This window comes from Erythrobacter oryzae, from assembly GCF_030271515.1.
Classification (GTDB): domain Bacteria; phylum Pseudomonadota; class Alphaproteobacteria; order Sphingomonadales; family Sphingomonadaceae; genus Erythrobacter; species Erythrobacter oryzae.
Window position 1 is genome coordinate 546,998 of record NZ_JASCXI010000003.1, and the last position, 112,558, is coordinate 659,555.

Here is a 112,558-nt window from a genome sequence, read left to right on the forward strand (position 1 = left end):
CGATGCGGCGGACGTGCTGTTCCGCTCGAACTCGAAGAACCTCAGGATCCTGATGCGGCACCTCGACAAGCACCATCCCGAAACGCGGGTGATCGAGGGCTAGTTTCCTCTGCCGCGCAGGCGCGCTAGGGGACGGGGCATGAGCGCCGATGTCACCTACGCGAGCTATCTCGATCTTGGCCGTATCCTCGAAGCGCAGCACCCTGCTTCCGAGGCGCATGACGAGCTGCTGTTCATCATCGTCCACCAGGCGAGCGAGCTGTGGCTCAAGCTGTGCCTGCACGAGCTGACCGCGGCGCGCGAGTGCATCGAGGCCGATAACCTGCGCCCCGCCTTCAAGATGCTCGCCCGGGTGGCGCGGGCGCAAGCGCAGCTGATCCAGAGCTGGGACGTGCTCTCCACCATGACCCCGCATGATTACTCGGCGATCCGCCCGCATCTGGGCGCGTCCTCCGGGTTCCAGTCGGCGCAGTACCGGATGATGGAATTCATGCTCGGCGGGCGCGATGGCAAGCACGTGCGCCTCCACAAGTCGAACGCCGACTGGGCGGAGCGGCTGGAGGCGGAGCGAGGGCGGGCGAGCCTCTATGACGCCGCGATCCGCCTGCTGGCGCGGCGGGGGCTGGCGATCGATGCTGCGGTGCTGGAACGCGATCCGTCTGCGGCCTATGTGGCCGACCCCAGCGTCGAGGCGGCATGGGCGGCGATCTACCGCGACCCGCAGGCGCATTGGGATCTCTACGAACTCGCGGAAAAGCTGGTCGATCTCGAATACCACTTCCAGCGCTGGCGCTTCGGGCATCTCAAGACCGTCGAGCGTATCATCGGCTTCAAGCGCGGCACGGGCGGCACGCCGGGAGTGCCCTATCTCGAGGGGGTGCTGAAGCAGGCCTTCTTCCCCGAATTGCTCAGCGTCAGGACCGCGATATGACCCCCGAGACCCGCGCCGCCGATTTCGACGCGGCGGACCCGCTGGCGGGGTTCCGCGAGCGGTTCACCCTGCCCGAGGGGGTGATCTACCTCGACGGCAACTCGCTGGGCGCGCTGCCCAAGGCGACGCCCGCGCGGTTGCAGGCGGTGCTCGAAGGCGAGTGGGGCGAGAGCCTGATCCGCTCGTGGAACACCGCCAGCTGGTTCGACATGGCGAGCCGCATCGGCGGCAAGATCGCCCCTCTGATCGGCGCCCGCCCCAACGAGGTGATCGCCTGCGATTCGACCTCGGTGAACCTGTTCAAGCTGATCGCCGCCGCGCTCCAGATGCGTCCCGGGCGCAAGGTGGTGCTGTCCGAGCCGGGCAACTTCCCGACCGATCTCTACATGATCGCAGGGCTGGAGGCGCAGGGCCTCGCCACGCGGCGGCTGGCGGGGCGGGAGCGGCTGGCGGAGGCATTGGGCGATGATGTCGCGCTGCTGATGCTGACCCACGCGCATTACAAGACGGGCGCGCTACACGACATGGCGGCACTGACCCGCGCCGCGCATGAAGCGGGGGCGCTGGTGCTGTGGGACCTGTCGCACTCGACCGGCGCGCTGCCGGTCGATCTGAACGCTGTCGATGCCGATTTCGCAGTCGGCTGCGGCTACAAATACCTGTGCGGCGGGCCGGGCGCGCCCGCGTTCGCCTTCGTTGCTGAGCGCCATCAGGCGGGCTTGCAGCAACCGCTCACCGGCTGGTTCGGCCACGCCGCGCCCTTCGCCTTCACCGACGACTACGCGGGCGCGCCCGGTATCGAGCGGCTGCAATGCGGCACGCCCCCGGTGCTGGGGCTCGCGGCGCTGGAAGTGGGCGTCGATCTGATCGCCGAGATCGGTGTCGAGCGCCTTTACGCCAAGTCGCAGGCGCTCTCGGAGTTCTTCCTCGAAAGCCTGATGGCGCATGGCGTGGCGCTCGAGCTGGTCAGCCCGCCACGCGCCGCCGAGCGCGGGAGCCAGCTCTCCTTCCGCCACCCCGAGGCTTACGCCCTCTGCCAGGCGCTGATCGCACGCGGCGTGATCGGCGATTTCCGCGCGCCCGACGTGCTGCGGCTGGGCTTCGCGCCCGCCTATCTGAGCTTTGCCGACATGGCCGCCGCCGCCCGCCATCTCGCCGAGGTGCTGGCGAGCGGGGAGTGGCAGCGCGAAGAGTTCAATCAGCGGGCAGCGGTGACTTAACCGACGGTTCGATCAGCCTTGTCGGCTGCATTCGTTCCCTTGATCATCGCGCGCATCTGCTCCCACTCGGCATCGCCCAGCGCGCTCAGCATCGGGTAGAACGTCCCGCCATTGGCCTGGAAGCCCGCGCCGTCGATGGCGATGGTCTGGCCGTTCACGTACTCGGCCCCCGGCCCCATCAGGAACACGGCAAGGTTGGCGAGTTCGTGCATCTCGCCCGCGCGGCCCATGGGATTGAGGTTGTTGCCCGAATTGCCGCCCGCGCCGCCGGGGTGCAGCCGCGCGCTCATGCCCTTGGTCGGGAAGAGGCCCGGGGCGATGGCGTTGAACCTGAGGCCGTAGCGGCCCCACTCGGTCGCGAGGCTCTGGGTCATGGCGTTGATCGCGGTCTTGCTCATGGCGCTGGGCACCACGAAGGCGCTGCCCGACCACACCCAGGTGGTGAGGATCGAGAGGAAGCTCGCCTTCTTCTTCTCCGCAATCAGCCGCTTGCCGATGTCGAGCGTGACGTAGAAGGTCCCGCGCATGACGATATCGGCGATGGCGTTGAAGCCGTTGACCGAGAGGTCCTCGGTGCGGCTGATGAAGTTTCCGGCGGCATTGTTGACCACACCGGTAAGCGCGCCGCCATCGGCCCAGATCGCGTCGACCATTTCGTGGATCGCGTCGGCATCACGGATGTCGCAGGCGTGGCCCACGATCTTGCCGCCATGCAGCGCGGTCAGTTCCGCCGCGGTTTCGTCGAGCTTGTTCTGGCGGCGGCCGCAGATGTAGACCGTGGCGCCCAGCTTGAGGAAGGCTTCCGCCATCTCGCGCCCGAGGCCCGTGCCCCCGCCGGTCACGAGAATGCGCTCGCCCGCCATGAGCCCGTTGCGGAACATCAGTTTCGAAGCGTCCATTTCTCAGCGTCCTCTGTTTTCGTCGTTGCGAGCCGCCGCAGGCGGCGCGGCAATCCATGGCCCGCCGTCAGCGGCTCGGGGGAAAGTCCATGGGTTGCTTCGTCGTTTCACTCCTCGCAATGACGAGGAGGGCTTGGGTCAAAGCCCCAGCACGGTCTTGGCAATAATGTTCTTCTGCACCTCGTCCGAGCCGCCGAAGATGGTCGAGGCGCGGTTGTTGAGGTATTTGCCCATCGCGGTCTGCGCATATTCGCTGCCGACCGGCTCGGGCGCCTCGTTGCCGTAGAGCGGGCGCTCCAGCGGCAGTTGCAGCGCGTCGGGGCCGAGCAGTTCCAGCCGCAGCACATCGACCTGCTGGCCGATGTTGGAGCCGAGCAATTTCACCAGCGAGGTCTGCGGCCCCGGCGCGCGGCCCTTGGCGAGTTCGGCGAGGATGCGCAGTTCGGTAACTTCCAGCGCCTCGGCCTCCAGCCGGACGCGGGCGAGGCGGTCGCGGAAACGCGGGTCGTGCGCGATCGCGCCGTTAACGCCCGAGGGCTGGGTCTGGGCTAGGTTTTCGAGCCGGTCGATGCTCTGGAGCAGGCGCGGCGCGTAGCACGATCCGCCGCGCTCGTTCTCGAGCAGGAACTTGGCGATGGTCCACCCGGCGCCCTCGGCCCCGATGCGGTTCTCCGCCGGGGTGCGCGCGTCGGTGAAGAACACCGCGTTGACCTCGTGATCGCCCGACATCGAATAGATCGGGGTCACTTCCACCCCCGGCTGGTCCATCGGGACGAGCAGGAAGCTGATCCCCTGCTGCTTCTTCACCGTGGCATCGGTGCGCACGAGCGCGAAGATCCAGTCGGCATGGTGGGCGTGGGTGGTCCAGATCTTGGAGCCGTTGATGACATATTCGTCGCCTTCAAGGCGCGCGGCGGTCTTGAGGCTGGCGAGGTCGGAGCCGCTGCCGGGCTCGGAATAACCCTGGCACCAGTAGTCGTCGCCTGACAGGATGCCGGGCAGGAAGCGCGCCTTCTGCTCGGGCGTTCCGAATTCGCAGATCACCGGGCCGACCAGCCGCAGGCCCAGGATCGCCAGAGCCGGGGCGCCCGCAAGCGCGCATTCCTTCTCGAAGATGAATTTTTGCGTCGGCGTCCAGCCGGTGCCGCCATCCTCCTTGGGCCAGTGCGGCGCGACCCAGCCTTGCTTGTAGAGGATGCGGTGCCATTCCATCCCGATATCGGGCTCGACGAACACGCCCGGCGTGCGGCGCGCGCCGTCGCGCAGCCGTTCGGGCAGGTTGTCGGCGAGGAAGGCGCGCACTTCCTCGCGGAAGGCCAGGTCCTCGGGGGAGAAGTCCATATCCATTGCGTATCAGTCCCAATTGCGATCCCGCGAGTTACGCAACCGCAGGCCCGGCAGCTTCATCCCCCTTCCCGCATCGCCCAGAGAATGGTGCGTCGCAGAAGGTCATAATAGACGTCATAGTTCCAGGCGCACATTTCCTTGTGCGGGTAGAAATCGGCCATGCCGGGAAGGTCGTAGTGCCCGCGACAGTGCCCCAGCGCATTGTATACTATCCGCCCCGCGCCGATATCCCTCGTATAAACGATAGGCACCGTGGTCTTCTCCCACTGACTGTGGGTGAACCCGGTCGCCTCGCCTTCGAAGGTGGTCTGCATCAGCGTGTCGATGGGGGCAGTGGTCTTGGAGAGGTAGAGCTCGTCCACCACCTCGAAATCCTCGATGCCGCGGGTGAGCTCGTGGTCCTTGTTGACCACCTCGACCGGGAACTTGTCGATCGGCGGGTGGGCGACGAATTGCGTGCCAAGCATCTCCATCACGTCGGGGCGTTCATCGGGCGCGTCGACGAGCCCTTCCGCGGTGAAGACGAGGATCGAGTTGGTGCCGTGGAGCGCCATCCACTTGCCGCCCTTTTCCATCCACGCTTTCAGCTGCTGCGCCTGTTCGCGGGTCGGCATCAGGTCGCAGGTATAGGTGATGAGGAAGCGGCACTGATCGAGCCGCTCAAGCCCTGAATAGTCCGCCGCCACGGTGGTGCGGATGTGCGGGTGCTCGGCGAGCAGCTTGAGGATCTCGAGCCGCGGGTAGTCGATATCGTGATACTTGCCCGCGGCGATGAAATGCGCGTCGATGCGGGTGGCGGGTTGGTTTGGCATATCAGCTCCTGATCGACCCGCCGCCATCGACGGTCAAATCGCATCCTGTCGTGAAACTGGCGTCGTCGGAAGCGAGGAAGACCACCGCGCGGGCGACTTCCTCGGGCTCGCCGATGCGGTTCATCGGGTGGGTGGCGGCGAAATTGGTCTCGATGTTTTCCGGCGTGTCGGCGCCGGAGAACTTGTAGCGGTTGTACATCGGCGTGCGGATCGCGCCGGGGTGGACCATGTTGACGCGGATCGGCAGGCCGCGTTCGGCAAGGTCGAGCGCGACGGATTGGGTGAGGCCGCGAAGGCCGGTCTTGGACGCGCTGTAGGCCGCCACGAAGCTCGCCGGGCGCAGCGCGATCATCGAGCCGATGTTGACGATGGCGCAGGGCTCCCCGCTTGCCTCCATCGCCGGGATCGCGGCGCGCATCCCGTAGAAGGGGCCGTGGAGGTTGATGTCGATGGTGCGCTCCCACACGTCCAATGCGCCTTCGGGAACGTTGCCGGGTTCCGAGATGCCCGCAATGTTGCACAGCACCGTGAGCTTGCCGAAGCGAGCGAGGGTGGCGGCGACCGCGGCCTCCCACTGCGCGAGGTGGCGGACGTCGAGATGCGTCGCCGCCGCGCGCTCGCCCAGCTCGGCAGCGAGCGCCTCGGCCTTCTCCAGCTGCACATCGCCGAGCATCACGCTGCCGCCCTCGGCCACGATCAGCCGCGCGACCGCAGCCCCGATCCCCTCCGCGCCCCCCGATACCAGCGCGACCTTGCCCTGCATCTTGCCCGTCATTCGCGTTCCAGAATCGCGACGCCCGAAAGGCCGGGGGCGCCGTAGACGTGAGAGTAACCGAACCGCACTTTGCCGGGCACCTGCCGCTCACCCGCCCGGCCGCGCAGCTGGGTGACGTTCTCGTAGACCTGCCTGAGGCCCGATGCGCCGATGGGCTCCCCGCAGGCGAGGCACCCGCCGTCGGTGTTCACAGGCAGCTTCCCGCCCCCGATCTCGGTCCAGCCGTTCGCCAGCCACTCTTCCTGCTCGCCATCCTTGCAGAAGCCGTTCTCGGCCATGTGCATGATTTCCGCGCCGCTTTCGGTGTCCTGAAGCTGAGCGACGCTGATGTCCTCCGGGCCGATCCCGGCCTTCTCGAACGCGGCCTGCGAGGCGAGCACGGTGGGCTTGCCGCCTTCCTCGATGCTGATGCCGGCCTGGAACACCTCGAAGGAATTGGGCGGGCGCGTCTTCACCGAGACCGCACGGATCTTGACCCCGTCCGCGCCCAGCTCCTTCATCTTCTTCTCGCTGGCGAGGATCAGCGCCACCGCACCCTCGGCGGGCGAGCAGAACATGTACTTGGTGAGCGGGTCGTTGATCATCGGCGCGTTCATGATCGTGTCGAGATCAACCGGGCTACGCCGCCACGCGTGCGGCGTGATCGTGCCGTTGCGGAAGGCCTTCTCCGCGACCCGGCCCAGCGTCGTGCGGCTGATGCCGTGCAATTGCATGTAGCGCTGGATCTTCAGCGCGAAGAACTGCGTCGTCAGCATCATGCCGGTTTGGCCATACCATTCGGGCAGGCCATAGTCCGAGGGCTTGGCGTTGAACGCGCCGCGCGGGTGCTTGTCGAAGCCCACCGCGAGCGCGAGGTCATACATCCCGCTCGCAATCGCTTGCTGCGAGGCGGCGAGCGCGCTGCCGCCGGTGGCGCAGCCATTGGCGACGTTGGTGAAGGGGAGCGAGGTAAGCCCCAGTTCGTTGACCATGATATCGGCATTGCCCGCCGCCGCGCTGCCGCCATAGGCGCACTCGATGTCGGGCCAGTCCAGCCCCGCGTCTGCCAGCGCCTCGCGCACGGCATAGACGCCCTGTTCGCGGCCCGAGCGGCTGTCGGTGCGGCCGAAGGGGTGGATCCCGGCGCCGATGATGTAGACGTTCTCGCTCATGCGGCCTGACTTTCTGCTTGGGCGGCGGGACGGAAGGCGAAGGTGTCGTAGCGCGCGTTGAACGGCACGATGCAGAATTCGAGCTCCATGCCGAGGTGCAGGTCCTCGAGCCGCGCATCGACGATCAGGCTCTCGACGATCACCTCGCCGGGCAGTTCGACATAGCCCAGGAGGAAGGGCTGGAAATCGGGCGGGCCTTCGCCGGGGCCGCTGCCGGGGCCTTCATAGGGCTCCTTGGGCAGGAAGCCCTGTTGCGTCCAAGACCACAGCTTGCCGCGGCGCGAGAGCTTGTAGGGCTCCACGCCCTCCGCCGCATCGCCTGTCGGCATCGGGAAGACGATCTGCCCCGAAGGCAGCCTGCCGCCCATCAGATGCGGGGTTGCCCCGTCGCTCCAAAGGTTCGGGTCGATCTTTTCGCCCATGTTTTCGTGTCCCCTCCAGCGCGCGGTTCAGGCCGCGAGCGCATATTCCGCAAGCACGGTGTCGACGTCGCCAAACAGCCGGGCGAGCACCAGCACGCGCTTCAGCGCATGGCCGATGGCCAGTTCGTCGGTGATCCCCATGCCGCCGTGCATCTGCACCGCCTCGCGGGCGATGGCGTCGACGTTCTCGCCGATGAAGGCCTTGGCCCCGGCAGCGGCGCGCTGCCACTTTGCTGCATCGGCGCGGTCGGTCAATGCTGCGCGGTAAAGCATTGAACGTGCTTGCTCTTCCTTGGCGTAGCAATCGACCAGACGGTGCTGCAGGGCCTGGAAAGAACCGATGGCAACGCCGAACTGCTCGCGTTCCTTCACATAGGCCAATGTATCGTCGAGCAGGCGCTGGCCGAGGCCCACCATCTCTGCCGCGGCATAGAGCCTGAGGTCAGCGGCGATGCCGACGAGGCCCGCCATATCGAGCGACAGTTTCGCGCTGGCGGGCGTGCGGGTCAGCTTGATCTCGCCCGCAATGCTGCCGTCCGCGAGGCGATAGGCGCGCACCTCCAGCCCGGGCGCGTCGCGCGGCACGAGGAAGCAGGCGGTCTCCCCGCCAAGGTCGGCGGTGACGATGAACAGGTCGGCGAGCAGCGCGCCCATCACCATCGTCTTTTCGCCGGTGAGGTTGAAACCGTCTCCGGCGCTCTCCGCCTTCATCCCCTTGGCCTTGAGGCTGTAGCGCTGGCCCCTTTCCGTCCACGCGAGGGTCGCGATGGTCTCGCCCGACAGCACGCCCTCGAGCACATCGCCCGCGCCGCCGCGTTCGAGCAGCAGGGCGGGCAGGATGCCGTGTTCAAGCAGCGGATCGGGCGCATTGGACTTGCCGATCGCTTCGAGCACCAGCGCCAGATCGACCGCCGATCCGCCCATGCCGCCCGCGTCCTCGCCTGCGGTGAGCGCGATCAGGCCCATCTCGGCCAATTGCTGCCAGCGCGCCCGGTCATATCCGGTGGGCGAGAGCCGCAAGCGGCGGCGCCACTCGACATCGACCGGCGCGGCGAAGCGCTCGACCGAGGAGACGAACATCTGCTGTTCTTCGGAAAGGTCGAAATTCATGTCAGGCCTTCCGGGTGCCAGAGCGCGTAAACGTGATCGGCAGGTGGGTCACCCCGCGCAGCAGGATGTTGGGGAGGATGCGGATTTCGCTCTCGTCCGCGACCGCGAAGTTATCGAGCCGCTCAAGCAACTCGTCGAAGGCGACCAGCATTTCCTTGCGGCTGAGCATGTTGCCCACGCACATATGCGGACCCTTGCCGAAGCTGAGGTGCGTGCGGGCGTTGGCGCGTTCGATGTCGAACTTGTCGGGGTCGGGGAACTTCGCCGGATCGCGGTTGGCCGCGGCATAGCGCAGCTGCACCACGCTGCCCGCCGGGATCGCCATGCCGCCAAGCTCGGTGTCCTGCTTGACGATGCGCCACATGCCGGCGGTGGGCGTCTCGTAACGCAGCGCCTCTTCGACGAGGTTCATGATCACCTTGGGATCGCGCCCGCCCGCCGCCGCCTTGGCCTTGGCCATCTGGTCGGGGTTGCGGATCAGCTGGAGCAGGCCGCCTGCGAGCGTCGAGGTGGTGGTCTCGTTCCCCGCCACCATGAACTGCTGCATCAGCGACATGATTTCAGGGTCCTCGAGCGGCGTTTCGCCTTCCACGCGAGCCTCGACGAGGTCAGTGAGGAGGTCGTTGCCGCCATTGGCCTTGCGGTCGTCGATCAACCCCTTGATGTAGTGCTGGAACTCGACGAGGCTGCGCGCGCATTCGAGCTTGCGCTGGTGGTCGACCATCTGGCTGAAGCGATCCACCGCCGCGTCCGACCAGCGCTTCACGCGCTTGGGATCATCCTCGAGCCCGATCTGGCCCGCAATCATGGCGACGGGCAGGGGCACGCCGAATTCCTCGACGAACTCGCAGGAGCCGCGGTCGGCGAAGGCCTCGATCAGCTCGATCGACTTGGTGCGCATGTCGGCCTCGATCGCGTTCACGCGCGGGGCCGAGAAGGCGAGGTTCACCAGCTTGCGGTTGCGGGTGTGGACCGGGTGGTCGGCGGTGAGCAAGGTGGGGAGGTCAGGCCACCCTTCCGCGAGGATCGCCTGGATGTCCTCATCCGCCTCGCGGCCCATCAGCGCGGTGAAGTCGTTCGAGAAGATCTCCGGCTTGGCCGCCGCCTCGCTGCACAGGTCGTAGGAATAGATGACCCAGGTGTTCATGCCCTCGAGGTGCTCGATCGCGATCCCCGCCTCGTGGATGGCGCGGTAGTAATCGAACGGATCGATCAGCGTTTCGGGCGCAAAGACATTGCCTTCGGGCTTGTTCATGGGATGCGGCTCCAGACCCCTCGCGAGATTATGGGGGGAGCCTAGCCAACCCCGCGCCCCCGATGCGATGCGCGTTTGTGTTAGGGACGAAGCGTCCGCATCACGCCGGGGCGAATTCGCGCTGGAATTCAAGCATGTCGAAATAGTCGCGCCACCCGGCGATGCGGCCCTCGGCGTCCAGATCGAAGGTCCCCATCACCCGGATCGCGGCGCGGCGGCCGTCCTTGAAGTGGAAGATGTCGGTGCGTTCGGTCAGGACGGTGTTGCCATTCGCCGCGATGGCGTGGGTCTGCCACTCGCACCGGTCGATATCGCCGAGGAAGCCTTCGACCATCGCGCGCATCTGCGCGGTGCCGATCACCGGCTCCATCGGGATGTTGTGGTAGACGATGTCGTCGGCGCACAGGGCGAGCATCGCGTCGATGTCGCAGGTGTTCCAGTGGCCGATGAAGGCCTCGACGGTTTGCTGGGGGGTCATGGGGTTGCTCCTGAGGTGTGGTCGAGCGCCTGTCGCAGCAGCTGGCGGACTTGGGGGTTGGCGTAGGTCGCGGGGCCGTCGCCGCATTGCAGGTAGACGAGCGGCGCGGGGCAGGTGCGGCTTTCCCATGCGATGCAATTGCTGCCTGCAGGGTGCTCCCAACCGGCATTGCTGAACATCGCGCCTGCGACGGCCTGTGCGGCGGAGTAGAAATTGTCGCGGGTGAAGGCGAAGCCCTCGGCGCGCATCAGCGGGGTGAGGGCGGTTTCGTCGACGGGGCAGAGATAGAGTTCGTCGGTGACGGGGAAGTTGGCGGGGAGGCCGCGCGTCACAGGATGATCGGCGATGACCCGTGCTGTGTAGGTGATGTCATGGCGGTAGCCCGAGTCCGGTCCGTGCGCGCCGGGCTGGTAGTGGAACTGCCCGCCGAGCCATTCATGCCACTCCGGCCACAGCGCCCAGCCCGCGAGCGCATGGTGCATCGCGACTGCGCCCTTGCCGCCGGCAAATCGGGCCGTGAGAGCCTCGCGCAAGGCGGGGGAGGGTGGGCGCATCGTCACCCTGCCCTCGCCGAAGGAGTAGCCTGCCATGTCGTAGAACAGCAGCGCGTCGGCGGTGCGGATGGCCTCGGCCGCGTCGGCCTCGCCGTCCTCGGGGTGGATCAGGTGGGTGATCTCCCAATCGCCCAGTGTTGCCAGCAGTTCGCCGAAGGGCCCCGCCTCGTAGGGGTGGCCCCCTGAGAGCACCAGCAGCGAACGGCCAGCTTGGGGCATTACGCAATTCTCAGGATCATCTTGCCGTCATTGGTGCCTGCGAACAGTCGCATGAAGCTGTCGAAGGCGTTCTCGAGCCCCTCGTCGATATGCTCGTCGATGGTGAGTTTGCCCTGGGCGGCCCAGACGCCCATCTGCTGCGCGCCCTCGGCGAAGCGGGGGACGTAGTCGGCGACGAGCAGCCCGCGGATATGGGCGCGCTTGACGATCAGTTGCCACAGGTTGCGGATGCCGCGCGGCTCGGTGTTGTATTCGCTGATGAGCCCGCACAGCCCGACGCGCGAATGGAGGTTGAGGTTCATCAGCCCCGCATCGAGGATGATCCCGCCGACATTCTCGAAGATCACGTCGACGCCGTCCGGGCAGGTCGCGGCGATGGCGGCGGTGAGGGCGGCTTCGTCCTTGCCGCGGTAGTCGATCGCGGCGTCGAAGCCGTATTTCTCGGTGAGGCGCGCGCACTTGGCCGGGCCGCCCGCGATCCCGACCGCGCGGCAGCCGTGGATCTTTGCCAGCTGGCCGACCAGCGAGCCCACCGCACCCGCCGCGCCGGTCACCAGCACGGTCTCGCCCGCCTTGGGCTCGCACACCTCGAGGAAGCCGAAATAGGCGGTCATCCCCACCGCGCCGAAGATCGAGAGGTAGTTGGTGACATTGGGTACGAGGCTCGGGTCGATCGGTTGGGTGAAGCCGCCCGCAACGCCGATGGAGTAATCCTCGAGCGCGTTCAGCCCCATCACCCATTGGCCCGGCGCGAACCCTTCCGCGCGGCTTTCCTCGACCACGCCGATAGTGCTCGCCCGCACCGGATCGCCCAAGGGGATCGGCGGCATGTAATTGCCCTCGGCATCCATCCACCCGCGCATCGCCGGATCGAGCGAGGCATAGTGGTTGCGGATCAGGAACTGCCCCTCTTCCAGCGCGGGGGTGGGCTCGGTGACGAGTGCGAAATCCTCCGGAACGGGGGTGCCGTCCGGGCGGCGCTGGAGGAGGAAGCGGCGATTCTGAGGCATCAATTTTTCCCGTTCTGGTTATTTTCAAGCCGGTTCAAGTTTTACCGGAATGGCGCTTTGGAGGCTCTGCCCGGTGATCGGATCGTAGTCCACCACCTCGCTGACGAGGCGGTTGGTGGACGATCCGCGGGTCCGCACATCGTCCTTGCCCGCATCGGCATCGCCATAGGCGTGCGCCATCGACACGATCCCGCGCCGCACCTTGTCGCTTGCCTTCACCACCCCGTGGATCGTGGCGTGGGGCGAGGTGATCGCGACCAGCCCGCCTTCCTCCAGCCCCAGCGCCGCGATGTCGTCCGGATGGATGAAAGCGGGGTTGGTGGTGGTCTTGGCCTGCAGCTTCTTCAAGGGGTGCCCGATCGAGTTGAACCGCGTCTTCGACCGGCGAGAGATCAGGCGGAAGTCGAAGCCTTCGCGCGCCGCGCTGGCTTCGGCATATCTGAGGATTTCCGAGGGCATCGCCCCCACGGCGAGGTCAAAGCGGTGGAACTCGTTCTCGTCCACCGGCTCCACCTTGGGGTGCTTTTCGGGATAGAGCACCGCCGCCCCGCCATTGGCCGCGCAGTCCTTGCGCACCTGACTGGGCGGCACAAGGCAGCCGGTCACCGCGAGGTCGAGGAACTCCTGCTTGCTGGGCTTGCGATCCATCGGCAGCGGGCCACCCGCAAGGTTCATCTGGATGCCGAGATGGTGCGCCAGCGTCCAGAACATCTCGTATTCGTCGATGCAGTCGCCCGGCGCCTCGACCACCGCTTCGGTGTAGCGGGCATAGGGCTCCTCGTGCCACCATTCGGAGAGACTGGTGATGTCCTCGCGCTCCAGGCACTGCGACGGAGCGAGCACCACATTGGCACGTTTGGCGCTGGCGCTCATCCACGGGTCGATCTGCACGAACAGCTCGAGATCGTCGAGCGCGCGGGTCATTTTTACCTGATCGGGAAAACCCACCACCGGATTGCCACCGACCGAGATCAGCGCGCGCACCTGTCCCTCGCCGGGGGTGAGGATTTCGTCCGCCAGCACGTTGCAGGGCATCTCCCACCCCAGGTGCCCGAGGCCGCGGAAGCGCGACTTCGGCATCCCCTCCGCCCCGAACATCGGCACGGGCGGGCCGACCTGTGCGCGGCGGGCGGTCTGGTAGGGGCTGAACACGCCCGGGATAGCGGCCTTCTCGCCCTCCTGCTTGAAGCGCGCGCAGATGGTGTTGAGACACACCACCAAGTATTCGGTGAGCGTCCCGTTCCCCGCCATTTCGGGGCCGGTGCCGGTGACCGCGCAGCCCTTCGAGCCGCTGGCGAACATCCGCGCGGCGGCGACAAGCTGATCCTTGTCGAGCCCCGCGCGTGCGGCGGCAACTTCGGGCGGGAAGGCCTTCACCGCTTCGGCCAACTCGTCGAACCCGTCCACGTGGGCCGCAACGAAATTGCGATCATACAGCCCCTCGGCGATGATCACGTTGAGCATCCCCGCCAGCATCGCCGGGTCCTCGCCGGGCTTAACGGGCAGGTAGATGTCCGCCAGCCGCGCGACATCGCTCTCGCGCGGGTCGGCGACGATCAGCTTCATGCCCTCGGCCTGCTTGTCGCGGATGCGGCGCGAGGGGCTGAAGGGCGGCACGCCGCCGACGGGCGAATAGTGCGAGACGATCGGATTGTTGCCGATGAAGAAGGCGACGTCGCTTTCCGAGAAAGTGTTCGGCCCCGCCATCCACTTCCCGTAGCGCGCGGTGGTGAAGACCTTGGCGGGCTGGTCGAGCGTCACCGAGGTGTAGAAGTTGCGGCTCCCCACGGCCTGCGCGAAGCTGAGCGAAGCCGACATGGCGGCCGAGTTCTGGAACCCGCCCGAACCCATGAACACCGCCACCGAATGGGGGCCGTATTGGTCGATGATCCGCCGCAGTTCGGACGCGACATGGTCCAGCGCCTGGTCCATCGGGGTCGAGACGAACTCGCCCTCTGCATTGCGCACCAGCGAGTGGTGCAAGCGGTTCTCGGAGTTGTGGCTGTCGGGCAGCTCACGGCCCTTCATGCAGGTGTAGCCGCCATAGGCCGGATCGTCCGGATCGCCGCGCACCTCGACGACCTTTCCGTCCATGACATCCACTTCCATCGCGCAATTGGCATGGCAGAAACGGCAGAAGGTCTTGTGAGTCTGAACGCCCATGATCTCTCTCCCCAGGGTATCGGCGAGACTACCACAGGGGCGGGGCTACTCGACTGACACTTTTGTCCGTGGAGGGTGGCGCGGCGGCCCCGCAATAGGGCAGGCGAACAGAGGAGACACCCAATGCCCACCACCACCCGCCAATGGCTCCTGAACGGACACCCGCGCGGCCGCGGGATCGAGATCGAGAATGATTTCAAGCTGGTGGAAACCCAGCTCCCCGATCCCGCCCCGGGCGAGATGCTGTTGAAGACGCATTACCTCGGCTTCGATCCGGCGCAGAAGGGCTGGATGGAGAACATCGCCGACTACGTCGCGCCCATGAACATCGGCGACGTGATGCGCGGCAGCGGGATCGCCGAGGTCGTGGCGAGCAACGGCGGCCGTTTCGCGGTCGGCGACATGGTGTTCGGCACCACCGGCTGGACCGAATATCTTGTGACCGACGGCAAGGAGCTGACCAGGGTCGAGACCGAGATCTCGCCCACCGCGGTGCTCTCGGTGCTGGGGACGACGGGGCTGACCGCCTATTGCGGGCTGTTCAAGGTCGGCAAGCCCGTGGCGGGCGATACCGTGCTGGTGAGCGGGGCTGCGGGGGCGACGGGGAGCATCGTCGGCCAGCTCGCCAAGATCGCCGGCTGCCGCGTGGTCGGTATCGCGGGGGGCCAGGACAAGTGCGACTGGCTGGTGCGCGAGGCGGGCTACGACGCCGCGATCGACTACAAGGCGGGCCGCGTGAAGGAGCAGATCCGCGAGCTCTGCCCGCGCGGGGTCGACGTGATCTACGACAACGTGGGGGGCAAGATCCTCAACGACATGCTCGCCTGCATCGCCACCGGCGCGCGGGTGGTGATCTGCGGCGGGATCAGCCGCTACGAGACCGGCAGCCTGCCGGCGGGCCCCGAGAACTACTTCAACCTCGTCTTCCGCCGCGGGACGATGGCGGGCTTCATCGTGCTCGACTGGGCGAGCGAGTTCCCTGGCATCCGCAAGCGGCTCGAGGGCTTCGTCAAGGATGGCAGCCTCAAGTATCAGGAGGACATCCAGCACGGCTTCGAGAATGCCCCGGCGACCTTGCAGCGGCTGTTCTCGGGGCAGAACCGCGGCAAGCAGATGCTGAAGCTGTAACCCTCGTCATTGCGAGGAGCGCAGCGACGCGGCAATCCATGGATCGAGGTTGCGCCCGAGGGAACGGTCGGGCCATGGGTTGCTTCGCCTACGGCTCGCAATGACGTGGCTAGATCAGATCCTCGGGGTAATTGACGTTCATCAGCGCCCGGGGAAGCTCGACCCGCCGCGCGCCCACATGGTCGGCAAAGCGGTAGAGCGACCTGCCGCCGCCTGCGAGAAACGCCTCCAGCAAAGGGGCGGCGCTCACCGGCCACAGCCCCACCACCGGCTGGCTCTCGACGATCGCCGCGCCTTCTCCCGCCAGCGATGTGGCGAGATCGAAGGGCAGGTCGGGCACGTCCACGCCCGCTGACAGCACCCCGTCGAAGTCCTGCTCCCCTGCATGGCGCAGCGCCGCGGCGAGGCCTCCCAGAGGGCCCAGCCCCGGCTCGGGCCAGTCGGGCAGGCAGGCGAACCCCGCCTCCTCGCGCCCGCACACCACCACGGCTGCGCACTGCGCCGACAGCGCCGCCGCCACACGGTCGATCAGCCGCGCGCCCTCGAACAGCGCCTGCGCCTTGTCGCTGCCGAAGCGGCGCGCCTGTCCTCCGGCGAGGATGGCTCCCAGCAGCCTAGTCGAACGCCTCGGTTGCATTGCCATCGGCATTGTAGACCGGCCCCTCCGCGTCAACCCGGTACTTCTTGCTGACCGCCGCGGTGATCCCGAACTGGCCGATATGGTCGCGCATCCCCGTATAGGCCGGGTCGCGGAAGTGGGCGGCGAGGGCCTCTTCGCTCTCCCATTCCTCGAACACGTTGACCCGCGCGGGGTTCATCGAGCAGGCGCTCCAGTCGTAGTGGATGCAGCCCTTCTCGGCGAGCGCTGCCTCGATATGCGGACGGGCGCTGCGCAGGGCCTCCTCGCGCTGGGCCGGGTCGAGGTCGATCTGGGCGGAGATAAGGATTTTTGCCATGGGTTTCAGCCTTCCACGCCGAATTCGGCGATGATCTTGAACTTCCGGCTGGTGAACAGCCAGCGGCCATCGATCTTCTTCAATTCGTCTTCATAGAGCCCGCCGACATGGCGCGCCTTGCCGTCCTTGGGCTTCAGGATCTCCTGCGTCTGCACCCGCGCCTTGGCGGTGTCGCCGGTGACTTCGATCATGCAGGGCACGCAGTGGAAGCTCACCGCCTCGAGCCCTGCCATGGCTCCGTTCCAGAACGCCACAATGGCTTCCTTGCCCTCGGTCTGGTGCCCCATCAGGTCCCAATGGGCGTCGTCGGCCCAGACCGTGGCCCAGGTCGCGGCGTCGATCCGCACCACGCCATCGGCATAGGTGCCATTCAATTCATGGATCGCCACGCGATCCTCGAGGGGTCCTGTGAACATTGCTCTCTCCCTTGTTGCGCCCGGCTATCGGCCCCGAGCACGGCAAGCGACAATGCCCACTTTTGGGAAGGGTTATCGCCCGCCCGTCCGTGTTACCCCGCTGCCCGAGAGAGGAGACACATGATGGGACAACTCGCAGGCAAGAGCGCCGTCATTCTGGGCGCGGCGTCGGAGGGCAACATGGGCCAGACCATCGCCCGCCTGTTCGCCAAGGAGGGCGCCAAGGTGATGGTCGCGGGGAGGAAGGAGGCGCCGCTCGCTGCGCTCGCGGCGGAGATCGGCGGGGCCTATGCCCTGTGCGACATCGCCAAGAAGCCCGAGGTCAACGCGATGGCCGACAAGGCCGCGGCCACCTTCGGGCGGGTCGATATCGCGATCAACACCACCGGCTGGGGGCTGCTCGCGAGCCTCGAGGAGATCACCGACGAACAGCTCGACCAGATCGTCGACCTGCAGTTCAAAGGGGTGCACCACTTCCTTCAGGCCTTCGTCCGGGTGATGAGCGCGCAGAGTCCCACCGGCGGCTCGCTGATCTCGCTGTCCTCGGCGACCACCAAGGCGATCATCACCAACCACGCGGCCTATATCGGCACCAAGCGCGGGTCCGAGGCGCTGATCGAGTGCGTGGCGAATGACTACGGCCACCTCGGGATCAAGGCCAACACGGTCTCGCCGGCCTTCACCGACAGCCCGATGACCCACGAGAGTTTCCAGGTGCCGGGCCTGACCGACGCCTTCCTGCCGCGCTATCCGATGGGACGGCTCAACACGGTCGACGACGTTGCCCACGCCTGCCTGTGGCTCAGCACCGATCGGGCCTACGTCACGGGGGCCAATATCCAGCCCAACGGGGGCCTTATCATGCGCGGCAATCCGCAGGCGCACGATGTGGCGGCGGCGGTCGGCGCGGCGATGGCGAAGCTGCAAGGCTAGGCCGCGCGGCGGATATCTCGCGAAGTTCACGAAGTTCACATTGCAAAAGGTGCATTCCTACAGGAATTCGCGAGCGCAATCATGGACGTGCTAGCGAAAAGCGAAGTTCACACTGTGCGCGACGCTGCTTGCGGCGAAGTTTACAAAGCTGACAGTGTAAACTTCGCATTCCTACCGGAATTCCGCTTTTCCCTCATGGGGTTGTAGCGGAAAAGCGAAGTTGACACTGTGCTTGTTGCTGCGCGAACCAGTCCGGTGCGAGCGGGTCGGTGCAGGGGGCGAGCGGACGATGGGAAAGAGCCACCCGGCAGCACAGCCGGGCCGCTTCTTTACCCTGTCGGCGCGCTGTAGGAAAACGGCTTCACGCGCGCTACGCGCACCGCCGCGCCAACGGGCTTCAGCTTCAGGCCACGGCGGCAGCCGTCCGGCTGCATTTTCGCGTTCGGGAGGGCGCTCGCAGGCTGGCGCCTGCTCGCGTTCGGGACCGGTGCCCGGGCGCAGCCTCAATACTGCGCCGTCCCGCCGTCGACGCTGATCTGCTGGCCGGTGATCCCGCCGCCCGCCTCGCTGGCGAGCAGCACCGCGACCGCGGCCACCTCCTCGACCGTGTTGGGCCGCTTGATCGCCGCTTCGGAGGCGAACATCTCGATCATCTCCTCGAACTCGAGGCCCATCGCCTTGGCCGTCGCCGGGCCGTTGTTCTTGATTATGTCGGTGATGACGATGCCGGGGCAGATGGCGTTGACGGTGACGCCCGCCGCGCCGACTTCGCGCGCGAGGCTCTTGGTCATGCCGTTCACCGCGTGCTTGGCAGCGGAGTATGCCGTCAGCACCGGCTTGCCGTGCTTGCCCTCCATCGAGGAGATGTTGATCACCCGGCCGTGGCCCTTCTCCAGCATCGTCGGCAGCGCGCGGCGGGTGGCCCAGAAGGTCGAATAGACGTTCCACTTCATCGCCTCGTCGAAGGCGTGGTCGGAGAGGTTGACGAGCGGCTGCAAATCGCCCGCGCCGCCTGCATTGTTCACGAGGATATCGAGCGTGCCGAAATGCGCCGCGACGTGGTCGACGAAGCCCTCGAGGTCGGACTGGCTCATCACGTCGCCCGCGACGAAGATCGCGCGCTCGCCCGCGCCCAGCTCTTCGAGCACCTTGGCGCCCTTCTCGGCGTTGCGTGCGAACAGCGCGACGCTCGCGCCCTCCGCCAGGAACGCCTCGGCGATCCCGCGCCCCATGCCTGCCGTGCCCCCGGTGATCGCGGCGATTTTTCCTGCGAGTTTCATGTAATTGCACCCTTCCTCGTCATTGCGAGCCGCTGGCGAAGCAATCCATGGACTGGCGTTGCTTGCGGGCGCAGCGGCGATTGATGGGTTGCCGCGTCGCCCTTCGGGCTCCTCGCAATCACGAATAGGGGGGCGAGGGAGTGAACGCACCTTGCCAAAATGACGGGTTGCCGCGCCCCGCCTCGCGGGCGTCTAACCTCACGCATGGACGAGGTGGATGTCATCATATTGGGAACGGGCGCGGCCGGCATGGCGGCCGCGCTCGCAGCACACGAGGCGGGCGCGCGGGTCGCGCTGGTCGAGCGCTGGGACCGCATCGGCGGCACCTCGGCGATCTCGGGCGGGGTGATCTGGGTGGCCGACAACCCCCGGATGCGCGCGGCGGGCATGGCCGACAGCCGCGAGGAGGCGCTCGCCTATTTCCGCAGCCTCGATCACGGCGATCTGGTCGACGAGACCTTGGAGGCCTTCGTCGACCGGGGGCCGGAGGCGCTGGCTTTTCTGGAAGAGGCGGGCGCGCTCAGCGTTTCGGTGCTGCCGGGCTATCCCGACTATTACCTCGATCGGCCGGGGGCCAAGCCGGAAGGGTCGCGGGCGCTCGACCACGATCTGTTCGATCTGCCCGAACTGGGCGAGTGGGCCGCGAAGATCTACGCGATCGAGGAGCCCAAGCCGCTGATGCTGCGCGAGACGCCCTTGGGCGGCGCGACCGCCTTGCCGCCGCCGGAGGTGCTCAGCCAGCGCATGGCCGCGCGCCAATGCGGCTTCGGACAGGCGATGGTGGCGCGGCTGCTCAAGGCCTGCCTTGCGCGCGGGATCGAGCCGGTGCTCGGGGTGGAAACGCACCGGTTGCTCAAGGACGGTGAGCGGATCACCGGGATCGAGGGTGAACGCGACGGCGCGCCCTTCGCCATGTCCGCGCGCCGCGGCGTCATCATCACCACCGGCGGGTTCGAATGGGACGCTGAACTGCGCCAGACCTTCCTGCGCGGCCCCGTCACCGCGCCCGCGAGCCCGCCGACCGGCACCGGCGGGGGCCTCAAGCTTGCGATGGCGGCGGGCGCGAAGCTCGGCAACATGACGAGCGCGTGGTGGGCGCCCACTCTGGTCACCCCAGACGCGCCTTGGGCGAGCGGCGAGCCCCGCGCGCAGATCATCCTGATCGAGCGGACGGTGCCGCACAGCATCATGGTCAACCGCTCGGGACGGCGCTTCTGCAACGAGGCGGCGAATTACTCGGCGCTGGGCGGGGTGTTCCACCAGTTCGATCCGGCGCATTACGATTACCTCAACCTGCCCGCATACCTGATCTTCGACGCGCAATATGTGCAGCGCTATCCCTTGGGGACGCGCCTGCCGGGGCAGCCGATGCCGGAGTGGGTGAAGCGGGCGGAGACTTTGGAGGGGCTGGCGGAGCAGATCGGTCTAGACCCGGCAGCGCTGGCGGAGACGATCGCGCGCTTCAACGCCCATGCCGACGCGGGCCACGACCCCGATTTCGGGCGCGGCACCAGCGCCTATGACCACTTCTATGGCGACCGCTCGCGCGAAGGCACCGCTGTCACCCTCGGTGCAATCCGTGAGGCGCCCTTCTATTCCGTCGAGATCAGCTCAGGCCTGCTCGGCACCAATGGCGGGCCGAGGACCGACGGGCAGGCGCGCATCCTCGGCCATGACGGCGCGCCGATCCCGGGGCTGCTGGGTGCGGGCAATGCCATCGCCTGCCCCACGGGGGGCATCTATGCCGGCGCGGGCGGGACGCTCGGCCCGGCGCTGACCTTCGGCTATATCGCGGGGCGGACGGCGGCGCTGGCGAACCTCTAGGCCCCCACCCAGCGGTCGATCGTATCGTGGAAGAACCGCACCCGCGCCTCCTGGCCTGCGAGGTGCCCGCCCTTGTAGCCGCGCGATCTGAGGCCGAGTTGCTGCTCGCTCCAGATGCTCACGTCCTGATCGATGCCGGGGCCGCAGGACAGCTCGCCAACCACCCCGCGCTGGTGCGGGACGGGGAGGGTGCGGTCGACTTCCTGCCCCATCGAATAGGCGTAGTAGCGGTCCACGCCCTCGGGGAACCACGTGAAGTACCACATGTCGAAATAGCACCGCTCCGGGTCGGTCGGGTGCGGATCGGCGCGCAGCCAGATGCAGCCGTCGGGCTTGAGGCTGAAGCTGATGTTGGGGAAGATCGTATAGTGGAAATGGTCGGTCAGCTGGGCATCGTGGAAGTGGCTGAAGTCGTAGCCCTTCTCCGCGCCTTTCTCGCGCTTCGCCTGCTGGAGCGCCTCGCGGGTGCGGAGCGGATCGTCGCGAAAATCCTCGGGGTCGAGGCCCCAATAGGTGAGTTCGGTGCGCATCATGTCGAGCACGGTGTCGGTGTGGCCCCGCAAGGATCGTGACGGCCGCGAGCCCGGCATGAACATCCGCGCATGGCCGTGGGGGGCGTAGAGATCGAACTGGCAGTCGCGGTAAGACTGCTCCATCACGAAGCGGGTCTGGGGGTGGACGAAGGGGAGGTGATAGGACTCGTTGAAATTGTCCTGCACGCACTTCCAGTTCCAGTCGCCCTCAAGCGTCACCCAGTGGGTGCGATGCATCTGCTCCATCTTGTAGAGTTCGAGCTGCGGGCCGACGGGGCCAAGGTGCTCGGCCAGCGGGGCGGCGTGGGGATCGAGATTGACCCAGACGAAGCCCGCGAAGACCTCGCAGCGCACCTCCTCCAGCCGGACTTTCCCGCACGGATTGCCGCCCGCAAAATCCTCTGGGCAGGGGACGAAGTTCAGCTCGCCTTCGCTGGTGAAGCGCCAGCCGTGGTAGGAACAGGCGAGGCGTTTGGAATGGCCCTCCTCCTCCATCACCAGCCGCTTTCCACGGTGGGGGCAGACGTTGTAGAAGGCGCGCACGACGCCATCCTCGCCGTGGGTGACGAGGATGGACTCGCGCCCGATCTCGTAGGTGAAGAAGTCCCCCGGCCTTGCGACCTGCGCGGCGAGGCCGCCGATCAGCCATGCCTTGGTCCAGATCCCCTCCCACTCGCGGTCCATGAAGTCGCGCGACCAATAGCGGCTGCCGTCGATCGGCTTGTCCGATAGCCTCGGCATCGGCTGCGGCGTGACGTCGATCCGCTGCGAGGCGGGTTTCAGGAGCGTCGCCATCTCAGCGCTTCTTCGCTTCGAACACGATGTTGAGCTGCTTGAGGCTGCGCAGCAGAAAGTGCGGGTGGTAGCTGAAGTCGTTCTCGCCCGCGGCAAAGTCCATGTCCTCGAACCGGTCGACCACCGCCTGGAAGCCCCATGTCAGCTCGCGCCTTGCCAGCGGCGCGCCGAGGCAGTGGTGCGTGCCTGACCCGAAAGCCATATGCGCGCCCGCCTTGGGCCGGTCGAGATCGAGCTTCTCCGGGCATTCGAAGAAGCGCTCGTCGCGGTTGGCTGCGCCGTAGCGGACATTGACGACCGAGCCTGCGGGGATCGTCACCCCGTCCAGTTCCACATCCTTGTGGGTGAAGCGCATCAGCGATTGCACCGGGCTTTCGAGCCGCAGCACCTCCTCGACGAAATTGCGCATATACTTGTCGGGATCGGCCTTGAGCTTGGCCCAGACATCCTTGTTCTCGATCAGCAGCTTCATCCCCGCTGCGAGCGCATTGGTGGTCGTCTCGCTGCCGCCCACAAAGGTATCCGCCATCATCTCGGCGTGGAGTTCCTCGTCGTTGAGGGGCCGCCCCCAACCCTCGATCACGGTGTTGACCAGCACCGAGATCAGCGAGCCGTCGGGCTCCTCCCTTAGGCGTTCGAAGATCGGCTGGAAGTAGTGCTGCGCCTCGATCTCGCGGTCGACCATTTCGAGGTGCTTGTCCTCGGGCAGCATCAACGAAATGCGGTGGAAGAAGGCGTCGGTCCACCCCTTGATCCGCCACATGTCTTCCCGCTTCGCGCCCATCTGCTCGCCGATGATGAAGAGGGGGAGGGGGACGCAGAACTGGCGCACCCAGTCGCAGCGGCCCTCATCGACAAACTCGTCGATCAGCTCGTAGGCGAGGGTTTCGACGCGCGGGTCGATTTCCTTGATGCGGCTGGGCTTGAACGCCTCGTTGAACATCGCGCGCATCTGCTTGTGATTGGGATCGTCCCGCCCCGCCAGCGTGGGCGCGGGGAGCCAGCCCTTCTCGCGGAACCGCTCGGCGACCTTGCGCCCGCGCTCCATGTCGACCGGCGAGGCGCGCATCAGCTCGCTCAAGGCTGTGGAGGGGAAGCGCGCCGGGTCCATCAGCACCTCGCGCACGTGGTCGTAGCGGCTGACGACATAGATCTGCGTGCCGGGGATGTTGTAGACCGGCGCCTCGTCGCGAAGCTGCTTGTAGGCGTCATAGGGGCACTGCTGGAGCGCGGGGTCGAACAGGTTGATCTGCGGCGGCGAGTTCATCAGCGCACCTCGATCTTGTCGGCGCCCCAGGGTGCGATCTTTTCGGCGGTCTTGAACGCCTCGGGCAGCTCCTCAACCATGTGATAGGTCGCCGCGAGCCGTCCGAAGCCGACGAAGAAAGCGACCGTCATGCCCAGTTCGACGATCTGCGCCTCGGTGAAATGCTGGCGGAGGTCGGCGTAGACCGCGTCGTCGATCGCCAGATGATCGGTCGCCATCAGCTCGCCGTAGCGGATCGCGGCTTTCTCGGCCGCCGAGAGGTTTTCGGCCTCTTGCGGGCGTTCTAGCGAGCACACCAGCCCCTCGGTCACGCCGTCCGCGACCGCATCGGAATAGCGGATCGCCATGCAGGAACGGCACTGGTTGAAGAAGGCGACGCGCAAGCGCACCAGCTCGACCAGCCGCTCGGGCAGGGAGCGATTGCGCTTCAAGGCCCCGCCGAAGCCCATCAGTCCCAGCGCCTGCTCGGGGCAATGCGCGAAGTAGCGGGTGAGGCCCTGTTCGAGGTCGGTCAGGTTGTCCGGCTGGATCGCGGCGACAAGGCGCGCGTCCCACTGGTCGGGGGGAAGCTTCTCGATGCGGCTCACAGGTCTCTCTCCCCTATCGGCACTGGCATTTTCGCCCGTTTCCGTTGCGGAAAGGCTGGGGGACAACCCCTCCATCAGCAATTGGCGGATTCGCTAAGCGAACCGCTCCGCAAGGGAGAGGCGGATTTGCAGGCGGAGAAGCCCCGCACCCTGGCCGATGTCGACCTGTTCGCTCCGGGCGCGCAGGAGCATTGGTATGAGGCCTACGCGATCCTCCACAAGGAGGCTCCGGTGCAGCGCCTGCCGGGCGAGGGGCTGACCCCGGGCACCGATGCCTTCGTCCTTACCAAATACGCGGACATTTCGCGGGTGGTGAAGGACTGGGACCGCTTCCCGCCGACGCTCTCGCTGCTGGTGGAGCATATTCAGGCCTCGGGCGAGATGCCGAGCCACATACCCGATATCGACGCGATGGTCGCAAGCATCGTCTCGCTGCGCCCTGACCCGGAGCTGTGGCGCGCGCATCGCAAGGAGCTGACCGATCCGTGGGTCGGTCCCGGCTGCACGCGCCATGCGGCGATGATCGCGGGGCATGTCGATGCGCTGATCGCCGGGATGCTGACGAAAGCGAGGGCAGGCGAGCCGGTCGATTTTGTCGCCGACTTCGCCCGCCCCCTGCCTCAGCGGGTGATGGCGAGCGTGCTCGGCTTTCCGATGGAGGACATTCCCCGACTCGAACAATGGGGCAATGCGCAGGTCATGTCCTACGTGATCGGGACAACCCACAAGAACATCCTCACCCCCGAACAATCCGCCGAAAAATTCCGCCTGCTGGCGGGGATGAAGGAGTATGTCGCCGAGCAGACCCGCGAAAAACGCGCCCGCCCGCAGGACGATATGGTCAGCTTCCTGACGCAGGTCGAATATCAGGCGCTCGGCCGCAAGCTCACCGACGACGAGATCAATGGCGTGGTCTACGCGATGGTGATCGGCGGGCTGGAGACGACGCAATATGCGCTCGCGGAGCAGGCGCAATTGCTGTGCGAGCGGCCAGGGATGTTCGCAACCCTGCGCGGCAACCGCAGCGCGATCCGCACCTTCATCGAGGAAGGGATGCGGCTGCGCTCGCCCACGCAGGGCCTCTCGACCCGCATCTGTGCGCGGGACGAGGTGTTTCAGGGCGTGGAGGTGCCCGCCGGTTCCATGCTCCACCTCAGGTGGGCCGCCGCCAATATCGACCCTGACGAATTTGAAGACCCGCTCGACCTGAAACTCGACCGCAAGGCCGCCACCCGTCACCTCGCTTTCAGTCAGGGGCCGCGTTCGTGCCCGGGCTCCAACATCTCGCGCCTCGAACAGATGATCGCGTGGGAGAAGCTCTGCGACGCCTTTGCCGATCTCGCCTACGCGCCGGGCAACGACTTCCGCCACCAGGGCGGGATCATGCTCGGCATTTACCGGCTGCTCTTGACCCTCACACCCACGGAGACCCCCTGATGGCCAGCCTGCTCGCGCACATAAAGATCCAGCCCGGCAAGGAGGACAAGTGGGAGGCGATCATGCGCGACATGGTCCACCACACCTTCGGCACCGAGGAGGGCGTGATCCGCTACGAATACTGGAAGGGGCAGGAGCCGCTTTCCTATTACTGCCTGCTGAGTTTCAAGGACAAGTGGGCCTTCTATCATCACCAGATGTCCGACCATCACGAAGGCCACGATTTTGGCGATGTGCTGGCGGGGATCACGCTCGAATATATCGACCCGGTCGAGGGCGCGGGCGGGGGCCTGCCGCACACGTCCGATCCCGCGCTCCCTGACGATGCGAGCGACAACATGAAGATCGCGCAGGAACGCTTCCCCCTTTCCATTCCCGCATGGTGGGGGGCACGCGCATGAGCCTCGAGGCGAAGGTGCAGGAGCTGCTCGACCGGCAGGCGATCCACGATCTGATCGCGCGCTATTCGCGCACCCTCGACTGGCTCGACGACGAGGGGCAGGCGGGGTGCTACTGGCCCGACGCGGCGATCGACTACGGCTTCTTCACCGGCACCGCGGCGGAGTTCGTGCCCGTGGTGATGGCGGTGGAGCGCTCGACCGGGCGGCGCTGGCATTTGCTTGCGCCGCTGGCGGTGAAGCTGACCTCTGCGACCACGGCCGAGGGTGAGTGCTATGGCGTCGCGCTCGGCTTCCGGCGCGAGGACGAGAGCGAGCCCTACCGGGGCAACATGTATGGCGGGCGCTATCTCGACACCTACGAGAAGCGGGGCGAGGAATGGCGCATCGCCAGCCGCCGCTACATCATGGACTGGACCATGCCGATGCCCGACCAGCCCGACGCCTCGCCCAACGCCGCCTTCCCGCTGCCGATGCTCGACCTGAGGGAGAGCGGGCACCCGGATTACCGGCGGATGTGATCCATACCTTCGTCATTGCGAGGCCGAAGGCCGCGGCAACCCATGGACCGACCGCTTGCCGCACGCTCGGGCCATGGGTTGCTTCGTCGCGACGCTCCTCGCAATGACGGGGAATTACTCCGCCGCCGGGTCCATGTAATCGCGGTAATAGGTGAGCTTGCCGCCCTCGACCTTGTAGATGCCGCAGCCCCCGCGCGGGGCGTGGCCCTCCATGTGCATCGTCCAGCGCGCCCACACCGCGTGATCGTCACCGCAGATCTCGTCGACGGTGAAGTGGACCTTCCGCTCGCCCATCTCCTTCACCATCGTGGTCATGAAGCCCATGATCGCCTCGCGGCCGCGGTATTGCCCCCAGATGGGGTCTTCGAGAAAGGCGTCCTCGGCGAAGAGATCGACCAGCTTGGTGTAATCGCCGCTGTCCTGAATGCGCCAGAAGTCCTCGATCACACGTTGTGCTTGGCCTGCCATTGCTCTCTCCCTCGCTGTTTCGCGCAATCTGCCACGCAGCCCCGCAGCCCCGCCCCTGCGAAAATGGCGAGGGAGTCGTAACGGCACCCTGGGGTATCCTCGCGGCAAAGGAGAGGCCTGATGTCGACCATCCCCCGCGTATCCTCCGCCATTGCCGGAGAGCCGCCGCACTTCGGCAGCGTTCTCGCGCACCAGCCCGCGATCGCGGAGAGCTTCTTCGCGCTCTATGGCCGCTTCTGGGGCTCGGACGTGCTTTCCGCGCGGATCAAGGAGGTCGCGCGGATGCGCAACGCGCGGGTCACCGAGTGCGGCTTCTGCCGCAATGTCCGCTTCGACAAGGCGGTTGCGCAGGGCCTCGGCGAGGAGGTGGTCGACGACATCACCGACGGCTACGAGACCTCCGCCAAGCTCACCGATGCCGAGAAGGCCGCGCTCAAGTTCACCGACGCGCTGATCCACGATCCCGAGCTGCTGAACGGCGATGCGAAGGCGGCATTGCAGCGCCATCTTACGCCCGAGCAGATCGCGGAGCTCGGCCTCGGGGTGACGCTGTTCCTCGCGCTCGCCAAGGCGCTGATCACGATGGGGCTGGAGCCGGAGGTGATGGACCGCACCGTGCTGCCGACGCCCGCCGTGTTGGAGGATGTCGCATGAGCGCGGTGTGTGCAGCCTTGGCGGCTGACCCGGTGCTCGCCAGCCACTATGCCGATTTCCGCGGCAAGACCGAAGCCGCGCTCGACCCGGCGCTGGTGGCGCTGGTGCGGCAGGCGGTGGCGGCGGTGCACGGGATGGGAGCGGCCCCCGATGAAAGCGGACTGGACGCGGGCACCCGTACCGTGCTCGCCTATGCGCGGCGGATGCCGTTCGAGCACACCGCGATCAGCGATGCCGAGGCGGCGGCGGTCGTCGCCCATCTGGGGGAGGCCGGTTTTGTGGCGTTCTCGGTGCTCGCCGCACTGGCCGATGCCGAGTGCCGCGCCGAGCAGGTCGGATTGGCGGAGCTGGCGGGGGGCTAACCCAGCTCCCGGATCAGGTCCTTGCCATCCCACCCCTGCGCAGCGGCGGCGACGAAGTCGTAGAACGCGGTCAACTGCTCGGTCGGCTCATACAGCTCCAGCATATGCCCGAGGCTCGCGCGCGTCTCGACGAAGGCGAAGGCCGTGCCGCCCTGCGTAACAGATAGCTGCGCGAGCGGCGCGCCCACGCTTGCGAACCGCGCAATCGCCGCCTCCAGATCATCCACGAACAGCGCCGCGTGGTGCAGCCCCTCGCGGCCCGAGCCATGGGGAAACATCTCGTGTAGCGCGGAATCGTCAGGATTGTGCTGCACCACCAGTTCGACCATCACGCTGCCCCATTGGCCATAGGCGCTCGAGTGGTCGAAGGGGCGCGCCACCCCACGATGCACCGAGGATGCGAGTGCGACATGGCGCAGCACGAAGAACGGCCCCGAGCCGAACCGCCGGTGATGTGCCGCCGCCGCTGCCTCGAGGTCGTTCACCTTGTAGGCCAACTGGCGGACAGGCAGCACCTCAGTTCACCGCCCGGTCCTTGCCCGCCCAATAGGGCGCGCGCAGTTCGCGGCGCAGGATTTTCCCCGAGGGGTTCCGCGGCAGGGCGGGGATGAAGTCCACCGACTTGGGGCACTTGTACCCCGCGATCAGCGTGCGGGCGTGAGCGATCAGTTCGGCCTCGGTCAACGCCTCGCCCGCCTTCACCACGACGCAGGCCTTCACCGCCTCGCCCCATTTGGGATCGGGCACGCCGATCACCGCCACGTCCGCCACCTTGGGGTGCGAATAGAGTGCGTTCTCGACTTCGGCGGGGTAGACGTTCTCGCCGCCGGAGATGATCATGTCCTTCACCCGGTCGTGGATGTAGAGGTAGCCGTCCTCGTCGAGATAGCCCGCGTCCCCGGTGCGCAGCCAGCCGTCGGCATCGATGGTGGCGGCGGTGGCATCGGGGTTGTTCCAGTAGCCGCGCATGTTCTTGGACGAGCGCGTGGCGATCTCACCCACGGTGCCGGCCGGAACCTCGTTCCCCGCCTCGTCGATCACTTTGATCTCCACGCCCGCGAGCGGCTTGCCGACGCTGCGCATCCGCACTGAGCCTTCGGGCACGTGGTCCTCGGGGTCGAGCGCGACGATCGTGCCGCTGGTCTCGGTCATGCCGTACATCTGCACGAAGCCGCAGCCCATCACGCGGATCGCCTCGCGCATCAGCTCGAGCGGGATGGGAGAGGCGCCGTAGGTGACATACTTCAGCCGCGAGAAATCGACCTCGCCCACCTTCGGGTGGTTGAGCAGGATTTGCAGCGCCGCCGGCACCAGGAAGATCTTCGAGATGTTGTAGTTCTGGATCAGGTCCAGCGCCTTGGTCGGATCATATTCGGGCAGGACGATGGAGTTGGTGCCCGCCACCAGCGTGCCGATGCCGGTGCCGGTGCCGCTGATGTGGAAGCAGGGCATCGCGAGCAGCGTGACATCGCCCGGGATCGGCTCCTGCCACTCACGCATCGCCTCGGCCGCCGCGGTGGCGTCGCGGCTTGAGAGGATCGAGCCGTGGGTGATGACCGCGCCCTTGGGCTTGCCGGTGGTGCCCGAGGTGTAGAGCTGGAGCGCGTCGTCCTCAGCCTTGACCCGGTGCGCGGGCGGTGTGGCCGGAAAGCCGTCGCGCCAGATGCGGTAGTCGGTGCCCGTGAAGTCCGGCGCGTCGATGCCGATCACCTGTTCGACATGGGGGCAGTCGGGCCGGATTTGCGAGAGCACTTCCGCAAACCCCTCGCCTACGAACACCACCTTGGCGCAGGAGTTGTCGAGCACATAGGCGACTTCCGGCGCAGCGAGGCGCCAGTTGACCGGGGTCATTACCGCGCCGATCCGGTTCGCGCCGAGGAAGGCCTCGAAATAGAGCGGGTGGTTCTTGCCGAGGAAGGCGACGCGGTCCCCCGGCTTCACGCCGAGTGCGACGAGGCCGTTCGCCACCCGGTCGGCGCCCGCGTCGATCTCGGCGAAGCTGATGTCCTCGCCCGCATAGCTGAAGGCGGCCACATCGCCCTGATTGCGGGCGTGTTCGCGGACGATGTCGCAGAAAGACTCTGCGGCCAGTGCTGTTGTCTCTCCCATGGGGCGAGGGGATACCCCGCGAGGCCGCGCGTGTCATTGGCACAATTCATAGCGGGCAAGGCCGCGCGGGGCGGGGTAGGGTGCGGGGATGGCGATACCTTCAGGCTTCGAACCCGCCGGCTTCACCCCGGGCTTTCTCGACCACGGCGGACCCTATTATCTCGGGGCTGCGGTGGACGGCGTGCGGGTGGTGGGCCTGCTCATCTGCCCGCACCACATCAACTACCGTGATGCAGCCCATGGCGGGGTGATCTCGACCTTCGCCGATGTGGCTTTGAGCCATGCGGTCTATGATGCCGACCGACCCCGCCTCGCGCCTTCGACTGTGACGCTGACGGTCAACTATCTCGCCGCGGCGAAGCTCGGCGACTGGCTTGAGGCCCGCGTGCGGATCGACCGGCTGGGCGGGCGCACCGCCTATGCCTCGGGCGGCATCTGGCGCGGAGAGGAGCAGGTGGCGACGATGTCCGGCGTGTTTGCCTTCAAGCGAGGCTAGCCGAGCCACGCCTTCACCGCCGCCGTCGAAGGATCGCGCTCGTCGTGGTAGCCTGCCGCGCCCTCGGGCGTATCGGAGAGGTCGACGCCCACCACCACCCGGAACTCGCGCCAGTCGTAAAGCCCGGTGCGCTGGGCGAGGCGCCATTCTCCGCCCCGCTTCTCGAACCGGTCGACATAACGCCCCGCGACGATCGCGGAGTAGATCACCCCCTTGTCCGGAAACACCGCTGCCAGCGGGTAGCCGGGGGGGATGGTGTGCATCGCGGTCATGTAGGTTTCGGTGTGGCACACCTCGCTGTCCTCGAACCCGAAGATCGTCTGGCCGAGCTGGTGCTGGGTCGCAAGGCAGGGGTCGATCACGGCGCGCGCCTGCTCCACGAAAGCGCGCCAGTCGCCCTCGATCGCGCCGAAGCGGAAGGTGGCGTCGGTGTGGAATAGGCGCTCCATCATCCCCCAGCGCCGCCGGTCGATGGCGTGGGCATAGGCGGCGAGGATGTCGCGGATCGCCTCGCGGTCTTCCAGTGTGCCGGTCATGGTTCGAGCTCCACGATCACCTTGCCGATATTGGCCCCGGTGAAGAGTTTGGCATAGGCGGTGAGGGTGTTTTCGAGGCCGGTGGTGACGTCATAGGGCATCACCAGTTCGCCGCTTTCGGTCCATTCCCGCAGGCGGCGGGTGAGGGCGGGGCCCTCGTGCATGAAATCGGGCGAGAAGAAGCCCTCGATCCTGAGGCGCCGCATAAGGACCTGATCGAATTCGCGCGGGGCGGTGCGGGTGCCTGCGGTGTAGTCGGCGAGCAATCCGCACACCGCGATGCGGCCATAGTGGTTCATGCGGGTGAGCACCTGATCCAGCAGCGGGCCGCCGACATTGTCGAAATAGACGTCGAAGCCGCCCGCTGCGTCGAGCTGTTCGGCAAGGGCACCTGATTTGTAATCAGCGGTTCCGGCGATCCCTAGCTCCCCGGTGAGGTAAGCGCATTTCGCCGCACCCCCCGCGATGCCCCACGCCTCGCAGCCCAGCAGCTTGGCGATCTGCACCGCGAGGATCCCCGTCGCCCCCGCCGCGGCCGAGACCAGCACCCGCTCGCCGGGCTTCGCCGCGCCGGTGCGCTCGACGCCCCACAGCGCGGTCCACCCGTTCATCCCCAGCGGCCCGAACCATGCGCGCCGGTCGGCGACGGTGGGATCGAGCAGGATCGCGCCTGACATCACCGCATCGACCGTGCTGACCTCGGCCCATTGCCCGAAGGCGCGGACGAGATCGCCGATGCCAAAACCCTCGGCGCGGCTCTCGATCACCTCGCCCAGCACCAGCCCCGTCATCGGCCCGCCGACCGGGAGCGGCGGCTGGTAGCCGTCCTCGCGGTCCGACAGCCACATCCGGGTGCCGGCGTCCATCGACAGATGGGTGTTGCGGATGCGGATCTGGCCGTCTTCGAGCGGGGCGAAGTCCTCCTCCACCAGTTCCAGCGCGGCGGCGAAATCGGTGCCCTCGGGGCGGCGCGCGATGCGCCAGATGCGGTTGTCCATGCGGGGCTTGTCAGACCGCCGCACCGCTACGGCAACCTCGCCTTTTCGCTAGGGCCGCGCGCGCCCCGGCTATCACTTTGGCGCGGTGCAGCGTTGCGGGGGCCTTCCTAGTCTCGCCCCACAAGAACAAGAAGGAGAGAGACCAATGGCACTGATCACGGTTATCGGCGCGAGCGGGCGGCAGGGGCTTGCACAGGTGCGCCAGGCGCTGGCTGCGGGCTACGACGTGCGCGCGATCTCGCGCCGCCCCGATGCGCTGGAGGGCGCGCCGGTCGAGGGGGTGGAGCGGGTCGAGGTGCGCCCGATGGACCTCTACGACACCTCCACCTTCGCCGCCGCGCTCGAAGGCAGCGACTACATCTTCTACACCCACCCCCTCCAGGCCCGCGCCGACCGCGCCTATCTGGTCGGCGAAGTCGGCAAGGTCGCCGCGCATCTGGGGGTCAAGCGGGTGGTGTGGAACACCTCGAGCTGGATTCCCGACAAGCCGGGCGACGCCTTCACCTATGCCGGCAACACCGCGGGCATTAACGCGCTGTGGCGCTCGGGCGCGCCGGGGACGGTGTTCGGCTCGGTGCTGTTCATGGACAATCTGCTGACCAACTGGGCGCGGCCCTTCATCGTCAACGAGGGGCGCTATGTGTATCCGCACAACCCCGCGCTCGAAGCCAACTGGATCAGCCTCGACGACGTCGCGCGGTTCATGCTCGCGAGCCTCGAGCGGCCCGACATGGAGGGCGCCTGGCTCAACATCGGCGGACCCGAGCGGCTGGTCGGCAAGCAGGTGACCCAGTGCCTCTCCGAAGCCCTCGGCAAGGAGATCAAATACGATCCCTGCTCCCCCGCCGAGTTCGGCCGCTACCTCGTCGAGGCGGCGGGGGACTCGATGCCCGAGGCTATGCGCGCCGAATTCGCCAAGGGGATCGAGGACTTCTACGAATACAACAACAACGCGCCCACGCGGCCCTTCGCGGTCGACATGGACCACGTCTACGAGCGCTTCCCCGAACTCGAAGGCAAGCTTCAGACGATGGGCGAGTGGACCAAGGCGCAGGACTGGGGCGAGAGCAATTATCGGCCCGCGTTCGGGTGAGTTTACAGGCCCACCCCTAACCCCTCCCGCAAGCGGGAGGGGGACTGGGCTGCGCGATCAACCCCCCTCCCGCTTGCGGGAGGGGTTGGGGGTGGGAAAGCGACCTACTCCGCCGCCTGCCGCTGTTCCTGCGCGAAGATCTGCACCAGATCATCGTCGCTGGCGTTGACCAGCCGCTCCACCCACTGGTGGAAGACCTGTCCGCCTTTCTCGTTCTTGCCGAACAGCACTTCCTTCATCAGTCCTGACGCGAGGGCCTGCTGCTGGCGCTTGCCCGTCGCGTAATCCTCGTCGCGCACCACGATCTCGAGGAAGTTGAACTGGTCGTGGGCGGCCTGGACCTGCTCGGGGGTCTCGGGCTGGTTTTCCATGACGTAGAACTGGGTGGTGTAGCTCTCGCCCACCGCGTCGCCCGGGAAGAGCTGGCTGATCATCGCCCCGCGCTGGCCGCCGCCGTAGAAGCTGGCGATCGAAATGTGCGGGAAGATCGTCCACACGCCCTGCACCAGCACTTCCTGCGGCAGCTCGTCGTCGCTCATCGCTTCCAGATCGAGTGCCTGGTCGTCGTCGCCCTGCACCTTGATCGCAAACTTCGACGGGGTCGAGAGGCGCTGGTGGGGGCCGAAGGCGAAGTAGTTGGCGCGGTTGTAGAAATCGGCGCCGAAGGTGTCCTTGTGGAGCACCGGCAGGTGGTAGAAATCGAGATAGCCGTCGTACGCCGTCTTCCAGTTCGGCCCCGCCAGCGTGCGCTGCGAGAACAGCGTCCAGCCCTCGAATTCGAAGGCCTTCAGCAGTTCGTCATAGCCGCACAGGTAATCGGCGATCGAGAGCTTGGAATGGGGATCGAGCGTCACCCAGATCAGGCCGGCATTCTCGTAGACCGGGAACTTGGTGAGGCAATGCTGGCTCTTGTCGATCTTGCCGAAGTCCTTGGCATCAGCCACGCCGATCAGGTCGCCGTCCGCCTTGAAGGTCCAGCCGTGATAGCCGCAGGTGAAGCGGCTGGCATTGCCGCAGCCGCTCGCCAACGGGTTGCCGCGGTGGGTGCACATGTTGAGGAAGGCGCCCATGCTGCCGTCCTTCTGGCGGCTCAAGAGCAGCGGCACGCCGCAGATGTCCATCGCCTTGAAATCGCCCGGATTGGGAAGCTCGCACGAGGGCGCGACCATCAGCGGCAGGCGGCGGAAGATCTGCTTCTTCTCGGTCTCGAACACATCCGGGTCGGTATAGGCGCTCGCCGGAATGCGCACGACCTCGTCGGCATACTCCATCGTGTCGGCCGCGCCGTGGGCGACCAGATTGCGGGTCATTTCGACCAGCGTTTCGCGTGACATTGCCGTTCCTCCCGGTGATGTTCTTGCCGGCGAGCATCCTCCGCTGTGCCCGGCGGAGCAATGCTCACTTTTGGGAGAGGGCCGCAAACGAAAGAGGGCGGGCCATCGCTGGCCCGCCCTCCGTCCCCCTGCTTTGATGCGGATCAGAACTTGAAGCTGACTTCCGCGAAGATCTGACGGCCCCGGTTCTGGGTCAGCACCAGATCGTCGCCGCGCGGGCGGCCCTGGGCATCGAGCCCGCCGGGCAGGAACGGACGCCCGCCGCTGGTGATGACGAAGATCTTGTCGGTGAGGTTCTGCCCCACCAGCGAGAGCTTCCACTTGCCGTCCGGATGGCCGATCGAGATGTTGGCGTCGAACAGCCAGAAGCTCGGCTGGACATAGTCGTTGAGCGTGGTCTCGTCGGTGATGTAGCCGTCATTGTAGGCGGCGTTGCCCGACAGGAACAGCTCGAGGCTGTCGCCGAGCGGCACCGTCCAGTCGGCGGCGATGTTGCCGGCCCACTCGGGCGCCTGGCTGCCGCGCCGCCCGTTGAGGTCGATCACCCCGCCCTGGCCGCCCGGCTGCAGGAACTGCGCGGTGTATTGCGCATCGAGGTAGGACAGGTTCGCCGAGAGGTTGAGCCCTTCGACCGGGGTGCGCCAGCCGGCTTCCAGATCGACCCCCTTGGTGGTCAGCTCGCCCGCGTTGCTAGTGACGAACTGGATGGTCACCGCGTTGAAGTTCTGCACCTGCAGATCCTCGAACACGTAGTAGTAGCCGGTGAGGTTCAGGGTCACGTCGCGGTCGGCCCACTGCGACTTGATCCCGACTTCCCCGCCCTTGGCCTTTTCCGACTGGAAGATCAGCGCGCTGAAGTCACCCGACAGCGCCGCCTGGCTGAGGCTGTTGGAGGGCAGCGCCGAGTTGTCGATCCCGCCCGACTTGAAGCCGGTCTTGAACGAGGCGAAGATGTTGATGTCCTCGCTCGCCTTGTAGCGCAGGGTGACTTCGGGCGAGAAGTTGTCGTCGGCGAAGTTGATCGGGCCCGAGAAGAAGCCCGGACGCACGAAGCCCGGCCCCTGCAGGAAGGTGTGCAGGTAGGGCACCGCGATGGTCTGGACCTTGCGCTCGTCGGTCCAGCGCACCCCGCCGGACAGTTCGAGCGCTTCGGTGATGTTCCAGCTCAGGCTGCCGAAGAACGACAGGGCTTCGGTCTTGGTGGTGTGGGTCTTGTCCCAGTCATAGGTGAAGCCGGTCACCGGGTCAGGCCCGAGGAACGAGATGTTCACCCCCTGCTGGGCGGTGTCGAAGATGAAGGTGCGGTCTTCGTAGAACGCACCGAGCATGAAGTTGATCGGCCCGTCGAAGTCCGAGGCGAGACGCAGTTCCTGGCTGTACTGCTCGAGCGCGTTGCGCGGGTCCGAACAGCCCGCAGCGCCGGGCAGGCGCACGCCGCCGGGGCCGGTCAGGAAGCCGCCATAGGCGTAGCAGTCGAAGTCGACCGCATCCATGTTGAGCAGGCCCGTGACCGAGGTCAGGGTCAGTGTCTCGCTGAGGTCGAGGTCGAACTGCAGGCGCCCGAACCAGATTTCGGTCTCGCCGAAAGGCACGCCGCCCCGGCCCGCCGCCTTCGAGGGCGTCGGCACGCCCGGTGCCAGCGGCACGGCGGCATCGCTGAGGTAGTAGCGCTGGTCGAAGACGTTGCAGTCATAGCCCGCCGGGATCGAGACCGCGCCGCCCAGCAGCACGACGGGATCGGGCGTGCCATTGGCGCCGCAGAAGATTTCCGCGGTGCCGATCGCGCCGTCGTTCTCGTTCTTGGTGTATTGCACCTTGAGGTTGGCGCGGAAGGTGTCGGTCGGGTTCCAGTCGAGCGTCACGCGGCCGATGAAGTCGGTGAGGCCGCGCTTCTGGTTGACCGCCGGTGTGTTCGCCTGAAGCAGCTGGAATTCGTCGATGTCGTTGAACTGCGCGGCGACGCGGATGCCCAGCGTGTCGGTGATCGGGCCCGAGATATAGCCCGAGACGAGGTAGCCCTTCTCTTCGAACTCATAGGAGCCGCGGGCGCCGAATTCCCAGGTCGAGGTCGGGTTGGCCGAACGCAGCGAGAGCACGCCGGCGGTCGCCGACTTGCCGAAGAACAGCGACTGCGGCCCGCGCAGCACGTCGACCTGCTCGACGTCGAAGAAGCCGGCCTGCACCATGCGCATGGTCGAGACCACGACGCCGTCATATTCGAAGGCGACCGCCGAATCGAAGGCTGCCGAGATGTTCGACGAGCCGACGCCGCGAAGCGAGAGCTGGCCGCCCGAGCCCGAGCCGCCGACCTGCACGTTGAGGGTCGGCACGCGGCTGGTGAAGTCGGCGACCTGGTCGATCGAGTAGCGCTCGAGCGTCTCGCCGCCGATCGCGGTGACGGTGACGGGGACTTCCTGGAGGGTTTCGTTCTGGCGGCGGGCCTGAACGACGATCACCGGAACGTCGTCCTCCGCCTCGGCGCTCTCCTGCGCGTCCTGGGCGAAGGCGGCGCTGGGCATCGCGGCAAGCCCGCTCAGCGCGGCCCCGCACAGAAGGGCACGGCGAAGGCCGACGCCGGATGCAACTCGGGCACGAAAAGTCTTCATGGTCCTCTCTCCCCATCAGGCCGCGGCTTGCCCGCGCACCCAGTTATTCCCCAACCCCAGGGCACGTCTCTCCTCGTGCCTTTCGGTATGGGTGAGAGGTGTATGGCGCGGCGTCATCCGCGCCATCAGCAAAAGCGATAGTGCGCCCGCCAAACTGCGACAAAAACGCAACAGGCCTGTGCCAAAGCACGATTCCGTAACGTCAATCCGCCCCTCCCGCGCCCGCCGCTGCGCCCTCGCGCTTTCGACAGTGGCGGGGCCCCACGCGCCCGATAGGCTGGCACCACATAAGAAACGCTTTGGGAGAAGGCAGATGGCGGGACGGGTAGCGGGCAAGGTTGCGCTCGTGACAGGCGGGGCAATGGGGCTGGGCAAGGCCGATTGCGAGGCGCTGGCGCGCGAGGGCGCCAAGGTGATCGTCACCGACCGCGATGCCGAACTCGCCCACAAGGTCGCCGACTCCATCGGCGGCGATGCGATGGCGCTCGACGTCACCAGCGAAGAGCAGTGGATCGAGGTGATGCGCGCGGTCGAGGAACGCCACGGCGGGCTCGACATCCTCGTCAACAATGCCGGCAACGTGATCTTCGAGAGCATCGAGGATTGCAGCCTCGCCCATTTCCGGCTGCATCTCGACATCCACGTGGTCGGCACCTTCCTCGGGTGCAAATATGCCGTGCCGCTGATGAAGCATCGCCACCAGCAGGTCGGCGGGGGCGGCTCGTCGATCGTCAACATGGCCTCGACCGCGGCGTTGATGGGATATGGCAACATCCCGGCCTATGCCGCGTGCAAGGCGGGGATCGCGGGGATGACCCGCAGCCTCGCGATCGACTTTCAGGACAAGGGCTACGGCATCCGCGTCAACGCGCTCGCGCCGGGCGGGATCGAGACGCCGATGGTTATGGGCATCTCGGGCCGCGGCGGACAGACGCCGATGGAGATTCCCGAAGGCCCGCTGCCGATGGATGCGCTCGGCCACCCCAAGGACGTGGCGGGCTGCGTGCTGTTCCTCGCCTCGGACGAGGCGCGCTTCCTCAACGGGTTGACGATCCCGGTCGACAACGGCCTGTGGGCGAGACCCCATCACTGAGGATCGCAAACCCGGCGCATACCGTTGGTATGTGCTCGGCCTGCTGACGCTGACCAGTGCGTTCAGCGTCGCCGACCGGCTGGTGTTCTCGATCCTGGTGCAGGACATCAAGGCCGAATTCGGCCTGTCCGACACCGAGCTCGGCCTGCTCGGAGGGGCGGCCTTCTCGGTGATCTACGTGCTGGCGGGCTTCCCCGCCGCACGCCTCGCCGACCGCTCGACCCGCAAGAACATCGTCGCCGCCGCGATCAGTTTCTGGAGCCTGATGACCGCGGCCTGCGGCATGGCGACGGGGTTCTGGACGCTGTTCCTCGCGCGCACCGGCGTCGGCGTGGGCGAGGGCTGTTCGGGGCCTTCCAGCCAAAGCCTCGTCGCCGACTATTTCACCCGCGCCGAGCTCGCCAAGGCGATGGGCTTCCTCACCATCGGGGCGAGCATGGGCACCGCCGGGGGCCTGCTGATCGGCGGGCAGCTCGCCGAGGCGTTCGACTGGCGCTGGGCCTTCGTGCTGATGGGCCTGCCGGGCGTGGCGCTGGGCGCGATCATCTTTCTGACGATGTGCGAACCGGTGCGCGGGCGTTATGCGCCAACAGGCACCGACATGACCCAGCGCCCGCTTGGGGAGACGATCCGCAGCCTTGTCACCAACCGCGTCTTCATGGGGCTGGCGCTGGGCTGGGCGGTGCAGATCATGATCGGCTACGCGCTTGCCTTCTGGATGGCGCCGATCATGCTGCGCGAATTCGCCATCTCGACCGGGGACGTGGGTCTCTATCTCGGCCTCACCTTCTTCCTCGGCGGCATCCCGGGGCCGATCCTCGGCGGCTATGTCACCCACTGGCTGTGCCTTCGCGACGAGCGCTGGCGCGCGTGGCTGCCTGGAGTGACGAGCCTCGGCGCGGTGGTGCCGCTGGCGCTGAGCCTGACCTCGGGCGACTTCACCACCTTCCTCCTGTGGTTCGGCTTCGCATATGCAATCTATGTCGCTTCGCAGGCGGGGATCATGTCGGGCATCCAGGCCGCGGTCGAACCGGCGAGCCGCGGCTTTGCGGTCGCCATCGCGCTGTTCTTCAACAACCTCATCGGGCAGGCGCTGGGCCTCGCCGTGACCGGCGCGCTGAGCGATGCGCTGACCCCGACGCAGGGCCCGGCGGCGCTTGCCATCGCGGTGTTCGCGGTGTGCCTTGCGGCAGGCGTAACCTCGATGGCGATCTTCGCGTGGACCGCCGCGCAAATGGGGCCGAGCGGCTATCTGGAGAAGATGCGCGGGGGCTAGAACCCGGGGTGGATCGCCAGCGCGCCGCCGTCGACCAGCATGTCGGCCCCCGTCATGAAGGGGCATTCGTCGCTGGCGAGGAAAGCGATCGCGGCGGCGGTCTCCGACGGATCGGCGAGGCGGTTGAGCGGCGAGGTCTTTGCCACCATCGCGAGAAAGCCCGGCATCTGCGCTTCGGTCGCGTCGAGAATGCCGGTGTGGGTCGCGCCCGGGATCACCGTGTTGCAGCGGATGTTGAGCCCCGCCTGCGCGCACCATGTCGCCACGGATTTACTCAATGCCCGCACCGCCGCCTTGCTCGCCGAATAGCCGACATCGGTGGGCAGCGGGGTGATCGCGGTGGTGGAGGCAATGTTGACGATTGCCCCTTTCGCGCCGCCGGGATTGTCGCGCATCGCGGCGATGGCGGCGCGGCATCCGGCCATCGTGCCGGTGAGGTTGACGGCGAGCACCTTGTCCCACGCGGCGAACATTGCGGCATCGTCATGGTCGCCGATCCCTGCGCCCGAGACCATCCCGGCATTGTTCACCAGAATGTCGAGCCGCCCGAAGGCCGCCACCGCCTCGGCGACGATCTGCGGCCACAAAGCGCGGTCCGACACGTTCTGCACCGCAAAGCGTGCGCCCGCCGCGTCGCACAGCGCCTGCCCGCGCGCCGCATCGACATCGGTGCCGAGCACCTCCACCCCGTCCGCCCGCAGCCGCCGTACCGTCGCCGCGCCGATCCCCGAGGCGCAGCCGGTGACGATGGCGACCTTGCCCTTGAGGTCGGGCATTATTCGGCTTGGCTCCAGATCGCGGCACACGGCCGCTGGTTGTGGGTGGCGACGAAGCGCGCGAGGTTGTCGGCACCCTCCGGGATCTTCCAGCCCACGGTGAAGCCGAAATTGGCGAAGGCGAAGATCAGCAGATCGGCAAAGGTGAAGCGGCCCAAGGCGATGTTGTCCTTCTCGCCGAGATAGCTGTCGAACAGCCGCCACTTCTCGTCGGCCATCGCCGAAAGCTCCGCGCCCGCGCCCACCGAAACCACGCTCATGCGCGGCTCGAACATCGGGCGGCCCGCGCCTGCACGGAAGCCCATCGTCATGGGAACCACGACTTCCTGATCGAACAGCCGCGCCCACTTGCGCACCGTGGCGCGCTCCACCGGGGTCTCGCCGAACAGGTTGGGGGTGGGATGCAGCTCCTCGACATATTCGCAGATCGGCCAGCTTTCGGTGAGGCAGGTGCCGTCCTCCAGCTCGAGCGTCGGCGTGGTGCCCTGCGGGTTCCTCGCCATATAGCCCGCATCCTGCCGGTTCTGGCCGGTGATGATGTCGTAATGCACCCGCGCGAAATCGCGGCCTTCCTCGAGCCCCTTCTCGACCATGAACATCCGCACCAGGCGGGGGTTGGGGCCGAGGCTGGAATGCAGGGTGATCATGGCGTGGTCTCTCCCGGAGTGGATTTTCCGGCGGTTCTAGGGGCGCGCGTCCCGACCGTCGCCCTCATAAATGCGCTAGGGGGCGTGCGATTAGCGGCTTGCGCGCGGCGGCTGTATTGCGCAGATAAGGCACCATGGACCAGACGCCCCTGCCCCAGCCGCTCGATGATGATGGTGAGCTGACCAAGCTCCACCCCAACTATTCCCATGCCCTGCGCGTGCATACGACGCTGTCGTCGATCCCCTTCCTCGTCGGCGCGCTGGTGCTGGAGGGCGCCTTCAAGGGCGAGGGGCTGTTCCCGAGCGGCATCATCGCAGGGCCCGTGCTGCTGATTGCGCTGGCACTGATCATCCGCATTCCGATGACCCGCTACAACGCGCGCGGCTACCAGATCAGCGCCGACCGGCTGCGGGTGGTGCGCGGGCTGATGTTCCGTTCGGACACTGTGGTGCCTTTCGGCCGGGTGCAGCATATCGACGTGGCGCAGGGCCCGATCGACCGGTTCTTCGGGATCGCCACGCTGACGCTTCACACCGCGGGCAACCACAATGCCAGCGTTGCGCTGCCGGGGCTGGGCGAGGAGCTGGCGCGCGAAATGCGCGAGGATATCCGGGCGCATATCCGCCGCGAGACCATGTGAGGGCCGCTGCATGAGCGAGACCCGCCGCACCGCGCCGCTCGGCGTCGTCATCGGCGCGCTGGGCAGCATCCAAAACGCGATCCTGCCTGCGGTCGCCATCGCCTTTTCGGGCGTCGGCGGGGGCGGGCGGTTCCTCGTTGCGCTCGGCGTCGGGCTGGCGGCGGTGACGATCGGCGTGGTGACGAGCTACGTCGGCTGGCGGCGCACCACCTACACCACCGGAGAAACCGACATCCGGGTCGAGAGCGGCATCTTCAGCCGCGCAGCGCGCTCGGTGCCCTATGAGCGCATCCAGGACGTCAGCCTCGAGGCCAAGCTGCTGCCGCGCCTGCTCGGGCTGGTGGCGGTCAAATTCGAGACCGGGGCGGGCGGGGCGGACGACCTCGCGCTCACCTACCTCACCGCCGCAGAGGGCGAGCGCCTGCGCCAGCTGGTGCGCGAGCGGCGCGACGAGGAGGCCGCCGCCGCGCTGGCCGCCGATCCCGATGCCCCCGCCACGCCCGCGCCTGCCGAGGCGGGCCCGGAGACAGGGCAAGTGCTGTTCGCGATGGGCCCGGGGCGGCTGCTGACGTTCGGCCTGTTCGAATTCTCGCTCGCGGTCTTCGCGGTGCTGGGCGGCGCGCTCCAGTATGTCGACAATGTCACCTCGATCGACGTCTGGGATGTCGACCTGTGGTACGGCTGGCTGAAGGAGCAGGGCAGCACCGTGGCGACGCTCGGCCCGGTGGCGCAGGCGATCGGGGCAGTTGTCGGGCTCATCGGCTTGCTGATCGTCGGCTCGGTCACGGGCGTGGTGCGCACCTTCCTTCGCGATTGGGGCTTCACCCTCACCCGCTCGGCCCGCGGGTTCCGGCGCCAGCGCGGGCTGTTTACCCGTACCGATGTCGTGATGCCCGCGCACCGCGTGCAGGGGCTGGTGATCGGCACTGGCCTGCTGCGCTACCGCTTCGGCTGGCATTCGCTGAGCTTCGTCAGCCTCGCGCAGGACGACAAGGAGCAGAGCCACGTGGTCGCCCCCTTCGCCAAGATGGCGGAGATCGCGCCGATCGTCGCGTCGTCAGGCTTCCGCCTGCCGGGCGAGGCGACCGCGTGGCACCGCGCGAGCGCCCGCCACCGCACCGACCTCGCGCTGCGCGACGCGGCGATCTGTGTAGCGGCCGCCATCCCGACCGCGATCTTCGCGCCCGCTGGCCTTGTCCTGATTCCGCTCGGCCTCGCGGTGCTCGCGGTGGGGGCGAACCTCTATGCCTGGGAGTTCCGCCGCCATGCGATCGACGACAAGCAGGTCTACGCCAGCCACGGGTTCCTCTCGCCCAAGCAGGAGATCGCCACGCGGCTGAAGCTCCACTCGGTCGAGATCGCGCAGGGGCCGATCGCGCGGCTGAGGGGCTATGCGACGGTCCACCTCGGGCTCGCCGGGGGCAGTTTCGCGATGCGCGGCGTGCCGATCGCGGAGGCGAAAGCCTTGCGCGCGGCGGTGCTCGAGACTATCGCGGGAACCGATTACTCGCGGCTCGATGCGCCGCCTGCGCCTCAGGCCCTGAGTGGCGCCCAGTCGGAGTTCTCGGCAAACTTGCGCGCCACGTAAGAGCAGTCGGGGCGGATCAGGAAGCCCTGCCGCCCGGCATCCTCGACCAGTCGCTCGACCAGCGCGCCCGCCACCCCGCGCCCGCCGATCGCGCGCGGCACGATGGTGTGCGCGGCGATGCGCACTTCGCGGCCGCCCTTCTCGCCGCCCGGCTCCCATTCGAGATAGCCCTGCTCGACCTCGCCCGCGAGCGCGGCGACATAGCGCCCGCCCGCGCCCTGCACGTGGTGCGTGATTGTCGGCTTTGCGCTTTCTTCGTGCATCGGTGGCTCCTCCCGCTTGTCACGCCCGAATGTGCGGGTATGGGCGAAATCCCATGACCCTCGCCAAGCCCTTCCTGTCCGACAATGCCGCCGCCGTCCACCCCCGGCTGTGGGAGGCGATGCGCGCTGCCGACCAGCCGGACAACCCGTACGACGGGGACAGCCTCTCGGCCGAGCTCGACGCGCGCTTCACCGCGCTGTTCGGGCGCGAGTGCGCCGCGCTGTGGGTGGCGACGGGGACGGCGGCGAACTGCCTTGCGCTGGGCACGCTGGTGCAGCCCCACGGCGGGGTCGTGTGCCACCGCGAGGCGCATATCGAGGTCGACGAGGGCGGCGCGCCGGGCTTCTTCCTCCACGGCGCGAAGCTGATGCTGGCCGAGGGCGAGGGCGCGAAGCTGACGCCTGCCGATATCGCCGCGCTGATCGATCCGATCCGCAACGACGTCCATCAGGTGCAGCCCCACGCCATCGCGATCACGCAGGCCAGCGAATACGGCCGCAGCTACACCCCCGCCGAACTCGCGGCGCTGGGGGCCTTTGCGAAAGAGCGCCGCCTCGGGCTCCACATGGACGGCGCGCGCTTTGCCAATGCCGCGGCCTTCCTCGGCGGTTCGGCTGAGGAGGCCGCGCGGGCGGCGGCAGGCCCGGTCGACAGCCTCGCTTTCGGTTTCATCAAGAACGGCGGGATGGGGGCCGAAGCCGTCGTGCTGTTCGATCCCGAGCGCGCGATGGAAGTGCGCTACCGCCGCAAGCGCGCCGGGCACCTGCAATGCAAGGGGCGCTATCTCGCGGCGCAGATCCTCGCGATGCTGGAGGATGACCTGTGGCTTGCCAACGCCGCGCACGCCAATGCCGCCGCGCAGGAGGTGGCCGCGGGCTGCGCCGACCGGCTGCTCCATCCGGTCGAGGCCAACGAGCTGTTCGTGCGCCTGACCCCCGCCGAGCGCGAGGCTTTGCGGGCGCAGGACTTCGCCTTCTACGACTGGGGCGCGGACTCCGCCCGTTTCGTCACCGCGTGGAACACCCGTCCCGAGGATGCGCAGGCGCTCGGCAAGGCGATTGCCGCCCTATGAGCGGCGGCGGGGCGCCCACCATGCTCACCCCCCGCGTGCTCGTTCCCTTCATGCTGACGGGGACGATCTGGGGCTCGACCTGGTTCGTCATCACCGGGCAGATCGCGGGCGTGCCCGCCGCATGGGGCGTGTTCTACCGCTTCATGCTGGCGACCCCGGCGCTGTTCGCGCTGGCGCTGGCGATGGGCAACCGGCTGAAGCTCAACCGGGCCGAGCACCGGCTGGCATTGGGCGTCGGGATCGCACAGTTCAGCGGCAACTTCCTCTTCGTCTACCACGCCGAGGCGCACATTACCTCGGGCATTGTCGCGGTGATGTTCGCGCTGCTGATGGTGCCCAACGCGATCTTCGCGCGGGTGTTCATCGGCGAGCGGGCGCAGGGCGGCTTCATCGGTGGGAGCCTTGTCGCCATCGCCGGGGTGGCGCTGCTGCTGGTGCACGAATGGAACGCGGCGCCGCTTGGCGGGAATGTCGGGCTCGGGATCGTCCTGGCGGTGGGCGGGATGCTCGCCGCCTCGATCGCCAATGTGGTGCAGGCCAACCCCACCGGGCGCGGGGTGCCGATGGTGAGCTTTCTGGCGTGGGCGATGGTCTACGGCGTGGCCTTCGACTTCGTCTATGCCCTCGCCACCGAGGGGCCGCCGCAGGTGCCGGGTGCGTGGCAGTTCTGGGCGGGGACGGCCTATCTCGCCATTGTGGGCTCGGTGGTGACCTTCCCGCTGCACTACAATCTGGTGCGCGAGATCGGGGCGGGGCGCACGGCCTATAATGCGATCGTCACGGTGTGCGTGGCGATGCTGCTGTCGACCCTGTTCGAGGGCTTCGTGTGGGATGCGCTGTCGGCTTGCGGGATGGCGCTGGCGCTGGCGGGGATGGGGCTGGCTTTGCGCTCCAAACAGGCGAAGTAGCGCGCCGATCCGGCCCGCCGGGCAGCAAGGGCGACTGCCCGTCGCGCCTTATGGCGCGGAAGCCAAGGGCGCGGACGCGCCCGCCGGCGCTTGAGGCGCAAACAAGGACTCTAACCCCTCGACATAGGTCGGATAGCGCGGCGACCACCCCAGCACGCGCTTCGCCTTGCCGTTGGCGACGCGGCGGTTCTCCATGTAGAACCCGCGCGCCATTTCGGAGAGGTTGGCATCCCCCAGCCTCTCCAGCGGCGGCAGCGGCAGGCCGAGCAGGCGGCAGGCGTGTTCGGTGACCACGTTGCCGCTGCACGGGAGGTCGTCGCCAAGGTTGTAGGCTCCCGGCGGTGCATCCTGCGTCAGCGCAGCAACGACCCCGCTGACGATGTCATCGACATGGACGCGGCTGAAGACCTGCCCCGGAAGGTCGATCCGCCGCGCTTTGCCCTCCCGCACCCGGTCCAGCGCCGAGCGCCCCGGCCCGTAGATCCCCGGCAGACGGAACACCCGCGCGCCCATGGTAAACCATGCGAGATCGGCCTCCGCCCGCGCATTGCGGCGGCCTTCCCCGCTCTGGGCGATAGTCGGCGTATGTTCATCCACCCACGCCCCCGCGCGGTCACCGTAGACGCCGGTCGAGGAGAGGTAGAACAACGACTTGCCCCGTAACGCCTCGCCATAGGCATCGAGCACCGGATCGCCGCCCGTGGCCCTGTCCGGCGGAACCGACGAGAGGATGTGCGTCGCCTCGCCCAGCGCTGCCAGCACCGCATCGCGGTCGGCGAAGGCGATGTCGCCCGCGCTCCCCGTCGCGCGCACCTGCCAGCCCTGCGCCTGCATCGCGGTGGCAATCCGCCCGGCGGTGTAGCCGAGGCCGAAGATCAGCAATCGTCCCATGCCTGCAACCTAATGATTGGCCCCGCGCCCAATACAACCTAAATCGGGCCGCATGGATATCGCAACAACCCCCACCACCCCCGACGGCAACCCCGAGATCGCGGATGCCGCTCCCACCCCGCACGAGCCCCCTGTGATCCGGCGCGAGGACTATCGGCCTTTCGCATGGCTGGTGCCGGCGACGCAGCTCGATTTCAAGCTGGGGCTGGAAGCGACCCGCGTCACCGCGACCCTGACGGTCGAGCGCAACCCCGCCGCCGACGCCTCGCCCGAGCTGCGCCTCGACGGCGACAGCCTGACCGCCGAAAGCGTCACCGTCGACGGCGCGCCCGCCGATTGGCGGATGGACGGGCCCGATCTGATCGTCACCCTGCCGGGCGCCAAGCACACGGTCGAGGTCGTCACGCAGATCGATCCTTCCGCCAACACCCAGCTGATGGGCCTCTACGCCTCCAACGGCATGCTGTGCACCCAGTGCGAATCGGAAGGGTTCCGCCGCATCACCTTCTTCCCCGACCGGCCCGACGTGCTCTCGACCTATGCCGTCAGGATGGAGGGGGACAAGGCCGCCTTCCCGATCCTGCTGTGCAACGGCAACCGCGTCGCAGCGGGCGAGAACGCCGACGGCACCCACTGGGCCGAATGGCACGATCCCTGGCCCAAGCCCTCCTACCTCTTCGCGCTGGTCGCGGGCGATCTGGTGGCGAATTCGAAGCCCTTTACCACCCGCTCGGGCCGCGTGGTCGAATGCAATGTCTGGGTGCGCAAGGAAGACCTCGAACGCACCGACCACGCGCTGGAATCGCTCCACCGCTCGATGAAGTGGGACGAGGACGTGTTCGGCCGCGAATATGATCTCGATCTCTACAACATCGTTGCGGTCAGCGATTTCAACATGGGGGCGATGGAGAACAAGGGGCTCAACGTCTTCAACACGAAGTATGTGCTGGCCGACCCGGACACCGCGACCGACGCCGATTTCGACGCGGTCGAGGGCGTGATCGCGCACGAATATTTCCACAACTGGTCGGGTAACCGCGTGACCTGCCGCGACTGGTTCCAGCTCTCCTTGAAGGAGGGCTTCACCGTGCTGCGCGACCAGCTGTTCAGCCAGGACATGCGGGGCGAGGCGGTCAAGCGGATCGAGGATGTACGCATCCTGCGCGCCGCGCAGTTCCCCGAGGATGCGGGGCCGCTCGCCCACCCGATCCGGCCCGATTCCTACCGCGAGATCAGCAACTTCTACACCGCGACCGTCTATAACAAGGGCGCGGAAGTGATCCGCATGATGCGCTCGATGGTGGGCGAGGCCCGCTTCCGCGCCGGGTGCGATCTCTATTTCGACCGCCATGACGGCGAAGCGGCGACCTGCGAGGATTTCGTCAAGGCGATCGAGGACGGGGCGGGGATCGACCTCACGCAATTCCGCCGCTGGTATTCGCAGGCGGGCACGCCGCGCGTCGCGGTGTCGCAGGCGGTCGAGGGTGATACCCTGAAGCTCACTTTGAAGCAGACCGTGCCCGTCACCCCCGGCCAGCCCGACAAGCTGCCCATGCCGATCCCGCTGAAGGTGGCGGTGCATTCGCGTAGCGGCGCGCTGGGTGCGGAGCAGCTGGTGGTGCTGGAAGGCGAGGAGCAGACCTTCGACCTGCCGCTCGCGGGGGCTGACCCTGTGGTCTCGATCAACCGCGGCTTTACCGCTCCCATCGTGATCGAACGCGCATTGGCCCGCGAGGACCTCGTGTTCCTCGCCGCGCATGACGATGACCCCTTCGCCCGCTCGGAAGCCTTGCAGGAGCTCGCGGTCGGGCATCTCGTCGGCACCGCCAGCGGCGCGCTGTCGGCGGACGAGCAGGCGGCGGGCGAGGCGGCGATCATCGGCGCGTTCCGTTCGAGCCTTGCGGACAATGCGCTCGAAGACGCGATGCGCGGCGAATTGCTGGTGCTGCCGTCCGAGACCTACCTGTTCGAGGCGATGGCGACCGGGACGCGCAAGGCCGATCCGGGCGCGATCCACGCCGCGCGCGAGGGGCTGAAGGCCGCGATCGGCACTGCGCTCGCGGGTGAATTGCAGGCGCTGCATGCGCGGGCCTCGGGCGTCGCGCTCGACGATCCGGCAGGGCGCGGGGCGCGCAAGGTCAAGACCACCGCGCTCGCCCTGATCGCGGCTGCCGACCCCGCCAAGGCGGCCGAGCTTGCCGCAGCGCAGTTCGATGCGGCCGACAACATGACCGACCGGCAGGGCGCGCTGATGGTGCTCTGTGGGCTCGACACCCCGGCACGCGAAACGCGGCTGGCGGCCTTCTACGAGCGCTACAAGGACAATGCGCTGGTGGTCGACAAGTGGTTTACCTTGCAGGCTTTGTCGCTTCACACCGAGGTGATCGCCCATGTCCGCAAGCTCGCCGAGCACCCCGATTTCACCATGAAGAACCCCAACCGCGTGCGCTCGCTGCACATGGCCTTCGCGGGCAATCCCAAGGGTTTCCACAAGGCCGACGGCGAGGGTTACCGCATGGTCGCCGACGTGATCCTCGCGCTCGACCCGATCAACCACCAGACCGCGGCGAAGTTCGTCCCCGCGCTCGGGCGGTGGCGGCGGATCGAGCCGGGCCGGGCGGCGCTGATGAAGGCCGAGCTCGAGCGGATTCTCGCCAGCGGCAACCTCTCGCGCGACACCTTCGAGCAGGTCAGCCGCTCGCTGGAAGGCTGAGGCGAGTGGGCTTTCAGGTCGAGACGCACCCGCTGCTGGCGGGCGGGCCGCACGGCTTCTTCGGGAGTAACGGCGGGGGCGACCAGTTCGGCTTCGGCGGTCCGGGCGACGGGGTCGCGGTGCGCGCGCTGAGGGCGGCGGCGGCGGAAGCGATCCTGCCCGGCGGCATCCTAGCCGCGCCGCATCAGGTGCATTCGCCCGATGTGGTGACGGCAGAGGCAGGCTGGGACGATAGCGCCGAGGGCCGCCCGGTCGCCGACGCGGTCGTCACCGCGACTCCGGGGATCGTGCTCGGGATCGTTACCGCGGACTGTGGCCCGATCCTCTTCGCCGACCGCGAGGCGGGCGTGATCGGCGCGGCCCATGCCGGATGGCGCGGGGCGGTGGACGGCGTGCTCGAAAACACCGTCGCCGCGATGGAAGGCTTGGGCGCGACCCGCGCCAACATCGCCGCCGTGCTCGGGCCGACGATCGCGCAGGCCAGCTACGAGGTCGACGCGCCCTTCCGCGAGCGCTTCCCTGCCGATGCGGAACGCTTCTTCGCCCCCGCTCCCGAGCGCGCGGGCGCGGCGCGCTGGCACTTCGATCTGCCCGGTTTCATCATGGCGCGGCTCGCCGACGCGGGTCTCAGCAGAATTGCGGATACGGGCCGGGATACATTCTCACACGTCGCGCGTTACCATTCGCACAGACGCTCCACGCAAGCGGGCGAGGCCAATTATGGTCGGCAGATCAGCATGATCGCGCTGCCTTGAACGGGCCTTGCATGGCTGCGAACGCGGCTTGACTAAAACACGGTTGGAATCTCGCAGGATTGCCGTTAATTGCCCCGCCCAAGTTTCAGGCCGGGTCCGCCACAAGCGGCATTCGGGCCTGAGGCAGGGACCAATCGACGGATCGGCTCAGGGGCTGCAAGCCCCGCAATGCAAAACCACGCCGCGCAGGCTCATTCCGGCGCGGCAAAACGAGCAGGGTAAGACGAAATGGCTACTGACACGGCCGCTACCACCGAAGTCTCCGCCGCCGAAGAGGGCGTGCGTCGCCGCGACTGGATCCACATCGCCGCGCTCGGCACCGCGGGCGTGGGCGGGGCCTCGGTCCTGATCCCTCTGATCAGCCAGATGGCCCCGTCGCAGGACGTGCTCGCCGCGAGCACGACCGATGTCGATGTCAGCGCGATTGCCGAAGGTCAGGCGATCAAGGCGGTGTTCCGCAAGCAGCCGCTGTTCGTCCGCCGCCTGACCAAGGCCGAGATCGACGAAGCGAACAAGGTCGACGTCGGCAGTCTGCGTGACCCCCAGACCCTCGCCGAGCGCACCAAGGAAGGCCACCCCGACCTGCTGGTCACCATGGGCGTCTGCACCCACCTCGGCTGCGTGCCGCTGGGCGCGGCCGAAGGCGAGAGCCGCGGCGATTTCGGCGGCTATTTCTGCCCCTGCCACGGCTCGCACTACGATACGGCCGCGCGCATCCGCAAAGGCCCGGCGCCGAAGAACCTGATGGTGCCCGACTACGAGTTCACCTCCGACACCGTCATCCGCGTCGGCTGAGCTTTCGTATCTCACCGCACAAGACAATCGACCCTTTTCCCACCGATCAAGCCGAGAGAACGCCATGAGTTTCGCCTGGGCCAAGCAATACGAACCGCAGACCGCACTCACCAAGTGGCTTGACGAGAAGCTCCCGCTTCCGCGTCTGGTCTACAACGCGGTGGGTGCCGGTTATCCGGTGCCGCGCAACCTCAACTACATGTGGAACTTCGGCGTGCTCGCCGGCTTCTTCCTGGTGGTCCAGATCGTCACCGGCGTCGTTCTGGCGATGCACTACGCGGCCAACGGCCTCGTCGCCTTCGCCACGGTCGAGCACATCATGCGCGACGTGAACTATGGCTGGATGCTGCGCTACGCCCACGCCAACGGGGCGAGCTTCTTCTTCATCGTCATCTACATGCACATCTTCCGCGGGTTCTTCTACTCGTCCTACAAGGCCCCGCGCGAGATGATCTGGCTGCTGGGCGTGGTGATCTTCCTGCTGATGATGGCGACCGCCTTCATGGGCTACGTGCTGCCGTGGGGCCAGATGAGCTTCTGGGGCGCGCAGGTGATCACCGGCCTGTTCGGCGCGATCCCGCTGATCGGCGAGCCGATCCAGGTCTGGATCCTGGGCGGTTACGCGCCGGACAACGCCGCGCTGAACCGCTTCTTCTCGCTGCACTTCCTGCTGCCCTTCGTGATCGCGGGCGTCGTGATCCTGCACATCTGGGCGCTGCACATCCCCGGCTCGTCGAACCCGACCGGCGTGGAAGTGAAGCAGGAATCGGACACCGTGCCGTTCCACCCCTACTACACCGCCAAGGACGGCTTCGGCCTCGGCGTGGTGCTGATCCTGTTCACCTCGCTGGTGTTCTTCGCCCCGAACGTGCTGGGTCACCCGGACAACTACATCGAGGCGAACCCGCTCTCGACCCCGGCGCACATCGTGCCCGAATGGTACTTCTGGCCGTTCTACGCGATCCTGCGCGCCTTCACCGGCGATCTCACCATCCCCTTCACCGGCATCACCCTGATCCCGGCGAAGCTTCTGGGCGTGATCGCGATGTTCGGTTCGATCCTGCTGTGGTTCATCCTGCCCTGGCTCGACAAGAGCCCGGTGCGCTCGGGCCACTACCGCCCGCTGTTCCGCAAGTTCTTCTGGTTCGGTCTGATCCCGGCGATGGCGGTGCTGTTCTACTGCGGCGGTGCCCCGGCCGAGCAGCCCTACGTGCTGATCAGCCAGATCGCGACGGCGTACTACTTCCTGCACTTCCTGGTGATCCTGCCGATCATCAGCCAGATCGAAGTGCCCAAGCCGCTGCCCTTCTCGATCACCGAAGCGGTGCTCGGCAAGGACAAGGCTGCGGAAGCGCCGCGCGCCGGTTCGGTGGGCGGTGGCGACACCGGAACCGCGCCCGAAGGCTCGCTGCAACCGGCCGAGTGATCGGCCGCCCGCAGCGCTCAAGCAATCTGAACCGATAACCAGGAAAGAGTTCGGTCATGACTATTCGTCTCGGAGGCATCATCGCAGGCCTCGCCATCACCGCGGTGCTGCTGCTGTGGTCGCTCCTGCCCGGTGCCTACTCCTACGCCTTTGACCCGGCGCCCGAACAGCAGCCCTCGGCCGCGTTCTACGAGCACGGCCACGGCCCCGAGGGCGGCTTCGCCTTCGACGGCGCCTTCGGCAAGTGGGACATGGCCCAGCTGCAGCGCGGCTATCAGGTCTACAAGGAAGTCTGCAAGGCGTGCCATAGCCTCAAGTATGTCGCCTTCCGTGACCTCAAGCAGCTCGGCTACACCGAAGCCGAAGTGCAGGCCGAAGCGGCAAGCTGGACCATTCCGTTCAAGGATCCGACCACCGGCGAAATGGCCGAGGCACCCGGCAAGCCGACCGACTACTTCCCGCCGGTCTATTACGCCGGTCAGGGCCATCCGCCCGATCTTTCGCTGATCACCAAGGCGCGCCACGACGGGTCGAACTACGTCTACGACCTGATGCTCGGCTATGGCGAGCCCGATCCGGCGAAGGCCGCCAAGGTCGGCTTCGAAGTGCCCGACGGCCTCTACTTCAACAAGCACTTCCCCAACGTGAACATCGCCATGCCCGCGCCGCTGAGCGACGGTCAGGTGACCTACGCCGACGGGTCGCCCAACACGACCAAGGACATGGCCAAGGACGTCGCGGCCTTCCTGACCTGGACCGCCGAGCCCAAGCTCGTCGAGCGGCGCCAGACCGGCTGGTTCGTGCTCGGGTTCCTGCTGTTCGCGACCACGCTGGCCTTCCTCAGCTACAAGCAGATCTGGGCCGGCGTGAAGCCGAAGAAGAAGTAAGCCTTTCGCAAAGCGAACGCACACGGCGCCCCGTCATCCCTTGCGGATGGCGGGGCGCTCTGCTTTGAGGGTGCCGAAAGGGGCCACGCCGACATGACTGCACCGCATCTCTCTCCTGAAGAGCTCAAGGCGCTCGTGCGCACCGTGCCGGACTTCCCGCATCCGGGCATCCAGTTCCGCGACATCACCACGCTGATCGGCCACCATCAGGGCATGGCAGCGAGCGTCCACCACCTCGCGGCGGCGGCCGATGCGGCGGGGGCGCACAAGATCGCCGGGATGGAGGCGCGCGGCTTCATCTTCGGCGCGGCGGTCGCGGTGCAGCTCGGCGTCGGCTTCGTGCCCGTGCGCAAGCCCGGCAAGCTCCCGATCGACACCATCGGCATCGACTACGCGCTCGAATACGGCACCGACCGGCTCGAGATGGACCCGGGGGCGATCGAGCCCGGGCAGCAGGTCGTGATCGTCGACGACCTGATCGCCACCGGCGGCACCGCGCTCGCCTCGGCCGAGCTGTTGCGAAAGGCCGGGGCGGTGGTGAGCCACGCGCTGTTCGTGATTGACCTTCCCGACCTCGGCGGGGCCGAGCGGCTGCGGCATGCGGGCATCACCGTTTCCGCGCTGATGGAGTTCGAGGGCGACTGACCGCTCCCGCCGGGCTGCTGGCGTCCGGTTTCGGTTGTGTTGTCAAAGACCCCTCGGCTAAGCCGGAAGGCAGGCGCTCGCTTCGCGCGCCTGTAACCCGAAGGACCCGAGACGCCGCCGATGGCCACCGCCATGACGCTTCTGACGCTGGCCCTGCTTCCCTTTGCCGCCGCGCTTGCCATCGCGCTGCTGCATGGCGCGCCGCGCGTGGTGCATTCGGGGCTGGCGGGCGGTGCGAGCGCGGCGGGTCTCGCGCTGCTGGCGAGCCTTGCCGCACCCGCGCTGGGCGGAGACGCGCCCTTCGCGCGGTGGGACTGGGTGCCATCGCTCGGCCTCGATCTGACGCTGATGGTCGATCCGCTGGGCTGGATGTTCGGCCTGCTGATTCTCGGCATCGGCCTGCTGGTGGTGATCTTCGCCCATTCCTACCTCTACGCGGGCGAGGATACGGGGCGCTTCTTCGCCAGCCTGATGCTGTTCCAGGGCGCGATGCTGGGGATCGTGATCGCGGGCAATGTGCTGCTGCTGCTGGTGTTCTGGGAGCTGACCAGCCTTGCCTCCTTCCTCCTGATCGGCTTCTGGCAGCACAAGGCCGAAGCCCGCCAGGGCGCGCGCATGGCGCTGGCGGTGACGGCGGGCGGGGGCCTCGCGCTGATCGGCGGGATGGTGCTGCTCGGCCTGATCGCGGGGAGCTTCGATCTTGCCACGATCCTCGCGCGCGGCGACATGGTGCGCGCATCGCCGCTCTACCCGCTGATGCTGGGGCTGATCCTGCTGGGCTGCTTCACCAAGTCGGCGCAGTTCCCGTTCCACTTCTGGCTCCCTCACGCGATGGCCGCGCCGACCCCGGTGAGCGCCTATCTGCACTCGGCGACGATGGTGAAGGCGGGCGTGTTCCTGCTCGCGCGGCTGTGGCCGGTGCTGGCGGGGACCGAGCTCTATACTGTGACCGTTACCAGCGTCGGCCTCGTCACGATGATCCTCGGGGCGGGCGTGGCGCTGTTCCGGCATGATCTGAAGAGCATCCTCGCCTATTCGACGATCTCGCAGCTCGGGATGCTGGTGATGCTGCTCGGCTTCAGCCTCGAGGCCGCGGCGCTGGCGGCGGTGCTGCACATTCTCAACCACGCCGCCTTCAAGGCCGCGCTGTTCATGAGCGCCGGGATCGTCGAGCACGAGACCGGCACGCGCGACATCCGCCGCCTCGGCGGGCTCGCCAAGGCGATGCCGGTCACCGCCGGGATCGCGACGCTGGCCGCCGCCTCGATGGCGGGGCTGCCCCCGCTCGGCGGGTTCATTTCCAAGGAGCTGATGCTCTACCAGACCCCCAAGCTGGTGCTGGCGGGCCTGCCGTGGCTGCTCCCGGTGCTGGCGACCATCGGCGCCACCTTCTCGGTTGCCTATTCGCTGCGCTTTGCCGTGCACCTCTTCGCCGGAAAGCCGCGCGAGGCCGGGCCTTTCGCGCGCGCGCATGATCCGTCGCCTGCCATGTGGGCCGCGCCCGCGCTGCTGACCGCGCTGGCGGTGCTGCTGGGCCTGGCGCCCATGCTCCTCGCCGCGCCGTTGGTGAGCGCGGTCACCGGCGCGGTCACGGGCAGCGCGCCGCCGCAAGTAGAGCTCGGCCTGTGGCACGGGGTCAATCTCGCGCTGGTCCTTAGCATGATCGCGGTCGCGGGCGGTGCGGTACTGTTGTGGCGGCACGCCGGTCTCCTCGCGCTGTGGGAGCGGACGCCGCTGCCCGATGCCAAGCGGATGTTCGAGACGACGCTCGCCCTCGCCGACCGCTGGACGCGCAAGGCGATTGTCGCCACCCACACGCCCTCGCTCCAGCGCATGCTGCTGGCGAGTTTTGCGGTCACGATCCTGCTGGTGATCGAGGGTGCGCTGACCGGCGGCGGGGTGCTGACCGGCACGCGGGCAGCGCTGCCGGCGAACCTCCCCGCCATCGCCGCATGGGCCCTGCTGATCGCGGCCACACTCGCTGTTGCGCTGGAATCGCATAACCGCCTGCGCGCGCTGGTCTATGTCAGCGTCATCGGACTGGTGGTCAGCCTCGCCTTCGCGGTGCTCTCCGCCCCCGATCTCGCGCTGACGCAGATCTCGGTCGAGGCGGTGACGGTGCTGCTGATGCTGCTGGCGCTCAACCTGCTGCCCAAGAAGCCGCCGGTAATCTCGAGCGCCGCGCGCAAGACCCGCGATGCCGCCATCGCCCTTGCCGGGGGCGTGCTGGTCGGCGGAATTGCCTGGGCGATGCTGACCCGCGATCCGGGGCCGAGCATCGCGGCCTTTCACTTGGCCAACGCCAAGCCGGGGGGCGGGGGAACCAATGTCGTCAACGTCATTCTCGTCGATTTCCGCGCCTATGATACGCTCGGCGAGATCATCGTGCTGGGGATCGCGGGGCTGGGCATTTTCGCGCTGCTCGACACCGCGGGCAAGGGCGCGTCGGGCGCGCGGCTCAGGGCGTGGCGCGAGGACATGCCGCACTCGCCCGAGCGTCATCCGATGATGCTGGTGGCCGCCAGCCGGATCATCCTGCCGCTGACGCTGGCGGTAGGGATCTACCTGTTCCTGCGCGGCCACAACCAGCCGGGCGGCGGCTTCATCGCCGCGCTGGTGGTGGCGATCGCCTTCCTCGTCCAGTATCTCGCCGCCGGCTTCGACTGGTCGGACGCGAGGAAGCCCTTCGGCGAGCACAACCTGATCGGCTGGGGCGTGCTGGTGGCGATGGCGACTGGCCTTGGCGCGATGGTGCTGGGCGCGCCGTTCCTCACCAGCTGGTTCGACTATTTCAGCCTGCCGCTGATCGGCAAGTTCGAGCTGGCGAGCGCGATGCTGTTCGATACCGGCGTGTTCCTGACCGTGCTCGGCGCGGTGATGCTGGCGCTGGCGCAGCTGAGCCACGTCGCCACCCGCGCCGCCCGCGCGGCGGCGTCCGGGGAGGGTGAGCCATGAGCTACGAATTCCTCGTCGCCTCCGCCATCGGGGTGCTGGTCGCGGGCGGGATCTACCTCGCCTTGCGGGCGCGCACCTTTCAGGTGGTGCTGGGCCTGACGCTGATCTCCTATGCGGTGAACCTGTTCCTCTTCGCCAGCGGCCGGCTGGTCCTGAACCGCCCGCCGATCTGGGACAAGTCGGTTGCGGAATACACCGACCCGCTCCCGCAGGCGCTGGTGCTGACCGCGATCGTCATCACCTTCGGCATGACCGCCTTCGTGGTGATCCTCGCGCTGAGGAGCTTCCTCGAGACCGGCAGCGACCATGTCGATGGCGACACGGTGCCGTGCGACGCGCAGGATGGTCTGGCGGACGGGGAGGGCGCAGAGCCGTGAGCCTCGCCGATCATCTCCCGATCCTGCCGGTCGCGATCCCCGCGCTCGCCGCGCCCTTTGCGCTGCTGCTGATGCGCCGCCGCCGCGCGCTGGCAGTGGGGATCGGCTTTGCCGCGGCGCTCGCGCAGCTTGCTGTCGCGCTCCTGCTGATGGCACGGGTGAGCGGGGGGACGATCCTCGCCTATGCCCTCGGCGACTGGCCCGCGCCCTTCGGGATCGTGCTGGTCGCCGACCGGCTCGCGGCGCTGATGCTGGTGCTGACCGCTGTGCTGGCGCTGATCGTGCTGCTCCATGCCGTCGTCACCCGCGCCGACGGCAAGGGCTGGCATTTCCACCCGCTGTTCCAGTTCCAGCTGATGGGCCTCAACGGCGCCTTCCTGACCGGCGACCTGTTCAACCTCTTCGTGTTCTTCGAGGTGCTGCTGATCGCCTCCTACGGGCTGATGCTCCACGGGCAGGGCCCCGCACGGCTGAAGGCGGGGGTGCAATATGTGGTGGTGAACCTCGTCGGATCGGCGCTGTTCCTGATCGCACTGGGGATGCTCTATGCGCTGACCGGCACGCTCAACATGGCCGACATGGGGCTGAGAGTGCGCGAGGTCGCGCCGGCCGACCAGGGCCTGCTGCGGATCGCCGCGCTGCTGCTGGGATCCGTCTTTGCATTGAAGGCGGCGGTCGTGCCGCTCCACCTCTGGCTGCCGCGCACCTATGCCGCCGCGACCCCGGCGGTGGCGGCGCTGTTCGCGATCATGACCAAGGTCGGCGTCTATTCGCTGATCCGCGTGGTGCCGCAGGTGTTCGGCGAGGGCGCGGGGGCGGCGGCCTTCGCGCCCGCGCCGTGGCTGTGGCCCGCCGCGCTGGTGAGTGCCTGCGTCGGCTTTGCGGGCGTGTTCGTCGCGCGCAGCCTCTCCGAGCAGGCCGCCTACGCCATCGTCGGCTCGACCGGCACCCTGCTGATCGCAGTCGCCGGGTGGAGCGGGGCGAGCCTTGGCGCGGGGCTCTACTACCTCGTCCATTCGACCCTCGCAGGCGCGGCGTTGTTCCTCGTTGCCGACGTGGTGGCGCGGCGGCGCGGGAGTTTCGGAGACACCGCGAGCCCCGGCCCGGCCTTCGGCGGACGCGGGACAGTCGCGCTCATGTTCATGGCCGCCGCGATCGCCACCACCGGCCTGCCGCCGCTCTCGGGCTTCATCGGCAAGCTGCTGATCCTGCAATCGGCGGCGGCGCTGCCGAACTGGGGCTGGGCGTGGGGGGTGATCCTCGGCACGACCTTCATCGGCGTGATCGGCTTTGCCCGCACCGGCAGCGCGGTGTTCTGGAAAACGAACGAGGCCTGCGAGACCCCGCCCGCGCCCGAGACCCGCCGCGATCTGCTCGCCCCCGCGCTGGCGCTCGCGTGCCTCGCAGCGCTCTCGGCAGGCGCAGGCCTCGCGAGCGCCTATGCCGATGCCGCCGCCGCGCAGGTGCTTGCGCCCGCCCAAAGCGCGGCCGCCGTGCTGACGGAGGGCCCGCGATGATCCGCCGCCTGCTCCCGCATCCCGGCCTCACCGCGCTGCTGGTGACGATGTGGATGGTGATGGTGAACGACCTCACCTTCGGCACGCTGTTCCTCGGCCTTGTGGTCGGGGTGGCGGTGCCGATCTTCACCGCGCCCTGGTGGCCGGGCCGCCCGCGGGTCCGGTTCTTGCCCGCGCTTGCCTATGCCGGGCTCGTGCTGTGGGACATCGTGGTGGCCAACTTTCAGGTCGCCGCGATCATCCTGTTCAAGCCCACCCGCGACCTGCGCCCCGCATGGCTGACGGTCCCGCTCGAGCTCTCCTCCCCCGAGGCGATCACGGTCTTTGCCGGCACCATCAGCCTCACGCCCGGCACGGTCTCGGCCGATGTCTCGGCTTGCGGGCAATACCTCCTCGTCCACGCGCTCCACGCCCCCGATCCGGCTGCCGAGGTCGCCAAGGTCAAGGCGCGCTACGAGGCGCGGCTGAAGGAGATCTTCCCATGACGTTTGGGGTGCTCGAGGGGGCGCTCGCCTTCGGCTTCGCGGCATTGGGCGTGGCACTGGCGATGAACCTGTGGCGGCTGGTGCGGGGCCCGGGCGTGACCGACCGCATCCTTGCGCTCGACACGATGGTGATCAACGTCATCGGCCTCATCGTGCTGGCAGGGATCGCGGGCGGCAACGGCACCTCGTTCGAGGCGGCGCTGCTGCTCGCCATGGTGGGCTTCGTCGGCACGGCCGCCTACGCCAAGTTCTGCCTGCGGGGGGACATCATCGAATGAGCGGGACCGCTTCCTTCGCCGAGCTCCTCACCGCCGCACTGATCGTGCTGGGCGCGGGCTTCGCGCTGGTCGGCAGCTGGGGGCTGGTGCGACTGCCTTCGCTGATGGAGCGGCTCCACGGCCCGACCAAGGCGAGCACGCTCGGGATGGGGGCGATGCTGGTCGCCTCGGTGGTGTGGTTCCAGCTGGGCAAGGGGGTTTGGACCACGCACGAGCTGCTGATCTCGGTGTTCCTGTTCGTCACCGCGCCGATTGCGGCTAACATGATCGCCAAGGTCCACCTGCACCGCCTGCGCACCGGAGAGCCGAGCGAGCCCGCAGGCCCCTCAGGCGCGCCCGCCCCGCCGCCGGGCAAGGCCGACTGGGCGACGCACCAGGCCCCGCATCAGGGCACGCCGGGGGACTTTGCGGGGGATTAGGAGTCTCGCCGCAATGCCACGCGGCATCGTGACACGCGCGGCGCGAGGCGCTAGGAGGCCGGGCCGATGACCTGCCTCAGCGCCCTCATCCGTGACCATGCCCGGCTGACGCTGGTGCTGCTGGCGCTTGCGCTGGCGGTGAAGGCGGTGGTGCCGACGGGGTTCATGCTCTCGGCCGGCGGCGACCGCTTCCTGACGGTGACGATCTGCTCGGATGCGAGCGGGACGCCGAAGCAGATGCAGATCGCTCTACCGGGCAAGCAGGATGGCGGCGGCGACCATTCCGATGCTGGCGCGGCGGCAACGCATTGCGCTTTTTCCGGCCTTGGCCATTCTGCGCTCGGCGGGGCCGACCCGCTGCTGCTGGTTGCGGCGCTGGCCTTCATCCTCCTGATCGGGCTCGCCCCGCTCCCCGCGCTGCCCCGGCGCGCGCTTCCCTTCCTGCGGCCGCAACTGCGCGGGCCGCCGCTCTCCGCCTGACACGCTGAACCCCTTGTGTCGGTAAGCCCGCACCTGCGCCCTCGTGGCGCGGCGGGCTGTCGGAGTGCCTTTCCCATGATCCGTTCGCTTTTCCGCGCGCGCCGCCTTGCGGCCGCAGCTGCCCTTGGCAGCGCGCTTTGCCTTGCCGCCTGTGACGCGGCTCCCGAAACCCCCGCCGCTGCCGAGACGGCCGCCAGCATCATCGCCGTCACCGAACCCTGGTCGCGCGAGACCGCCGAAGGCCAGAACGCGGGCGGCGCGTTCATGACCATCGCCAACACCGGCACCGCCGCCGACCGGTTGACGGGCGGCAGCACGCCGGTTGCGGGCCGGGTCGAGATCCACACGGTCAGCATGGACGGCGGGGTGATGCGGATGCGCCAGCTCGAGGACGGGCTGGACATTCCCTCAGGCGGCGAAGTCACGCTCAAGCCGGGCAGCTTCCACGTCATGCTGATGGATTTGAAGCAGCCCTTGAAGGCGGGCGACACCGTCCCGCTGATGTTGACCTTCGCGGGCGCTGGCACGCTCGAGACCCAGCTTATCGTCAAGCCCGCAGGCGCGATGGCGCCCGAAATGAAGCACGGCGAGGAGGGCAAGCCCCATGGCTGATCCCTTCCCCGAACTGGAAGAGGACGTCTCGCCGCAGCGGCAGGCCGAGGGGCTGAAGACTCTGCGTCTCGTGCTGTGGGGGGTGGTAGTGCTGGCGGTAGGCATCGGCCTTTTCGCCATGCTCGCCCCCGACCGCTCGCCGCCGCCGAGTGATCAGGCGAGCTATGCCGACCTCATCGGCGGCCCCTTCGCGCTGACCGCGCCCGATGGCGCGCGGGTGACCGACCAGACCCTGAAGGGCAAGCCCTTCGCGATCTTCTTCGGCTTCACCCGCTGCCCCGACGTCTGCCCGACCACGCTGTCACGCATGGCGCAGTTGAGGAAGCAATTGGGCAAGGACGGCGACAGGTTCCGGATCGTCTTTGTCTCGGTCGATCCGGGCTATGACAGCCCCGAGGACATCGGCCGCTATGTCGCGCTGTTCGGCACCCCGATCCTCGGTCTGACCGGCACCGACAAGGAGGTCGATGCGGCGGTCAAGGCCTACCGCGCCTTCTACGAGAAGGTCCCGACCGGGGGCGGCGACTACACCATCGACCACACCGCCAGCGTCTACCTGATGGACGCTTCGGGCAAGCTCCAGTCGATCATCGCCTACGACGAAACCAATCCCAGCGCCCTCGCCAAGCTCAAGCGGCTGGTGGGCTGAAACCTCTCTTTCAATCAAGGACACACCTGCAATGAACCGCATCTCGCTTGCCGCCCTGCTGGCGGCAACCTCGCTCGCCACCCCTGCCTTTGCGCAGGAGGAAGCACCCTCGCCCGAAACCGGCGGCTGGACACCCGGCAACATCATCGTCACCGGCACCCGCGACAGCTACGCCGCCGACGAGGCCAGCATCACCCGCACGCCTGTCCCGCTCATTGAAGTGCCGCAGTCGATTCAGGTCATCACCTCCGAGCTGATCAAGGACCAGGAACTCGTCACGCTCGACGAAGCGCTGCGCAATGTCTCGGGCGTGGTGCCATCGCTCCCGTCCGAGATCGTGCTGGTCAACCCGATCGTGCGCGGGTTCGAGGCCGAGATCTTCACCGACGGCCTCATCGGCTATGGTGACACCGCGGTGATCGATCCGGGCAGCCTGTGGAATGTCGAGCGCATCGAGGTCGCCAAGGGGCCGACCGCGACGCTGTTCGGCGGCGGGATCGGATCGCCGGTGGGCGGGCTCATCAATCTTGTGTCGAAGACCGCCAATGGCGAGACCTTCCTCGATGGCCGGGTGCGGGCGGGGAGCTTCGAGACCTACGCCGTCGCCGCCGACGCTGGCGCGGCGCTGACCGACAGCCTCTCGGCCCGTGTGGTCGCCGAATATCAGTCCTCCGAGGACAATATCGACGTCGTGGAGATCGAACGCCTGCTCATCGCGCCTTCCGTGCGGTTCGCGCCTTCGGAGAACACCGAAATCGTCGGGCGCTTCACCTTCACCCGCATCGCCCAACTCGAATACGCAGGGCTTCCGGCAATCTTCATGGACGACCCGCGCGTCGACCCCGAGCGCTTCACCGGCGCGACCAACGCGCCCGAGACCGAGGTCGAGAACCTCACCGCGCAGGTGGAATGGACCCAGCGCTTGAGTGAAGGCCTGACCTTCAATCTGCGTGGCCGCCGCTACGAGAACGATTTTCGCGAGTTCGCCACCTCGCCCTTCCTCGCCTTCTTCCCCTGCGGCGCAGCATCGGGGCTGAACGCCACCTCCTGCCCGCAGATCCGCGCGCAGCTGCCCGCGAGCATCGACGAATGGACGGTCGACGGCTCGCTGACCGCGGAATTCTCCACCGGAGCCATCAGCCACGTGGTGCTCGGCGGGGTGCAGTGGGACCGGGCGGATTACAACGCGGCGATCGGCTTCGATCTCGTCAACGTTGTGCCCTTCGACTACGCCAACCCGGCCTCGGACTTCGACTTCTTCCCCGTCCCCGCGCTCTCCGGCTTCAACACCAACCGCTACGAAACGCTCGCGGCCTACGTGCAGGACCAGCTGACCATCGCGGGCCGCCTCCACGTGCTGGCCTCGCTGCGCTATTCGCGGCTTAGCCTCACCGAGTTCGTCGGCGGGACCAATGACGAGGTCTACCACGAATGGGACCCGCGCCTCGGCGTCACCTTCGACGTCACCGAGGGCGTCAGCCTGTTCGCGGGCTATGCCACCGGATCGCGCCTCTCGATCTTCTTCAACGGCACCACCAGCCCCGTGCCCGAGCGCTCGGAAAGCTGGGAGGGCGGGGTCAAGTTCGCGCTTGCCGACACCGGCCTGTCGGGCACCATCGCCGCTTTCCGGCTCGACCGCACCAATGTGCCCACGCCCGATCCGGGCACTTTCTTCACCTCGATCCAGACCGGCGCGCAGCGCAGCGAGGGGATCGAGGCCGATGTGATCTACGAACCCTCCCCCGCCTTCTCGCTGCTGGCGAGCTATGGCTACAGCGATGCCCGCGTCACCGCCGACACGGTGATCCCGGTCGGCAGCCGCCTGCCGCGCGTGCCCGACCATCGCGGGCGGATCGCGGCGCGATACCGCTTCTTCGACGGGAGCGTGAAGGGGCTGGAACTCGGCGCAGGGCTGACCGCCGCCAGCGACAGCGTGATCGCGCTGCCCAACGGCGCCGAGGTCGATGGCTATGTCGTCGCCGATGCGCAGGCGAGCTACGAGATCGGCGGTATCCGCATCGGCCTCAGGATCGATAACCTGTTCGGAGCGGACTACTTCGTGCCTTACCAATACTTCGCACAGGACGTCGTGCGCCCCGGCAATCCGCGTTCGGCCTTCGTGACGCTCGGCTTCGGCTTCTGAGAGGAGAAAGACCCATGACACTCGACAGACGCGCCCTCTTGGGCGGCATTACTGGGGCTGCGCTGCTCACCCCCTATATCGCGCTCGAAAAGGCAATGGCGCAACATGCAGGCCACACCCCCGCCGCCGGATCGCCCAGCCTTGAGGAACAGCAGGCGATGGCCGCGCACCAGCAGTCGATGCAGGAGCTGTTCGGCGAGAACCTGTTCAGGAACGAACAGATCGCGATGCTGCTCTACCCCGGCTTCACCGCGCTTGACCTTGTGGGGCCGCATTACTTCTTTGCCTGCCTGTTCGGCGCGAAGGTGCATCTGGTGACGACGGGAGCCGACCTCGCTCCGGTCGCCTCCGACCTCGGCCTTGCCATCTCGCCGACGGTGACGCTGGAGGACTCCCCCGCCGACCTCGACGTGCTGTTCTTTCCGGGTGGCACCAAGGGGACGATGGACGTGATGCGCTCCGAACGGGTGATGGCCTGGGTCAAGGACCGCGCCTCGCGCGCCAAGCACATCACCAGCGTGTGCACGGGCTCGATGATCCTCGGCAAGGCGGGGCTGCTCAAGGGCAGGTGCGCGACATCGCACTGGGCGACCTTCCCGGTGCTGGCGGATTTCGGCGCGATCCCGGTCAATCAGCGGGTGGTGAAGGACGGCAACATCCTGACCGGCGCGGGCGTTTCGGCAGGTCTCGACTTCGCCATTGCCCTCACCGAGCAGCTGCGCGGCCGCGACTATGCCGAGGCGCTGGTGCTTCAGGCCGAATATGCGCCCGAGCCGCCGATCATAGCCGGCTCGATGGCCACCGCCTCGGCGCCGGTCGGCAGCATGATGGGCCAGATGTTCGCGCCCGTCGCCGAGCAGTTCAGGGCGCTTGCCGGAGGGTAGGGGGCGCCCTCATCCACAGCGGGTGCTGTCCGGGCCGCGCCTCGTCAGTGACGGGGAGGCGGCACGGGCGTTGCACCGCGCGTCTGCCATGCCTATCGCTGAAGCGGGAGAGGGCAGAATGGACGAATTTCCGGCGCATCCGGACGACTTCACGCCGGAGTGGTGGGTGGCCGCGCTGGGGCGCGTGCCCGACCGATGGCGGTGGGAGCCGATCGGCACGGGGCAGGTGGGCGACAGCGTGCGTTTCACGCTCGATTTCCCGGGTGAGGCACAGCCGGTCACGCTGGCGGGCAAGTTTGCCGCGGCCGATCCCACCAGTCGCGGCACGGCCATAATGCTGGGCCTCTATGCCAGGGAAGTGCACTTCTACCGCGAACTGGCCCCCAACCTGCCGATCCGCACGCCGAAGACACTCCTTGCCGAGATCGCCGCGGACGGGTCGCGCTTCTGCCTGCTGTTCGAGGACCTCGGCCCGGCACGCGGCGGCAACCAGATTGCCGGATGCTCGCTCGCCGATGCCCGCGCGGTGGTCGCTCAGGCGGCGGCGCTGCATGCACCGAGCTGGCAGAACGAGGCGATCCTCGGGCGCGACTGGCTCCAGCCCGATCCGGCCGCCGCCGCGCGCGTCAAGGCGCTCTACCCGCAGGCCCAGGCGATCTTCCGCGACCGCTACCGCGATGCGCTCGAGCCCGAATTCATGGCGCTGTGCGAGGAACTGGCCGAGATCACCGTCGCGACCGAGCGCGCGCACACCGCGACGAGCCTCGTCCATGGCGATTTCCGGCTCGACAATGTGCTGTTCGATATCCGCGGCGGGCAGGAGCCGATCGCCGTGCTCGACTGGCAGACGCTCACGGTCGGCAACGGGCTGACCGATGTCGGCTATTTTCTCGGCTGCGGGATCGGCGATGCGCTGCGCCGCGCGCACGAGCGCGAGCTGCTGGAACTCTACTGCGACGAAATGACCGCCCGCGGCGTTCCCGTGACCGTGGACGCGATCTGGGACGATTACGTGCTCGGCGCGCTCCACGGGGTTTCGACGGCCGTGTTCAGCAGCGCCTTCGTGGTCCGCACCGAGCGCGGCGATGCCAACTTCCTGTCGATGGCCCGCGGCGCCTGCGCGCTGGCGCTGGAGCATCGCAGTCTCGATCTGATGAAAAGGGGATAGAGAATGGTTCTGAGCCGGGGCGATGATTATCCGATCCACCAGACGCCTGACCCGATCGCCTTTTCGGGCACGGACCGGAATTTCTACGATCGCTATTTCTTCAACGGCTATGCGCCCGATGGCAGCAGCTTCTTCGCGGCAGCCTTCGGGGTCTACCCCCACCTCGATGTGGCAGACGCGCATTTCTGCGTGGTGCGCGGCGGGGTCCAGCATTGCCTGCACGCCAGCCGCAGGCTCGGCATGGAGCGGATGGAGCTGTCCTGCGGCCCGATCCGGATCGAAGTGATCGAGCCCCTGCAGAGCCTGCGCGTGATCGTCGACGGAGAAGGGATCGCCGCCGACATCACCTTCACCGGGCGCGCCCGGCCCATCGCCGAGCCGCGCTTCACCTGGCGCATCGGCGCGCGCACGATCATGGATTACACCCGCCTCACCCAGAACGGGCATTACCACGGCTGGATTGCCGTCGACGGCGCGCGCGAGGCGCTGCCGGCCGGAAGCATGGGCACCCGCGACCGCAGCTGGGGCGTGCGCCCGATCGGGGCCGCCGATCCGCAGTTCCAGGGCGGCGTTCCGCAGTTCTTCTGGCAATGGACGCCGATCAACCTGCCGGCCCGCAGCCTGTTCTACCACCTCAACGCCCATGCTGACGGCACCGCATGGAACACCCGTGCCGTGATCGTTCCCGATGGCAGCGGGGCGGACGGCTTTACCGAGATCGATGTGCCGCGGATGACCACGCAGCTAGCACCTGCCACCCGCTGGCCTGCCACCAGCACACTTGCCGTGGGCGATGAGCAGTTCACGCTGCATCCCTTGAGCCGGTTCCAGATGCGCGGCCTCGGCTACACCTCACCGCGCTGGGGCCACGGCCTCGACCACGGCCTGCTCGAGACCGAGCGCGAGGACATCCTCCTTGCCGACATAGACCCCGCGCGGCCCGACAATCTTCATGTGCAGATGCTCTGCCGTGTCGAGGGGCCGGACGGCGAGGCCGGCATGGGCGTATTCGAGCAGCTTGCCATCGGCGACTATGCGCCGCTCGGTCTGTCGGGCCTGTCCGGGCGAGGATAGCGCGCAGCCCGAACGGCCATTGACGACCCCGGATTGGCTCGATAGAGAGATGTGACAACATAACATTGGCTGCCTCGAGCACCCCGTGCGCTTGGCGGCCATTTGGGGCAACCTCTCTCAATCGGATCGCCAATGCCAAGCTATCGTGCCGTTCTTGCCGGGTGCCTGTCCGGCGCCTCGTTCCTCGCCCCGCCTATGCCGCTTGCGGCTGAAGTTGTCGCAGAGGCCGCCGCCGAAGCCGAGCCCAGGGGCGAGATCGTCATCACCGCGACCCGCCCTGCCTACCGCGGCGAGTTCGAGCCGCTGGAGGTGCCGCAGGCGGAGCAGGTCATCGGCCCGCAGCAGCTGCGCGACATCAACGCGCTCGATCTCAACGCGGCGCTGAGCCTTTCGGCCTCGGTCGCGCGGCAGAACAACTTCGGCGGGCTGTGGAACGCCTTTGCCGTGCGCGGCTTCGTCGGTGACGAGAATCTGCCGAGCAACTACCTCGTGAACGGCTTCAACGCCGGGCGCGGTTTTGCCGGGCCCCGCGACCTTTCGGGGATCGAGGCGGTGGAAATCCTCAAGGGCCCGCGCGCGGCCCTGTTCGGGCGCGGTGAGCCGGGGGGCACGATCAACCTCGTCACCAAGCGGCCCAAGTTCGATAGCGCAGGCGAGATTCGCCTGCTGGGCGGCTCTTTCGACACCTGGCGCGCCGATGCCGACCTCCAGACCACGCTGGGCGATGCCGTCGGCGTGCGGTTTGTCGGCTTCTACGAGGATGCAGGCAGCTTCCGTGACACGGTCGAGACCGAGCGGCTCGGCGTCATGCCCTCGGTCGCGGTCAAGCTGGGGGATGCGACCCGCATCGTCTACGAGCTCGAATATGCCCGTCAGGAAATCCCCTTCGATCGCGGCGTGGTGGCGATCAATGGCGAACTGGGCCTGATCCCGCGCAGCCGCTTCCTTGGCGAACCGGGCGAGGGGCCGAATGTGGCCGAGGTGCTGGGCCATCAGCTGGAAATCCAGCACAATTTCTCCGACAGCTGGAGCGCGCTGGTTGGCGTCAACTACCGCGATACCTCGCTGCTGGGCACCTCGACCGAGGCCGAGCTGACCGCCAGCCGCCAGCGCCTCTTGCGTGACGGGCGCACGCTCACCCGTCAGCGCCGCCTGCGCGATTATGATGCGACCTATTTCGTCGCCCGCGCCGAACTGGCGGGCAACTTCACCACCGGCGAGATCACCCACCGCGTGCTGATCGGTGCCGATACCGACCGGTTCGAGAACGATCAGGTGTTCCTGCGCGCCCGCGGGCCGACGCTGGCGAGCAATCCGACCGAACAGCAGCTCCAGGCGATCGACATCTTCGCGCCCGTCTATGGCCGCTTTCCGCTCGCGACCCTCACGCCGCTGACCGATCAGGTCGAGGTGCAGAAAGCGACCGGTCTTTATGCGCAATACCAGATCGGCTTGTCCGAGGCCTTCGAACTGCGGGTCGGCGGGCGCTATGACGATTATGACCAGCGCCTCACCAACCGCGCCAATGGCCGGGTCAGGCAGGCGGGCGAAAGTCGTTTCAGCCCGCAGGTCGGCGCAGTGTGGCGCGCGACGCCGCAATTGTCGGTCTATGCCACCTATGGCGAGAACTTCCGCCCGCTCTCGGGCGCGGATTTCGCGGGCAATCCCTTCGATCCCAACCAGTCCGAAAGCCTCGAGGGCGGGATCAAGTATGCCAGCGCGAACGGACGGCTGACCGCCACCGCCAGTGTCTTCAGCATCAACCAGAGCAACATTCTTGTCGCCGATCCGGCCAATGCCGGCTTCACCATCGCGGCGGGCGAAGCGCGCAGCCGCGGGTTCGAATTCGACCTCGAGGGCGAGATCGCCGAGGGGCTCGATCTGTGGGTGTCCTATGCCTATGTCGACGCCGAGACCCGGGCCGAGGTCGCGGACCCGGACTTCGGCAAGCTGATCCGCGCCGGGGACCGGCTGCTCAACGTGCCCGAGCACACCCTCAACGTACAGCTCGCCTATTCGACCCGCATAGCGGATCGCGACCTGCGTCTGGGCGGCGGGGTGCAGCATGTGGGCGAGCGGCTGGGCGAAGTCGGCACCGCCTTCGAGCTGCCCGATTACACCCTCGCACGGCTGTTTGCCGAGACCGAGCTGACCGAAGGCGTCCGGCTTCGGGTGGATATCGACAATCTGTTCGACACCACCTGGTATGCCAATTCCTTCTCGCAGCTCTGGGTCCAGCCCGGCACCCCGCGCAATGTGCGGGTGACCGGCAGCTTCGCCTTCTGACCACCTCGGAGACCGCCTGCATGATCCCCGCGCTCGAAGCCCGCTCGCTGTCGCTGGTGCGTGACGGCACCACAGTGCTCGAGGACGTATCCTTCACCGTCGCGCCGGGCGAGATCTATGCCCTGCTCGGCGGCAACGGCGCGGGCAAATCGACGACGCTGCTGACCTTCCTCGGCTTCCTCGCGCCTTCGTGCGGGAGCGTGCTGGTGAACGGGCGGGCGGTGGCAGAGGATGTCGACGGCGCGCGCAGCGCCATCGCCTATCTGCCCGAGGCGGCCTCGCTCTACGGGCACCTCGATGCCTATGAGAACCTCGGCTACTTCCTCGATCTTGCGGCACGCAAGGTGAGCCGGGCGGCGATGGACGAAGCCCTCGATCAGGTCGCTCTGCCGCGCGAGGCGCGGGGGCGGCGGATGCAGTCCTATTCCAAGGGGATGCGCCAGAAGACCGCGATTGCGCTCGCCCTGCTGCGCGATACGCCGATCCTGCTGCTCGACGAGCCGACCTCGGGCCTCGATCCGGTGGCGATCGACGAATTCCACGACATGCTTAAAGGCCTCGCCGATGCGGGGCGCAGCGTGCTGATGGTGACGCATGATGTCTATGGCGCGTGTCAGGTGGCGGACCGCGTGGGTTTGCTGCGCGGCGGACGGCTTGTGGGCAGCTTCGAGGCTGCGGCCGGCGAGCGGATCGACACCGAAACCGTCCACGCCGCTTTCGCCGCGCGCGAGGCGGCATGAGCGCGGGTTTGAGCATTGCCCGCGAGGAATGGCGGCTGTGGGCGCGCTCGCGCGTGGTGCTGCTGGCGGGGGTGATCGTCGCGGTGCTGCTGGTCGTCACCAGCGCGCTCACCGCCCTGCGCGTCGCTGACGAAGCCGAGGCCCGCGCCGCGCGGCAGGCGAGCGCCGAGGCGACCTTCCTCGCTCAGCCCGACCGCCATCCGCACCGCATGGTCCATTACGGCCACTACGCCTTCCGCACGCCCCCGCCGCTGGCCGCCTTCGATCCCGGGGTGGACGCGGTGACGGGGCAATCGATCTTTCTCGAGGGCCATCGCCAGAACACCGCGATGTTCGCCGACGCCCGCGCGGGCGCGGACCTCGGTGGTTTCGCTGGCCTGACGCCCGCGAACATCTACCAGCTGCTGCTGCCGCTCCTGCTCATCATCATCGGCCACGGCGTGCTGCTGCGCGAACGCGAGAGCGGGACGCTGGCGGTGTTGCTGGCGCAGGGGCAATCGGCGCTCACGCTCGCCGGAGGCAAGGCGCTGGCGCTGGCGGGGGTGGTGGGCGCGTTTCTGCTGCCGGTGACGGCGCTCGCCGCCTATGGCGCCGCCCGGGGCGAGCCTGCGCTGACGGCGGCGCTGATGGTCGCGGGCTACGGGCTCTACCTTGCCGTTTGGGCCGCGCTAATCCTCGCGGTCTCGCTCTGGGTGCGCCAGCGCAGCGTGGCGCTTGGCGTGCTGATCTTCGTCTGGCTGCTGACCGCGCTGGTGGTGCCGCGCCTCGGGATCAATGCCGGGAGCGCCGCGATCGACGCGCCGGGCAAGATCGAGAGCGATCTCGTGATGCTGGCCGAGCAGCGCAAGCTGGGCGACGGGCACAATGCCGCGGACCCCGCCTTCGCGGCGCTGCAGAAGCAGGTGCTCGAACAATATGGCGCCGAAAAGGTCGAAGAGCTGCCGATGAACTGGCGCGGGGTGGTGGCGGGCTATTCCGAAAAGAAGCTCACCGACCTCATGAACCAATACGCCGAAAAGCGCATGGCACAGGAGGCCGAACAGTCACGGATCGTGACGCTGTTCGGCTTCGCCTCGCCCACGCTGGCAGTCGGGGCGGCCTCGCGCACGCTGGCGGGGACGGACCTTGCCACGCACCACCGCTTCCTGCGCGAGGCCGAGGCGCTGCGGTTCGATTTCGTGCAGGGCCTCAACGATCTGCACGCCACCAAGCTGACCTTCGCCGACGATGCCAAGCGCAGTGCAGACCCGGAGGCGGAGAAGCGCACCCGGGTCAATGCTGCGGCCTGGAGGCTGCTGGATGACTTCCGCTTCGTCCCCGATCCCGCCGCCGCGCGCGCCGCGCGGGCCGCCTTGCCGCTGGCGATGCTGCTCGGCTGGCTGGTGTTGCTCGGCGGCGCGATCGTGGCCGGGGCACGGAGACTGCGGCCATGACTGCACTTCTGCGCGAGGCGCGGTTCATGCTGCGCGATCGCGGCGCGATGGTGTGGATCGCGCTCGCCCTGCTGCTCTCGGCCGCGGCGACCGGCTTCGGCATCGCCGAAGTGCGCGATCAGCGCGCGACCATCGCCGTACTGCTTGAAGAGGATGCAAAAGACCGGGCGAATGCGATTTCCAAGTATGACGCCTGGGGCGATGCTGCCTACGACGCCTTCCATCTGACCTATGCCCCACCCTCGAAGCTCGCCTTTGCCGCACTCGGGCAGCGCGACACCGCGCCGTGGCTGCACCGCGTGCGGATGCTGGCGCTCGAAGGCCAGATCCACGAGGCGGACACCAGAAACGCCGATTTCGGCCTCATCGGCCGCTTCGATTTCGCCTTCCTCGCCGCCACGGTCGCACCGCTGCTGCTGATCCTGCTGCTGCATGATCTGCGCGCGGGCGAGCGGGTGGCCGGTCGCCACGATCTGCTGGTGGCGACTGCCGGGCGGGCGCTCCGGCTGTGGTTGCCGCGCGCAGGGATGCGTTTTGCCGCGCTGGCGCTGGCGCTGCTGTTGCCCTTCTGGGCGGGGGCGCTGGTCGAAGGTGCTCCGGCCCTTCAGGTGCTGGCGGCCAGCGGGCTGGTGCTGGGCGCCTTGCTCGTATGGTGGCTGATCGTCGAGGCGGTGGGGCGGCGTCCCGGCACCCCCGCAGCCCTGCTCGCCGCGCTCGTCGGGATCTGGCTTGCGCTTGCCCTGATCCTCCCCGCAGTCGCCAAGACCGCGATCGAAGCCAGCCATCCCGTGCCCGACGGGGCCGAGATCCTCATGCTCCAGCGCGAGGCGGTGAACGATGCGTGGGACAAGCCCAAGGCGGCGACGATGGAGCCCTTCCTCGCCCGCCACCCCGAGTGGCGCGCGCATGGCACGGTCGACAAGCCATTCGAATGGAAATGGTACTACGCCTTCCAGCAGGTTGGCGACATGCAGGCCGAGCCGATCGTCCGCGCCTATCGCGAAGGACGGCTGGCGCGCGACAGGGCGGCGGGGATCGCGGCGTTCCTCTCCCCCGCCTCGCTGGTCGAGCGCGGGTTCGAGCGGCTGGCCGGCACGGACACGCAGGCGATGATCGGCTATGAAGACCGGGTGCGCGCTTTCCATGCCGAACTGCGGGCGTTCCACTATCCGCTCCTGTTCCGCGATCCGCCCTACGATCCGCTCGCGTTTGAAAAACTGCCTCGCTATCAGCCGCCGCGATGACCCTTTTGCGAAGCCTCATTGCCGCCCTGCTGCTGCTGACCGCTCAGGCCCTCGTTGCTGCGCCGCCGGAGCCCTTCGCCATCGCCGGCCAGCGCATTGCGCCCGGCACGCGCGCGGATGTCCGGATCATCGTGCCCGCCGGTCGTGACGGGGAGACCTTCATTCCGCTGACCGTCATTCACGGCACCGAGCCCGGCCCGGTGCTGGCGATGGTAGCCGGCGTCCACGGCTTCGAATTCGCCTCGATCCTCGCCGCCGAGCGGCTCGCCGAGCGGGTCGATCCGGCGCGGATCAAGGGCACGCTGGTGATCGTGCGGGTCGCCAATATCCCGGCCTTCGAGGGACGCTCGCCCAACGTCAACCCGGTCGACCGCAAGAACCTGAACCGCGTCTTTCCCGGCGATCCCGGCGGCACCCAGACCCAGCGCATCGCCGACAGAATCGCGCGCGAGGTGGTGGCGCACAGCAGCTTCCTGATGGACGTGCACAGCGGCGACGGGGCAGAATTTCTGGAAGCCTTCGTTGGTGCCTATGGCGGGCCGCTCGCCACCGATTTCCCGCTCGCGCTCAGGGTGGCGCAGGGCTTCGGCTTTCCCAATATCGTGCGCTACAGCATGGAGACGCAGGCCCAGATCGACCGCGGGCGCTCGCTCAACCGGCAGGGCGTGGCGATGGGCAAGCCGACCATCCTCGTCGAGATCGGCCAGAACGGCAGCCGCGAGGAGGCCCATGTCGCGGCCATCGTCGCCGGTGTCGAGAACGCGCTGTCGATCCTCGGCATGATCGACGCGCGCCTTCGCGACCCGGCAAGCCCTGCGCGTCTTTTCGACGGGACAACTGCCGTTTCAGCCAGCCATGCCGGGCTCTATCACCCGGTCGACCCGAGGCCCCGTCCGGTTGCCAGGGGAGAGTTGCTCGGCATCATCCGCGACTACACCGGCCGCGAGGTCGAGCGCCTCGTCTCGCCGGTCGATGGCTATGCGCTCTACGGCATCACCGGCCCGCCCGTCGCGGCAGGCGACGATGTGGTCACGATCGCGGTCCCGACGACCGGCTTTTGAGCGCAACTTGCCCTTCCGTGCCATCAAGCGGCTGCGGAGGCCGCTTCCGGCGCGGCGAGCAAGCCGAAACCCTCGATGGTGGTGATTGCGGCGCCGACCGGAGAAGATGCAAGACGGCTGCATTTGGCGGCGCTGGATCGCGATGTCATTGCGCCATGCGGCCGATGGTGCGGACTACGGCAAGATTCCCGTTGCCGCGCGGCGCTTTGGTGGCAATCTGCCGGCCATGACATCGGCAGAGGGCGAGACGGACGGCGCTTTGGTGGCGGCCGCTGCGGGGGGCGACCGTGATGCCTTCGGCACACTGCTCGAGCGCCATTACGACGCCATCCACCGCCTTGCCTGGCAGATCACGGGATCCCGCACTGACGCGGACGACATATCGCAGGACGTCTGCTGCACGCTGGTGGCCCGCATCGGCGATTTCCGCGGCGACGCCAGGTTCTCGACCTGGCTTTATGCGATCGTGGTCAATCAGTGCCGGGCGCATCATCGGCGCCGCAGCGCGATCAGGCGGCTGGCGCAGGGCCTCGAAACGATGGTCCGGTTCTCCTCCGCTTCCGACGGACGCGACGCCTATGATGCCGCCTGGCTGAAAAGCGCGATCGCACGGCTGAAGCCGGACCTGCGCGAAACGGCCGCTCTGGTGGTGGGGCAGCAGCTCTCGCACCGCGAGGCGTCGGAGGTTCTGGGGGTGGCCGAGAAGACAATCTCCTGGCGCATGCACGAGGTCCGGCGGCTCCTGTCGGGCACCGGAACCGACGCGCCATGACGGGCCTTCAGAAAAAATTTCACGCCGCCGCCAAGGATTTTCCGGCGAGCGCTCTCTCAGGGACATGCGGCACTTTTCCTGTGCCGCTGTCTGGAAGGAGAGCTCGCATGAAGAATCTATCCCGATGGGCCGCGCTGGCTGCGCTGGCCACCTTGGCGGTCGCCTGCGCCGGTCCGAACGAGAAAGTGGGGCGCAACGGCGCTGTCAGAGAGGAAGCATCGACCGCGGTCGATTTGGCCGAAGTGCCGCCCCCGCCTGCCGACATGGCAACCCGTGCGAGCCCGCAGCTTGCCATCGCGCCGGCTCCGATCGTCGTGACCGGCTCGCGGGTCGCTGGCGTCTCCCCGCCTGTCTTCAATGAACAGCGGGGGTATTACTACGATCAGGGACGCGACCGATTTCCCTCGGCCGAGCAGAACACGTTCAAGGCCGTAGGGCAGGAGCCGATTTCGACCTTCTCGATCGATGTCGATACCGCCTCCTACAGCTTCATGCGCGCCTCGCTCACCCAAGGCGTCCTGCCGACGCCGCAGGCGGTGCGCGCCGAGGAGATGATCAACTACTTCGCCTATGATTACCCCGCACCCGTCTCGCGCGAGCAGCCGTTCAGCACCACGGTGGATGTGTTCCCGAGCCCGTGGACCAAGGGGCGCAAGATGGTGCGGGTCGGCATCAAGGGGTACGAGCTGCCGGCCTCCGCCCTGCCGCGCGCGAACCTCGTGTTCCTGATCGACACCTCGGGCTCGATGAACGCGCCGAACAAGCTGCCGCTGGTCCAGCGCTCGCTGCTGATGCTGCTGGAGCGGCTGGGCCCCGAAGACAATATCGCGATCGTCACCTATGCCGGCAGCGCCGGTGTCGCCCTGCCGCCCACGCCGGTGCGCGACAAGGCACGTATCGCGTCGGTCATCGAAAGCCTGGGCTCTGGCGGCAGCACCGCCGGCGCGGAAGGCATCCGCCAAGCCTATGCCCTGGCCGCGCGCAATCTCGATCCCAAGGGCGTCAATCGCGTGATCCTTGCCACCGACGGCGATTTCAACGTCGGCATCACCAGCACCGAAGAGCTCAAGGGCTATGTCGAGCGCGAGCGCGAAAAGGGCATTTTCCTCTCGGTGCTGGGCTTCGGCATGGGCAATTACAACGATGCCCTGATGCAGGCGCTGGCGCAGAACGGCAATGGCAATGCAGCCTATGTCGATACCGTCGGCGAGGCGCGCAAGGTGCTGGTCGAGGAGGCGACCTCGACGCTGTTCCCGATCGCCAAGGATGTGAAGATCCAGATCGAATTCAACCCCGCCACGGTCGCCGAATACCGCCTGGTCGGCTACGAGACCCGGATGCTGAAGCGTGAGGACTTCGAGAACGACAAGGTCGATGCGGGCGAGGTCGGCTCGGGGCAGAGCGTGACGGCGCTCTACGAGATCGTTCCGGTAGGCGGCCCGAGCGCGCTGGGTTCGCTTCGCTATGCGGCGCAGCGCAAGGCTGCCGGGTCTGCCGCCGACGAATACGGCTTCGTGAAGATCCGCTACAAGCGCCCCGATGCATCGGTGAGCAAGCTGCTTTCGACACCGATTGGCCGTTCGCGCGAGGTTGCGAGCTTCGAGGCCGCGCCGCGCGATGCGCGCTTCGCGGTGGGCGTGGCGACCTTCGCCGAACTGCTGCGCGGCGGGCGTTACACCGGGGCGATGACCTACGCCGATGTCCTCGAAATGGTCACGCCGGCGGTGGGCCGCGACGAGTTCGGCTATCGCACCGAGTTCGTGCAGCTCGTCCGGGGTGCCAAATCGGCCGCGTCGATGGCAAGATTGGGAGAGTGATGGTGCCGGGTCGGAGATACGATGGCGGACAATGATGACCTGACCGGGTTATTCCCCGACCCGCCCCCGCCCGATGGCGACCGGCGCAGCAAGGCGATCGAGGCCGCGCTGCGCCGGTTCGACCAGGCACACGCACAGCCGGATGGCGATGACGGGGCGATGCCGCCTGCTTCCCCGGCGGCGCCGAACAGGACGAAATTTGCGGTGCTGGCCAGCGCCGCGCTGGTGGTGATGGTGACCGTTCCGCTGCTCATGACGCAGCGCTTCGGGCCGGATTCGCTTGTTCAAGCGCCATCACCCCCGGCAAACGAGCGGATCACGGCGGTCGACATTGCCGAGCCTCCGGCCCCGGGCGAGGTTCCGCCGCCTCCCGTGTTTGAGGCCGCGCCTGCCGATGCGGCCGCGCCTCCGGCACCGCCGCAGGCGATGATCGCGCCTCCGGCAGTGGCGCCACCAGCCGAGAACCGCGCGGAGGCACCAGCGCCGCCGATTGCCGTAGCCGCGCCGCTGGCGGTCCAGCCACCGGCCCCGCCGCGCGCTTCGCCGCGTCAGGAGAGTGCCGAGCGCGCCGATCCGCTGGTCGTGACCGGATCACGCGTGTCGCGATCCGGAACCGCGCAACCCGCTCGGGATCGCACGCGTTCTGCAACGGGGCGCCAGATCAGGTCGTGGCAGGAATGCACCATTGCCGATGAGCGGAGAAACGCGCGCATCTGTGCGGCGCAGCTTCGCGCAGCGCCTGGCGCTGAAGAGATTGCGCGTGGCCTCACGTTGTCGTTTCGCGGCGACGACAGGGATGCTGCGAAGGCTTTCGATCGGGCGCTCGCAGCAGCGCCGGGTTCCACCAACGCGCTTCTCAATCGCGCGCTTGTCCGCCAGCGCCTTGGTGATCTGGACGGCGCCCGGGCGGATTTGGATCGGGCCATTCGGTCCAGCCCCGGCGATGCGAGAGGCTACTACTTCCGCTCGCTGCTGTTCAGACGGACCGGCGCCGGTGAGGCGGCCGATGAAGACCTGCAAAAAGCGATCGATCTTGCGGGCGACGGAGCGCAGTAGCACCTTCGGCGCTGGCAGTTCACGCGTACCAGCGGCAGAAGTCGCTTGCGAGGGCTTCGTCAAGAATGCGGCGATAGGGCGCGTAGCTCTCGTGCTCAGCGGCGAGCACGCCGAAGTGGGGCGTGTCCACCTGTTCGATCGGCACCAGCGCGATCGGGCAGGCTACGGGAAACAGCTGCGATCCCGGCCCTGCCTGGAGCGTCGAAAGCAGGCCGAACATCCGCCGCTCGCGCGTTGCCCGCCCCAGCATGACAAGCCGATATTGTCCTTCCTCGCTGGTGACCAGATAGGTGTGGCCGGACAAATTGGGCATGGCGACAAAGCCGGTCTGGGTAAATGGCCGGTCGACCCGCTCGCTTTCGCTGAAGCCGAGATGTGCGCCCTTGCTGTCCCAGAAGATCCGGGTGCAATAGGAATAGATGGCGCCTTCCTTGCTGAAGGAAGGTCGCAAGGTCAGATAGGCGCCCTCGATCCAGCGCACGGCCGGGCGGCCATAGGAACCCATGTGCCCCGGAGAGAGCGCTGGTTCCGGCAGACCGGCATGCTCGGCGCTGTCGGACCGCAGCGGTGTGCCGAGCACATCCTCGATCCGGATCACCGTCGCCAGCGAAAAGGGGCGGCTGCCGGACAGCGCCTTTTCGAGAGTCGAAAGGCTGATCCGGGCCATGTCGGCGAGCGCCTGGCGCGAGATCCGTCGCCGCGCCAGTTCTTCGCGAAGGCGCGCGGCGATCCGGTCGTTCTCGCCGCTGTGCAGTTGCCCCTCATCGCCGTGCATGATGCCCTCCGTGCCGGACGTTCCCGCACAAAAACGTAATCGCGTCAAGGAACAGGCAAAGAACCGCCGCTTTCAGCCACCGGCCGCAGCGACGCGGCCGACATTGGCAAAGCTTTCGCGTGGCGGTGCGGCATCACGCCTGTCTAGCGGAAAGGCTCCACGAGAAGACGGAGCCTTTGCCATGCCGATGCGTCACGACCCCCGCCACGCGATTTCCTCCGCAACGCACCTGCGGACAGCGCTTGCTGCAATCGGCCTTGTCGGCCTGTTGCTGAGCGGGATGGCCGCAGCCCAGGCCCGTGCGGCCGAGGCTGACGATCCCGCCGCGGGCGGAGCGCTCCTGCTCGAAGCGCGCGGCGCGAAGGATGGCGCGCGGGCGGCGCTGCCCGCTGTGCGGCTCGGCACCGACATCGATGTGACGGTGAACGGTCCGGTCATGCGGGTGCGCATGACGCAGGCCTTCCGCAACACCAGCAAGGACTGGATGGAGGCCACCTATCTCTATCCGCTGCCCGACGACGGAGCGGTGGACACGCTCAAGATGGTCGTCGGTCAGCGCGTGATCGTCGGGCGGATCAAGCGCCGCGCCGAGGCGCGCGACATCTACGAGCGCGCCAAGGCGCAAGGGCAGCGCAGCGGCCTTGTCGAAGCCGACCGGCCGAACCTCTTCCGCACCAATGTCGCGAATATCGGCCCGGGCGAGACGGTGCTGATCGCGATCGAATACCAGGCCCCGGTGCGCCAGCTGGGCGGCGAATACGCGATGCGTCTGCCGCTGGTCGTCGGCCCGCGCTACGTTCCGCCGAGCAGCCTCGCGACGGCTGGCGGGCGCCGCGATGCCGACCGCATCACCGCCCCACTGGCACCCGAGGGGGCATCGCTCAACCCGGTTTCGATCACCATCAACCTCGCCCCGGGCTTCGTGCCCGCCAACATCGTCAGCCCCTATCACCGCATCAGCGTGGTCGATGCGGGGCCGGCCGCGCGCGCGGTCACGCTGGCGGCGGGCGAGGAGCCGGCCGACCGCGATTTCGAACTGCGCTGGCGCTCGGCGAGTGCCGACCCCACCCTCAGCCTGTTTCGCCAGGCGCTGGGCGGCCAGAACTACGTGATGGCGACGATCACCCCGCAGACCGATATCCGGCCCGCCGCCGTGCCTGCGCGGGAAATGATCTTCGTGATCGACAACAGCGGCTCGATGAGCGGCAGCTCGATGGAGGCCGCCAAGCAGAGCCTGCTCCACGCACTCGGCACCCTGCGGCCGCAGGACACCTTCAACGTGATCCGCTTCGACGACACGCTGACCCAGCTGTTCGATCGCCCGATGCACGCGAGCGCCGAGCAGGTGGCGCTGGCGCGCAAGTTCACCACCGGGCTCGAGGCCTCGGGGGGAACCGAGATGCTGCCCGCGCTCCAGGCGGCGCTGGTCGATGCCGACCCGGCCGGCAAGGGCGTGCGCCAGATCATCTTCCTCACCGACGGAGACCTCTCGAACGAGGCGGACATGATGGCCGAAATCGCCGCGCACGGCGGTCGCAGCCGGGTGTTCACCGTCGGCATCGGCTCGGCCCCGAACAACTACCTCATGCGCCGGATGGCCGAAGCCGGACGCGGCACCTACACCAACATCGGCGATGGCGACGAGGTGCTGGCGAAGATGACCGCGCTGCTCGACCGGCTCAAGGCGCCCGCTGTGCACGATCTGGTGGTGCGCGTGGAAGGCACGCCGCTCGTTCTCGTGCCCCGCGCCCTGCCTGATCTCTACGCCGGCGAGCCGCTGGTGCTGCTGGGCAAGGGGGACAAGCTGGATGGCGTCCTGGTCGTCAGCGGCATGATCGGCAACCGGCGCTGGAGCCAGCGCATCGATCTGGGCGCGGCAACCGACAGCCCGGCGGTCGCCCGGCTCTGGGCGAGCCGCAGCATCGCCGACGTCGAGGCGCAGCGCTGGTCCGGGCAGATCGAGGAGGACGCCGCGGACGAAGCCATCGCGCAGCTGGGCTTGGCCTTCGACCTGGTGACCACGCAGACCAGCCTGGTGGCGGTCGACGAGACCCCGGCCCGCGCGAAAGGCGCGCGCCTCACCAGTGAAGACCTGCCGCTGATGCTGCCGAAGGGCTGGAACTTCGATGCGCTGCTGGGCAAGGGCGCGCCTGCTGCGGCCGATGCTGCGGGCCTTCCCGAGATGGAGCAGGAGATGGACCTGCCGCAAACCGCGACCGGCTTCCTCGGCGCGCTCCAGCGCGGGCTCGCGATGCTGGCGCTGGGCCTTCTGGGTCTCATCGTCGCGCTGCGCCGGGGCTCGAGGGAGTCCCGCCAGTGATGCGCTTCATCATCGCCGCCGCCTCGCTCGCGCTGTGCGTCGGCGGGACGACCAGCCTTGCCGGAGGTGCTGCGGTTCCGATCGGGGCGAAGCTCGCGCAGCACCGCCTGCGTGAAATGTTCGAATTGCGGTTGAAGGCGACCGGGCAATCCGCGCCGGCCGCTTCGGCCCTTTTGCCGAGGGGCCCGTCCGGAGCAAGGGCCGTCCCTGCTCTGCCCGGCAACGGGCCGGTCGCGCGGATCGTGGCCCGGCGGCTCGGGATCGATGTCATCGTGCTTGCCGGAAAGGGCACCCACGATGAGCTCGCCAGCGGCCCGGCCATGATCGCCCGGACCGACGTTGCCAACCCGGTGACGGTCATGGCAGCCCACCGCGACACGCACTTCCTGTTCATTCGCGACCTGCGCGTTGGCGACGATGTGAACCTGCAACTGGTGAACGGCGTGACCGAGCGCTACCGCGTCATCCGCTTCGAGACGGTGCGCTGGGACAGCTTCGCCTACCCGCTCGATCCGTCCCGCCCGCTGCTGGCGTTGACCACGTGCTTTCCTTTCGGGGGCACGGAGTATGGCGGCCCGTGGCGCCGGGTGGCGTGGGCTGAACGGGTGGGTTAACGCGACGCTGTTAGCAGCAGTCATCATCGCCGCTGCATCGCGAATCAGGGCCGATCCTCGCCCTCTGGCCTCTCGGAGTAGACCGCCACGGCCATCGCGCGGATGGCGAGCCGCACCCGCTCCCAGTCCGCCGGATCGCGCAAGGGAAGGCCCGCGAAACCTCCCGTCGCCGCGCCGGCAAGCACCATCTGTTGCACTGCCGCGATCAGGACGGCGTTGGTGGCGGGAGCGTCGATGCCCGGGGGAGGGGCGATGTCGCCGCGCAGCCGCGCGATCCAGTCGGCAAGGGCGCGGCTGCGGGCCTGGGCGAAGGACCGGGTGAGCGCATTCGGCTCCGACAACTCCCAGGCGATGATGCGCTGCATCAGGGGATTGGCTCTGAGGACATCCACCAGGGTTTCGAGCAGCCCCGCGACCAGCTCGGCATAGTTCGTCGCTGCCGGGCCCGGGGTAGCCGAAAGCGCCTCCTCGATGGCGCGCGCGACGTCGGTGCCGAGCGCCTCGGCAAGGCCATCGAGGCCGCCGAAATAGCGGTAGATCAGCTGCTTGTCGCAACCGGCAGCCCGCGCGATCGCATTCACCCCCCAGGCGCCGAAGCCTTTCTCGACAAGCACATCGCGGGCGGCCGAGATGATCGCCTCCTCCGTCCGCGAGCGATCACGCCCGCGGTCAGGGGCTGCCTGAGAAGAGGAGGAAGAGGTTGAGGCGGGCACTGTCATCCTTCCTACCTAAGCGCATCGCCCCCCGGTTTCCAGAGTTAAATCACCGGTCGGTGACAAAAATGCTTGCTCATGTCACCAGTCGGTGATATCCGCTTTGTCACCACTTGGAGACAAACTATGCCAACGCATCCTTCACCCCGGCTTCCCACCGACATACGCAACCCTGTGACAAGGGACCGGATCACCTTTCTCGCCTCGCCCCTGTCGGGTGACGGGGCCGAGCTGCGCTTCCGCTGCACCCTCCCGCCCCGCGGCGAGGGCGCCCCGCTCCACAAGCATGACACCATGACCGAAACCTTCGCGGTCGAATCGGGCGTGCTGGAAGTGAGCCTCGCGAACGGCCGGAGGATCCTGCTGCGGGCAGGGGAGGCCATCGCCATCCCTCCGGGCACCCCGCACGGCTTCCGCAATCCCGGCGACGCGCCGGTCACCTTCCTCACCACCGCCGACGAGGGCGAGGGGCTCGAGACCTTTCTGCGCGGGATGTATGCGCTCGCCGCAGCGGGCGAGACCACGGCAGCGGGGATGCCGCGCGATCCCCGCGCGATCGGGCTGCTGCTCGGTTACGGCAATCTGGTGATGGTCGGCGTGCCGCGCGGCTTGCAGAATGCACTGCTCGGGCTGCTCGGCTGGGCCGCGCGCCTGACCGGCACAGACCGGCGGCTTGCTCATCTGGTGCGCCAGCCATGACTCCCGCTCGTCCCGCCCTCGGCACTGCCACCATCGCGCTCGCGATCCTGTTCAACCTGCCTTACGCGCTGCTCGCCGCCAGTTTCGATTACCCCGCGATCCTGCGCCACCCACCCGCCGAGGTGCTTGCGCGGTTTGGCGAGGGCGGCGCGGGGCTGGTGTTGACCTGGTATGCCTTTGCACTGGCTGCGCTGGCCCTGACGCCTCTCTCTGTCGGTCTTGCGATCACGCCGCGGCGATTGGCGGAACAGCCGGCGCTGGCGGCCAGTGCGGCGCTGGTCGGCGCGCTTGCCGGTCTGACGCAGGCCATCGGTTTGATGCGCTGGGTGTTCGTCGTCCCCGAGCTCGCGCGGACGGCGGTATCGGGCGCTCCGACCGACGCAGCCGTCGCCGGGCATGCCTTCGCCGTGATCCATGCCTATGGCGGGGCGGCGATCGGCGAGCATCTCGGCCAGCTCCTGACTGCCCTGTTCGTCGCTCTGCTGGCGATTATCCAGTGGCGCGAAGGGCGCCGCACCGCCGCCGCCCTCGGCTTGCTGACCGCTCCGCTACTGGTGCTGGGGACAGGCGAGGGACTGATGCTGGCGCTGGGCCGCGATGGCGAGACCTTCGCGCTCCTGACCATCGCCGGATTTCTCGGCCTCACCGTCTGGCTGATCGCCACCGGCCTCGGGCTGCTGCGCCGCGGCTGACCGCCCGCATTCCACCTGAATTTTCCGCGTTTTTCACCCCGCCAAGGTGCGGCCGCGACGGCCCGCGCCAGGCTTCCTCTCGCCGTCGCACAACACAAGGACAATGCCATGAAGACTGCCTCTCTCTCCCGCCTCGCCCCGATCCTCGCCCTCGCTCTGCCCTCGGCAGCTTTCGCCCAGGACGAGACTTCGGACAGCAATGACGTCTCCGGCTACGCCACCCTCGGGATTGCCGCCGTGCCCGATTACGAGGGCGCGGATGACTACCAGATCCTCCCTCTCGTCGACGGCAGGGTCACTTTCGGGGAACGCTACGTCGCGATCCAGGGCACCGCGATTAGGGCCAATGTGATCGCCGCCGAAGGGTTCGAGTTCGGCCCCGTCGCCAACTTCACCTTCGGCCGCGATGCCGACATCAAGAACGCTACCGTTGCCGCTCTCGGCCGGATCAAGGATGCCTATGAAGTCGGCGCCTTCGCCGCGAAGACCTTCGGCCTTGCGGGGAACGACAGCCTGCGGCTCGCGGTGCAGGTCGTGCACGATGTGAGCGACGTCCACGGCGGCTACGTCATCACCGCTAGCGCGACCTATGCCGCACCCGTCGGCGAGCGGCTTAACCTGCTGTTCGATCTCGGCGCAAGCTACGCCAGCGACGATTATGCCGAGACCTATTTTGCGGTCACTCCGGCGGGTGCTTCCGCCAGCGGGCTGCCGCAGTTCGCCGCCGAGGGCGGCCTCAAGGACGTGGGCGCGCAGGTCACCGCCAGCTACCGCATCGGCGACAACTGGGGCATCGCCGCGACCGCCGGCTATCGCCGCCTGCTGGGCGACTTTGCCGACAGCCCGGTGGTGACCTCGGGCGGCAGCGCCGATCAGCTGAGCGGCGGGGTGGGGGTGTTCTTCACCTTCTGAGGCTCAGTCGCCGCCCAGAGGGGAACGGAGCGATGCTGCGAAACTTTCGGCAATGGCCGAGTAGACCGCATCGCTCCGGCTTGCCCTTGCGAGGGTGCGCGCCCCTTCGAGGGCGGCGATGAGCGCTTCTGCCAGAGGGCGCGGCGTGGCGACGCCGCAAGCCGCGAAGTGGGTGGAGACGCCTTCCACCCACGCCTCCAGCCCCGCATTGACCAGCGCGGTCAGGTGCGGATCGCCCGGCGCTCTCTCGGTCGCGATGTTCTGCAAGGCGCAGCCCAGAGTGAAATCGCTCGCGCGCATTTCCTGCGCGAAGCCGGCGCAGAGCAGCCGGACGAAGCCTGTCGCATCCCCCGGCGTCGCTGCTGCCGCAGCAGCGATCGCCGCCACCCCGCGCGCGGCAAAGCGCTCCGCGATTTCGGCGGCGAGCTGATCCTTGCCGCCTTTGAAGTGGAAATAGAACGATCCCTTGGGCGACCCGCTCTCCTCGATGATCTGCGCAAGCCCCGTCGCGGCAAAGCCCTGGCGGCGGAACAGGTCTTCGGCGGTGGCAAGCGCCTTGTCGCGGGCATCGGAGGTGCGGGGCATGGCAGGGGCCTAGCACAGGGCGCTTGACGAATCTATGGCGATCATCATAGTATGGTGATTGCCATAGTATTGTGGCTCCGCAAAAAAAGGATCACATCCATGCCGCTCGTCCAGATTTCCATCCCCGCCGGCTCGCTCTCGCAGGAGCAAAAGAGCCTCATGGTCGCCAAGGTCACCGATGCCTGCGTCGAGGCCGAGGGTGTTCCCGCCGTCCGCCAGTTCACATGGGTGCACATCAACGAAGTGCCCGACGGTGGCTGGGGCATGGCTGGTCGGGCGCTGACGCTCGAGCAGATGAAGGCCGCGCTGGCGCCGCGCGGATGAGCGCGGCCGTGCCTGAAACTGGGGTGTCCCGCCGTGCCGTCCTTGCGGGCAGCGCGGCGGCCACCGCCGCGCTCGCGCTCCCACAGGTGGCGCTGGCGGGAGGGCCGACCCCTTTCCCGGCGCTCGTGACGGTATCCTCCGTCACGGCGGAGGATACCGCTTCCCTGGCCCGCCTGATCGGAGCCATCGGCGCCGCCGCTGCCTCGTGTGGTGCAGACCACGCGCGGACATGGGTGCTGGTCGGTGCGTGAGCTGATGTTCCTCGCGCCAGGCCAGCTCGCCTGGCGCGAGCGGGCCGAACCGCGCATTATCGACTCCACTGATGCGCTGGTTCGGCCCATTGCCGCGACCACCTGCGATCTCGACCGGCTGATCATCCGCGGCGAGACCCCGTTCCGCGGGCCCTTTGCCATCGGCCACGAATGTGTCGCCGAGGTGGTCGCGGTGGGCGAGGCGGTTACCTGCTTTCGCGCGGGCGACCGGGTGGTGGTGAACTGGCATATCTCCTGCGGACATTGCCACCACTGCACCACACGCCTCCCCAATGCCTGCCTCACGCATCAGCCGGGCGCGATGTACGGACTGCCGGGGCTTGGCGACTGGGGCGGGATGTTCAGCGATCTGCTGCGTGTGGTCGAGGCGGATGTCGCGCTCACCCGGCTGCCCGCCGGGGTAAATCCGGCCATCGTTGCCAGTGCGGGCGATAATCTCCCTTTCGCCTGGGAGTTCACGATCCCCCATCTCGCCGAGGCTCCGGGTGCGGAGGTGCTGGTGATGGGCGGTTGCGGCTCGATTGCGCTCTATGCCGTGATGTTCGCGCTGGCGGGCGGCGCGACGCGGGTCGAATACCGCGATACCGACCGCACCCGCCTCGAGATCGCATCGCGCTACGGCGCCGATGTCGTCGAAGGCCCGCCGCCGCGCCGCGCCGGAGCCTTTCCGATCGTGGTCGATGCGAGCGCCGATCAGGCGTCCCTGCTATGCGCCCTGCGCTCGGTTTCGCCCGAGGGCATCGTTTCCTCGGTCGGCGGGCATTTCGGCGATGTCTCCATGCCGCTGTTCGAGATGTATCAACGCGGCGTGCGCTTCTACACCGGCCGGGGACGCGGCGGCCCGAATGTTGCCGAGGCGCTGGAATGGGTGGCGCAAGGCCTCGTCGACCCGGCTCCGGTCATATCCTGCATTGCCCCGTTCGACGAAGCGCCGGCCGTGCTCGCCGAGGGACATATGAAGCCGGTACTGATCCGGAGCTGACCTTCAAGGACTGCATTGTCGACGCGCTCCGAACAGACCTCATGCAGCACACGGCCCAGCTGCTCGACCGGCAGGCGCGCCGGGGTGCTGAACAGGCAGAAAAAGCCCTCTGAAATTCAGAGGGTTTTGTGAAAGATCCGGACGTTTGGGGAAGGGGGCTGGAGCGGGTAGCGGGAAGCCAAAAGTTGGCATATCTATCTAAAATCGAGAAGAAATTTATGAACGTTGAATTTTCTTGGCCCCCAACCGGCGCCCTAAACTTGCTGGATGCATGTGGAAAACTTGGGACAGTCCGGTTCGGATTCGAAGGTGGGAATCGTCAATCAGATTCGGATAGCCAACCTTGATACAGTTGTGACGATTTTTCAGCGATATAGCGTCCAGTTCATCGGATTCGATTGGCAAGTTGGATTTGATTGAGAAGCTGCCACATCCATTTTTGCCGTTTTCGGGTTTTGAATCAGAGTGGTAAAATTGCGACCTGTCGCGTACGGTGTGCTTAAGTTTCGGACTTTTCAGCTAGAGCCCAGCCCCCAACTCGACCAGAAAATCGGAGTTTGAACACGTTGACCCTAGGATCGCCCCGCGCAGGGGACCAGCGGGTCTCAAATTGCCGGTTCTGGGACATTTCTGCCAGTTGTTCCTGCGTGCTTGAATGACCGATTTCGCCATTATCGGTCAGTCGGCTTCGGCTTGGGTTCTGCAGGAGGCCGAAATGCAGCAACCGGCCCGGTTCCGGCCATTCCAAGGATCGCGTGCCGCTACGAAGTTCTTTCCGCTTGAATGTCAGGCTTGCCTTTGCGCAATCAGTTGGAACGCGGACGGGGCGATGTGCGGGGCGCAAGTGAACTGATGACGTCTAAGGGGCAGCTGCCAGCTCTCACGAACTCGCGCCTGCTCAGTCTGAGCATGGGCTATCTCGGGCTGCAGATTACCTTCGGGATCGAAAGCGCCAGTCTCAGCCGACTCTACCAGACCTTCGGCGCCGGGGTCGATGACCTGGCCTTCTTGTGGCTGGCGGGCCCCGTCGCAGGGCTCGTGGTCCAGCCTCTTGTGGGGCGTTGGAGCGACTTTACCTGGACCCGCTGGGGACGGCGGCGGCCCTGGATCATGGGTTCGGGCGCGATGGCTGTGGGCGCACTCGTCGGCATTGCCTATGCGCCGAGCCTGGCATGGGCGATTGCCATGGTCTGGCTGCTCGAGGTCGCGATGAACGCGCTCAATGCACCCTATCGCGCGCTGGTGGGCGACACGATGCCGTTGCATCAGCAGGGCCGCGGCTTCGCCATGCAGACCGTGTTCATCGGACTGGGTGCGTTTCTCGGCGCAATGACCCCCAAGCTGCTGAGCCTCGCTGGGGTTGCCAACATCAGCGCGGCGGCTGCGACGCCGGAATCGATCCGCATTGCCTTCCTGCTCGCCGCGGGGTGCCTAGCCCTGTCGGTGGGCGGCACGGTGCTTAGCATCCGCGAACATGGCCGCGAGGATTATGCCCGGTTCGGCATTGCCGTCGCCGAACGCGCGCGGAAACGGGTGCTGTTGGCAGCCCGGGTCCGCTCGTCCCTTGCGATGCTGGCACCGTTCCGGCGGATCGCGGCGATGCAGTTCTTCGCCTGGGCCGCGCTTTACCTGTTCTGGGTCTATGCAACGCCGATCGTGGCGATGGGGGTCTTCGGCGCTTCGAGCGTCCAAGATCCGCGATATGGCGCGGGCGCGGATTGGGTGGGTGTGATGTTTGCCACCTACAACGGCGTTGCAGGGCTGTTCGCCTTCGTTCTTCCGCGCCTGTTCGACCGCTACGGCGTGACCGCCGTCCATGCTGGTGCGCTGATGGTGGGCGGAGCGGGTTTCGCCGGCGTGGCGGTCGCGGGAGCGCCGGCGATGCTGATCGCCTGCGCGGGCTTGATTGGCATTGCCTATGCATCGCTGATCAGCGCGCCTTTCGTGCTGGCAAGCACGCTGGTCGCCCGCAGCGAAGCAGGCACCGCCATCGGCCTGATGAACGTCTTCATCGTCGCCCCGCAGCTCGTCATGGGCTTCGCGGCGGGCGCGGTCATCGGGTGGCTTTCTCCCGGTTCGCCCGACAACGCCTTGCTGATGGCCGGGCTGCTCTGCGTTGTTGCAGCCATCATCTGTGCCGGCAGTCCGCGTGCGTCCACCCCCTGATCTTGCAAGTTGCATAACTTTGTCTGCAATTGCAAAAGGCGGGGCACGGAGGACGGGATGGACGAAGCAGAAACCCGCAAGTTCACTCTCAAGGATATTGCTGCCGAGCTGGGCTTGTCGACGGCCACGGTCTCGCGCGCGATTGCCGGAAATACCGCGATCAGCGAGGAAACCCGCGCATCGGTGGTGCAGGTCGCGGCGCGCATGGGGTATCAGCCGCTCCAGCGTGCGCGCAAGGCCGCACCCGGCCAGCGGGGTCTGGCGGAGCAGGTCTGCGTCGTGCTGCCGGTTGCATTGGGGCTCGGCGGCCAATTGGGCAACCCGTTCGAGCTCACGTTGCTCGGCGGCATCGGTGCTGCCCTCCGCGAACGCCGCCGCGATTTCTCGATTTGCTGGCAGACCCCGCATGACGATCAGAGCCTCGCCGAGTTCGTCAAGGAGGCGCCCTATCGCGGGTTCATCTTCTTCGGCCAGTCGCAGTTCCACGATACGCTGAACCGTCTCGCCGCGACCCATGTGCCGATGGTGGTGTGGGGCGTCGAGACCGAGGACCAGAAGTATTGCTCGGTCGGCACCGACAATTTCGACGGCGGGTTCCGCGCGACCCGCCACATGATCCGCACCGGCCGCAAGCGCGTGGCCTTTTTCGGCTCGATGCCCCCCATCGCCGAGGCGCGCACTGCGCTCTCGCAGATCGCGCAGCGGGTGGAAGGCTACAAGGCGGCGCTCGCATCGGAGGGGCTGAGTTACGATCCGGAGATCGTCCAGACGCCGCTGTCGAGCCGTTACGAGGGGGCGGATTCGGTCGAGAACCTGATCGAGCGGGGCGTTGTCTTCGATGCGATCGTCGCCGCTTCGGACATCATCGCGCTGGGGGCGATACAGGCCCTTCAGCGCTATGGACGACGGGTGCCCGAGGATGTGGCCGTGATCGGCTATGACGACATCGATGTCGCTTCCTTCTCCAGCCCGCAGCTGAGCACCGTCCGACAGGACGTGATCAAGGCGGGCAACATGCTGGTGTCGAAGGTGCTGCGAATGATGGATGGCCACCGCGCCACCTCCGAACGCCTGCCGACCGAGCTCATCATCCGAGGATCGTGCGGAGCATGAGGCGCAGTTGCGGATTTACCTGCAAGAATCTTATGCAAAAAGTGAGATCAGCTGCTGCCCAGAACTCACAAAAAAGCAGTTATATCAATTTGATATGAACATTCTGCGACTGGCGAGGTGTGCAACTGATCTCGCCATTGCATAAAATTATTGCAAACGATTGCAGAGATCAGCGAAAAGCCCCTCACCAAGGCGGCCGAAAATGAGTCGCCTGTCACGCAATGAGGGGTGTCATGAAAGTTTCCACGCGCATTGCCGCGCTCTCCAGCGCTGCGCTCCTTGCTCTTGCCGCACCGGCTTACGCACAGCAGGCTTCGACCGATTCCGCACCGGACGATGCCGCGTCCAGCGACGATCTGGGCCTGTCGGAAATCGTTGTCACCGGTGCCAACGCCGGCCGCAAAAAGCTCGAGACGTCCTACGCGATCACCACGCTGAACCAGGACGATTTGCGCGAACGGGCGCCGCTCAGCATCGCCGAGGTCTACGCCACCGCGCCCGGCATCTTCGCCGAGGCTTCGGGCGGCGAAATCGGCAACAACGTCTATTCGCGCGGGCTTCCCAACGACAACTTCCGCTACGTGCCGGTGCTCGAAGACGGCCTGCCGGTGTGGGAGGAGGGCGCAGGCGCGTTTACCAACGCCGACATCTTCTACCGGGTCGATTCCACCATCGCCAGCGCCGAGATCGTGCGCGGCGGTTCGGCCTCGATCCGCGCCTCGAACGCGCCGGGCGGGGTGCTCAACGTCATCACCAAGAAGGGCACCGAGGAGCTCGAAGGGCTGGTGAAGCTCGAGTGGGGTGACTTCGACCACTACCGGGGCGACTTCAATCTCTCCGGCCCGATCAACGACAAGCTGCTGTTCAATGTCGGCGGGTTCTACCGCGCCAATAACGGGATGCGCGACCCCGGCTTCACCGGCAACCGCGGCGGTCAGTTCCGCGTCGGCCTGACCTATCTGCTGGACGACGGCGAAATCTATGTCGGCTACCGCAAGCTCAACGATCACAACATCTTCTACACCGCGATCCCGCTGGCGAGCCGCAGCCGCGGCCTGCCGGGCCTCGACGCGGGTGACGGCACGGTCGTCTCCAATGCGTTCCGCAACATCAGCGTGCCCGACCTGTTCGGCACCGGCACGACCTCGATCGATCTCGGCAATGGGGTGCACACCGACACCGACACCTTCACGGTCACCTTCGACAACCAACTCAACGACTGGCTGAGCGTCAGCGCCAAGGGCCGCTACACCGGCGGCGTGGTCGATTTCAACGCGCTGTTCAGCGACTCCGTGTCGGGCGCGCAGGCCTTCCTCGACAATTCGCTCACCCGCCTGCGGGCGGCCAATCCGGCGACGGTGCGCGCGGCCTATTTCGACGCCAACACCGGCGCGGCCATCCCCACCGCGAACATCGCCAACGGGCTGACGCTGACCCAGAGCCTGTTCTCGACCCTGGTCGATGTCGACAATCTCGTCGGCGATCTGAGCTTCACTGCCAAGACCGGTGCCAACACGCTGACCGTCGGCTACTATTACAGCCAGTTCAACCAGCGCCAGCAGTGGAACTGGAACAACCTGCTGACCGAGGCGACCAATCAGCCGCGCTCGATCGACGTGATCGGTCTGGATGCGGCGGGCAACCGCACCATCGGCCTCACCCGCAACGGCATCGTTGGGCTCCACAGCAACCTTCAGGACTTCCGCGACGATGTGACCATCAATGCGGTCTACCTTGCCGACACGATCGAGGTGAGCCAGGCGCTGCGGATCGATCTGGGTGTGCGCTATCACCACGTCAGCAAGACTGGGACCATCGCCCGTTCGGCAACCCGCAACCTCGGTGATCCCACGACGATCCTCGACGATGCCGTGCCGGTGCTGACCGGGGCGATCACGCCCTACACCTTCAGCACCGGGCAATGGGCCTTCTCGGCCGGGGCGAACTACACCTTCAGTCCCGATCTCGCCGCCTTCGCCCGCTACAGCCGCAGCTTCCGCGTGACGCCGGAGTTCTCGCAGTGGTTCAACTGCTGCAACCCGGTGGAAGACCGGATCGATCTGGTCGAAGCGGGCGTGAAGTATTCCTCGCCCAAGGTCTCGGCCTTCGTCACCGCCTTCTACAACAACTTCCCCAACGTCTCGTTCAACAACATCGTGGCGGGCAATGTGGTGACGGCTGATGCTGCTGCGCGCTCATACGGGGTGGAAGCGGAAGTCGCGCTGCGGCCGGTGGAGATCTTCGAGCTCAACCTGTCGGGCAACCTCCAGTCGATCACCTACACCGGCTTTTCGGGGACCGACGCCAACGGGCCGTTCGACTTCAGCGGCAACCGCATCGTGCGCCAGCCGGCGGTAACCTTCTCGGCGCGGCCGATCCTGCACCTGCTCGATGGCCAACTCGACCTGTTCGGGAACGTCGTCTACACTGGCAAGCGCTATGCGGACGTGTCGAACCGGATCGATCTTCCCGCCTTCACCGAAGTCAGCCTCGGCGGGCGCTGGAACATCACCGACAACCTCTCGGCCGACGTGATGATCAACAACCTGTTCGACACAGTGGGCCTGACGGAAGGCAACCCGCGCGCGGGGGTGATCGTCGGCGTCGACGAAGCCGCCTTCCAGGGCCGTCCGATCTTCGGCCGGCGGGTGCGCGCGGGCGTAACCTTCCAGTTCTGATCGGGACTGTCGATGTGAATTTGCGTTTTCGAAGCTTCTCGACCTTGGCCGCGGCGGTTCTGACCGCTGCGGCCATTTTTTTCGCCTTGCCGGCCGCGGCCCAGGAATGGCACAGCGTGCCCTCGCCGGACGGGCGGCTGACGGTCGAGTTCGCGGTCGACCGGGGCGAGGCGGTCTACCGCGCAAGCTTTCGCGGAAAGCCGATTATCGATCGCTCGCTGATGGGCTTCCGCTTCAAGGACGCAGCTCCGTTGGAAGGGGGCTTCACGCTGAAGGAGGCGGAGCGCTCCACCCGCGACACGACCTGGGAACAGCCGTGGGGCGAGCAGCGCCTGATCCGCGAGCGCAGCAATGATCTTGCGGTGACCTTGGCTGCGGCGGATGGGCGGCAGCTCAGGATCGAGTTCCGGGTCTTCGACGACGGCTTTGGCTTTCGCTACATCCTGCCCGGAACGCCCGACGAGCGTTTCGTCATCAGCGACGAGCTGACCCAGTTTGCCTTCGCGCAGAACTACCGCGCGTGGTGGATCCCGGCTTATCGCGAGAAATTCTCCGAATACGAATATTCCCGCTCGGCCCTGTCTGCCGTTTCGGTGGTGCAGACCCCCTTCACGCTCGAGGGCGAAGGCGTGGCATTGGCCATCCACGAGGCAGCGCTGGTCGATTATGCCTCGATGAACCTCAGGATGATCGCCGACAACACGCGCACGCTGCAAGCGGACCTGTCGCCTTGGTCGAACGGCGACCGGGTGCGGGGGCGTAGTGGGCTTAAGACCCCGTGGCGCGCGGTGCTGGTGGCAGATGATGCCGCGCAGCTTGCCAATTCGACCCTGATCCTCAACCTCAACGAGCCCAATCGCCTTGGCGACGTGTCCTGGGCCAGGCCGATGAAATACATCGGCATCTTCTGGGGCATGCACATCGGCCGCTTCACGTGGGAGCCTGGTCCCGATCACGGCGCAACCACCGCGCGTGCGAAGGAGTATATCGACTTCGCCGCCGCGAACGGCATCGAGGGCGTGTTGATCGAAGGCTGGAACAAGGGCTGGGACGCGCCGCAGTGGTGGCTCAATGGCCACTCCCGGTTCAGCCAAACCGAGACCGCCGACGACTTCGACATCGACGCCGTCGCAGCCTACGCGAAGGAGCTGGGCGTCGCCATCGTCGGGCACCATGAAACTGGGGCGCAAGTGCGTGATTATCTCGCCCAGCTCGATCCGGCGCTGGCCTTCTACAATCGCTACGGGGTCTCGGCGATCAAGCTCGGCTATGTCGGGACGCGGCTCGACATGACCGAATGGCCTGACGGGCAATATGCGGTCGAGAGCTTCCAGCAAGTGGTCGAGGCCGCGGCGCGGCGCCGGATTGCGATCTTCCCGCATGAGCCCGTCAAGGACACGGGCCTGCGCCGCACCTGGCCCAACCTGATGAGCCGCGAAGGCGCGCGCGGGCAGGAATACAATGGCGGCAGTCCCGACACTGGCAATGCGCCCGATCACGTCGCGATCCTGCCCTTCACACGAATGCTGTCCGGCCCGCTCGATTACACACCCGGTGTCTTCGGCTTCGACTACCGCGCCAAGCGCCCCTTCAATCGCGTGCCATCGACGCTGGCGCAGCAACTGGCGCTGTTCGTGGTGCTCTATTCCCCGGTGCAGATGGCGGTGGATCTGCCCGAGAACTACGCCGGCAATCCCGCCTTCGCCTTCATCCGCGCGGTGCCCACCGACTGGGAGCGCAGCGTCACGTTGCAAGGCGCCATCGGCGATTATGTGGTGACGGCAAGGAAGGACCGCCATAGCGATGACTGGTTCGTGGGCGCGCTGACGAACGAGAAAGCCCGCAATCTCGCATTGCCGCTTACCTTTCTCGCGCCCGGGCGACGTTACGAGGCGATCATCTATGCCGACGGCGATGGCGCCAACTGGAAGAGCGCGCCGGAGCGGGTTGCCATCAGCAGGCGGATTGTCACCTCGACGACGGTGATGGGCCTCACTCTGGCTCCGGGCGGCGGTCAGGCAATCCAGTTTCGCGCAATCAAGTAGCTCCGCGAGGCAAGCCGCACTCGCGGAACCGACCCAGTTTCAATCATCAGCGGGTTCGGGTGTCGATCGCAAAAGCGGCCCGACCGCTTTCGGCGAAAGCAGACGTCGCCGTTGATGCTGAGGAATGTCCGGGTCTGGGTCGGCAGCAGCCGGAAGGTCTTGGGACTTTGCTGCCGGTCCAAATTGACATGTCGAATGGCTGGTTTTGCCAAGATCTTCCGATTAGCCTCGGCTTGAGGGCCGCCTAGAGCCGGTGGTCCGCAGGCGACTTCGAGGTCGTTGTTAAACTGCTTTCAGCATGGCCACATCAAGCGATATGCCGTTCCAGCGCGGCCGAACTAGGCGCATTCAGTATCGTTAACTCCCCAACCGCTTCATGTGCGGCGGTTGCCCGTTGGTCTGGCGATAGGCGCGCGAGAAGGAGCTGGCGTGGCGGTATCCGGTCAGTGACGTGACCTCGGCGATCTGCAGTCGGGTTGTTTGCAGCAGCTGGTGGGCGATCTGCATTCTTGCGTCGTTCTTGAGCGTGCGGAACGTCACCCCTTCGGCGACAAGCGCTCGCTGCAAGGTGCGCGGATGCATGGCGAGCGCGTCGGCGACATCTTCGAGCGAACAGGGCGCAGACCCAACGCGAGTGCGCAGGATCCGCTGCACTTGTGCCGAGATCTGCCCGCGGCGCGAAATATCCGGCAGGAGCCGGTCGAGATAGCTCGTCAGCACCGCAAGTAATTCGGGGTTGCCGGTGGGAATCGGAGTGGCGAGGTCGGCCTCGGGAAAGGCGATCTCGTCGAGCTGCGAGCCGAAGAACACCGGCGCATTGAAATAGCGGCGCATTGCAGGTGTCACAGCGATGTTGTCCGCGACGAAGTAGACGCCGATCGGACTCCAGTCCTGGCCGATGAGGGCCCGCACCGCCTGCACGCTCTTGGTGATGTTGTAGGCAACGATCTGCGTTCCCTCGCGCCGCTGCGGTGCCTTCCAGAAGCGCCGCAAGTGGGCAATGCCGTCCTGCCTCTGCAACTCCCAGTGCCCTGATTGGCTGTAGAGCGCGCGGTATTTGAGGAAGGTATCGATCGCATGGCCCACGGTGGGCGCGAAGGCGATCGTCTGGCTGATCATTCCGAACTGCAGCGGTCGTTGCGCCCGGGCGAGCCTGAAGCCGAAATCAGGACAGTTCTCGCCCGCTGCGACATCCTCCAGCAACCCGGTGATGTCGGCATAGTCGATCAGCCCGTGCTCTCCCGCAATCAGATCGGGATCGATCTTGCGTCGGCGCAGGTGCGGAAGGATGTCGAAGCCCGCCTCTGCCGCAACCTCGATGCAGCCAGCAAGCGCATCGATGCTGACAAATATTGCCGGGCGCGATGTCATCGCGACGCCTGCCTCACGCGGCAATTTTGTCGTCTTTTGCACATAGCCTGTCGCATAATGCTAAGCATGGCCGATCGCAACCGCGTAGAAATCAAGCCAGGGGAGAACATGAAGGCACACTACAAGCAGGCCTCAGGGTGGGTAATGGCTGGCGCGGCGATCGTCGCGCTGGGCGCTTGGCTGGGTGACCCGTCTCCTGCTCTGGCCGGGGATGACAGCGGCAGGGGTAACGAGCCCGCGAACCTCTATCTGAATGGCGATATCCTCACGATGGAAGGCGACAAGCCGACCTATGTCGAGGCGCTGGTCGAGCAGGACGGGGTGATCGTCTTCGCCGGTTCGCGTAGGGAGGCAGCACGGCAATACCCCAGGGCAGTGCGCCGGGATTTGCACGGGCGCGCTCTGCTCCCCGGCTTCATCGACGGCCACGGGCACCTCTATCTCACCGGCCTGCTGTTCTCCATGGCCAACGTCATGCCTGCTCCCGACGGGCCCGGGCGCGACCATCAGGCGTTGGTCGATGCCACGCGCGCCTGGATGGGAAGCGAGCAGGGCCGCCAGTTCATCGCCACCTTCGGCTGGGTGCTGGCCAACGGCTTCGATCATTCGCTGATGCCCGAAGGCGTGCCGCCGACCGCACAAGTGCTTGACCGCATCACCACCGACTACCCGGTGCTGATGCTGCACCAGTCTGGGCATATCGCCAGCCTCAACCGCAAGGCGCTGGAGGTGCTGGGCTTCAATCGCGACACCCCCGCGCCGCCGGGCGGGGTGATCCAGCGCGATGCTGCGGGCAATCCCAACGGCGTGATCGAGGAAGGCGCATTGCTGGCGGTGGCCAACCGCATCCTCGGCAAGACCGATGCGGCGACCGAAGCCTTGGTGATCGCGCGCGGTCAGGACCTCTATCTCCGCCACGGGTACACCACGGCGCAGGAAGGCCGGGCCTTTGCCAACATCACCGCTGCGCTCGAACGTGCGGCGGCGGGCAGGCAGTTGCGGCTGGATGTGGTGAGCTATGCCGACATCACGCTGAATGCCGACGCCATGACAACGCCCGCAGCAGGCGGCTATCAGAACGGCTACCGCATCGGCGGGGTCAAGATCTCGCTCGACGGATCGCCGCAGGCCAAGACCGCCTGGCTCACGCATCCCTATCACATCGCGCCGCCGCATGCCGAGGAAGGGTACAAGGGCTATCCGGCCATGCCCGATGCCCGCGCGCACGAGCTGTTTGCGCTGGCTGCCAGCAAGGGCTGGCAGATCATGTGCCACGCCAATGGCGATGCCGCGATCGATCAGTGCCTTGACGGGATCGACCATGGCCTTGCGCTCGTTCCAGGTCGCGACCACCGCAGCGTCATCATCCATGCCCAGACCATGCGCGCCGATCAGGTTGCGCGTCTGCGTATGCTCAACGGCATCCCGTCCTTCTTCGCCGCCCACACCTTCTACTGGGGCGACTATCATCGCGCCTCGGTGCTGGGAGAAGAGCGGGCAGCACGCATTTCACCGACGCGCGAGGCGGTGGCGGCGGGGCTGATCCTGACATCGCACCATGACTCCCCCGTGATCGCACCCGATGCGCTGCGGGTCGTGGATGCAACCGTGAACCGCACCACCCGCAGCGGCGCCGTGCTGGGGCCGGACCAGCGGCTCACGCCTTACGAGGCGTTGAAGGCGGTCACGATCTGGGGTGCGTTCCAGCATTTCGAGGAAGCGAGCAAGGGCACTCTGACACCGGGCAAACGCGCCGATCTGGTCGTGCTGTCGGCCAACCCAGTCAAGGTCGCGCCGGCCACCATCAAGGACATCCGCGTTGTCGCCACAATCAAAGACGGCGTCGCAGCCTTTTGCGACGCCGCACCCGGCCGTGACGCGATTTGTGAAAAGAAAACAGAGGGGAACTGATAAATGAATGTCATGCCGCACAAGGTCCGACTGGCTACGATGACGTCGAGCGCCGCGCTTGCGCTGGCGTTGCTGCCGTCGCAGGCGCTCGCTCAGGACAGCGCAGAGGCAAGCGAGGCCGATGCCCCGCTCGGCGAGATCATCGTCACCTCGCAGCGGCGCGAACAGAACGTGCAGGACGTGCCGATCGCGATCTCGGTGACCACTGCCGAAGACCTAGAGCGCCTGCAGGTGCAGAACATCCAGTCGCTGCAATATTCCACCCCGTCGTTGGTGGTGGCCGGGGCCGACCCGACGCGCCAGCGCTTCGGTATCCGCGGCATTTCCGACCAGTCGCGCAACCCCGGCTTCGACAACCGCATCGGGGTCTATGTCGATGACGTGTGGGTCGGCCGCTCGGCTGCCTCCAACCAGGCGGTACTCGATCTTGCCTCGGTCGAAGTGCTGCGCGGGCCGCAGGGCACGCTGTTCGGCAAGAACACCGTGGCGGGCGCGATCAATATGCGCACCGTGCGCCCGCAGGAAGGTTACAGCGGCTATCTCGAAGGCGAGCTCGGCAATTTCGACCTGCGCCAGCTGCGCGGCACCCTCAACCTCGGCTTCAGCGACAATGTCGGGGCGCGGGTTTCGGGCTTCTGGGCCAAGCGCGACGGCTTCGTCGAGAACATCAGCAACGGTCTCGATTACAACAACCGCGACGATTACGCCGTGCGCGGGCAGCTCCAGTTCAAGATTGGCGATACCACCATCTACCTCGCCGCCGACACCGCCAAGTTCAAGTCGCGCGCGCTGGCGGGCGGGGAGCGTACCCCCGATCCACTCGCACCGCGCCCGCGCTCGATCGCGCACAATGACCCGCAGAAATATGTCATCGAATATAGCGGCATCTCGGGTCAGATCGACCACGGGTTCGGCAATGGCGGCAAGCTGACCTCGATCACGGCCTTCCGTACCAGCGACTTCCGCGGATCGGTGGACGAGGATTTCTCGCCCGCCAACTTCGCCGCGACCGAACTGGCCTCGGAAAGCACCGAGCATTTCTCGCAGGAAATCCGCTATGCCTCCGACAGCAGCGGCGATTTCGACTATGTCGTCGGGCTGTTCTACCTTGACCAGCAGATCGAAGGCGCCGGCCGGGCGGTCGCCTTTGCCCCGGCGCTCAATCCGCGCGCGCCGGCGGTGTTCTTGCGGGTGAGCCAGAGCTCGGTGGTGGATGCCAAGACAATGGCGGCCTTCGTCCATGCCAATTATCGTCCGACCGACCGCCTCGAAATCACCTTCGGCGCGCGCCTTACGCGCGAGGAAAAGGAGATCAATTTCGCGATCACCGACCAGACCGGCCTGTTCGCCAACGGCACCCGCAACGATGAGCGCGCGTCGAACGATTTCTCGCCCACGGTTAGCGTGAATTACAAGGTGGACGACGACAGCATGGCCTATGTCCGCTATGCCCGCGCCTTCAAGAGCTTCGGCTGGAATGCCGATTTCGTGCCCTCGCTCGCTGATTTCGCCTTCGACGACGAGAGCGTCGACGCCTTCGAGGCCGGCTTCAAGACGGAGATGTTCGACCGTCGCCTGCGACTGAACGTAGCGGCCTACCTGTCGAAGCATGACAACTATCAGGTCTTCACCTTCCGCCAGCTGGCCAATGGCGGCACGGCCCTGAACGTCTCGAATGCGGGGGCATTGACCAGCAAGGGGATCGAGATCGAGGCCGAGGCCGCGCCGACCGACTGGCTGCGCCTGTTTGCCAACTACGGCTACAACGACGCGACCTTCGACAGCTTCAAGAATGGCGGCGGACCCGGCATCGATTTCGACGGAAACACCGCCGCCGAAGCGCCGCGCCACAACCTCAACCTTGGCGTGGCGACCGATTTCGATCTCGGCTTTGCCAAGTTGGTGCTGCAGGGCGATTACAACTATCGCTCCTCGCTGTTCTCGAACCCTGACAACCTGCCGGTCAATCTCAGCCAGCCGCTGGAGATCGTGAACCTGCGCGCCGGGCTCGATTTCGGCAATGTCACGCTGTTTGGCTGGATGCGCAACGCCTTCGACGTGACCGAGCAGATCTACAACAACCGTTCGTTCCTCGGCTTCCCCCGCGCGGTATTCAATGACCCGCAGACCTATGGGGTGACTCTGAGGGTCAGCTTCGGCCAATGACCTCGAGAATACCACAATCGACGTTGCGGCGCCTTCTGGCGCCTCTGTTCGCGGCATTGGTGTGGCTCGGGGGAGCCATGCCGGCGCTTGCCGGGAGCGTGACGGTGTTCACCAATGTCCGGGTGTTCGATGGCAAGGCGACCACGCTTTCGCCGCCCACCACTGTCACGGTCCGTGGTAACAGCATTGCCGCGATTGGTGAGGCTCCGGTCGATCTGCCCGCTGATGCGCGGGTGATCGACGGCGCGGGGCGGACGCTGATGCCGGGGCTGATCGATGCCCACACGCACATGATCTACACCCTGCCGTCCCAGAGCCGCATCCTGACCCGCGATCTGGGCTATCTCAATGTTGTGGCAACCCGCGCTGCGCACGAGATGCTGCTGCGCGGCTTTACCAGCGTGCGCGATACCGGCGGGCCGGTGTTCGGGCTCAAGCAGGCGATCGACGAAGGTGTGGTGTCGGGGCCGCGCATATGGCCGTCGGGCCTGTCGATCTCGCAGACCGGCGGACATGGCGATTTCCGGATGCCCAACGAAGTCGCCGCCGACGATCACGGCCATGCCGAGATGCTCGGCGCGGTGGCGGATTCGCCCGAGGAAGTGCAGCAGGAAGTCCGGCGGCAGCTCGCTCTGGGGGCGACGCAGATCAAGCTGATGGCGGGCGGCGGGGTGGCCTCGCCCTTCGACCCGCTCGACGTGACGCAATACAGCCCGGCGGAACTGCGCGCGGCGGTCGAGGCTGCGGCCAACTGGGATACCTATGTCACCGTCCACGCCTACACGCCGGGTGCGATCCGGCAGGCGGTCGAAGCCGGGGTGAAGTCGGTCGAGCATGGGCATCTGATCGACGAACCCACCGCGCAACTGATGGCCGCCAAGGGCACCTGGATCGTGTTGCAGGCCTTCTTCGACGATGAAGACGCCGTGCCGTTCCCGGCAGGCTCGGCGAGCCGCGCCAAGCAGCTGGAGATGATCAAGGGCACCGACAATGCTTATGGGTTGGTCAAGAAGCACAGGCTGAAGCTCGCATGGGGATCGGACACGCTGTTCGATCCGAAGCTGGCCAGTCGACAGGGGGGGCAGCTTGCCAAGCTGGCGACCTGGTTCACGCCCGGCGAGGTGCTGCGCATCGCGACCGGCCAGAATGCCGAATTGCTGGCGATGTCGGGCAAGCGCAATCCCTATCCCGGCCGCATCGGGGTGGTGGAGGCCGGCGCGCTCGCAGACCTTATTCTCGTTGACGGCGATCCGACCCGCGATCTGGCGCTGATCACCACACCCGAAACCAGCTTCCTCGTGATCATGAAGGATGGACGGATCGTGAAGGACATCACTGGCAATGGACTTCCGGTCCGATAACACCGCGGCCATAGCGCCGGCCCTGTTCGCAGCGATGGCTGCTGCGAACGAGGGCACGGCGGCCGGCTATGGCGGCGATGATCTGAGCGCGCGGCTGGACGGGGCCTTCGGAGAATTCTTCGAAGCAAGCGTGAAAGTGTTTCCGGTCAGCACCGGGACGGCGGCCAACGGGCTGGCGTTGGCGCATATCTGCCCTCCGTGGGGCCGGATCATCGCCCACCGCGAAGCGCATATCGAACGTGACGAATGCGGCGCGACGGGTTTCTTCTCGGGCGCCCAGCTCGATCTGCTGGATGGCGATCATGCCAAGCTGTCCGAGGACAGGCTGGCTGCCCATTTCGCCGCCCACGCGCCCGGCGTCCATTCAGCCCCGCCACGCGCGCTGAGCCTGACGCAGGCGACCGAGCGCGGCACGGTCTACACGCTGGATGAACTGCGCGCGCTGACGGACCTGGCGCATGATGCCGGGCTAAAAGTCCATATGGACGGGGCGCGCTTTGCCAATGCCGTGGTCGCACTCGGTTGCGCGCCAGCTGACATCAGTTGGCGCGCCGGGGTCGACGTACTGTGTCTCGGCGCGACCAAGAGTGGCGGTTATGCCTGCGAGGCGGTGGTGTTCTTCGATCCCGCCATGGCCGAGGACTTCGCCTATCGCCGCAAGCGCGCCGGGCAACTCGGCTGCAAATCGCGCTTCGCCGCAGCGCAGTGGCTGGCATGGCTTGATCCGGCCGTTTGGCACCAGCACGCCGCTCACGCCAATGCCTGCGCACAGATCATCGCCAGGGCTGCACAGCCCCTGCTCACGGCACCGGCCCAAACCAACCAGATATTCGTCAAGCTTGGCGATGCGGAGAAGGCCTGGCTGCGGGCACAAGGCTTCGCGTTTTACGATTGGGGCAGCGTCGGGAGCGGCGAGGTCCGGCTGGTGACGAGTTGGCAAACGACGATCAAGGAGGCTGAGCAAGCCGCTGCGGCTCTGCGCTGCCTGATCAACTAGGCCCTAGCGCCAGAGCCCGTCGGCATCACATGGCAGCTATTCAACGTTCCTCCCAGTGGCAGTGATCATCAGGCTTGAGGCTGGGTACCGAATGCTGCATGGCGGCTTTAGGCGGAAGCAGACGGCCTCTTTGATAACCCTGAATGACCGGGTCTGGGTCGAGAACTGCCGTTTTCGCTTAGCTGATCGGGCTAATGTGCTCCGCATCGCGCAAGCGGTCCATTCGGCAGGCGGCCAATGGCTGACATACTGTGTGCCGTTAAACCGCCAGAACCCGATCCAGGTTTTGCAACCCAGCCAGCCGGAGGCTCCGTTCTGGGCAAATGTTTTTGAGCGCCAAGCTGAAAACGTCAGAGGCATCGAAACCGAACCCGCAGCTGGGGAACAGTGAGCACACCCTACCCCGCGAATTCGGGATGCATCTAACTGATGCATCAAAGGAAATGCGGTTTGTGCACAAATGATCCGCCTGCGAGTTATGCGGGTTTGCGGCGAGTTGTGGGCAACTCGCTTAGTCATAACAACTTGAATAGAAGTCGAAATTCTTCGATTGCTTGCGGATCATAGACGAGTTGCGGCTTTAATCTCCGGTCACCGCTTCTCCGCCTTGATCGGCACTACGTCTGCGCCCTTGCGCAGCTGATCGAGGTGATCGCTCCACCATTGCGCCATTGCCACACGTTCCTTCCAGTGCGCTCCGCGGTGGTACGCGGCGCGGATCCTGTCGCTGTCGCCGTGGGCCAACGCGCGCTCGATCGCGTCGGGGTGCCATTTGCCGCTTTCATTGAGCAGGGTTGAGGCCATGGCGCGGAAGCCGTGGGCTGTCATTTCGTCGGTGGAGTAGCCAAGGCGGCGCAGACCGGCGTTTATGGTGTTGTCGCTCATCGGGCGCTTGCGGGAGCGGATCGAGGGGAAAACGTAGCCGTCGGGACCGGTCAGCGTGCGGAGGTCTTCGAGGATCGCAATGGACTGACGCGAGAGCGGGACGAGGTGATCCTTGCGCATCTTGGTCTTGCTCGCCGGGATCGTCCACAACGCGCCATCGAAATCGAACTCGCTCCATTCGGCATGACGCAGCTCGCCCGGGCGGACGAATACATGCGGGGCCAGTTGCATCGCCATCTTGGTAATTGGCTGGCCTTCATAGCCGTCGATGGCGCGCAGCAGCTCGCCCACACGCGCTGGGTCGATGATTGCGCCGTAGTGGGTGACCGTCGGCGCGGTCAGAGCGCCGCGCAGGTCGCGGGTCGGATCGGACGATAGGCGGGCGGTAGCGACCGCATAGCGAAACACCGCGCCGGCAAGCTGCAGGGTGCGGCGGGCGCTTTCCAGCTGGCCTTTGCGCTCGATCTTGCGGACGGCCGCGAGCACATCGGCGGGTTCGATATCGGTGATGGGAAGCTTGCCGATCGATCCTTTGAGCAGCGAAAGCAGGTATTCGCTGCGCGTGGCTGTGCTGACGGCCCAGGCCTTTTGACCATCACGCCGCCGCTTCTGACAAAACTCGGACGCGATGGCGTCGAAGGTTGTTTCGGCCTGAATCCGTGACCGCACCTTCTCGCGCTGCTTCTCGCGGCCCGGATCCTTGCCAGCAGCGACCAACTCGCGGGCGGCATCTCGCCTGCGCCGCGCCTCCGCGAGCCCGACCTGAGGGTAGATACCGATCGCCAGCTTCTTCTCCTTGCCGTCGATGCGATATTTGACCCGCCACAGCTTGCCGCCCGAAGGCTGGACCAGCAAGAACAGGCCCAGAGTGTCGCCTATTTTGTAGGGCTTTTCGCGCGGCTTGGCGTTCCTGATCGCAACATCGGTAAGCGGCATGGCCCTCGGTCCTTTCCCAGCTCGTGGCCCCCAGGTGGGGGCCAGTCCAAATGCCCGAAATGCCTTGGCCCCGCGATGTGGCCCCCAAGGGCCCCGGATGCAGCGGGAAGAATAGGGACATTCTCGGACGACCGAGGGTCTAGATCCCTCAGATTTCCAAGGGTTTTATAGACTTTCTGGGGCTGTTTGGGAAGGGAGGGCTGGAGCGGGTAGCGGGAATCCGCCCCATATTTCCAGCATCTCGAAAACCGCAGAAAACCTAGGGTTCAATAGTCTGCGGCAGCCTGTGTATCCTGCTGTGTGAGAAGGTCAAGAACCAGCTTTTGGCGCCGGTTCGATTCCCAATTTTTCGCCTGATCACCCGATTGATGACGTCAGAGCCCTCCTCACCCATGGGTCGGGCCAATGCTCGATCCCGAAAGCGGCAGGTCGGCTTTGCCCCGATCGTGAAAAATTCCTGCCCTTCAGCAATCGACTCCGTTGCTGCCATTTCACATCTTTGGCATTCTTCAACAATGACATCGCCCACTTGGCTCGAAGATATCATTCTCGTCAGCGACGGGCCGGATGAGACTTGTCCTGGCGATGTCGCGGTCTTTCGCAATCTCACTGACGCGCGCGCATATTTGGAACACTGGAGTGAGGGCATCGACAACGCGGTGTTTTCCGGGACCGGGCAACGTTTGATAATGGCGGCAGACGAGAGTGGCAACGTGAGCATTCAGGCCCGAATTGATCGCGCCGATGGAGAAGCCATCATCAAAGCATGGCTCACTCGAATGGCTGAGGCGATACTTGAAGCTCGCAGGTATCGCGCTGCTAAGCGCTGGGGATGGGGGCGAGTGAACTTGGGTGAGCTTGAGGCTCAAGGCGTCCTGCCTGCCACGGTCGAAGGTTTGATCGCGTATGTGGGTTTCACAACCAGTCGTTGAGCAATCCACCCACGACCTGCCATGAGCCGGGCCGACGCGCGATCCCGAAAGCCGCATGGCGGCTTTCCCCGGCTGCTGGAAAAATCCCGCCATTCAGGAAGCGACCCCATTGTCGCCATCAAGACATTGAGCGATGCTGGGCAGATGAAGAGCGTTCTAGCCACCACTCTTGCCTTCATACTATTCGGTTGCGCCGAACAGGTTGATGAGGCCTACGCCACCTATGCCGATGCAAAGCGTGCCGGTGCGGTCGAGCGAGGGTGGGTTCCCGCGTTTGTTCCTTCGAGCGCACATGACCTTAACGAGACGCATGATCTCGACACATCGGCCCAGACGCTTCGCTTCAACATACCTCCTTCAGATGTCGCGAGAATGGTTGCAGGTCTTCGGCTCCTGTCGGCTAAAGAAGGCGATGCAGCTGTTACCTTGAGCGAAAGGCACGGTCTCGGCTTAGCATCTGAGGTCTATGTTGTTTGCTCCGAGCCGCGAAATGGTGCTCTGGCAGTCGACCGCGAAAGTGGCAGAGCGGTGTTCGATACAACGATAGACTGGCTTGACGACGCCTGTCGTTGAGGTTGCTACCTGCCGGCAGGAAACCACCCATGACCAGTCATGAGCGGGACCGAATCGTCTTCCCAAAAGCTGCCCGGCAGCCTTGGCGGCCTTCGAAATAATTCCTGTCATTCGGCAACCGACCCCATAGCCGCCATCCCCGTCACCCCGCACTTGATCCGGGGTCCAGCTTCGTTCCAGCCCTTGCACCCGAATGAGGGCAGCGTAAAATTTTACGTCATCTCAACAACGACCGCGATAGTGGGGGCTGCAACATCAGGGTGAGTTTCGCCCAAGTCGAATGCGCAGCAGTTCCTAACCCCGAGCGCTGCCTAGACGTGGGTGATGTTGGAGATTGGGCGATGGTCTGGATTATGAGCATGCCGACAGGCTTCGGCGAGTTTTGGCCTAGCGGAGGTTTTGAGGATGTCGATCAATCCGGGTCCAAGGACTGGATTGCTCGGCTGAGGGCGCACATTAGCAGTCAGCCGGAAGAAGCTCAGAAGAAGTTGATGCCAAGCGGTGCACCGTACAGGTATGGCTATTTCGTCGCCCAGAAATTCAAGACCGAAATAGGGGAGCAGCCCGCAGCTGATTTGCCACCGGTAACCCCAGTCTTGGCGCATGAGGCACCGAAAACATTCAACACCGCAAAGACCAATAAAAAGCTCGGTGACCTTATCATGCTCAACAGCCGCATCTTGGCCGTAAGTGAGGGCCTCAAAGCGATAATCGAAGACCTGGAGCCTGGCATACACCAATTCTTTCCGATCGACATTGTCCAGCCACGTTCAATATACCCAACGCCATTCTATACGATCGTGATCGGTAATTATCGGAACAGCTTTCGCGATGTGGAAGCTGTGATGCCGGAATTACCGGATGGCGAACGTTACACATTTACGGAAGTTGATAAGGCGGCCGCGTCAAAAATGTACTTTGATCGAAGTGTATTCGGAAGCGCGCATATCTGGCGAGAAAGAGCTTTCAACGAATTCATCATCAATTTTTCTGATAAATTTGTTCAAAGCGCCATTGAAGCAAACATGCGTTTGCCGAAGCTTTATCAAGCCAAAGAGTTTGACTGATGACGACGCGCGTTGGCCAAGGCCTCGACACCATCCTGAAAGAGAAAGGACGCCGAGAAAAAGCGAATCGAAGACAATCTTCCTAGCGAGGTCGCAATGATCTTCCCTGTGGCGAGGCGGGGCTGATCGCCGCTCGATGGCCCTTATTGGCAAGGTCTCCAATAGCCGCCATTCGCCTTCCCACCCATTACCGGCCATGAGCGGAGCCGATTCGTGATCCCGAAAGCGGTCTGTCGGCTTTGCCAGCCTTAGAGAAAATTGCTGCCGTTCAGCAATCGACCCCGTTTTGGTCATTAAGCCCATCGGATAGCCTGACGTCCGTAGCGAAGACTTGAAACACCATGTTTACGTATGACCCCGCCAGCCGCCGAGTTGTCGATCCGACCAACGGCGACGAGCTTCGCACCCTACACGCCCACTGGCAGTCCAACTTTCGCGAAGTTGGGATCGTATCCGCAGCAGGGATGCTGAAGTTCTCTGCCACATGGCGGAGCTATAGCATTGACGAGCCGGAAACATGGCCACGCGACGGAGTAAGTCGTGCCATCCTTCTCGGCGCGACAGAGTATGATGATCAAGGGCATCCGCGACTCGTTCACGGTCCCCATCCTCAGATCGACCGTTTGGTCGATCATTTTCGGGATGAGGCAAGATCGAAGTCCAATTACGTCTCGTTCGAGTTTATCGATGAGCGAGCCGGGAAGGCCGCGCGCTAGGCCCTGGAATGGTTTGGGCCTCACGGCAGCTCCCCACCCGATTGTGTTGAAAAACTCTCAGAGCATTACTTGGAGACTGAATTTCGGCAATTTAATTCTGCATAAAAACGCATTGTCACATTTTTCTTGCCGCCAAGAAGTGCGCTGAGAAGCAAAATTGCGAGGGGAATTACCCCAGAGAGTTTTTCAACACAATCCACCCATGAACGGTCATGAGCAGTGTCGGTGCTCGATCCCAAAAGCTGCCTGTGTCTCAGTGGCTGAAAGCCCAGCCGCAATGCGTTTGCCAACGCCAATATGAAGATGCGCGGTAGCATCGACGACGATGCCAGCAAGGGACGGCGGGCGCGCCGCAACAGAAGTTCGTGCTGACCCGTCAAGCCGGCGCCTGCTACGTTGACGACGGGTAATCGGGCTCATCCGATGGGGCTTCGGGGGTAAATTTCCCATTGGAAACTCTCGCCTCAAGCATATGAAAAATAAAAGGCGAATTTCCTTACCCGGGGTGCAAAACTCGAAGCGCGTGCAAAAATATCGCTCCGAGACCTACCTAGAAATTCACCGCCAACCTAGAATGGTGGCATGACATACCGCGCCACTCACTCGACCGTTTCTTACCCATCGGAACATAGCGTCCGACACATCTCACTTTGGGGTGAGGGAAGGAAAATCTATAGCTCAATAAATCTACAGGATGGATGGTGTCAGACACCATCTACTTGGCCCTGCTCGGCGCTTCGCTTCTCGCATGGCGGGGAGGGCCTCCGATGACCCGGAAAAAACGAAGCTCGGCCAACCGCGGCAGGCTTTCGGTCGACGTCGGCGATATGAAGGATGAGATCGTCCACGGTGCGGCGCTGCTCGGCATCACGGTCTCGCAAATAACTCGCGATGCCTTCCGTGCTTACGCCAAGCGGGACGATGGGGGCGTCAGCGCACATAACCTCAGCTTGCTCCTGCAAGACCTCGAAATCCTGGCACAGAAATACGTGCAGTATCGCCACGATCCCTCCGACGCGCAGGCGGCGGATGAATTTCAGCAAGCTTTGGACTGGGTCGTCCTCTACGTTGATAGCCTCTTGCGGTTTTTGCCGAGATGACAGCCGACACGTCCGGAGTGGTGATCAAGGAAATCAGGTCCAAGCGCGACCTGGCAGACTACCTCACGTCCTTGACCGAGGATGACGTCAGCTACCATGCGATGTTGACGCACTATCTCGGTTCCGACGGCCACGGCCGAGCCGAGGTGTTTCAGGCCCTCAACTGCGCAACCCGTTCGAAGCCAGCATTGCTTGCCGAGTTCCAGCGCGAGCAGGAGCGCAAGCCGCGGCGTGGGAAGGGTCGCAGTGTCTACCACTTTGTGATCAGCAGGCGGGGGCGGACCGATCCTCAGATCCTCGCCAGCATGGCGAGGCGTCTCTTGCAGCTTGCCGGCCTCGACCGGCAAAAGGCCCTCATCGCGGTCCACTGCGACACTGACGATAATCATGTCCATATCGCAGTCTCGGCGCTGGACGCAGGCGGGCGTCAGATCATCCTCGAGCGGGGATACAGCAAGGTCCTCCTCGCGCACATCAACGCGCAGCTGTGCCACGAGTTCGGCTTCTCGCCCGAAGCGGGATTAGGCTTCCATGCTGCGGGCGATGGCGTTTTCCGAACTGCAGACGGGGCGAAGCTCCGGGACGCTGACTTCCACAAGGTCACCAATGATCTTCGCAAGGAACCGGCGCTGACCAATCGTTCAGCAGCCACCGAACGCGAGACCGGATTGCCGTCGACGCAGCGACGCATACGGGAGAGCTTCGACCGAGCGTTGAAGGCTGAAACGCTTGAGCTTTTTTCGGCATACTTGGCGGCAGACCGCATCTCCTACGACCTCGAAGGAAGCGGCGCGATGATCGCGATGGGGAGCGACAGGTTCAAAGCCAGTCGGATAGCCCGCGAGGCTTCCCCCAAGAATATTGCAAAGCGCTTTGGCGTCACGCATCTGACCCAGCCCGAGGCAGACCGGTTGGGGCTGGCAACGGGTGCCGGCTTCTATCGCAAAGACCACGCTGGCGCATTACAGCTGGTGCGGCTTGCTAAGGCGTTAGACTATCCAGATGGGCACATACCCCCGCTGCCGGGCGCCGAAGCACGGTGGGTGCAGCACCTCGCCGATCAAAGCTTGGCACAGAAAATCCCCAAGCCAGCGCAGAGCCACGCCGACCCACTGCGTGATCGCATCAAGCACCTTCAAGATCGACCTACACCCGCCCGAGTATGGCAGGCGGAGAGGTTGGAACGCGCGCGTCATTATGGCCAGGGGGCGCGAGGCAGGCCGCCACGCACCCCAGCGATCGCCCACGACCGCAAGCTGCCGGACGTGAAACTCAAGCACGATACTGCAATCATCCTTGGCCCAAAGCATCACACCCGCTGGAACGGCCCCCCGATCTGGGACAATGTCAGGGTCAAAAAGACAGGGCCGTTGTGGCATGTCACCCGAGGCTCGCAACCGGTGGCAACCTTTGGGCCCGGCATGATCGTGGTGCATCAGGCGACCGCGGCGGACAAAGAGCATATCGTCAGGCTCGCACAACTGGACTTCGGCGCCGATGTGCAGGCGCATTGCAAGCCAGCAGATCGTCTGTCGTGGATCCGCGCAGCGCAGGCCTGCGATGTGGTGCTCGGGAACACAGAACTGCTGCCAGCGCAGGCGGAACTAGCGACTCTTCGCCAAGATCGACTTGCACGGCTCACAACCCGTCTGGCAGCTACGGGCCAAAGTCTGATAGATGCCGGTAGGCAGGCGCTCGGCGAGGCGCACGCGGCACTGCAATCGGTATTCCCGTCGATCCGGCGCAATTACGCTCAAGGTCGTGCGCGCTCCCAGCGATTGTCGACGCGGCTGTCGATCGTGCAAGAGCAGATTGCTGCCGAAAGGGAGCTGGCACGTCGCAAGCTTGAGCAATCCAGAGCGGTCACCGCCGAACTACAGCCTGCCATCAGCCCTCCGATGGCCGCGCCAGACCGCGTTCTAAACCCTGCAACGACGATAACGCCACCGCTGACTCCAGCCCCAGCCCCGGCGCCATCGCAGCGATACTCCGAAATTGGCGAGGACGGATGCATCAGGTTCCTTTGGACCGATCTACACCCTTCAACCGATCCGGTTACCGCCAATGGTGATGGCGTTTCACACGAGCAGCCACCGGGGGTTGAGCGGCGCGAAACTTCCCCGTCCCCATCGGTTGGAGCAGATGAGGCCCAGTCCGATAGGTCGGCGGAAAGGGTGCAAAGCCCCCCGGCTGAGCGGGAAACCGCGCCAACCACGAGCCCGTCAATGCCTTCCGCACATAAGCTGCAACCGAATCCCGAGCCAACGCCCACTCCCGCGCCCATAGCGTCCGAAACCAAGTTCGAAGAGGCCATCCAACTGGTCAGACAGCTTGATGCCGTGCCACGTATCGAGGGCAATTGGTTTCAGATCAGAATTATCGGCGCCAATGGCTCGAAATCGGTGGCGATTCCTGAAGGTTCGCGGACGCTTGCCGCGGATGTGGTCAACAGCTTCATCCATCGCGTTAACGCCGTCGAAGACGCCCTCGCTCGCGGCGCGGTGATCGTCCACGAAAATGGCAGGATGGAAGCGATCACCCCGGAGGGGGACACCGCATTTCCCGATCTGCGTAAGCTGTTGCGCGAGCCCAGTATGCTCAAAATCGCACGCGCAGTAGCAGAAGGTGGGGCAGCCAAACGGCGAGATCCGCCAGAACCGATTCCAGCCAAGCAGCCTGAAGCGCCTGCCGTATCGTCATCTGCGCAAATATCACACGCGTTGTCTGCCGCACTTCGGAGCGAAATGCTGAAAAGGGCCTCGCACGCAAGGCAGCCCGGAAAGCCACTGCAGAAGAATTCCGATGCCGGCGAGGTCGTGGGCCGAAGCAACCGCGCTCCTGATACCCCCGGGAGCCGTAGCAGCAACATGCTTCTGAGCGTTGCGCGCCGGGCCGCCCAACTGCGGAACTGGGATCCGAGAGAGTATCGCGTGGCCAGTATGTCGAATGAGCGGCCACAGCTCGAGGTATCCGCGACGCAGCAATCCGGAGTGCGTCCCAGCACACCGAATGATCGGCCACCGATCGATCAATCATCGAAACAAAAACCGCAAATTTATCAAAGTAAATTATTAGGAGTAATACAAAATGACCGATCAATCTGAAATAGTTATCAAGGGTGCCAAGCCATACTACAGACCGCCAGCACAGTCTATTCTAAAAGAGCGCCCTAAGACATTGTGTTCATACTGCCCGCTGGCAAGATGGTATAAAAGAATTGAGTGGCATTGCTTCTGCTCAGAATTTAAAATGCTTGTGTATCAGGGGCCTGCAGACGTCGCACCTGTAGAAGTTTGCGACGCTCGCGAGCTCGAGATCATCAGGCTTAATGCCGAGGCGACTAGAGGTTGACGCTTGAACGGAAGGGGGCGGGTGATCCGCCCGGATGAGAGGAAAAGGTCCTTTCGCGTGGCGGGTCCACATCGAAAGGAAAGAAGAAGATGACATCGAACCACCCGGAAGCCGCTCTGCAACTCGGCTTGGCCGCAGCCTTGGCAAAGCTCATGGACTTGCCGCCGTTTCCCATCGGCGCGCACTTTCGCATCGCTGCCATGCTGGTCGACGAAGGCGACGGGACTTTCGACAGCCTGGGGCGCGCTGCAGGCGCGGCCGGCGTCGACTATCTCGTTGCCGTGAGCGAGCGGCAGCGCAGTGGTGCGATCCGGCGCTATCTCTCGCTGATCACGACCGTCGGCAAGGTCACCATCGCACGGACGGTCGAGCCGGCGCGGTTTGGCCCCGGACAGCCGGTCGTCCTGGTATCCGCGGATCACCGTCACGGCTGGCGCCTCGAAAGCGGCAAGCTGGTCACGGCGCATCTTCCCGAGGAATGCGAGGTCGAGCGTGGCATCGAAGCGGTGGCAGGCGAAGTTGATGACCTCCTCGCCGAGCTGGCACCATACTCTGCCGTGACGATGCCCTCTACGCTGCCGTCGTCCGTGGCGCACTGACCTCAACCACACCCCAATCAATCTTCCGGCGGTGCCCTCTGGGTGCCGCCGTTCTTGTATCTGGAGCATACCCATGAATACCTTCCATGCGCCACCAGCCGTCACCTGCGCGCTGTCCATCATCCGCGATTGCACCGAACTGGCTCCCGCCAGCCGGGCAGTGGCGGCCGGTGCCTTCGTCGTCACCGATGACGAGGAATCCACCACCTTCGACGTCCGCACGGCCGTCGTCCTGCCTGCGCTTTCGCGTCAGGCGGCGATCGAGCACATCGCCAAGCTGCTTCCCCTGGGCGCGCGGGTCATCATGCGGGCACCGCGACTGCCGCGCGGGCTCGTTCGCCATCTGTCGCGGGGGCGGCCCATGCCCGTGCCCACCGATGCCCAAATCTTGGCCACCATCAGGCCAGATGCCGAAGTGCGGCCTGTCATGGTGCCCGAGGAAGCGATGGCAGCGGTGGCAAGGCAATACGGCATCCGGCGCGCGGGAAGGGACGACACCACCGCGGAGAAGGCCCGTTGCTGCGAGGCGGAGGCGCAGGCTCTCTACCTCGTCCACCTTTTCTCGAGCCCAAACATGCACGAGCGCACCCGGCTCGCGGCAGCATATCAGGCGTGGTCCGCATTGCAGCGCGCACGCCCCCTCGGCGCATTTGGCCCCACGGAGATGTTCTGATGACCGACCACACTTCCGATACTCTGCCTGCCGAGCAGGATGCAGACCTCCGCCATCAGGCCAATGCGCTTGGCGAAGAAGCCGCAATCTTCCTCGCCCATCGAGCCTGTGCCAGTCCATGGCAGC

General features: G+C 66.3%; 105 protein-coding genes (2 of these 105 cut by a window edge). 70 read left to right on the forward strand and 35 right to left on the reverse strand.

What is annotated here, in order from left to right:
- The 3 genes in view from PFX90_RS11575 to kynU are tightly spaced (at most 36 nt apart) and all read left to right on the forward strand, a layout consistent with a single transcriptional unit that may run on beyond the window.
- Nucleotides 1-103, forward strand: partial view of a DUF4112 domain-containing protein gene (locus PFX90_RS11575; protein ID WP_285712609.1) — the end only. The gene continues 308 nt to the left of window position 1, outside the view; 103 of the gene's 411 nt are visible here — the last part of the coding sequence; its start codon lies beyond the left edge, outside the window; it ends in the stop codon at nt 101-103.
- A gap of 36 nt (nt 104-139) precedes the next feature.
- Nucleotides 140-931: a tryptophan 2,3-dioxygenase gene (locus PFX90_RS11580; RefSeq protein WP_285712611.1), complete on the forward strand. Its 792-nt coding sequence runs from the start codon at nt 140-142 to the stop codon at nt 929-931.
- Entirely contained in the window at nt 928-2,151 is a 1,224-nt protein-coding gene (gene kynU, locus PFX90_RS11585; RefSeq protein WP_285712612.1) for a kynureninase, read from the forward strand. Before PFX90_RS11580 ends, kynU begins: the two co-directional genes overlap by 4 nt.
- Here kynU and PFX90_RS11590 read toward each other — a convergent pair.
- The 12 genes from PFX90_RS11590 to PFX90_RS11645 form a co-directional block, all read right to left on the reverse strand.
- Entirely contained in the window at nt 2,148-3,050 is a 903-nt protein-coding gene (locus tag PFX90_RS11590; protein WP_285712613.1) for an SDR family oxidoreductase, read from the reverse strand. The genes kynU and PFX90_RS11590 overlap by 4 nt on opposite strands.
- Nucleotides 3,051-3,188: 138 nt before the next feature.
- On the reverse strand, nt 3,189-4,397 hold the full coding sequence (locus PFX90_RS11595) for an acyl-CoA dehydrogenase family protein (RefSeq protein ID WP_285712614.1): 1,209 nt from the start codon (nt 4,395-4,397) through the stop codon (nt 3,189-3,191).
- A 56-nt stretch (nt 4,398-4,453) separates the two neighbouring features.
- Nucleotides 4,454-5,209 carry a ThuA domain-containing protein gene (locus PFX90_RS11600; protein WP_285712615.1) on the reverse strand — a complete coding sequence of 252 codons (756 nt, stop codon included), beginning with the start codon at nt 5,207-5,209 and terminating at the stop codon, nt 4,454-4,456.
- Between the two features lies 1 nt (nt 5,210).
- The gene (locus PFX90_RS11605) at nt 5,211-5,984 is read right to left on the reverse strand and encodes an SDR family NAD(P)-dependent oxidoreductase (RefSeq protein WP_285712616.1); all 774 of its coding nucleotides are present in this window, start codon (nt 5,982-5,984) and stop codon (nt 5,211-5,213) included.
- Nucleotides 5,981-7,135 (reverse strand): thiolase family protein, encoded by a 1,155-nt coding sequence (locus PFX90_RS11610; RefSeq protein ID WP_285712617.1) that lies wholly within the window; start codon nt 7,133-7,135, stop codon nt 5,981-5,983. The genes PFX90_RS11605 and PFX90_RS11610 overlap by 4 nt, the downstream gene beginning before the upstream one ends.
- Nucleotides 7,132-7,557, reverse strand: coding sequence for a Zn-ribbon domain-containing OB-fold protein (locus PFX90_RS11615; RefSeq protein ID WP_285712618.1), 426 nt, complete (start codon nt 7,555-7,557; stop codon nt 7,132-7,134). The genes PFX90_RS11610 and PFX90_RS11615 overlap by 4 nt, the downstream gene beginning before the upstream one ends.
- 27 nt (nt 7,558-7,584) lie before the next feature.
- The gene (locus PFX90_RS11620; protein WP_285712619.1) at nt 7,585-8,667 is read right to left on the reverse strand and encodes an acyl-CoA dehydrogenase family protein; all 1,083 of its coding nucleotides are present in this window, start codon (nt 8,665-8,667) and stop codon (nt 7,585-7,587) included.
- A gap of 1 nt (nt 8,668) precedes the next feature.
- Nucleotides 8,669-9,922 carry a cytochrome P450 gene (locus PFX90_RS11625; protein WP_285712620.1) on the reverse strand — a complete coding sequence of 418 codons (1,254 nt, stop codon included), beginning with the start codon at nt 9,920-9,922 and terminating at the stop codon, nt 8,669-8,671.
- A gap of 100 nt (nt 9,923-10,022) precedes the next feature.
- On the reverse strand, nt 10,023-10,400 hold the full coding sequence (locus PFX90_RS11630; RefSeq protein ID WP_285712621.1) for a limonene-1,2-epoxide hydrolase family protein: 378 nt from the start codon (nt 10,398-10,400) through the stop codon (nt 10,023-10,025).
- The gene (locus PFX90_RS11635; RefSeq protein WP_285712622.1) at nt 10,397-11,173 is read right to left on the reverse strand and encodes a ThuA domain-containing protein; all 777 of its coding nucleotides are present in this window, start codon (nt 11,171-11,173) and stop codon (nt 10,397-10,399) included. The genes PFX90_RS11630 and PFX90_RS11635 overlap by 4 nt, the downstream gene beginning before the upstream one ends.
- Nucleotides 11,173-12,183: an NADP-dependent oxidoreductase gene (locus PFX90_RS11640; RefSeq protein ID WP_285712624.1), complete on the reverse strand. Its 1,011-nt coding sequence runs from the start codon at nt 12,181-12,183 to the stop codon at nt 11,173-11,175. The genes PFX90_RS11635 and PFX90_RS11640 overlap by 1 nt, the downstream gene beginning before the upstream one ends.
- 24 nt (nt 12,184-12,207) lie before the next feature.
- Nucleotides 12,208-14,346, reverse strand: coding sequence for a molybdopterin-containing oxidoreductase family protein (locus PFX90_RS11645; RefSeq protein ID WP_285712625.1), 2,139 nt, complete (start codon nt 14,344-14,346; stop codon nt 12,208-12,210).
- 123 nt (nt 14,347-14,469) lie between these two features.
- On the opposite strand from PFX90_RS11645, the gene PFX90_RS11650 reads away from it, so the two are divergent.
- On the forward strand, nt 14,470-15,474 hold the full coding sequence (locus tag PFX90_RS11650; protein ID WP_285712626.1) for an NADP-dependent oxidoreductase: 1,005 nt from the start codon (nt 14,470-14,472) through the stop codon (nt 15,472-15,474).
- A 109-nt stretch (nt 15,475-15,583) separates the two neighbouring features.
- Here the strand turns inward: PFX90_RS11650 and mobA are convergent, their stop codons facing one another.
- Genes mobA through PFX90_RS11665 form a run of 3 tightly spaced genes read right to left on the reverse strand, consistent with a single transcriptional unit; the run spans nt 15,584 to nt 16,846 of the window.
- Entirely contained in the window at nt 15,584-16,111 is a 528-nt protein-coding gene (gene mobA / locus PFX90_RS11655) for a molybdenum cofactor guanylyltransferase (protein ID WP_285712627.1), read from the reverse strand.
- The gene (locus PFX90_RS11660) at nt 16,089-16,430 is read right to left on the reverse strand and encodes a putative quinol monooxygenase (protein WP_285712628.1); all 342 of its coding nucleotides are present in this window, start codon (nt 16,428-16,430) and stop codon (nt 16,089-16,091) included. The genes mobA and PFX90_RS11660 overlap by 23 nt, the downstream gene beginning before the upstream one ends.
- Nucleotides 16,431-16,435: 5 nt before the next feature.
- On the reverse strand, nt 16,436-16,846 hold the full coding sequence (locus PFX90_RS11665; protein WP_285712629.1) for a nuclear transport factor 2 family protein: 411 nt from the start codon (nt 16,844-16,846) through the stop codon (nt 16,436-16,438).
- Between the two features lie 120 nt (nt 16,847-16,966).
- Between PFX90_RS11665 and PFX90_RS11670 the strand changes: the two genes are divergently transcribed.
- Nucleotides 16,967-17,779, forward strand: a complete 813-nt coding sequence (locus tag PFX90_RS11670) for an SDR family NAD(P)-dependent oxidoreductase (RefSeq protein ID WP_285712631.1) — start codon at nt 16,967-16,969, stop codon at nt 17,777-17,779.
- A gap of 503 nt (nt 17,780-18,282) precedes the next feature.
- Here the strand turns inward: PFX90_RS11670 and PFX90_RS11675 are convergent.
- Nucleotides 18,283-19,059 carry an SDR family NAD(P)-dependent oxidoreductase gene (locus tag PFX90_RS11675; protein ID WP_285712632.1) on the reverse strand — a complete coding sequence of 259 codons (777 nt, stop codon included), beginning with the start codon at nt 19,057-19,059 and terminating at the stop codon, nt 18,283-18,285.
- Nucleotides 19,060-19,263: 204 nt separating this feature from the next.
- Between PFX90_RS11675 and PFX90_RS11680 the strand changes: the two genes are divergently transcribed.
- A complete protein-coding gene (locus tag PFX90_RS11680) occupies nt 19,264-20,883 on the forward strand; it encodes an FAD-dependent oxidoreductase (RefSeq protein WP_285712634.1) in 1,620 nt (539 codons plus the stop codon).
- On the opposite strand, the gene PFX90_RS11685 is transcribed toward PFX90_RS11680, so the two are convergent.
- Genes PFX90_RS11685 through PFX90_RS11695 form a run of 3 tightly spaced genes read right to left on the reverse strand, consistent with a single transcriptional unit; the run spans nt 20,880 to nt 24,065 of the window.
- Nucleotides 20,880-22,211, reverse strand: coding sequence for an aromatic ring-hydroxylating oxygenase subunit alpha (locus tag PFX90_RS11685; RefSeq protein ID WP_285712635.1), 1,332 nt, complete (start codon nt 22,209-22,211; stop codon nt 20,880-20,882). The genes PFX90_RS11680 and PFX90_RS11685 overlap by 4 nt on opposite strands.
- A 1-nt stretch (nt 22,212) precedes the next feature.
- Nucleotides 22,213-23,478: a cytochrome P450 gene (locus PFX90_RS11690; protein WP_285712637.1), complete on the reverse strand. Its 1,266-nt coding sequence runs from the start codon at nt 23,476-23,478 to the stop codon at nt 22,213-22,215.
- Nucleotides 23,478-24,065: a carboxymuconolactone decarboxylase family protein gene (locus PFX90_RS11695; protein WP_285712638.1), complete on the reverse strand. Its 588-nt coding sequence runs from the start codon at nt 24,063-24,065 to the stop codon at nt 23,478-23,480. Before PFX90_RS11695 ends, PFX90_RS11690 begins: the two co-directional genes overlap by 1 nt.
- 126 nt (nt 24,066-24,191) lie before the next feature.
- On the opposite strand from PFX90_RS11695, the gene PFX90_RS11700 reads away from it, so the two are divergent.
- From PFX90_RS11700 to PFX90_RS11710, 3 genes are read left to right on the forward strand one after another with little or no spacing between them, the layout of a single operon-like run.
- A complete protein-coding gene (locus PFX90_RS11700; protein WP_285712639.1) occupies nt 24,192-25,502 on the forward strand; it encodes a cytochrome P450 in 1,311 nt (436 codons plus the stop codon).
- Nucleotides 25,502-25,903: a putative quinol monooxygenase gene (locus PFX90_RS11705; protein WP_285712640.1), complete on the forward strand. Its 402-nt coding sequence runs from the start codon at nt 25,502-25,504 to the stop codon at nt 25,901-25,903. Before PFX90_RS11700 ends, PFX90_RS11705 begins: the two co-directional genes overlap by 1 nt.
- Nucleotides 25,882-26,421 carry a nuclear transport factor 2 family protein gene (locus PFX90_RS11710; RefSeq protein ID WP_285712641.1) on the forward strand — a complete coding sequence of 180 codons (540 nt, stop codon included), beginning with the start codon at nt 25,882-25,884 and terminating at the stop codon, nt 26,419-26,421. Before PFX90_RS11705 ends, PFX90_RS11710 begins: the two co-directional genes overlap by 22 nt.
- Nucleotides 26,422-26,535: 114 nt before the next feature.
- Here the strand turns inward: PFX90_RS11710 and PFX90_RS11715 are convergent, their stop codons facing one another.
- A complete protein-coding gene (locus PFX90_RS11715; protein ID WP_285712643.1) occupies nt 26,536-26,889 on the reverse strand; it encodes a nuclear transport factor 2 family protein in 354 nt (117 codons plus the stop codon).
- A 120-nt stretch (nt 26,890-27,009) separates the two neighbouring features.
- On the opposite strand from PFX90_RS11715, the gene PFX90_RS11720 reads away from it, so the two are divergent.
- Nucleotides 27,010-27,543: a carboxymuconolactone decarboxylase family protein gene (locus tag PFX90_RS11720; protein WP_285712647.1), complete on the forward strand. Its 534-nt coding sequence runs from the start codon at nt 27,010-27,012 to the stop codon at nt 27,541-27,543.
- A complete protein-coding gene (locus PFX90_RS11725; RefSeq protein ID WP_285712648.1) occupies nt 27,540-27,905 on the forward strand; it encodes a hypothetical protein in 366 nt (121 codons plus the stop codon). Before PFX90_RS11720 ends, PFX90_RS11725 begins: the two co-directional genes overlap by 4 nt.
- Here the strand turns inward: PFX90_RS11725 and PFX90_RS11730 are convergent.
- Both PFX90_RS11730 and PFX90_RS11735 read right to left on the reverse strand, forming a co-directional pair.
- Entirely contained in the window at nt 27,902-28,420 is a 519-nt protein-coding gene (locus PFX90_RS11730) for a VOC family protein (protein ID WP_285712649.1), read from the reverse strand. The genes PFX90_RS11725 and PFX90_RS11730 overlap by 4 nt on opposite strands.
- Before the next feature lies 1 nt (nt 28,421).
- On the reverse strand, nt 28,422-30,014 hold the full coding sequence (locus PFX90_RS11735) for a fatty acid--CoA ligase (RefSeq protein ID WP_285712650.1): 1,593 nt from the start codon (nt 30,012-30,014) through the stop codon (nt 28,422-28,424).
- An 88-nt stretch (nt 30,015-30,102) separates the two neighbouring features.
- Here PFX90_RS11735 and PFX90_RS11740 point away from each other — a divergent pair, with 88 nt between their 5' ends.
- Nucleotides 30,103-30,510, forward strand: a complete 408-nt coding sequence (locus PFX90_RS11740) for a PaaI family thioesterase (RefSeq protein ID WP_285712651.1) — start codon at nt 30,103-30,105, stop codon at nt 30,508-30,510.
- Here PFX90_RS11740 and PFX90_RS11745 read toward each other — a convergent pair.
- Nucleotides 30,507-31,046 carry a nuclear transport factor 2 family protein gene (locus PFX90_RS11745; protein ID WP_285712652.1) on the reverse strand — a complete coding sequence of 180 codons (540 nt, stop codon included), beginning with the start codon at nt 31,044-31,046 and terminating at the stop codon, nt 30,507-30,509. The genes PFX90_RS11740 and PFX90_RS11745 overlap by 4 nt on opposite strands.
- Nucleotides 31,043-32,044, reverse strand: coding sequence for an NADP-dependent oxidoreductase (locus tag PFX90_RS11750; RefSeq protein WP_285712653.1), 1,002 nt, complete (start codon nt 32,042-32,044; stop codon nt 31,043-31,045). Before PFX90_RS11750 ends, PFX90_RS11745 begins: the two co-directional genes overlap by 4 nt.
- Before the next feature lie 145 nt (nt 32,045-32,189).
- Between PFX90_RS11750 and PFX90_RS11755 the strand changes: the two genes are divergently transcribed.
- Complete coding sequence (locus PFX90_RS11755) at nt 32,190-33,137, forward strand: SDR family oxidoreductase (protein ID WP_285712654.1); 948 nt, start codon at nt 32,190-32,192, stop codon at nt 33,135-33,137.
- Between the two features lie 104 nt (nt 33,138-33,241).
- Here PFX90_RS11755 and PFX90_RS11760 read toward each other — a convergent pair whose 3' ends face one another.
- Both PFX90_RS11760 and PFX90_RS11765 read right to left on the reverse strand, forming a co-directional pair.
- Entirely contained in the window at nt 33,242-34,471 is a 1,230-nt protein-coding gene (locus PFX90_RS11760) for an aromatic ring-hydroxylating oxygenase subunit alpha (protein ID WP_285712656.1), read from the reverse strand.
- Between the two features lie 143 nt (nt 34,472-34,614).
- Nucleotides 34,615-36,990 (reverse strand): TonB-dependent receptor, encoded by a 2,376-nt coding sequence (locus PFX90_RS11765; RefSeq protein WP_285712657.1) that lies wholly within the window; start codon nt 36,988-36,990, stop codon nt 34,615-34,617.
- Between the two features lie 400 nt (nt 36,991-37,390).
- On the opposite strand from PFX90_RS11765, the gene PFX90_RS11770 reads away from it, so the two are divergent.
- Together PFX90_RS11770 and PFX90_RS11775 are read left to right on the forward strand one after the other, a co-directional pair.
- Nucleotides 37,391-38,170 (forward strand): SDR family NAD(P)-dependent oxidoreductase, encoded by a 780-nt coding sequence (locus PFX90_RS11770; protein WP_285712658.1) that lies wholly within the window; start codon nt 37,391-37,393, stop codon nt 38,168-38,170.
- A 31-nt stretch (nt 38,171-38,201) separates the two neighbouring features.
- A complete protein-coding gene (locus PFX90_RS11775; protein ID WP_285712660.1) occupies nt 38,202-39,446 on the forward strand; it encodes a spinster family MFS transporter in 1,245 nt (414 codons plus the stop codon).
- Here PFX90_RS11775 and PFX90_RS11780 read toward each other — a convergent pair.
- The gene (locus tag PFX90_RS11780; protein WP_285712661.1) at nt 39,443-40,222 is read right to left on the reverse strand and encodes an SDR family NAD(P)-dependent oxidoreductase; all 780 of its coding nucleotides are present in this window, start codon (nt 40,220-40,222) and stop codon (nt 39,443-39,445) included. The genes PFX90_RS11775 and PFX90_RS11780 overlap by 4 nt on opposite strands.
- Entirely contained in the window at nt 40,222-40,869 is a 648-nt protein-coding gene (locus PFX90_RS11785; protein WP_285712662.1) for a glutathione S-transferase family protein, read from the reverse strand. Before PFX90_RS11785 ends, PFX90_RS11780 begins: the two co-directional genes overlap by 1 nt.
- Before the next feature lie 134 nt (nt 40,870-41,003).
- On the opposite strand from PFX90_RS11785, the gene PFX90_RS11790 reads away from it, so the two are divergent.
- Nucleotides 41,004-41,510 (forward strand): PH domain-containing protein, encoded by a 507-nt coding sequence (locus PFX90_RS11790; protein ID WP_285712663.1) that lies wholly within the window; start codon nt 41,004-41,006, stop codon nt 41,508-41,510.
- A 10-nt stretch (nt 41,511-41,520) separates the two neighbouring features.
- Entirely contained in the window at nt 41,521-43,098 is a 1,578-nt protein-coding gene (locus PFX90_RS11795) for a PH domain-containing protein (RefSeq protein ID WP_285712664.1), read from the forward strand.
- Here the strand turns inward: PFX90_RS11795 and PFX90_RS11800 are convergent.
- On the reverse strand, nt 43,044-43,361 hold the full coding sequence (locus PFX90_RS11800; protein ID WP_285712665.1) for a GNAT family N-acetyltransferase: 318 nt from the start codon (nt 43,359-43,361) through the stop codon (nt 43,044-43,046). The genes PFX90_RS11795 and PFX90_RS11800 overlap by 55 nt on opposite strands.
- 53 nt (nt 43,362-43,414) lie before the next feature.
- Between PFX90_RS11800 and PFX90_RS11805 the strand changes: the two genes are divergently transcribed.
- Nucleotides 43,415-44,434, forward strand: coding sequence for a threonine aldolase family protein (locus PFX90_RS11805; protein WP_285712666.1), 1,020 nt, complete (start codon nt 43,415-43,417; stop codon nt 44,432-44,434).
- Between the two features lie 20 nt (nt 44,435-44,454).
- Nucleotides 44,455-45,342, forward strand: a complete 888-nt coding sequence (locus PFX90_RS11810; RefSeq protein WP_285712667.1) for a DMT family transporter — start codon at nt 44,455-44,457, stop codon at nt 45,340-45,342.
- Nucleotides 45,343-45,390: 48 nt separating this feature from the next.
- Here PFX90_RS11810 and PFX90_RS11815 read toward each other — a convergent pair whose 3' ends face one another.
- Nucleotides 45,391-46,233, reverse strand: a complete 843-nt coding sequence (locus PFX90_RS11815; protein ID WP_285712668.1) for a Rossmann-fold NAD(P)-binding domain-containing protein — start codon at nt 46,231-46,233, stop codon at nt 45,391-45,393.
- A gap of 52 nt (nt 46,234-46,285) precedes the next feature.
- On the opposite strand from PFX90_RS11815, the gene pepN reads away from it, so the two are divergent.
- The 27 genes from pepN (at nt 46,286) to PFX90_RS11950 (ending at nt 76,904) form a co-directional block, all read left to right on the forward strand.
- On the forward strand, nt 46,286-48,946 hold the full coding sequence (gene pepN / locus PFX90_RS11820; RefSeq protein ID WP_285712669.1) for an aminopeptidase N: 2,661 nt from the start codon (nt 46,286-46,288) through the stop codon (nt 48,944-48,946).
- A gap of 5 nt (nt 48,947-48,951) precedes the next feature.
- Nucleotides 48,952-49,701, forward strand: coding sequence for a peptidoglycan editing factor PgeF (gene pgeF / locus PFX90_RS11825; protein WP_285712670.1), 750 nt, complete (start codon nt 48,952-48,954; stop codon nt 49,699-49,701).
- A 228-nt stretch (nt 49,702-49,929) separates the two neighbouring features.
- On the forward strand, nt 49,930-50,496 hold the full coding sequence (gene petA, locus PFX90_RS11830) for a ubiquinol-cytochrome c reductase iron-sulfur subunit (protein ID WP_285712671.1): 567 nt from the start codon (nt 49,930-49,932) through the stop codon (nt 50,494-50,496).
- 64 nt (nt 50,497-50,560) lie between these two features.
- Nucleotides 50,561-51,922: a cytochrome b gene (locus PFX90_RS11835; protein WP_285712673.1), complete on the forward strand. Its 1,362-nt coding sequence runs from the start codon at nt 50,561-50,563 to the stop codon at nt 51,920-51,922.
- Between the two features lie 56 nt (nt 51,923-51,978).
- Nucleotides 51,979-52,809: a cytochrome c1 gene (locus PFX90_RS11840; protein ID WP_285712674.1), complete on the forward strand. Its 831-nt coding sequence runs from the start codon at nt 51,979-51,981 to the stop codon at nt 52,807-52,809.
- A gap of 93 nt (nt 52,810-52,902) precedes the next feature.
- Nucleotides 52,903-53,454, forward strand: coding sequence for an adenine phosphoribosyltransferase (locus PFX90_RS11845; protein ID WP_285712675.1), 552 nt, complete (start codon nt 52,903-52,905; stop codon nt 53,452-53,454).
- 120 nt (nt 53,455-53,574) lie between these two features.
- Entirely contained in the window at nt 53,575-56,409 is a 2,835-nt protein-coding gene (locus PFX90_RS11850; RefSeq protein WP_285712676.1) for a monovalent cation/H+ antiporter subunit A, read from the forward strand.
- Nucleotides 56,406-56,786 carry a Na+/H+ antiporter subunit C gene (locus PFX90_RS11855; RefSeq protein ID WP_285712677.1) on the forward strand — a complete coding sequence of 127 codons (381 nt, stop codon included), beginning with the start codon at nt 56,406-56,408 and terminating at the stop codon, nt 56,784-56,786. Before PFX90_RS11850 ends, PFX90_RS11855 begins: the two co-directional genes overlap by 4 nt.
- Nucleotides 56,783-58,303 (forward strand): monovalent cation/H+ antiporter subunit D, encoded by a 1,521-nt coding sequence (locus tag PFX90_RS11860; RefSeq protein WP_285712678.1) that lies wholly within the window; start codon nt 56,783-56,785, stop codon nt 58,301-58,303. Before PFX90_RS11855 ends, PFX90_RS11860 begins: the two co-directional genes overlap by 4 nt.
- On the forward strand, nt 58,300-58,788 hold the full coding sequence (locus PFX90_RS11865) for a Na+/H+ antiporter subunit E (RefSeq protein WP_285712679.1): 489 nt from the start codon (nt 58,300-58,302) through the stop codon (nt 58,786-58,788). The genes PFX90_RS11860 and PFX90_RS11865 overlap by 4 nt, the downstream gene beginning before the upstream one ends.
- On the forward strand, nt 58,785-59,066 hold the full coding sequence (locus PFX90_RS11870; protein ID WP_285712680.1) for a K+/H+ antiporter subunit F: 282 nt from the start codon (nt 58,785-58,787) through the stop codon (nt 59,064-59,066). Before PFX90_RS11865 ends, PFX90_RS11870 begins: the two co-directional genes overlap by 4 nt.
- Nucleotides 59,063-59,485 (forward strand): Na+/H+ antiporter subunit G, encoded by a 423-nt coding sequence (locus PFX90_RS11875; RefSeq protein WP_285712681.1) that lies wholly within the window; start codon nt 59,063-59,065, stop codon nt 59,483-59,485. The genes PFX90_RS11870 and PFX90_RS11875 overlap by 4 nt, the downstream gene beginning before the upstream one ends.
- Before the next feature lie 66 nt (nt 59,486-59,551).
- The gene (locus PFX90_RS11880; protein WP_285712683.1) at nt 59,552-59,965 is read left to right on the forward strand and encodes a DUF2946 family protein; all 414 of its coding nucleotides are present in this window, start codon (nt 59,552-59,554) and stop codon (nt 59,963-59,965) included.
- Nucleotides 59,966-60,040: 75 nt separating this feature from the next.
- Nucleotides 60,041-60,577 (forward strand): copper chaperone PCu(A)C, encoded by a 537-nt coding sequence (locus PFX90_RS11885; protein WP_285712686.1) that lies wholly within the window; start codon nt 60,041-60,043, stop codon nt 60,575-60,577.
- Nucleotides 60,570-61,226 (forward strand): SCO family protein, encoded by a 657-nt coding sequence (locus PFX90_RS11890; RefSeq protein WP_285712687.1) that lies wholly within the window; start codon nt 60,570-60,572, stop codon nt 61,224-61,226. The genes PFX90_RS11885 and PFX90_RS11890 overlap by 8 nt, the downstream gene beginning before the upstream one ends.
- A gap of 31 nt (nt 61,227-61,257) precedes the next feature.
- Nucleotides 61,258-63,369: a TonB-dependent siderophore receptor gene (locus tag PFX90_RS11895; protein WP_285712688.1), complete on the forward strand. Its 2,112-nt coding sequence runs from the start codon at nt 61,258-61,260 to the stop codon at nt 63,367-63,369.
- Between the two features lie 14 nt (nt 63,370-63,383).
- Nucleotides 63,384-64,253 carry a DJ-1/PfpI family protein gene (locus PFX90_RS11900; RefSeq protein ID WP_285712689.1) on the forward strand — a complete coding sequence of 290 codons (870 nt, stop codon included), beginning with the start codon at nt 63,384-63,386 and terminating at the stop codon, nt 64,251-64,253.
- A gap of 118 nt (nt 64,254-64,371) precedes the next feature.
- Nucleotides 64,372-65,421: a phosphotransferase gene (locus PFX90_RS11905; RefSeq protein ID WP_285712690.1), complete on the forward strand. Its 1,050-nt coding sequence runs from the start codon at nt 64,372-64,374 to the stop codon at nt 65,419-65,421.
- A 3-nt stretch (nt 65,422-65,424) separates the two neighbouring features.
- Nucleotides 65,425-66,495, forward strand: coding sequence for an Rv3169 family protein (locus tag PFX90_RS11910; protein ID WP_285712692.1), 1,071 nt, complete (start codon nt 65,425-65,427; stop codon nt 66,493-66,495).
- A gap of 132 nt (nt 66,496-66,627) precedes the next feature.
- Nucleotides 66,628-68,781, forward strand: a complete 2,154-nt coding sequence (locus PFX90_RS11915; RefSeq protein WP_285712693.1) for a TonB-dependent siderophore receptor — start codon at nt 66,628-66,630, stop codon at nt 68,779-68,781.
- 20 nt (nt 68,782-68,801) lie between these two features.
- Complete coding sequence (locus PFX90_RS11920) at nt 68,802-69,521, forward strand: ABC transporter ATP-binding protein (RefSeq protein ID WP_285712694.1); 720 nt, start codon at nt 68,802-68,804, stop codon at nt 69,519-69,521.
- Nucleotides 69,518-70,954 carry an ABC transporter permease gene (locus PFX90_RS11925; RefSeq protein WP_285712695.1) on the forward strand — a complete coding sequence of 479 codons (1,437 nt, stop codon included), beginning with the start codon at nt 69,518-69,520 and terminating at the stop codon, nt 70,952-70,954. The genes PFX90_RS11920 and PFX90_RS11925 overlap by 4 nt, the downstream gene beginning before the upstream one ends.
- A complete protein-coding gene (locus tag PFX90_RS11930) occupies nt 70,951-72,198 on the forward strand; it encodes a DUF3526 domain-containing protein (protein WP_285712696.1) in 1,248 nt (415 codons plus the stop codon). The genes PFX90_RS11925 and PFX90_RS11930 overlap by 4 nt, the downstream gene beginning before the upstream one ends.
- Complete coding sequence (locus tag PFX90_RS11935; protein ID WP_285712697.1) at nt 72,195-73,259, forward strand: M14 family metallopeptidase; 1,065 nt, start codon at nt 72,195-72,197, stop codon at nt 73,257-73,259. Before PFX90_RS11930 ends, PFX90_RS11935 begins: the two co-directional genes overlap by 4 nt.
- Nucleotides 73,260-73,365: 106 nt before the next feature.
- On the forward strand, nt 73,366-74,031 hold the full coding sequence (locus PFX90_RS11940) for an RNA polymerase sigma factor (RefSeq protein WP_285712698.1): 666 nt from the start codon (nt 73,366-73,368) through the stop codon (nt 74,029-74,031).
- A 107-nt stretch (nt 74,032-74,138) separates the two neighbouring features.
- Nucleotides 74,139-75,848: a vWA domain-containing protein gene (locus PFX90_RS11945; RefSeq protein ID WP_285712699.1), complete on the forward strand. Its 1,710-nt coding sequence runs from the start codon at nt 74,139-74,141 to the stop codon at nt 75,846-75,848.
- 21 nt (nt 75,849-75,869) lie between these two features.
- Nucleotides 75,870-76,904 (forward strand): tetratricopeptide repeat protein, encoded by a 1,035-nt coding sequence (locus PFX90_RS11950; protein ID WP_285712700.1) that lies wholly within the window; start codon nt 75,870-75,872, stop codon nt 76,902-76,904.
- Between the two features lie 19 nt (nt 76,905-76,923).
- Here PFX90_RS11950 and PFX90_RS11955 read toward each other — a convergent pair whose 3' ends face one another.
- The gene (locus PFX90_RS11955) at nt 76,924-77,679 is read right to left on the reverse strand and encodes a helix-turn-helix domain-containing protein (protein ID WP_285712702.1); all 756 of its coding nucleotides are present in this window, start codon (nt 77,677-77,679) and stop codon (nt 76,924-76,926) included.
- Nucleotides 77,680-77,860: 181 nt separating this feature from the next.
- Between PFX90_RS11955 and PFX90_RS11960 the strand changes: the two genes are divergently transcribed.
- The gene (locus PFX90_RS11960) at nt 77,861-79,999 is read left to right on the forward strand and encodes a marine proteobacterial sortase target protein (RefSeq protein WP_285712704.1); all 2,139 of its coding nucleotides are present in this window, start codon (nt 77,861-77,863) and stop codon (nt 79,997-79,999) included.
- Nucleotides 79,999-80,613: a class D sortase gene (locus PFX90_RS11965; RefSeq protein WP_285712854.1), complete on the forward strand. Its 615-nt coding sequence runs from the start codon at nt 79,999-80,001 to the stop codon at nt 80,611-80,613. Before PFX90_RS11960 ends, PFX90_RS11965 begins: the two co-directional genes overlap by 1 nt.
- Nucleotides 80,614-80,657: 44 nt before the next feature.
- Here PFX90_RS11965 and PFX90_RS11970 read toward each other — a convergent pair whose 3' ends face one another.
- Nucleotides 80,658-81,326, reverse strand: a complete 669-nt coding sequence (locus PFX90_RS11970) for a TetR/AcrR family transcriptional regulator (RefSeq protein ID WP_285712706.1) — start codon at nt 81,324-81,326, stop codon at nt 80,658-80,660.
- A 174-nt stretch (nt 81,327-81,500) separates the two neighbouring features.
- Here PFX90_RS11970 and PFX90_RS11975 point away from each other — a divergent pair, with 174 nt between their 5' ends.
- The 3 genes from PFX90_RS11975 to PFX90_RS11985 all read left to right on the forward strand — a co-directional run bounded on the left by PFX90_RS11975 (nt 81,501) and on the right by PFX90_RS11985 (nt 83,629).
- Nucleotides 81,501-82,025 carry a cupin domain-containing protein gene (locus PFX90_RS11975; RefSeq protein ID WP_285712707.1) on the forward strand — a complete coding sequence of 175 codons (525 nt, stop codon included), beginning with the start codon at nt 81,501-81,503 and terminating at the stop codon, nt 82,023-82,025.
- Nucleotides 82,022-82,717: a DUF4386 family protein gene (locus tag PFX90_RS11980; protein WP_285712708.1), complete on the forward strand. Its 696-nt coding sequence runs from the start codon at nt 82,022-82,024 to the stop codon at nt 82,715-82,717. The genes PFX90_RS11975 and PFX90_RS11980 overlap by 4 nt, the downstream gene beginning before the upstream one ends.
- A 108-nt stretch (nt 82,718-82,825) precedes the next feature.
- On the forward strand, nt 82,826-83,629 hold the full coding sequence (locus PFX90_RS11985) for a MipA/OmpV family protein (protein WP_285712709.1): 804 nt from the start codon (nt 82,826-82,828) through the stop codon (nt 83,627-83,629).
- A 3-nt stretch (nt 83,630-83,632) separates the two neighbouring features.
- On the opposite strand, the gene PFX90_RS11990 is transcribed toward PFX90_RS11985, so the two are convergent.
- Nucleotides 83,633-84,214, reverse strand: a complete 582-nt coding sequence (locus PFX90_RS11990; RefSeq protein WP_285712710.1) for a TetR/AcrR family transcriptional regulator — start codon at nt 84,212-84,214, stop codon at nt 83,633-83,635.
- 99 nt (nt 84,215-84,313) lie between these two features.
- Here PFX90_RS11990 and PFX90_RS11995 point away from each other — a divergent pair, with 99 nt between their 5' ends.
- From PFX90_RS11995 to PFX90_RS12020, 6 genes are all read left to right on the forward strand, one after another.
- Nucleotides 84,314-84,538, forward strand: a complete 225-nt coding sequence (locus PFX90_RS11995) for a tautomerase family protein (RefSeq protein ID WP_285712712.1) — start codon at nt 84,314-84,316, stop codon at nt 84,536-84,538.
- A 243-nt stretch (nt 84,539-84,781) separates the two neighbouring features.
- Nucleotides 84,782-85,792, forward strand: coding sequence for a zinc-dependent alcohol dehydrogenase (locus PFX90_RS12000; protein WP_285712713.1), 1,011 nt, complete (start codon nt 84,782-84,784; stop codon nt 85,790-85,792).
- Nucleotides 85,793-86,701: 909 nt separating this feature from the next.
- Nucleotides 86,702-87,958, forward strand: coding sequence for an MFS transporter (locus PFX90_RS12005; RefSeq protein WP_285712714.1), 1,257 nt, complete (start codon nt 86,702-86,704; stop codon nt 87,956-87,958).
- Nucleotides 87,959-88,015: 57 nt separating this feature from the next.
- Nucleotides 88,016-89,071, forward strand: coding sequence for a LacI family DNA-binding transcriptional regulator (locus PFX90_RS12010; RefSeq protein ID WP_285712715.1), 1,056 nt, complete (start codon nt 88,016-88,018; stop codon nt 89,069-89,071).
- 233 nt (nt 89,072-89,304) lie between these two features.
- Nucleotides 89,305-91,749 carry a TonB-dependent receptor gene (locus PFX90_RS12015; RefSeq protein ID WP_285712716.1) on the forward strand — a complete coding sequence of 815 codons (2,445 nt, stop codon included), beginning with the start codon at nt 89,305-89,307 and terminating at the stop codon, nt 91,747-91,749.
- Between the two features lie 86 nt (nt 91,750-91,835).
- Nucleotides 91,836-93,794: a glycoside hydrolase family 97 protein gene (locus PFX90_RS12020; protein ID WP_285712717.1), complete on the forward strand. Its 1,959-nt coding sequence runs from the start codon at nt 91,836-91,838 to the stop codon at nt 93,792-93,794.
- 357 nt (nt 93,795-94,151) lie between these two features.
- Here the strand turns inward: PFX90_RS12020 and PFX90_RS12025 are convergent, their stop codons facing one another.
- The gene (locus PFX90_RS12025) at nt 94,152-95,165 is read right to left on the reverse strand and encodes an AraC family transcriptional regulator (protein ID WP_285712718.1); all 1,014 of its coding nucleotides are present in this window, start codon (nt 95,163-95,165) and stop codon (nt 94,152-94,154) included.
- A 108-nt stretch (nt 95,166-95,273) separates the two neighbouring features.
- On the opposite strand from PFX90_RS12025, the gene PFX90_RS12030 reads away from it, so the two are divergent.
- From PFX90_RS12030 to PFX90_RS12050, 5 genes are all read left to right on the forward strand, one after another.
- Complete coding sequence (locus PFX90_RS12030) at nt 95,274-97,076, forward strand: amidohydrolase (protein ID WP_285712719.1); 1,803 nt, start codon at nt 95,274-95,276, stop codon at nt 97,074-97,076.
- Between the two features lie 12 nt (nt 97,077-97,088).
- On the forward strand, nt 97,089-99,242 hold the full coding sequence (locus PFX90_RS12035) for a TonB-dependent receptor (RefSeq protein ID WP_285712720.1): 2,154 nt from the start codon (nt 97,089-97,091) through the stop codon (nt 99,240-99,242).
- 77 nt (nt 99,243-99,319) lie between these two features.
- Nucleotides 99,320-100,603, forward strand: coding sequence for a metal-dependent hydrolase family protein (locus PFX90_RS12040; RefSeq protein ID WP_285712721.1), 1,284 nt, complete (start codon nt 99,320-99,322; stop codon nt 100,601-100,603).
- The gene (locus PFX90_RS12045; RefSeq protein ID WP_285712722.1) at nt 100,584-101,600 is read left to right on the forward strand and encodes a threonine aldolase family protein; all 1,017 of its coding nucleotides are present in this window, start codon (nt 100,584-100,586) and stop codon (nt 101,598-101,600) included. Before PFX90_RS12040 ends, PFX90_RS12045 begins: the two co-directional genes overlap by 20 nt.
- Nucleotides 101,601-101,655: 55 nt before the next feature.
- Nucleotides 101,656-101,991, forward strand: coding sequence for a hypothetical protein (locus PFX90_RS12050; protein ID WP_285712723.1), 336 nt, complete (start codon nt 101,656-101,658; stop codon nt 101,989-101,991).
- A 200-nt stretch (nt 101,992-102,191) separates the two neighbouring features.
- Here the strand turns inward: PFX90_RS12050 and PFX90_RS12055 are convergent, their stop codons facing one another.
- Nucleotides 102,192-103,421: a tyrosine-type recombinase/integrase gene (locus PFX90_RS12055; protein WP_285712724.1), complete on the reverse strand. Its 1,230-nt coding sequence runs from the start codon at nt 103,419-103,421 to the stop codon at nt 102,192-102,194.
- 515 nt (nt 103,422-103,936) lie between these two features.
- Here PFX90_RS12055 and PFX90_RS12060 point away from each other — a divergent pair.
- From PFX90_RS12060 to PFX90_RS12095, 8 genes are all read left to right on the forward strand, one after another.
- Entirely contained in the window at nt 103,937-104,353 is a 417-nt protein-coding gene (locus tag PFX90_RS12060) for a hypothetical protein (RefSeq protein ID WP_285712726.1), read from the forward strand.
- A 21-nt stretch (nt 104,354-104,374) separates the two neighbouring features.
- The gene (locus PFX90_RS12065) at nt 104,375-104,926 is read left to right on the forward strand and encodes a YbbD-related protein (protein WP_285712728.1); all 552 of its coding nucleotides are present in this window, start codon (nt 104,375-104,377) and stop codon (nt 104,924-104,926) included.
- 260 nt (nt 104,927-105,186) lie between these two features.
- Nucleotides 105,187-105,993 (forward strand): imm11 family protein, encoded by an 807-nt coding sequence (locus PFX90_RS12070; RefSeq protein WP_285712729.1) that lies wholly within the window; start codon nt 105,187-105,189, stop codon nt 105,991-105,993.
- Between the two features lie 1,483 nt (nt 105,994-107,476).
- Complete coding sequence (locus PFX90_RS12075; protein ID WP_285712730.1) at nt 107,477-107,809, forward strand: hypothetical protein; 333 nt, start codon at nt 107,477-107,479, stop codon at nt 107,807-107,809.
- A complete protein-coding gene (locus PFX90_RS12080; RefSeq protein ID WP_285712732.1) occupies nt 107,806-110,913 on the forward strand; it encodes a relaxase/mobilization nuclease domain-containing protein in 3,108 nt (1,035 codons plus the stop codon). Before PFX90_RS12075 ends, PFX90_RS12080 begins: the two co-directional genes overlap by 4 nt.
- A 336-nt stretch (nt 110,914-111,249) precedes the next feature.
- Nucleotides 111,250-111,759, forward strand: a complete 510-nt coding sequence (locus PFX90_RS12085) for a hypothetical protein (RefSeq protein ID WP_285712734.1) — start codon at nt 111,250-111,252, stop codon at nt 111,757-111,759.
- A gap of 73 nt (nt 111,760-111,832) precedes the next feature.
- Nucleotides 111,833-112,432, forward strand: a complete 600-nt coding sequence (locus PFX90_RS12090) for a hypothetical protein (RefSeq protein WP_285712735.1) — start codon at nt 111,833-111,835, stop codon at nt 112,430-112,432.
- Nucleotides 112,432-112,558, forward strand: partial view of a 3'-5' exonuclease family protein gene (locus PFX90_RS12095; protein WP_285712736.1) — the beginning only. 701 nt of this gene lie beyond the right edge of the window; 127 of the gene's 828 nt are visible here — the first part of the coding sequence; the start codon lies at nt 112,432-112,434; the stop codon falls past the right edge of the window. Before PFX90_RS12090 ends, PFX90_RS12095 begins: the two co-directional genes overlap by 1 nt.

Excerpts from the sequence above, each read along its gene's own strand:
- PFX90_RS11580 (WP_285712611.1), top strand. The coding sequence starts at position 140 with ATGAGCGCCGATGTCACCTACGCGAGCTATCTCGATCTTGGCCGTATC.
- kynU (WP_285712612.1), top strand. The coding sequence starts at position 928 with ATGACCCCCGAGACCCGCGCCGCCGATTTCGACGCGGCGGACCCGCTG.
- PFX90_RS11590 (WP_285712613.1), bottom strand. The coding sequence starts at position 3,050 with ATGGACGCTTCGAAACTGATGTTCCGCAACGGGCTCATGGCGGGCGAG.
- PFX90_RS11595 (WP_285712614.1), bottom strand. The coding sequence starts at position 4,397 with ATGGATATGGACTTCTCCCCCGAGGACCTGGCCTTCCGCGAGGAAGTG.
- PFX90_RS11600 (WP_285712615.1), bottom strand. The coding sequence starts at position 5,209 with ATGCCAAACCAACCCGCCACCCGCATCGACGCGCATTTCATCGCCGCG.
- PFX90_RS11605 (WP_285712616.1), bottom strand. The coding sequence starts at position 5,984 with ATGACGGGCAAGATGCAGGGCAAGGTCGCGCTGGTATCGGGGGGCGCG.
- PFX90_RS11610 (WP_285712617.1), bottom strand. The coding sequence starts at position 7,135 with ATGAGCGAGAACGTCTACATCATCGGCGCCGGGATCCACCCCTTCGGC.
- PFX90_RS11615 (WP_285712618.1), bottom strand. The coding sequence starts at position 7,557 with ATGGGCGAAAAGATCGACCCGAACCTTTGGAGCGACGGGGCAACCCCG.
- PFX90_RS11620 (WP_285712619.1), bottom strand. The coding sequence starts at position 8,667 with ATGAATTTCGACCTTTCCGAAGAACAGCAGATGTTCGTCTCCTCGGTC.
- PFX90_RS11625 (WP_285712620.1), bottom strand. The coding sequence starts at position 9,922 with ATGAACAAGCCCGAAGGCAATGTCTTTGCGCCCGAAACGCTGATCGAT.
- PFX90_RS11630 (WP_285712621.1), bottom strand. The coding sequence starts at position 10,400 with ATGACCCCCCAGCAAACCGTCGAGGCCTTCATCGGCCACTGGAACACC.
- PFX90_RS11635 (WP_285712622.1), bottom strand. The coding sequence starts at position 11,173 with ATGCCCCAAGCTGGCCGTTCGCTGCTGGTGCTCTCAGGGGGCCACCCC.
- PFX90_RS11640 (WP_285712624.1), bottom strand. The coding sequence starts at position 12,183 with ATGCCTCAGAATCGCCGCTTCCTCCTCCAGCGCCGCCCGGACGGCACC.
- PFX90_RS11645 (WP_285712625.1), bottom strand. The coding sequence starts at position 14,346 with ATGGGCGTTCAGACTCACAAGACCTTCTGCCGTTTCTGCCATGCCAAT.
- PFX90_RS11650 (WP_285712626.1), top strand. The coding sequence starts at position 14,470 with ATGCCCACCACCACCCGCCAATGGCTCCTGAACGGACACCCGCGCGGC.
- mobA (WP_285712627.1), bottom strand. The coding sequence starts at position 16,111 with ATGCAACCGAGGCGTTCGACTAGGCTGCTGGGAGCCATCCTCGCCGGA.
- PFX90_RS11660 (WP_285712628.1), bottom strand. The coding sequence starts at position 16,430 with ATGGCAAAAATCCTTATCTCCGCCCAGATCGACCTCGACCCGGCCCAG.
- PFX90_RS11665 (WP_285712629.1), bottom strand. The coding sequence starts at position 16,846 with ATGTTCACAGGACCCCTCGAGGATCGCGTGGCGATCCATGAATTGAAT.
- PFX90_RS11670 (WP_285712631.1), top strand. The coding sequence starts at position 16,967 with ATGATGGGACAACTCGCAGGCAAGAGCGCCGTCATTCTGGGCGCGGCG.
- PFX90_RS11675 (WP_285712632.1), bottom strand. The coding sequence starts at position 19,059 with ATGAAACTCGCAGGAAAAATCGCCGCGATCACCGGGGGCACGGCAGGC.
- PFX90_RS11680 (WP_285712634.1), top strand. The coding sequence starts at position 19,264 with ATGGACGAGGTGGATGTCATCATATTGGGAACGGGCGCGGCCGGCATG.
- PFX90_RS11685 (WP_285712635.1), bottom strand. The coding sequence starts at position 22,211 with ATGGCGACGCTCCTGAAACCCGCCTCGCAGCGGATCGACGTCACGCCG.
- PFX90_RS11690 (WP_285712637.1), bottom strand. The coding sequence starts at position 23,478 with ATGAACTCGCCGCCGCAGATCAACCTGTTCGACCCCGCGCTCCAGCAG.
- PFX90_RS11705 (WP_285712640.1), top strand. The coding sequence starts at position 25,502 with ATGGCCAGCCTGCTCGCGCACATAAAGATCCAGCCCGGCAAGGAGGAC.
- PFX90_RS11710 (WP_285712641.1), top strand. The coding sequence starts at position 25,882 with ATGGTGGGGGGCACGCGCATGAGCCTCGAGGCGAAGGTGCAGGAGCTG.
- PFX90_RS11715 (WP_285712643.1), bottom strand. The coding sequence starts at position 26,889 with ATGGCAGGCCAAGCACAACGTGTGATCGAGGACTTCTGGCGCATTCAG.
- PFX90_RS11720 (WP_285712647.1), top strand. The coding sequence starts at position 27,010 with ATGTCGACCATCCCCCGCGTATCCTCCGCCATTGCCGGAGAGCCGCCG.
- PFX90_RS11725 (WP_285712648.1), top strand. The coding sequence starts at position 27,540 with ATGAGCGCGGTGTGTGCAGCCTTGGCGGCTGACCCGGTGCTCGCCAGC.
- PFX90_RS11735 (WP_285712650.1), bottom strand. The coding sequence starts at position 30,014 with ATGGGAGAGACAACAGCACTGGCCGCAGAGTCTTTCTGCGACATCGTC.
- PFX90_RS11740 (WP_285712651.1), top strand. The coding sequence starts at position 30,103 with ATGGCGATACCTTCAGGCTTCGAACCCGCCGGCTTCACCCCGGGCTTT.
- PFX90_RS11745 (WP_285712652.1), bottom strand. The coding sequence starts at position 31,046 with ATGACCGGCACACTGGAAGACCGCGAGGCGATCCGCGACATCCTCGCC.
- PFX90_RS11750 (WP_285712653.1), bottom strand. The coding sequence starts at position 32,044 with ATGGACAACCGCATCTGGCGCATCGCGCGCCGCCCCGAGGGCACCGAT.
- PFX90_RS11755 (WP_285712654.1), top strand. The coding sequence starts at position 32,190 with ATGGCACTGATCACGGTTATCGGCGCGAGCGGGCGGCAGGGGCTTGCA.
- PFX90_RS11760 (WP_285712656.1), bottom strand. The coding sequence starts at position 34,471 with ATGTCACGCGAAACGCTGGTCGAAATGACCCGCAATCTGGTCGCCCAC.
- PFX90_RS11765 (WP_285712657.1), bottom strand. The coding sequence starts at position 36,990 with ATGCCCAGCGCCGCCTTCGCCCAGGACGCGCAGGAGAGCGCCGAGGCG.
- PFX90_RS11770 (WP_285712658.1), top strand. The coding sequence starts at position 37,391 with ATGGCGGGACGGGTAGCGGGCAAGGTTGCGCTCGTGACAGGCGGGGCA.
- PFX90_RS11780 (WP_285712661.1), bottom strand. The coding sequence starts at position 40,222 with ATGCCCGACCTCAAGGGCAAGGTCGCCATCGTCACCGGCTGCGCCTCG.
- PFX90_RS11785 (WP_285712662.1), bottom strand. The coding sequence starts at position 40,869 with ATGATCACCCTGCATTCCAGCCTCGGCCCCAACCCCCGCCTGGTGCGG.
- PFX90_RS11790 (WP_285712663.1), top strand. The coding sequence starts at position 41,004 with ATGGACCAGACGCCCCTGCCCCAGCCGCTCGATGATGATGGTGAGCTG.
- PFX90_RS11795 (WP_285712664.1), top strand. The coding sequence starts at position 41,521 with ATGAGCGAGACCCGCCGCACCGCGCCGCTCGGCGTCGTCATCGGCGCG.
- PFX90_RS11800 (WP_285712665.1), bottom strand. The coding sequence starts at position 43,361 with ATGCACGAAGAAAGCGCAAAGCCGACAATCACGCACCACGTGCAGGGC.
- PFX90_RS11805 (WP_285712666.1), top strand. The coding sequence starts at position 43,415 with ATGACCCTCGCCAAGCCCTTCCTGTCCGACAATGCCGCCGCCGTCCAC.
- PFX90_RS11810 (WP_285712667.1), top strand. The coding sequence starts at position 44,455 with ATGCTCACCCCCCGCGTGCTCGTTCCCTTCATGCTGACGGGGACGATC.
- PFX90_RS11815 (WP_285712668.1), bottom strand. The coding sequence starts at position 46,233 with ATGGGACGATTGCTGATCTTCGGCCTCGGCTACACCGCCGGGCGGATT.
- pepN (WP_285712669.1), top strand. The coding sequence starts at position 46,286 with ATGGATATCGCAACAACCCCCACCACCCCCGACGGCAACCCCGAGATC.
- petA (WP_285712671.1), top strand. The coding sequence starts at position 49,930 with ATGGCTACTGACACGGCCGCTACCACCGAAGTCTCCGCCGCCGAAGAG.
- PFX90_RS11835 (WP_285712673.1), top strand. The coding sequence starts at position 50,561 with ATGAGTTTCGCCTGGGCCAAGCAATACGAACCGCAGACCGCACTCACC.
- PFX90_RS11840 (WP_285712674.1), top strand. The coding sequence starts at position 51,979 with ATGACTATTCGTCTCGGAGGCATCATCGCAGGCCTCGCCATCACCGCG.
- PFX90_RS11845 (WP_285712675.1), top strand. The coding sequence starts at position 52,903 with ATGACTGCACCGCATCTCTCTCCTGAAGAGCTCAAGGCGCTCGTGCGC.
- PFX90_RS11850 (WP_285712676.1), top strand. The coding sequence starts at position 53,575 with ATGGCCACCGCCATGACGCTTCTGACGCTGGCCCTGCTTCCCTTTGCC.
- PFX90_RS11855 (WP_285712677.1), top strand. The coding sequence starts at position 56,406 with ATGAGCTACGAATTCCTCGTCGCCTCCGCCATCGGGGTGCTGGTCGCG.
- PFX90_RS11865 (WP_285712679.1), top strand. The coding sequence starts at position 58,300 with ATGATCCGCCGCCTGCTCCCGCATCCCGGCCTCACCGCGCTGCTGGTG.
- PFX90_RS11870 (WP_285712680.1), top strand. The coding sequence starts at position 58,785 with ATGACGTTTGGGGTGCTCGAGGGGGCGCTCGCCTTCGGCTTCGCGGCA.
- PFX90_RS11875 (WP_285712681.1), top strand. The coding sequence starts at position 59,063 with ATGAGCGGGACCGCTTCCTTCGCCGAGCTCCTCACCGCCGCACTGATC.
- PFX90_RS11880 (WP_285712683.1), top strand. The coding sequence starts at position 59,552 with ATGACCTGCCTCAGCGCCCTCATCCGTGACCATGCCCGGCTGACGCTG.
- PFX90_RS11885 (WP_285712686.1), top strand. The coding sequence starts at position 60,041 with ATGATCCGTTCGCTTTTCCGCGCGCGCCGCCTTGCGGCCGCAGCTGCC.
- PFX90_RS11890 (WP_285712687.1), top strand. The coding sequence starts at position 60,570 with ATGGCTGATCCCTTCCCCGAACTGGAAGAGGACGTCTCGCCGCAGCGG.
- PFX90_RS11895 (WP_285712688.1), top strand. The coding sequence starts at position 61,258 with ATGAACCGCATCTCGCTTGCCGCCCTGCTGGCGGCAACCTCGCTCGCC.
- PFX90_RS11900 (WP_285712689.1), top strand. The coding sequence starts at position 63,384 with ATGACACTCGACAGACGCGCCCTCTTGGGCGGCATTACTGGGGCTGCG.
- PFX90_RS11905 (WP_285712690.1), top strand. The coding sequence starts at position 64,372 with ATGGACGAATTTCCGGCGCATCCGGACGACTTCACGCCGGAGTGGTGG.
- PFX90_RS11910 (WP_285712692.1), top strand. The coding sequence starts at position 65,425 with ATGGTTCTGAGCCGGGGCGATGATTATCCGATCCACCAGACGCCTGAC.
- PFX90_RS11915 (WP_285712693.1), top strand. The coding sequence starts at position 66,628 with ATGCCAAGCTATCGTGCCGTTCTTGCCGGGTGCCTGTCCGGCGCCTCG.
- PFX90_RS11920 (WP_285712694.1), top strand. The coding sequence starts at position 68,802 with ATGATCCCCGCGCTCGAAGCCCGCTCGCTGTCGCTGGTGCGTGACGGC.
- PFX90_RS11925 (WP_285712695.1), top strand. The coding sequence starts at position 69,518 with ATGAGCGCGGGTTTGAGCATTGCCCGCGAGGAATGGCGGCTGTGGGCG.
- PFX90_RS11930 (WP_285712696.1), top strand. The coding sequence starts at position 70,951 with ATGACTGCACTTCTGCGCGAGGCGCGGTTCATGCTGCGCGATCGCGGC.
- PFX90_RS11935 (WP_285712697.1), top strand. The coding sequence starts at position 72,195 with ATGACCCTTTTGCGAAGCCTCATTGCCGCCCTGCTGCTGCTGACCGCT.
- PFX90_RS11940 (WP_285712698.1), top strand. The coding sequence starts at position 73,366 with ATGCAAGACGGCTGCATTTGGCGGCGCTGGATCGCGATGTCATTGCGC.
- PFX90_RS11945 (WP_285712699.1), top strand. The coding sequence starts at position 74,139 with ATGAAGAATCTATCCCGATGGGCCGCGCTGGCTGCGCTGGCCACCTTG.
- PFX90_RS11950 (WP_285712700.1), top strand. The coding sequence starts at position 75,870 with ATGGCGGACAATGATGACCTGACCGGGTTATTCCCCGACCCGCCCCCG.
- PFX90_RS11955 (WP_285712702.1), bottom strand. The coding sequence starts at position 77,679 with ATGCACGGCGATGAGGGGCAACTGCACAGCGGCGAGAACGACCGGATC.
- PFX90_RS11960 (WP_285712704.1), top strand. The coding sequence starts at position 77,861 with ATGCCGATGCGTCACGACCCCCGCCACGCGATTTCCTCCGCAACGCAC.
- PFX90_RS11965 (WP_285712854.1), top strand. The coding sequence starts at position 79,999 with ATGCGCTTCATCATCGCCGCCGCCTCGCTCGCGCTGTGCGTCGGCGGG.
- PFX90_RS11980 (WP_285712708.1), top strand. The coding sequence starts at position 82,022 with ATGACTCCCGCTCGTCCCGCCCTCGGCACTGCCACCATCGCGCTCGCG.
- PFX90_RS11985 (WP_285712709.1), top strand. The coding sequence starts at position 82,826 with ATGAAGACTGCCTCTCTCTCCCGCCTCGCCCCGATCCTCGCCCTCGCT.
- PFX90_RS11990 (WP_285712710.1), bottom strand. The coding sequence starts at position 84,214 with ATGCCCCGCACCTCCGATGCCCGCGACAAGGCGCTTGCCACCGCCGAA.
- PFX90_RS11995 (WP_285712712.1), top strand. The coding sequence starts at position 84,314 with ATGCCGCTCGTCCAGATTTCCATCCCCGCCGGCTCGCTCTCGCAGGAG.
- PFX90_RS12005 (WP_285712714.1), top strand. The coding sequence starts at position 86,702 with ATGGGCTATCTCGGGCTGCAGATTACCTTCGGGATCGAAAGCGCCAGT.
- PFX90_RS12010 (WP_285712715.1), top strand. The coding sequence starts at position 88,016 with ATGGACGAAGCAGAAACCCGCAAGTTCACTCTCAAGGATATTGCTGCC.
- PFX90_RS12015 (WP_285712716.1), top strand. The coding sequence starts at position 89,305 with ATGAAAGTTTCCACGCGCATTGCCGCGCTCTCCAGCGCTGCGCTCCTT.
- PFX90_RS12025 (WP_285712718.1), bottom strand. The coding sequence starts at position 95,165 with ATGACATCGCGCCCGGCAATATTTGTCAGCATCGATGCGCTTGCTGGC.
- PFX90_RS12030 (WP_285712719.1), top strand. The coding sequence starts at position 95,274 with ATGAAGGCACACTACAAGCAGGCCTCAGGGTGGGTAATGGCTGGCGCG.
- PFX90_RS12035 (WP_285712720.1), top strand. The coding sequence starts at position 97,089 with ATGCCGCACAAGGTCCGACTGGCTACGATGACGTCGAGCGCCGCGCTT.
- PFX90_RS12040 (WP_285712721.1), top strand. The coding sequence starts at position 99,320 with ATGCCGGCGCTTGCCGGGAGCGTGACGGTGTTCACCAATGTCCGGGTG.
- PFX90_RS12045 (WP_285712722.1), top strand. The coding sequence starts at position 100,584 with ATGGACTTCCGGTCCGATAACACCGCGGCCATAGCGCCGGCCCTGTTC.
- PFX90_RS12055 (WP_285712724.1), bottom strand. The coding sequence starts at position 103,421 with ATGCCGCTTACCGATGTTGCGATCAGGAACGCCAAGCCGCGCGAAAAG.
- PFX90_RS12060 (WP_285712726.1), top strand. The coding sequence starts at position 103,937 with ATGACATCGCCCACTTGGCTCGAAGATATCATTCTCGTCAGCGACGGG.
- PFX90_RS12065 (WP_285712728.1), top strand. The coding sequence starts at position 104,375 with ATGAGCCGGGCCGACGCGCGATCCCGAAAGCCGCATGGCGGCTTTCCC.
- PFX90_RS12075 (WP_285712730.1), top strand. The coding sequence starts at position 107,477 with ATGACCCGGAAAAAACGAAGCTCGGCCAACCGCGGCAGGCTTTCGGTC.
- PFX90_RS12080 (WP_285712732.1), top strand. The coding sequence starts at position 107,806 with ATGACAGCCGACACGTCCGGAGTGGTGATCAAGGAAATCAGGTCCAAG.
- PFX90_RS12085 (WP_285712734.1), top strand. The coding sequence starts at position 111,250 with ATGACATCGAACCACCCGGAAGCCGCTCTGCAACTCGGCTTGGCCGCA.
- PFX90_RS12090 (WP_285712735.1), top strand. The coding sequence starts at position 111,833 with ATGAATACCTTCCATGCGCCACCAGCCGTCACCTGCGCGCTGTCCATC.